This is a genomic window from Klebsiella sp. C239, from assembly GCF_048822715.1.
In the GTDB taxonomy this organism is placed as follows: Bacteria; Pseudomonadota; Gammaproteobacteria; order Enterobacterales; family Enterobacteriaceae; genus Klebsiella; species Klebsiella quasipneumoniae.
In genome coordinates this window covers 55,605-169,461 of record NZ_JBMEZK010000006.1, presented here as the reverse complement: position 1 = coordinate 169,461, position 113,857 = coordinate 55,605, and the positions used below count along the sequence as shown (strand labels likewise).

The following is a 113,857-nucleotide window of genomic DNA, read 5'->3' as shown; positions in this document are numbered from 1 at the left end:
GCGTAATCCGGTGGTCGCCGCGCTGCTCGACGATGGCCTGGCCCGCGGCTATGCCGATGCGGAAATCGGCGGCTGGCTGCAGGAGCGGCTGCAGCTGATCCACGCCTCCAGCCTGACGGCGCTGACCGATATTACCCCGCGTCCGCAGGTGGTCTACCTCGACCCGATGTTCCCGCATAAGCAGAAAAGCGCGCTGGTGAAGAAAGAGATGCGCGTCTTTCAGTCGCTGGTGGGGCCCGATTTAGACGCCGATGGCCTGCTGGCCCCGGCGCGCCAGCTGGCGACCAAACGGGTGGTGGTGAAGCGCCCGGATTACGCGCCGCCGCTGGCGGAAGTCGCCACGCCGAACGCGGTGGTGACCAAAGGGCATCGGTTTGATATTTACGCCGGCACGCCGGCGTAAATTTGCAATCTATCAGGCATCGCGCCGTCATGTTGCCGGGTGGCGGCTGCGCCTTACCCGGCCTACATAATGATTTATATATCAGATGGATATCATTCCCGCAGGCCGGGCTGAGAAAGGCGTAAACCGACGATCATCTCTACCGCTCAGCTTCCCCCGGGGTATTAATCATCCGGTTCAGCCACGGCACCATCAGCGCCATCACCACCGTGACCCCCAGGGTCACCAGGCCAATTTTACTGAACACGCTGGTGTAAACGGGCAGCGTCTGCAGCGGGTCGGTGATATTTTCCGGCACCGCGGTGAAGGTCGCCACATAGCCGCCGAGCAGGAACGCGGCGGCCTGGGTCAGGAACCACATCCCCAGAATAAAGCCCATCAGATGCTGCGGCACCAGCGCGGCGACCATCGCCAGCCCCAGGGCGCTGATCAGCAACTCGCCCAGGCTCTGGAACAGATAAACCAGCACAATAAACCACGGCGAGGTTAATCCCTGGGCGTCGGCGAACCACATCCCGGCGGCCGCGGCGGTAAGGAAGCCCAGCGCGCAGAGGAACATCCCGAGGGTAAATTTCACCGGCATGGTCAGGTCTTTACCCTTGTGGCCGAGATGGGTGTAGATCGCCGCCAGCACCGGGCTGGCCACCACCACCCAGAAGGGGTTCAGGGCCTGGAAACTGACCGGGTTGATGGTAAAACCCAGGATCTGATGATGGACGTTATTGATGGCGAAGAAGTTCAGCGAGGTCGGCATCTGGGCGTAGAGAATGTAAAACAGCACCGCCTCGATCATCAGGATAAAGGCGACGAACATTTTGTTGCGCCCGGTTTTATCAAGGCGAAACGCCTCGCGGAAAAAGAACGCAATGACCACGACCGACAGGACAATCAGCACCAGGTTGGCGATCATCACGTTATGCATCAGCCAGGCGCAGAGAAAAATCATTACCACCGTACCGGCCAGCACCAGCGCCAGATTGCGCAGGCTGAGGGGGCGATGATCGGGCTCGGAACCAATCTCTTTCACCATCCCGCGGCAGGCGAGGTAGACCAGCAGCGCGATAATCAGCCCCGCGCCGCACAGGTTATAGGTCACCGCGTAGCCAAACTTTTCCGCGATCACCGGCGCCAGCGACAGCGACAGCAGCGAACCGATGTTTATCGACATATAAAACAGGGTAAACGCCCCGTCGAGACGGGCATCCTTCGGCGGATAGCATTTTGACAGCAGGCTCGCCGGGTTGGCTTTAAACAAACCGTTGCCGACGGCGATGGTGCCGAGGGCGATAAAGATCAGCTGCGGTTTCAGCAGCGACATCCCGGTCATAAAGTAGCCGATGGCCAGCACAATCGCGCCGAGCACCAGCGTGCGTTTGGTCCCCAGCAGATGGTCGCCCACGTAGCCGCCGATGGAGATCAGCCCGTAAACCAGCGCCGCGAAGGCGCCGAAGGTGATAAAGGCCTGTTCCTGAGAGAAGCCCAACTGTTTCACAAAGAAGACCGCCAGGATCCCCTGAACGCCGTAATAGCCAAAACGTTCCCAGAGCTCCACAAAGAAGATCATAAAGAACGGACGAGGTTGCTGCAGCAAGCCCGTAGGTGCAGTTGTATTCATATTCCTTCGCCTTGTATTACTTTCCCAAAAAGTATGAACGCGTATGCCAGAACGCGCCGAAAATGTCTGATAACTCGCCATGCTGCGGTTATTGGCTTATTGAATAGATTATTATATAGATGTTTTAGTGAATAACTGGTTGATCACACTAATTGAATGGCTTTTTTATGGAGTTAAGCTCTATTGTCTGGCGAGGCGGAAGCGAAAATAAAAACGCCCGCAGCGGCGGGCGTCTGGCATGACACAACGGGACGGTTATTCGTCTTCTTCGTCGCGTAGCGGGACAATCAGCATGTCGACATGGACGGTGTTGATCAGCTGACGGGCAGAGGACATCAGCTTGCTCCAGAAGTCCTGATGGTGGCCGCAGACCACCAGGTCCATATCATATTTTTTAATCGCATCGACCAGCACCTGGCCCAGGTCGCCGCTGCCGCTCAGGGTCTCGGTGATCGGATAGCCGGCGTTGGTCGAGAGCTCGGTCAGCGCGTGATGGGTCTCTTCGGAGATGCGTTTTTGCATGTCGCCGAGGTTCACGTCAATCAGCCCGGTGTAGAGGTCGGAGTAATTCACATCCACGTGGATCAGGGAGACTTTCGCGTTATACGGGCGGGCCATAGAAACGGCTTTTTCAACCAGTACTTTACTCTCCGGGGACAGGTCTACTGCAATCAGAATATGTTTGTAAGCCATAGTGTTACTCCTTCCATAAGTTTGTCGATGACCATTGGACCTGACAGCTGGCGCTGCCGTTTCGCCCGCGTCCTGCGTGCTACATTCGCGGGAGGGTAGCCTTTAAGGACTTCATTGTAGAAGATATTTCTTACCTTATAGCGCCCCCCGCACTCCGTCAATGCACTGGGTTCACCTAAAAGTTAAACAAATTTATCCGTCTTACGTATTGATAACGAATAACCTTGTGGTAAAAAAATTAATGGATCTCCTACACTATTTAATGAGCCGGTCGGAAAAATAAATGTGATCGGAATCGCACTCTTTACGGTATTGTCGTCGGTTATTTGGGGAGCGGTAGCCGCGGAGGGTTTCTCCGTGGGCGGGTCGCCGGGGAGGAGGTATGATCAGCACTATTGCGCTGTTTTGGGCCCTGTGTGTCGTTTGTGTGGTGAATATGGCACGCTACTTCTCATCGTTGCGTGCATTATTGGTTGTGCTACGTGGTTGCGATCCCTTGCTCTATCAGTACGTCGATGGCGGCGGCTTTTTTACCTCGCACGGGCAGCCCAGCAAACAGATGCGCCTGGTGTGGTATATCTATGCCCAGCGCTACCGTGACCATCATGACGATGAATTTATTCGTCGCTGCGAACGTGTTCGTCGCCAGTTTATTCTGACCAGCGCCCTGTGCGGCCTGGTGGTGGTGAGCCTGATTGCGTTGATGATCTGGCACTGACGGCATCTTCGGGATAAAAAAACGGGCCAGCAAGCTGGCCCGTTTTGAACGAATAGCGCTTAAATCAGCTTCAGGGAGAGCCAGTAAAGGACGCCTGAAAGGATAATCGCTGCCGGCAGGGTCAGTACCCAGGCCATCAGAATGCTCGTCACCGTCTTTTTCTGCAGACCACCGCCATCCACCAGCATCGTCCCCGCTACCGAGGAGGAGAGTACGTGGGTGGTGGAGACCGGCATCCCGGTGTAGCTCGCCAGACCGATAGAGACCGCCGCGGTCATCTGCGCCGACATCCCCTGGGCGTAGGTCATGCCCTTCTTACCAATCTTCTCACCGATAGTGGTCGCCACGCGGCGCCAGCCGATCATGGTGCCAATACCCAGCGCCAGCGCGACCGCCATGATAATCCAGATTGGCGCGTACTCGATGGTGCTCAGCATATCGGTTTTCAGTTTCTTCAGCAGACGCTGGTCGTCAGCGCTCACGTCCGGCAGTTTCGCCACTTTGTCGGTAGTGTCGGAGATGCAGAGCATGATGCGACGCAGCTGGCCGCGCTGTTCCGGTTTTAGCGACTCGTAGTTCTCAACGCCGGTCAGCATGGTCTTCACGCGGTCAAGGGCGTTGATGGTGTTCGCCGGATGACAATGAAACTCGCCGTTGGCCGCGGTATTGGTGTCCGGAGAGGGAACCAGCTGGTCAACGCCGGTGGCTTTCTTCAGCAGGTCAGGGCGCTGCTGGAAGAAGGTTTCCACGTTGTTGACCGCATCGCGGGTACGGGTGATTTCGTAACCGGAGGCGTTCATATTCACCACGAAGCCCGCCGGGGCGACGCCGATCAGGACCAGCATCACCAGACCAATGCCTTTCTGTCCATCGTTAGCGCCGTGAGAGAACGACACGCCGATAGCGGACAGGATCAGGGCGATACGGGTCCAGAACGGCGGCTTTTTCTTGCCGTCTTTCTTTTCACGCTCCGCTGGGGTCAGGTGGATACGCGCCCGTTTCTTGGTGCCGCTCCAGTAGCGACGCAGCAGGAAAATCAGGCCGCCCGCGATCACCAGGCCGACGATAGGCGAGATAATCAGCGATCCAAAAATGCCGATGACTTTCGGGATATTCAGCGCGTCAACGACCGACGTACCGGTCATTAAGGCATTGGTGAGACCGATCCCGATGATAGCGCCGATCAGCGTATGGGAACTGGATGCCGGCAGGCCGAAGTACCAGGTACCGAGGTTCCAGATGATCGCCGCCAGCAGCATAGAGAACACCATGGCGAGGCCATGTGCGGAACCCATGTTAAGCAGCAGATCGGTCGGCAGCATATGCACGATGGCATAGGCTACGCTGAGACCCCCCAGCAGAACGCCGAAGAAGTTGAAGAGCGCCGCCATCGCCACAGCGAGCTGTGAGCGCATAGCGCGAGTGTAGATAACCGTAGCCACCGCGTTTGCGGTATCATGGAAACCGTTAATCGCTTCGTAAAACAGTACAAAAGCTAAAGCAAGCAATAATAATAGTCCGGTATGTAAATCCAGACCGGCAAATAAATGTAGCATAGGACGTTACGCCATTTTGAGGACATGAACGCGGCGCATTATCAGTGACTTTAGCGGCGCGGGCAAAGTGAAATATAGACTTTTTTTGATTTTCTTCCTGTTTAGGTTTTACCCTGTTGGGAGTAATCCTATATCTTTCAATGATGTATCTAATGCGGGATTTTTCCCGCTGGTGTGACCAGAGTGAAATATTTACAAAACCCGACAATTGGGGAACGAGGAATGCGCTGTGGAAAGGTTTGATGCCATTGTCGTTGGCGCCGGAGCGGCGGGAATGTTTTGCGCAGCGCAGGCGGGGCAGCTCGGCTGTCGCGTTCTGCTGCTCGACAACGGCAAAAAGCCGGGGCGAAAAATTCTGATGTCCGGCGGCGGTCGCTGCAACTTTACCAATATGTATGTTGAGCCGGCGGCCTATTTGAGCCAAAACCCGCATTTTTGCAAATCTGCCCTGGCGCGCTACACCCAGTGGGACTTTATCGAGCTGGTCGGCAAATATGGCATCGCCTGGCATGAGAAAACCCTCGGTCAGCTGTTTTGCGATGATTCGGCGGAACAGATCGTCAATCTGTTGCTGGCGGAATGCGAAAAGGGCGGTGTGCAGATCCGCCTGCGCAGCGAAATCCTCAGCGTCGAGCGCGACGAGCAAGGCTACCGGCTCCAGGTGAACGGCGAAACGCTGGCGACCAAAAAGCTGGTGATCGCCTCCGGCGGCTTGTCGATGCCGGGCCTTGGCGCCTCGCCGTTCGGCTATAAAATCGCCGAACAGTTCGGCCTGAAGGTGCTGCCGACCCGTGCGGGTCTGGTGCCGTTTACCCTGCACAAGCCGCTGCTTGAGCAGCTGCAGGTTCTCTCCGGCGTCTCGGTGCCGTCGACCATCACCGCCGAGAACGGCACCCTGTTCCGCGAAAATCTGCTGTTCACCCATCGCGGCCTTTCCGGACCGGCGGTGCTACAAATTTCCAGCTACTGGCAGCCCGGCGAGTTCGTCACCGTGAATCTGCTGCCGGACTGCAATCTTGAAGACTTCCTTAATGAGCAGCGCGGCGCGCATCCCAACCAGAGCCTGAAAAACACCCTCGCGATGCAGTTGCCGAAGCGGCTGGTGGAGTGCCTGCAGCAGCTGGGGCAAATTCCTGATGTCACGCTGAAGCAGCTGAACGTTCGCGACCAGCAGGCGCTGGTGGAGACGCTGACCGCCTGGCGCGTACAGCCGAACGGCACCGAAGGCTACCGGACGGCGGAGGTGACCCTCGGCGGCGTGGACACCAATGAGCTCTCGTCGCGTACTATGGAGGCGCGCAAGGCGCCGGGCCTCTACTTTATCGGCGAAGTGATGGACGTCACCGGCTGGCTCGGCGGGTATAACTTCCAGTGGGCGTGGTCAAGCGCCTGGGCCTGCGCGCAGGCGCTGGTGGAAGGGTAACGGCGGTATCGTTCCGGCGGATCGGTTTCGGCTTATCCGCTGATGTTATGCTGCTTCAGTTTTCGCCACAGCGTGGTAGGGCTGATGCCGAGGATGGCGGAGGCTCTGGTTCTGTCGCCATCCGTTTTTTCAATCACGCTCGCAATCAGCTGTTTCTCCTGTTTTTTTAACAGATCGCTCTCATCCGCGACCAGCATGTGGTCAGAAACAAGAGACACGCTCTGGTGGCAGGCCGGCGAGAGGTGACTGATCTGCTGTAAAACCTCTTTGTTCACCGTGTTTCCGTCCAGCAAGACGATAAGACGATAGATGACCGCCTGCAGTTCACGAATATTGCCCGGCCAGTCATAGTTCTGTAGGCAGTTCACGGCATCCGCAGTAAAGGTGAGGTGCTTGTTTTGTTGCTGCAGAAGATGGTGAATCAGCACCATAATATCTTCGGGTCTTTCGCGTAATGACGGGAGCTGCAGTTCAAGGATATTGATTCGGTAATAAAGATCCTGGCGGAACTCCCCGCTGGCGACGAGCTGACCCAGATCTTTATTGCTGGCGGTGATCAGGCGAAAATCGGCTGAGAGCAGGGTGTCGCCACCAAGACGGGAAAATTGCTTCTCCTGCAATACGCGCAGCAGCTTCACCTGGACCGACAGCGGGGCTTCGCTGATCTCATCGATAAATACCGTTCCGTTAGTGGCCATTTCAAAGACCCCGGGCTTGCCTCCCTTCCGCGCGTTGGTAAACGCGCCTTCGGCATAACCGAACAGTTCGCTTTCCAGCAGGCTCTCCGGTATAGCCGCGCAGTTAAGCGCGACAAAAGGACCATGGCTTCGGGCGCTAACGTGATGAATACTCTGGGCAAACAGCTCTTTCCCCGTGCCGGTGTCGCCCAGGATATGGACCGGAAGCTCATGTTGAGCGCACAGCCTGGCTTTTTGTATCACCTGATGCATGATCGGCGATTGCGCAATAATATTGTCAAAAGAGTAGCTGGTGGCATAGCCGCGTAAGTGACTTTTCTTACTGGTAGTCTGCTGCCAGAGCGTACTTTCCTGGCTTAAGCCGGTGATGACGGCATAGCTGTTGTGGCGATTAGAAAAATGCCGGACGGAGAGACTAACAAGTGTGCCATTAATTTCGATAGCTTGCTCTTTGACGTTGGACTCATTAATCATACTGGCATAGATATCTTTAAAAACCTCTTTTTTAAATAATTTGTCACCCACCTGACATTGAAATAAGGTCATGCCGATAGCATTAATATGAATAATCTCACCCAGCTGATCAACGCACATAATTCCTTCGCGGGATTGGTTGAGCGCCGCATGGCTCATCACTAACTTTAAATTTTCCCGATTGATATATTTTAGTAAGCCATGAGCTTCATTAATTGCTTGTTCAATAGAATTATTGTCAGCATCGCCTTCAATAACGTTGAGATTGTATTTCTTGGCCATTTCGGCGACCGTTAAACCGCCAATGACCATATGGTAATCATTTTCAGACAGGTTTTTTATAACATTTTCAATATCATGATGGTTATAGACCTGGCAAATCTTAAACTCGTCGTTGGTCATGCTTTGGTAATGCCGCAGCGCCCGGCAAAACTGGGGGAAACCGATGGCGGCGATTTTCTGCGATGTATTCTTGGCTTCCTGCAGGATGCGGTATACGCCATGAAAATCATGGGCGATTTCGATCACCGGAATGGGAATGTTATTGCGAAGCAGGGCGGCGGTACCGCCTCGGCTAATAATGATTCGGGTACCGGATTGGATCATTTCGTTGGCTTTATTGAGGACATCAGAATAACGAAACTCATAGACGGGGATTTCCAGTTTGCGCTCAATAAGGACATTGATAATTCGTTGGGTAATAGTGCTGGAAACTGAGAAGATGACAATTTCATTATTCTTCATACATTATTCACTTATCGGCTCAAGATTGGCTAAAATCATTATAATTTTAAGGTGCAGATAAATAATGACGAAGGTCATGGAAGGTGGGTTTTATCGTACCAGCCTTACGCCTGGAAAGACGCAAGGCTGGTGGCTGGCGAATTAGAATCGCAGACGGCGATAAACGATCTGTCCGTTACAGATAGTGGCGCAGTTATCGAGGTAGCGATCACCCTCCAGGGTTTTTCCCCCGGTATCTTCAAACATAATTTTATCTTTGCGTAATTTCACAATGGAAATATCGGCAAGAGCATTTGGCGCCAGAGTACCAATCTGCCCTTGCATTTTCATCAGGCGAGCCGGAGTGGCGGTGACGGCGCGGATGACGTCAAAGAAGGACATGCCCATATTGAGATATTTCGACATCACATGCAGCAGGCTATAGACCTTGTCGGTACGCAAGCTATTACGCAGGGTTAAATCGGTACTGATGATATCAGGGTAGAATCCCTGCTCCATCGCCGATTGCGCCACCTCAAAATCAAAGTGGGCGACACCGTTTGAACAATCGAAGATCACCCCCCGGGACTGCGCTTCTTTGATGGCGGCATAGACCTGCCCCTGTTCATTGAGAATGGAATGACCGGTACCGTGGAAACAGTGCGCGTAGATGTCACCCTCCTCGAAATAGCGGATCAGCTCATCGGCGCATAACAGGGAGTCGGTGACATGCACGCAAATGGAGGTATCCAGTTTTCGCGCCAGGGAGACCGTAGCTAACAGCGGATCGCTGGCATACTGTTTGCCCCGGGCGATATCCTGGCTATAGCGTAATTTCAAGCCCAGAATGTTGTCTTTATTGTCATTCAGCGTCTGGGCAATTTTTTCCTCGTTGTAATTTGCTGGATTGGTATTTTCAAGATAGCCGGTTGGCCCACCGCCAAGGGTCGAAAGGCCAACGTTGACCACGTTTAAATAGCTCTTGATTTTCACCATCGCCGGATGAATCACGCTATTACGAAATAGCGAATAGTTTACCCATCCGCTGCTCCCGGCATCGACCATGCTGGTGACGCCGTTTGGTAAACAGACGATGTCGGGGTTGACGCTAATCGCCGTTCCGCCATGAAAAACGTGCCCATGAAAGTCGATGAGCCCGGGAAGAACAATACAGCCTGAGGCATCAATAACGGTTTCTGCCTGTCGTTCATCCTGATGCGTGATATCAACGATGCGGTTACCCTTAATACCAATATCGGCGTTGATATAAGTTCGGTTTTCCATATCGGCGATCTGGCCGTTTTTAATGACTATATCCAGTTTCATTTTATGCTCCTGTCAGATACCGATAAGCTTCCAGTAAGGAATACCGATTAAGAAAAATATCAATACGTTAACCACAACCATAATGGTGCCGAGCATCCAGAACGTTTTTTGCGGCACGTATCCGCTGGAGAAGGTAAACACGCCAGCCCCATTACCATAGTGGGTCAATAACGCGCCATAGCCTGCGGAGAAGGCCAGAGAGAGCGCCACGTACATAGGATGTGCCTGCGTGGTCATTCCGAGGGTAAAGAGTACCGGATAGAAAGAGACGACAAAGGCGCTGTTTGAGACGAAGAAATAGCGGACCGCGAGGCTGATAAACACCAGCACAGCAATCGCGCTGAATTCACTCAAATGCGAGAGATCGAGATAATTTTTAATCACGTCGACCAGGTAAACATAGAATCCGCCTTTTGACAGCGCGACCGCGCAGCCGTAGAAGGCGCCGTACCAGACAAAAGTTTGCCAGGCTGATTTTTCGCTGACTACGTCATTCCAGCTCAGTACGCCGAAAAGCAACAGACAAGCGAGGAAGGCGAGTCCCACGGGAATAAAGGCAATGCCGGTGATAGACCCCGTCATCCAGCCTAACACGCCAAGAATAAAGAACGCGATTAACAGCTTCTCTTCGCGTTTTACCGGCCCTAATTCATTGAGTCCCTTTTCCGCAATTTCATTGACGTTCGTAATGACTTTCAGTTCCGGAGCATAGATTTTATACAGGATCCAGGGCGCCAGAATGAGCACCAGTCCCGCCGGGACAATGGCGGCTTTAAACCAGGTCATCCACTCAAGATTAACCTTCATAATCTCATTGGCTAATGAAACGGTGATCGAGTTGGTGGCCATCCCGGTCAGGAACAGGCTGGAGGTTCCCATCGAGACGACGTACATCAAAATAGTCAGGTAGGCGCCGATTTTGCGGCTGCCGTCGTCGGGTTTCGAGCCAAGCGCTTCGGCGATATTCCTGAAAATGGGGTAGGTAATCCCTCCCGAACGCGACATGTTTGAACCGGTCGCTGGGGCCAGCACGGTATCGGTGACCATCATCAAATACCCGAGCGTCAGGGTATTTTTGCCGTAGCGTTTGAGTAACAGATAAGCAATGCGTTTACCTAACCCGGTAATGACAAACGCTTTGCAAATAATAAAAGCGCTGATAATAAACCATACCATTGGGCTGCCAAATCCTGCGAATAGCGGACCGGGGTCGAGTACCAGAGAGGCGAATCCCAAAATAATCAGCATAATCACCGAATCGGTAAACGGGCGTAAAACCAGGCCACAGAGCATGGCCAGATAAATACCAACCATATGCCATGTCGGGGCGGCAACGCCTTCCGGATGCGGTATTATCCAAAATAAAACAGGGAAAAAGATAATCGGCAAGAGTTTTAAATAAAGCATTTTTGTTACCTTTGCTTTAAGGCCACGGCAGTTAAATGACCGTGGCTTATATTATTCAATCGAATTAACGATATGTGTCGTCGATAAATTCGACGCCGGTTGCATCCAGCGATTTTCTAACCCATTGGCGGTTGGCGGTGCCGTTTTTGGCGGCATCCACTTTACTGGAGTCGAATTTGGCGTACTCTTTCGCTTTATCCAGCACAGTCTCTGCATCGCTCAGTGGGATGACAATGACGCCATCCGCATCACCGACAATCAGATCGCCGGGACAGACCGCGACGCCGCCCACGGCAATAGGGGTATTCACTTCCCCTGGACCCATTTTGAACGGGCCCGCCGGGTTCGAACCGGTGGCATAGAGCGGAAAATCAAGAACCGATAGCGCGTCGATATCGCGAATTGGCCCGTCGAGCACGATGCCGGCAATGTTCTTCATGTGGTGGGCATACGCCACCATGATTTCGCCCATCAACGCCCGCGAGCGATCTCCTTCGTTAGAGACCACAATGACGTCATTTTCCCCCGCCATATCCAGGGCGGCATGGAGCATCAAATTGTCGCCGGCGCGTGCTTTTACCGTAATAGCGAAGCCGGCCATTATCGGTTTTTTGGGTGAGGAAATGCGCTTGATGCCGTTGCCTAATACCGCAATACGGTTCATGGTGTCAGCAATATTTGCCGCCGGCAGGTGCTCATATTCTTTCAGCAGTGCAATATTTCCCGCCGGACGTTTTAAAAATACACGGTTACCAATAGTCATCTCTTGCTCCTTAAAAACCTGGGACCGGCCAGGACGGTTTTTTACCCGATAACACTTCGTCAATACCGATGGCGGAATGCAGGGAAGCCCTGTCAGTCGCTTCGATGGTGGCAGCACCGATATGAGGACCGATGACGATATTGCTCAATGCGAAAATAGGATCGTTGGCATCGAAGGGTTCTTTCTTTAAAACATCAACGCCGGCGCCGGCGATAATTTGCTGGCTTAAGGCGTGATAAAGCGCGCGCTCATCGACGAGCTTGCCGCGGGCGGTATTAATGAAATAGGCGCTGGGTTTCATCATCGAGAACTGTTTTTCGCCGACAAAGTCGGTGGTTTCCGCCGTTGTTGGGCAGTGCAGCGAAACGAAATCACTCTCTTTGAAAATACGGTCGAAATCGTCAGTGAGTTCGACACCTTCGGGGATCTGCTGCTGTGTTTTATAGGGATCATAGGCAATGACTTTCATATTAAAGCCATGCAGTGCTTTGATCGCGACGCGCGAGCCAATATTTCCTACGCCAATTAAACCCAGGGTTTTACCGTCAAGTTCAACTTTCGGCGTGCGCAATTTTGCCCAATAATAATCTTCAAGCATTTTCTCTTCGACCAGCTTGAAATTACGTGAGCAGTGCAGCATATAAAATATTGTCAGTTCAGCGACCGACATGCTATTGGCTAGCGGGGCATTTAATACCACAACGCCATGACGTTTGGCTGACTCCAGATCCACGGTATCGTAACCCGCGCCATGGCGGGCCACCACTTTCAGCTTTTTAGCGGCTTCAAATACGCGGTCGGACATTTTTGAAAGGCGTACGATAATACCGTCACAGTCGCCGATATCACGAATGATATCTTCTTCTTCCATCCCCGAACCTTTAATTAGCTGATAACCTCGGCTTTCCAGGTACGCTCTCCCTTCGGCCATGATCTCTTGCGGGAGTAGAATTTTATACGTCATGTCAATTTCTCCAGTGTTGTTTACGAGGAGGTAAATGCATGCCGGATGCCATAAATGATTTCAGCGTTGACTTTATTTTTAATCTGTTGAAATTAAAATAATTTTTATTTTGTTAATTATTGGTAAATTGTTTTTGTGGTGATGGGTGTCACATATTCATATTAGGCGTTATCACCTGGTTTTTTCATTGTGAAATGGCTGAATTGCAAAATTAAATAACAGTGTTATGCATTTCACATTGTTGCTTGACAGAGCCTGGGTCGAGAGGCATTGACATTTTGTTGTCGGTTAACTAAAACGAAGCGGGATGAATAAATACACAGGATGTATTGATCGTGAATAATACCCAGATTGAAATCTTCAGCGTCATGGTTCAAACGGAAAATATTCATCATGCTGCGCAACGGCTTGGCATTGATGCTGCTGCTGTCACCACCAGTATTTGTGCGCTGGAGAACGAGATTGGTTTTAATCTCATCTTGCGAGGAAAAAATATCAGGAAGGTGATATTAACGGAAAAGGGAAGGGCTTTTTATAAGCTGACGCCGCAGATCCTCGGCATACTGCATGCTATCGCGACTATTCGCCGCGCAAAGCACCTGGCTGAATAAGCCCGGCGCCAGTCGGCCGGGCTGTGGCATGGCGTCAGTTCAACCCGAGAAAATACTGGGCGATTTTGAAATAGATGATCAGTCCGGTGCCATCGATCAGCGTGGCGATAAACGGTGCGGAAACCACCGCCGGGTCGATGCCGATCCGTTTAAGCACCATCGGGATGACCGACGAGACAATCGCGCTCCACAGGGTAATGCATACCAGCGTCAGGCTGACGATCAGCGTGATTTCCATGCCGATGCCCATCATCCAGGCGCGCAGGCAGCCCGCCAGCCCCAGCGTTAAGGCAATCAGAAACGAGGTCGATACCTCTTTGCGGATCACCCGCCCCATATCGCGCAGCCGTACTTCTCCCAGCGCCATCGAGCGCACCAGCGTCGAGGTGATCTGCGTTCCGCTGTTGCCGCCGGTACCGATGAGCAGCGGAATAAAGAAGGCCAGCGCGATGGCCGATTCCAGCGCCTCTTCAAAATGCTGCAGCACGCTGCTGGTGTAGGCTTCGGCCACGAACAGCAGCAGCAGCCACACCGAGCGTTTCTTCCACAGCGTCCAGGGGCTGATGTCCAGATACGGTTTTTCCAGCGGCAGCGTCGCCCCCTGCAGTTGGGCGTCCTCGGTGACGTCATCCTCCAGCAGATGGGCGATCTCCTTTTCCATCAGGCAGCCGACCAGCTCGCCTTTATCGACGACGGGAACCAGGTCGAGGCCGCGCTCGTTGAGCTCGGCTATCACCTGCGGGCGTTCATCGTCAGGTTTGACGCGGAACAGGCAGCTGTCCATCAGGTAGCGGATAGACTGCCCGACATCCCCTTCCTGCAGTAGCTTTTTGACCGACAGGCTGCCGCGCAGCTTCTTGCCGGCGACCACAAACACCTGGCCGGGAATATCATCGCTGGTGAGCTGTGAGATAAAGTGCTCCCGCGCCTCATAGACGCTGAGATGTTCCTGCAGCGTAATAAAGTCGGTACGCATGTACTGGGCGATGGCATCGCCGTCGAAGCCAGAGGTCGCCTGATGGGCGGCGCAGAGTTGAATGGAAGACATGATTAAAATCCCTATAAAAAATCACTCATAGGGGCGAACAAGACAGGGTTAGCGCAGGCAGATCCCTACGTCCTGGTTTTAGCACTGCATAACGTATCTGAACGGTCATGACCGCCAGAAGTTACCTTGGCAACACCTTGATTCGATGGAAGCCTGTATTTCCCTGAGTGGTCTCTCTCGATACCAACAGGGCGGTAACTTGTATTTATGCAGGAGCCTCGCCATAACGAGATCGTTAAATGAGGCGCCATTATTGGCGAAGAGGGATAATTCACAAAGCGTATAGTTTATGTGGTTTATCAACTGTTGATAAACCACCCACTCATTTTCAAATAGTTAATCATCCGCTAAACACTGCAAATGCCCATGGCGCACACCGCGCTGGGCAATCACGTCGTCGGCAAAATGCTGCACCTCGGCCATGTCTCCCTTCAGCACCGCAATCTCCAGGCAGTCGTCATGGCTGATATGCACATGCAGCGTGGCGACGGAGAGATCGTGATGATGATGCTGGGTGGCCACCAGCCGGCTCGCCAGTTCGCGTTTTTCATGCTCGTAGACATATGACAGGACGGCATAACCGCGCCGCGGCTCCGACGGCGCGGGATCCTGGTTGAGGGCGTCGCGCAGAATATCGCGTACCGCCTCCGAACGGTTATGGTAGCCGCGGCGGGCGCTGAGCGCATCGAGAGCGGCCAGCAGGTCATCATCAAGGGTCAGGGTTACGCGCTGCATGGCATGGCCTCGTTGAGCAGAGTGGCAGGAAAAGGTGGCAGCACCGCCTGCTGGAGCGCCTGTCCGGCAGGAGAGCGCAGGCGCAGCGGTAGACTGACCGTTGCGGTTTCGACGATGCGTCCGTGCTCCATCACCAGCACCCGCTGGCAAAAGCGCTCCACCAGCCGCAGGTCGTGGGTAATGAACAGGCAGGCGGTGCCAAACCGGGCCTGCAGGCGCTTCAGCAGGGCGATAATCTCCGCCTGCAGCAGCAGATCGAGATTCGAGACCGCTTCATCCAGGATCAACAGCTGCGGCCGCACCGCCAGGGCGCGAGCCAGGCAGACGCGCTGCAGCTGTCCGCCGCTGAGCTGTGCCGGGCGTTTATCGAGCAGCGTCGTGGAAAGGTCGACCGCGTGCAGCATCTCTTCCACCCGCCGTGCGCGCTCCTCGCGCGACAAGCGGAACAGATGGCGCAGCGGCTCGCTGACGATCTCGCGCACCGTTTTGCGCGGATTCACCGCGCTGAAGGCGTCCTGAAACACCAGCTGAATATCACGGCGGAAGGCGCCGATGGCCTCACCCTTCAGGGCGGTCAGCGGTGTGCCGCGCCAGACAATATCGCCGTGCTGCGGCGTTTCCAGGCCCACCAGCATCCGCGCCAGGGTGCTCTTGCCGCAGCCGCTGCGCCCGAGCAGGGCCACCGTTTCGCCGGGGGCGATGGCGAGTTGGATCTCGTGCAGGACCCTGCCGTGGCGGGGGTAATCGTGGCTCACCCCGTTGACGCTGAGTAAATTCATGCTGTTTTCTCCAGTCCGTACAGCGCCAGATGCGCCGCCAGCAGGCGCTGGCTCAGCGGGTGCTGTGGGGCGCTGAACAGCGTGTTTACATCGCACTGTTCAACGAGGCGACCGTTCTCCATGACCGTCACGTCATCCGCCAGCCGCGCCACAACGCCCATGTCATGCGTCACCAGCAGCAGCCCCAGACCGCGGCTGGCGACGATATCCGCCAGCAGATCGAGGATCCGCGCCTGGGCGATGGCATCGAGGTCGGTGGTCGGTTCGTCGGCGATGATAAAGGGCGCGCGGCTGAGCAGGGCGAGGGCGATCATCATCCGCTGCAGCATGCCGCCGCTCATCTCGAAGGGATAGCGGCTGAGCAGCGAGCGCGGATTATCCAGACCCACCTCTTCCATCACCGCCAGCAGGGCGGCGTCATTCGCTTCGCGGCCCGCCGCCCGGCAAGTTTCCCGGGCGTGGGCGGCCATGGTATGCAGCGGATTAAAGGCGCTGCGTGGGTTCTGCATGATGGTAGCGATAGTCGCGCCGCGCAGCTGTTCGCCGTGCACCGGCATGCCGTCAAGCAACACCCGGCCGGCGGTCTGGCTGACGCCGGGCGGCAGCAGGCCCAGCGCGGCGGCGCAGGTAAGCGATTTCCCGCTGCCGCTGCTGCCGAGCAGCGCCAGCACCTTGCCGCGGCGCAGGGTAAGAGAGACGTCGCTGACCAGCGGGCGGTCGGCGGCAAGGGCGATCTGTTGCAGTTGGATCTTTTGCGGCATCAGTGGCTATGCTCCGCGATCAGGTGAGGATCGAGGCGATCGCGCAGCGCGTCGCCCAGCAGGTTAAAGGCCATCACGCTGATGAACAGCGCCAGCCCCGGCCAGACCATCTGCAGCGGCTGGGTCCAGATATACTGCCGGGCGTCGTTGATCATCACCCCCCATTCCGCCGTCGGCGCGCTGACGCCGAGGCCAAGGAACGACATACCGGCCACGTGAAGCATCATATGGCCGATATCCAGTGAGGCGAGCACCAGCAGCGAGGGGATCACCGCCCCTGCCAGATGGTCGCTGAACAGCCGCCACTGGCTGGCGCCGCTCAGGCGGGCGGCGAGGATAAATTCGCGCTGGCGCAGGGAGACCACCAGATTACGCACCATTCTGGCGTACCAGGCCCAGTGCGATAGCGCAATGGCGAGGATCACGTTGGTCAGCCCGGTGCCGAGCACCCCCACCATAAAGAACGACAGGATCGAGGTTGGAAAGGTCATAAACAGTTCGGCGAGGCGCATCAGGCCGCGGTCAGCGCGGCCGCCCAGCAGCCCGGCGCTGCCGCCAACCGCCAGACCGATCAGTAGCACCAGCAGCAGGCAGGCCATTACCGCCCCCAGCGAGACGCGGGTGGCGGCCAGCAGGCGCGAGAAAATATCCCGTCCTAGATGATCGGTCCCCAGCCAGTGCGCTGCCCCTGGCGGCAGCAGTCGCTGCTGCAGGTTAATCGCCGCCGGATCCGAGGGGAGCCACCAGCCGCTGCCGATGGCGATGACCGCCAGCAACGCAATAACCAGCAGGGCCAGTTTCACCGGCCAGCGGAAGTTTCGCAGCCATCTCATACGCTCACCTCCTCATGGCGGCGCAGGCGCGGGTCGAGCGCCGCGTTGAGCACATCCACCGCCAGGTTAGCCAGCACGAACACCGTGACCATCATCAGCGTAAAGCACTGAATCACCGGGTAATCGCGATTGAAGATCGCGGAAACCGCGTAGCGGCCGACCCCCGGCCAGGCAAAGATATTTTCGATAATCATGGTGCCGCCGATCAGCTCGCCAATGTGCATGCCCATGGCGGTCACCACCGGCAGGGTGGCGTTGCGCAGGATATGCCGCCGCTCCACCTGGCGCGCGCTCAAGCCGCGCAGCCGCGCCCACACCACGTGACGCTGGCTGGAGACCTCCAGCATGCTGGCGCGCAGCAGGCGGGCGTTGATCGCCAGCGACATAAAGGCGATGGAGACGGCGGGCAATATCAGGTGCTGCCAGTCGCCGTACCCCATCGCCGGAAGCCACTGCAGATGCACGGAAAAAAGCATCACCAGCAGAAAGGCCAGCCAGAAGTTCGGCATCGACACGCCGAGGAAGGCAATCAGCCGCACAGCAAAGTCAGGCAGGCGATCGCGATGGCGCGCCGCCCAGATCCCCAGCGGCAGCGAGGTGACGAGGATCAGCGCCAGCGCCGCGCCGGTGAGCAGCAGGGTGGCCGGCAGGAAGTGCAGCAGGTCATCCAGCACCGGTCGCCGGGTGGCATAGGAGAGGCCAAAGTCCAGGTGCAGCGCCCGCCACAGCCAGTGCAGATACTGCATCGCCAGCGGCTGGTTGAGCCCCAGCAGTTCGCGGGTCGAGGCGACCATCTCTTCAGTGGGCGGCAGGTTCGACAGGCGTAAATAATTCAGCGCCGGGTCGCCGGTGCCGAGCCGCAGCAGCAGAAAGATGATGGCGGAGGCGGCGAGCAGCAGCGGGATCAGCAGCAGCAGGCGGCGTAAAATATAGCGTAACATTATGGCGTTACCGGTTTAATCTGGTCGAAAGGGATCTCGGTGCTCACCGGCGCGAACGGGATCTCCCCGACCTCCTGACGCGCAACCGACATCAGCGAGACATAGCTGATGGGCAGGTACACCGCGTCCTGGTGCAGGCGGCTCAGCACATCGTGGTACAGCCGTTTCCGCTGCGCCTCGTCGCTGGTGGTCAGCACCTCGCTAATCTCTTTATCAATCAGCCCTTTGTCGGGCAGGTCGCGCTGGGCCTGATAATCGGCATGGGAGGGTACGCGCATCGAGCTTAAAAAGGCATGCGGATCGTAGGGGGCGCCCCAGGTGCGATTGAAGATCATGCCGAACCGGCCTTCGCGCTGGCGCGCATAGATGCTGCTCTCCTCCTCGCCGACCAGGGTGACGCGGACGCCGACCTCCCGCAGATTGGCCTGAATAATTTCGGCCATCGATTTAGCCAGCGCGTCGGTGCCGATAAACGCCAGCTCAATCGCCAGCGGTTGCCCGGCCTTTTGTCGCCAGGGCTGGCCTTCCGGTTGCTGCCAGCCGGCCTGCGCCAGCAGGGCGCGGGCTTTTGCCGGGTCGTAACGGCGCGGCGTCAGATCCTGCGGGGCGTAGGGGACCGAGGGCGCAAACAGGGTGTCGGCAACCTGCTGGGTGCCGTAGAGCACGCTATCGACGAGGGTCTGCTTGTCGACGGCGTAGTTGAGCGCCTCGCGCACCGCCTGCTCGCGGGTCGGGCCCTGGCTGGCGTTCAGCGCCAGCATCACCGTCTCCGCCGGGGCGGAGAGACGAGCTGCGTAGCCGGGGTGATGACGAAAGCGTTCGAAGGTATCCAGCGGCAGCAGCCCCTCGTCGCCGTAGAGCATGTCGATTTCTCCGGTTTCGAACGCCACCGCGCGGCTGGTGGCGTCGGGGATCACTTTGATGGTGATTTGCTGTAGCGCGGGTTTATTACCCCAGTAGCGTTCGTTGCGTACCAGCACGTCGCGCTGATTGAGCTGCGAACTCGCCAGTCGCCACGGCCCGGTGCCGATCGGGGCTTTGATGCCGTTGGCGGTGCCGCCATCGATAAACTGCGAGGGGGCGATAAAGCGGAACGGGCGCGGCAGGGCCAGCTCTTGGAGTAAGGGGGCGTAGGCGCTTTTCAGAGTGAGCTGCAGCTCGCTGGCGCTGAGCGCCCGCACGTCGGTTATCTGATTGGCGAGCTCAAGCCAGGCGTGGCGTTGGCGGTTGGCGAGCACCGCCTGGAAATTAGCCGCCGCGGCCTGGGCGTTAAAGGGTTCGCCGTTGGAGAAGGTCACATCCTCGCGCAGGGTAAACCACCAGGTTTTACCATCGGCGGAGTGGCGCCAGCGGGTCGCCAGCCAGGGCTGCACGCTGCCGTCAGCCTGATACTTCACCAGCGGTTCATAGACCATGCTTTGAGCAAACATCTGGTTGGGCGTATAGAGATGCGGATTCAGCGGGCCGACGTTCACCGGCCAGGCGGTAGTAAGCGAGTGCTGCGCGGCCTGAGCCAGCAGAGGGGCGCAGGCGACCAGCGCCAGCAGAGTGAGGCGGAAAATAGACAAGACGGCGTTCTCAGCGACAGGAAAGTATGACGATTTTAGTGATTCATCATACTTTCGGAGTAACCTGGATCAATATTGCGCCGGAAAGTATAAGTAATCCGTATGATTATGCGCAGGGGCAGGCGCCGCCTTACCCCTCAGGGCGCCCGGAACAACCCCAGCAGCGTGGCCACCTGTTCGTCGATCGGCGCCAGATCCCGCTTGACGATCAGATGCAGCGGCGTCGCGCGGCGCGCGCCGTGGCTGAGGGGCAGCCGCTTCAGCACGCCCTGATCGAGATGGGAACGAATGCGCTCTTCCGGCAGCCAGCCGAAGCCGACCTGATACATCACCGCATCAATGGCCGCGTCAATGGTGGAGAAGGTCCAGGCGTCACGCGTCGCCTGGCCATCGCCGGTCTGGTCGGCAATGCGCACCAGCGGCCATGGCGCCAGCGCGCTATCCTCCAGCGGACCGTCGAGGGCGGCGAGAGGATGGTCGCGGTGGGCGACGGCGATAAAATCAATATTCATCAGCCACTCTCCGCGGCCGGTAATATCCTGGCGGCGGGTCAGAACCATGACATCGGCTTCCGTTCGCGCCGCGCCCTCGTCATCAATATTTTCCAGCACTTCGGTGAGTCTGACCTGAGTCTGCGGATAACGCTGCTGAAACTGGCGCAAAATGGCGAACAGCCGCTGGCGCGGGAAAATGCTGTCGACCACCAGGTCCAGACGGGTGCGCGCTCCGTTGCGCAGAGTGGCAGCATGCGTCTCAACGTAGGCGAAGGCCTGCAGCAACGGTTTGACCTGATTCAGCAGCAGTTCGCCGGCCGGGGTCAGCACCGCCCGCCGACCGGACGGCGCCAGCAGCGCCACCCCTAAGCGCTCCTGCAGCAGCGCGAGGTTATAGCTCACCGAAGACTGACTGCGGTTGGTCTCCTCCGCCGCTCTGGCAAAGCTCCCGAGTTCCACTACCTTTTCAAGTAATGCCCACTGCTCCAGGGTTGTCTTGTGCATAATCAATCTAAAATTTGGATGTATTTAATCCAAACATAGCGTTATTCATTCAATTTTTAAAGACGTATGCTGTCCTCAACAACACAGAGGAGAATAAATGATGAGCACTTTCGACAAACATGACCTCAGCGGCTTTATCGGTAAACATCTGGTCTACACCTACGACAACGGCTGGAACTACGAAATTTACGTCAAAAACGGCCATACCCTCGACTACCGTATTCACAGCGGCATCGTCGGCAATCGCTGGGTGAAAGATCAGGAAGCGTACATCGTGCGGGTGGGGGAAAGTATCTACAAAATCTCCTGGACCGAACCGACCGGTACCGACGTGAGCCTGATCGTCAACCTGGGCGATAAACTGTTCCACGGCACCATCTTCTTCCCGCGCTGGATCATGAATAACCCGGAAAAAACCGTCTGCTTCCAGAACGATCACATTCCGCTGATGAATTCTTACCGCGATGCCGGCCCGGCCTACCCGACAGAAGTGATTGACGAGTTCGCCACCATCACCTTCATTCGCGACTGTGGCGCAGATAATGATGAGGTAATTAATTGCCCTGCGAGTGAATTGCCTGCGGATTTTCCTGCAAATTTGTAATTAAGCAGAAATAACTTTGTGATCTGCGCTAACTTTTTGTCATCAAGCGTGACAAAGACAGCGTCATTAATTGTTATCTGGTTTAACCCCCGTTTACTTTCCGCGATAGCGTTCCTGTTTGCTTTTCCAGACAGGAACGTTTTTTTGTCAAAATTCTGCCATAAATAAAACCTATCATTCTGTTTATTAATGATTTATTTGGCTATGCTGAGAAAAGATTAATTTCTTAATATTATCCTAAGCAAGGTCAACTACATTAATAGTGGTCGAAATACCCTGAAATGGAATGCCGCGCTGAACTCACTTCATTTTAATTTCGTTTAAGTCCACAGGCGCAGGATATTTTATTCTAACGACCCTGATTTGTGCGTGGGTCATCTACAGAACAGGATGATAATGAGCGATTTTTTGCCTTTTTCGCGCCCGTCGATGGGCGACGCAGAGCTGGCAGCGCTGCGTGAAGTTTTAGCGTCGGGCTGGATCACCACCGGGCCGAAGAATCAGGCACTTGAAGCGGCATTCTGCCAGTTGACCGGCAACCGCCACGCGATTGCCGTCAGTTCAGCGACCGGCGGGATGCACGTGACCCTGATGGCGCTGGGTATTGGCCCCGGCGATGAAGTCATTACGCCGTCCCAGACCTGGGTCTCCACCCTCAATATGATCTGCCTGCTGGGCGCCACGCCGGTGATGATCGATGTCGATAACGACAATCTGATGATCACCCCTGAGGCGGTGGCAGCGGCGATCACCTCGCGGACCAAAGCGATTATTCCTGTGCACTACGCGGGGGCGCCAGCCGATATCGACGCCATTCGCGCGGTGGGCGAGCGCCATGGCATCCCGGTGATCGAAGACGCCGCCCATGCGGCGGGGACCCACTATAAAGGCCGCCACGTAGGTTGGCAGGGGACCGCGATTTTCTCGTTCCACGCGATCAAAAATATGACCTGCGCTGAAGGCGGGCTGGTTGTCACCGACGACGACGAGCTGGCCTCCCGCATCCGTAGCCTGAAATTCCATGGCCTCGGCGTGGACGCCTATGACCGCCAGACCCACGGCCGCGCGCCGCAGGCGGAGGTGATCGCTCCGGGCTTTAAATACAACCTTGCCGACATCAACGCCGCGCTGGCGCTGGTCCAGCTGGAAAAACTGCCTCACGCCAACCAGCGCCGGTCGGAAATTGCCCAGCGCTATCTGCGCGAACTGGCGGACACGCCGTTTACGCCCCTGACCGTCCCGGCCTGGGATCACCAGCACGCCTGGCATCTGTTTATCATCCGCGTCGATGAGGCTGCGTGCGGCATCAGCCGCGACGCGTTGATGGAAAAGCTGAAGGCGATGGGTATCGGCACCGGTCTGCACTTCCGTGCGGCCCATACGCAAAAATATTACCGCGAGCGCTTCCCTGAGGTTTCCCTGCCGAATACCGAATGGAACAGCGCCCGCATCTGTTCTCTCCCGTTGTTCCCGGACATGACCGATGACGATGTCACTCGCGTCATTTCCGCACTGCGCCAGCTGTCAGGACGTTGATATGCTTACTTACCCTCCCGTGAAGAAGGTCTCGGTGGTTATCCCGGTTTATAACGAACAGGATAGCCTGCCGGAGCTGCTTCGTCGTACGGAAACCGCCTGCGCCGCGCTGGGGCGGCAATATGAAATTCTGCTGATCGACGATGGCAGCAGCGACGATTCCGCGCGCATGCTCACCGAAGCCGCCGAGGCGGAAGGCAGTCACGTTGTCGCCGTGCTGTTAAACCGTAACTACGGCCAGCACTCGGCGATCATGGCCGGCTTCAGCCATGTGACGGGCGATTTGATTATTACCCTTGATGCCGACCTGCAAAACCCGCCGGAAGAGATCCCGCGGCTGGTGGCGAAGGCGGATGAAGGTTACGACGTGGTGGGCACCGTCCGTCAGAACCGTCAGGACAGCATCTTCCGCAAAACCGCCTCGAAGATGATCAACCGCCTGATCCAGCGCACCACCGGCAAAGCGATGGGCGACTACGGCTGCATGCTGCGCGCCTACCGTCGCCACATTATCGACGCGATGCTCAACTGCCACGAGCGCAGCACCTTTATCCCGATTCTGGCGAATACCTTCGCCCGTCGCGCGGTGGAGATCCCGGTGATGCACGCCGAGCGTGAATTCGGCGACTCCAAATACAGCTTTATGCGCCTGATCAACCTGATGTACGACCTGGTGACCTGTCTGACCACCACGCCGCTGCGTCTGCTCAGCATTTTCGGCAGCGTGATAGCCCTGCTGGGCTTCGCCTTCGGCCTGCTGCTGGTGGTGCTGCGTCTGGCCTTCGGCCCGCAGTGGGCGGCGGAAGGGGTGTTTATGCTCTTCGCCGTGCTGTTTATGTTCATCGGCGCCCAGTTTATCGGTATGGGCCTGCTCGGGGAGTATATCGGACGCATCTATAACGACGTGCGCGCGCGTCCCCGCTACTTTATTCAACGTGTTGTTCGCCAGCCGGAAACGGCATCTAAAGAGGAAGATCGTTCATGAAAGCCGTAGTCTTCGCTTATCACGATATGGGCTGCACCGGTATCCAGGCTCTGCTGGACGCCGGGTATGATATCGCTGCTATTTTCACCCACCCGGATAACCCTGGCGAAAACCATTTCTTTGGCTCCGTGGCGCGCCTTGCTGCCGAGCAGGGCATTCCGGTGTGGGCGCCGGAAGACGTGAACCATCCGCTGTGGATTGAGCGTATCCGCGAGATGAAGCCGGACGTGCTGTTCTCCTTCTACTACCGCAATCTGCTGGGCGATGAGATCCTCCGTCTCGCGCCGAAAGGGGCGTTTAACCTGCACGGTTCGCTGCTGCCGAAATATCGCGGCCGCGCGCCGCTGAACTGGGTGCTGGTCAATGGCGAAAGCGAAACCGGCGTCACCCTGCACCGGATGGTGAACCGCGCCGACGCGGGGGATATCGTCGCCCAGCAGGCCGTGGCGATTGGCCCGGATGACGCCGCCCTGACGCTGCACCGCAAGCTGTGCGCCGCCGCCACCGGGCTGCTGGGCCAGGCGCTGCCGGCGATCCTCGCCGGAACCACCGATGAACGTCCGCAGGATCACAGCCAGGCGACCTATGTGGGGCGTCGTACCCCGGAAGATGGCCGCCTCGACTGGGAGCAGCCGGCGCAGACCCTGCACAATCTGGTGCGCGCCGTCTCCGATCCGTGGCCGGGCGCCTTCGGCTACGCCGGCGCGAACAAGTTTATCGTCTGGAAATCCCGCGTCCGCCATGATCTGCGAGCAGCCAGGCCGGGTACCGTTATCTCCGTTGCGCCGCTGATCGTGGCGTGCCAGGAGGGGGCGCTGGAGATTGTCACCGGCCAGACCGAACGCGGGGTGTACATGCAGGGCGCCCAGCTGGCGCAGGGGCTGGGCCTGGTGTCCGGGGCGGTGATCAGCAGCAAACCGGTGGTGGCGGTTAAGCGTCGCACCCGGGTGCTGATCCTCGGCGTCAATGGCTTTATCGGTAACCATCTGACCGAACGCCTGCTGCAGGACGACAACTATGAGATTTACGGCCTGGATATCGGCTCCGACGCCATCAGCCGTTTCCTCGACTGCCCGCGTTTCCACTTTGTGGAAGGCGATATCAGCATTCACTCCGAGTGGATCGAATATCACATTAAGAAATGCGACGTGGTGCTGCCGCTGGTGGCCATCGCCACCCCTATCGAGTACACCCGCAACCCGCTGCGCGTCTTCGAGCTGGATTTCGAAGAGAACCTGAAGATCATCCGCGACTGCGTGAAATATAATAAGCGCATCATCTTCCCGTCGACCTCGGAGGTGTACGGCATGTGCACTGATAAAAACTTCGACGAAGACACTTCCAATCTGGTGGTCGGGCCGATCAACAAACAGCGCTGGATCTACTCGGTCTCCAAGCAGCTGCTGGACCGCGTGATCTGGGCCTACGGCGATAAGAATGGCCTGAAGTTCACCCTGTTCCGTCCGTTCAACTGGATGGGGCCGCGTCTGGATAACCTCAACGCCGCGCGTATCGGCAGCTCCCGCGCCATCACCCAGCTGATCCTCAACCTGGTGGAAGGCTCGCCGATCAAGCTCATCGAAGGCGGTAAGCAGAAGCGCTGCTTCACCGACATCAGCGATGGTATCGAAGCGCTGTTCCGCATCATCGAGAACAAAGACGGCCGCTGCGACGGGCAGATCATCAACATCGGTAACCCGGATAACGAAGCGAGCATCAAAGAGCTGGCGGAGATGCTGCTGGCCTGCTTCGAACGCCATCCGCTGCGCGATCGCTTCCCGCCGTTTGCCGGCTTCCGCGAAGTGGAAAGCAGCGACTACTACGGCAAGGGCTATCAGGACGTTGAGCATCGCAAACCGAGCATCCGCAACGCCAAACGCTGCCTGAACTGGGAGCCGAAGGTGGAGATGGAAGAGACCGTTGAGCATACGCTGGACTTCTTCCTGCGCACGGTTGAACTGGTGGACGCTAAACATCCATGAAACAGGTCGGCTTACGCATAGATGTCGATACCTTTCGCGGCACGCGGGACGGCGTTCCGCGGCTGCTGGACCTGCTGGGTCAGCACGGGATCCAGGCAAGCTTCTTCTTCAGCGTCGGGCCGGACAATATGGGGCGCCACCTGTGGCGCCTGGTAAAACCGAAGTTTCTGTGGAAGATGCTGCGCTCCAGAGCGGCCTCGCTGTACGGCTGGGATATTCTGCTGGCCGGCACCGCGTGGCCGGGACGCCGCATCGGCGCGGGGAACGAGGCGGTGATCCGCGCCGCCGCCGAGTCTCATGAAGTGGGCCTGCACGCCTGGGACCACTACAGCTGGCAGGCGTGGAGCGGCGTCTGGCCGCAGGAACGGCTGACGCTGGAGGTTGAGCGCGGCCTGCTGGAGCTCGAACGCATCATCGGCCGGCCGGTCACCTGCTCGGCTGTCGCCGGCTGGCGCGCCGATCAGCGAGTGGTGAAAGCCAAAGAATCCTTCGATTTCCTCTACAACAGCGACTGTCGCGGCACGCGGCCGTTTCTGCCCCAGCTCGGCAGCGGCGTCTCCGGTACGGTGCAGATCCCGGTCACGCTGCCGACCTGGGACGAGGCGGTGGGCACGGCGGTGGATATCGCCGGCTTTAACCGCTATCTCCTCGACTGCATCCATCGCGACCCGGGCGTGCCGGTCTATACCATTCACGCCGAAGTGGAAGGCATTGCCTACGCGGATCAGTTCAATGAACTGCTGACCATGGCGGCGGAAGAAGAAATTCAGTTTTGCCCACTGAGCCAGCTGTTGCCCGCTGACTTTAGCGAGCTGCCGTCTGGCAAAGTGGTTCGGGGTGAACTGGCTGGCCGGGAAGGCTGGCTCGGACGTGAACAATTACTGACTTCGGGTGTTTGATGAAAAGCATTCGCTATGGCGTCTCTCTGATTGCGCTGTTTGCGCTGTATTACCTGCTGCCGCTTAATTTCCGTTTGCTCTGGCAACCCGATGAAACCCGCTACGCGGAGATCAGCCGTGAAATGCTGGCCACCGGCGACTGGGTGGTGCCGCATTTTCTCGGATTGCGCTATTTCGAAAAGCCGATTGCCGGTTACTGGATCAACAGTATCGGTCAATGGCTGTTTGGCCATAATAACTTCGGCGTACGCTTTGGGTCGGTCTTCGCCATCACTATGACCGCCGTGCTGGTGGCCTGGCTGGCGTGGCGCGTCTTTCGCGACAAAAAGGTAGCTGTCCTGTCGCCGGTGATTTTTCTCACCGCGATGCTGGTGTATGCGATTGGCACCTATGCGGTGCTGGACCCGATGATCACCCTGTGGCTGGCGCTGGCGATGTGCAGTGTCTGGGGCGCGACGCAGGCGCAGAGCCGCAGCGGCAAAATACTGGGTTACGCGCTGCTGGGCGTCGCCTGCGGTATGGGGGTGATGACCAAAGGCTTCCTTGCGCTGGCGGTGCCGGTAGTGGGCGTTCTGCCGTGGGTGATAGCCCGTCGACGCTGGCGTGAAGTGCTGACCTACGGTTGGCTGGCGGTGGTCGTCTGTACGCTAGTGGTGCTGCCCTGGGGGCTGGCTATTGCCCAGCGCGAGCCGGACTTCTGGCGCTACTTCTTCTGGGTCGAGCATATTCAGCGTTTCGCCGAAAAAGACGCCCAGCACAAAGCGCCGTTCTGGTACTACATCCCGTTCCTGATCGCCGGCAGCCTGCCGTGGCTGGCCCTGCTGCCGGGGGCGCTGAAGCGCGGTTGGCTTGAGCGCGATGAGGCCCGCGGCGCGCTGTATCTGTTAGGCTGGGTGGCGATGCCGCTCCTGTTCTTCAGTATCGCCAAAGGCAAACTGCCGACCTATATCCTGCCGTGCTTTGCGCCGCTGTCGATCCTGATGGCGCGCTACGCGCTGGAGGCGGCGAAGACCGGCGCGAAAGCGTTACGGGTCAACGGGATGATCAACCTGGGCGTCGGCCTGCTGGGGCTGATCGCCGTGCTGGTGGTCTCGCCCTGGGGTGTGATGCATAAGCCGGTGTGGACCAAGATTGAGCTGTATAAATGTCTGCTGGCGGCGATCGCCTTCGCCGTCTGGGCGCTGATGGGCTGGCTGGCGATGAAAGACGCTGGCCGCCGCTGGAGCCTGGCGGCGCTTTGCCCGCTCGGCCTGGCGCTGCTGGTGGGCTTCGCCATCCCGGACCGGGTTATCGACAGCAAACAGCCGCAGTTCCTCGTGGATATCGTCAGCGAATCCCTGCAGCCCAGCCGCTACGTCCTGACCAACAACGTCGGGATCGCCGGCGGCCTGGCCTGGGAGCTGAAGCGAAGCGATATTATTATGTTCGACAAACAGGGTGAGCTGAAGTACGGTCTCGACTGGCCGGACGCTCAGGGAAGCTTTGTCAGCCAGGCCGGGTTTGCCGACTGGCTGGCCGCGCATCGTCAGCAGGGGCCGGTCTCGCTGGTGCTGTTGATGGATAAAGGAGAGAGTATGCTCGACTTACCGTTACCGAAACCCGATAACGCTTACGAGCTGGGGCGGGTCGTTTTCCTTCAGTATCTGCCGCAATGAGCGTCTGGATCTGTCTGGTGTTCGCCAGCCTGCTGAGCTGCGCCGGACAGCTGTGCCAGAAACAGGCGACCCGCCCGTCCCGTCGCGGACGGCGGAGTCGTCATATACTCTTCTGGCTGGGGATGGCGCTGTTATGCCTCGGCTGCGGCATGCTGCTGTGGCTGAGCGTCCTGCAGTCAATTCCGGTGAGCATCGCCTATCCGATGCTGAGTCTGAACTTCGTCTGGGTCACCCTCGCGGGCTGGGGCATCTGGCATGAGCCGGTCGCTCCCCGCCATTGGTTTGGCGTCGGGTTGATCGTCGTGGGCATTGTCATTCTGGGGACCAGCGTCTGATGGGCTTTCTCTGGGCATTATTCAGCGTCGGCCTCGTCAGCGGCGCGCAGCTGCTACTGCGCAGCGCCATGGTGGTGTTGCCGCCGCTGACCGATATTCTGGTGTTTCTCCAGCATCTGTTGCATCTCCAGCCCGGCACCTTCGGCCTGTTTTTCGGCCTGCTGGGCTACCTGCTGTCGATGGTCTGCTGGTACTTTGCCCTCCACCGTCTGCCGCTGTCGAAAGCGTATGCGCTGCTGAGCCTGAGCTATATCCTCGTTTGGGCCGCCGCCATCTGGCTGCCCGGCTGGCATGAGCCGTTCCACTGGCAATCGCTGCTGGGCGTGGCGGTTATCGTCGCCGGCGTATTGACCATCTTCTGGCCGGTGAAACGCCGCTAGCCGGGGAGCCGGCTTTTGGGGCGCCCCGGGCCGAGCAGGATCGCCAGCTTGCTGCCCCCGACGGTGGTCTCCATCCAGATTTTACAGACGCTGGTTAACGGCACCGAGAGCAGCATTCCCACCGGCCCCAGCAGCCAGCCCCAGACCAGCAGCGACAGGAACACCACCAGGGTCGACATCCCCAGCCGGTGGCCCATCATGCGCGGCTCCACCATGTTGCCCAACACCATATGCACCACCAGAAACAGCGCCCCGACCAGCAGGCACTCATAGATGCCGCTGAACAGCAGCGCCTGCAGCATAGGCGGGATGGCGGAGATAGCGGATCCGATATTCGGCACATAGTTCAACAGGAACGCCAGCACCCCCCACATCAGCGCGAACTGCACCCCCATCGCCAGCAGCCCCAGCCAGACAATCAGGCCGGTCCACAGGCTGATCAGCGTTTTCAGCGCCAGATAGTGGGTGACGCCTTTCAGCGCCCGGTGCAGCCCGGCGATATGCAGGCGAGGGTTATTGAGGGCAAAACGCAGTTTGTAGGGCAGGTGGCGAACCTCAAACAGCATAAAGATCACCGTCATCACCAGCAGCACAATGCTGGCCATCGCCCCGGAAAGCTGGGTCATCAGCGTCGTGGCCCAGGTCATCAGCCGTTCTGAATCCATACGTCGCAGCATGCGCTCCGGATTGATATGCAGGTTGAGAAAGGGGAGATACTCCTGGAGCTGGACGATCTTACGCGTCAGGGCGCGGTTGAAATCGGGCAGCATGGCGACAAAGTCATTGAGCGACGCCGCCAGCACGCCAAGCAGCGCGGTCAGCATGACCAGCATTGCCGTCACCACCAGCGTAATGGCGAACGGGCGCCGCACCCCGCGGCGAATGAACCAGGTGACCAGCGGGTTGAGGACGATAGCGAAAAACAGCGCCAGCAGGAGCTGCACCAGAATATCGGCGGCGGCGTGGATCCCGGCGAGGATAATCACCAGCGCCGCCAGCTTAAGTAAAATATGGAGCCCGGCTTTATCAGCCTGCGGAGGGGACATAGGTATTCCTTTTGTGAGTCGCGCCTGATAAGTGTAGCGGTTCGCTGGCTGCCAATATTCCGAAAGGCGAGCGGCTTTTCCGCCATCATCTTTTGATCGCTTAAACCACGCCGCTGAAATGTTGAATGCGCGCGTCCGTCAGCGTGAACGGCGTCGGCGTACAGACCGCAATACTTAACCCATCGTGCAGAATCTGGCTGAGCGACAGCGGGCCGTGACAGGCGCTGTCAACGGAGGCCATCTGCCAGGCGCTGCCGCCGCGCTGTTTCACCAGCGCCTCTTTGCGCGTCCAGATACGCCAGAAGACCGTGAGCTGCTGCGCCGGCGAAGCCTGCGCCAGTTCCTGGTGCTCGCTTTCGCTGAACAGGGCGTTAGCCAGGCGGCGCCAGCCTTCGCGCGGGCGAATCACTTCGATGTCGCAACCCACCTCGCCTTTATCGCTGAGCAGCAGGGCAATATCGTCGCCGCTGTGGCTAAGGTTAAACCACAGCCCGCGCGCGACGGGGAAGGCAGGCTTGCCCTGTTCGCCAAGCTGAATATCCGTCAGCGGGGCAGCCGCCTGCGCCAGCAGCGCGCGGCCGGCAAGCCAGCTGGTTCGTTGCGGTCCGTCCGGCGCCTGTGCCATCAACGCAGGCGGTAACGGCAGGGCGCTAAGGGCGGAGATCTTACCCAGAAAAAGCTGATACATTTCAAGGCCAGCGTCGAATAATGATTGAGGTGTTAATGCCGCCGAAGGCGAAGTTGTTGCTCTGCAGGAATTCACACTCCAGTTTGCGCTTTTCCCCCATGATGTAATCCAGTTCGCCACAGTTGGCGTCCGGTTTATGGAGATTCAGCGTTGGCGCAAACCAGCCTTCGCGCATCATCTGCAGGCTCATCCACGCTTCTAACGCCCCGCAAGCGCCAAGCGTATGGCCGAAATAGCTTTTCAGCGAAGAGATCGGCACGCTGTCGCCGTAAACGGCCGCCGTTGCCTGGCTTTCCGCGATATCGCCGCGATCGGTGGCGGTGCCGTGGGCCGAAATATAGCCGATATCCCGGGGGCTTAAGCCCGCCATGTTTAGCGATTGTTCCATGCAGATCTGCATGGTTTCGCGCTGCGGCTGGGTAATATGGGCCGCATCGCAGTTAGTGGCGAACCCGACGATTTCACCGTAGATGGTTGCGCCGCGCGCTTTGGCATGCTCGAGATCTTCAAGGATCAGCGTGCCGGCGCCTTCGCCAATCACCAGACCATCTCGCTGTTCATCGAACGGAGAGGGGGTGAGGGCCGGTTCGTCATTGCGTTGGCTGGTGGCGAAGAGGGTATCGAATACCGCGGCTTCCGAAGGGCAGAGCTCCTCGGCCCCGCCGGCCACCATCACCGTTTGGTAACCATGGCGAATGGCTTCCCAGGCGTAGCCAATCGCCTGGCTGCCGGAGGTGCAGGCGCTGGAGGTGGGGATCACGCGCCCCCGCAGACCGAAGAATAATCCGGTATTCACCGCGGTGGTATGCGGCATCATCTGCACATAGGTAGTGCCGGTGATATTGTTGGTATGTTTCTCCGTCAACATGGTGGCGAACTCGCTCACCGGACCGGTACTACCGGTTGACGAGCCGTAAGCGATGCCGGTTTGGCCGTTGGTCAGCACGGTGTCGCCGATAAGCCCGGCCTGCTCCAGCGCGAGCTCAGTGGCGCGGGTGGAGAGCCGCGATACCCGCCCCATCGCGCGGATACGCTTGCGGGTATAATGCTCCGGCAGGGTGAAATCGTCGATTGGCGCCCCCAGCAGCGTATGCAGTCCGTCATACGCCAGCCATTCAGGCATCTTACGCACCGCATTTTTATATTCCCGCAGCCTGGTGGCGACATCCTGCCAGTTTTCGCCAAACGCGGTCACCCCGCCCATCCCTGTAATGACCACCCGGCGTATCATAGCATCCCCCCGTTGATGGAAATGACCTGGCGGGTGACGTAGCCCGCGATATCCGACATTAAATAGCTGGCAAGCCCGGCCACCTCGTCGGCCTGACCCATGCGTTTCATCGGGATCATGGTCATCGCCTCTTGCAGCGCGCGCTCTTCCATGTCAATCATCCCGGTGTCGATAAGACCCGGCGCAATACAGTTAACGGTGATTTTGCGTTTTGCCAGTTCTATCGCCAGCGCTTTGGTGGCGCCGATAATGCCCGCCTTGGCGGCGCTATAGTTGACCTGGCCGCGGTTGCCCATGACGCCGGAAACCGAGGAGAGGGTGATGATACGTCCGCCCTGGCGCGCGCTAATCATCGGCATGATGCAGGGATGAATGACGTTATAAAAACTGTCGAGGTTGGTGTGGATCACGGCGTCCCAGTCGTCATCGCCAAGCGCCGGGAAGGCGCCGTCGCGGGCGATGCCGGCGTTGCTGACAATGCCATACCACGCGCCATGGTCGGCCATATCCTGCTCCAGTACCTCGCGGCATTGCTGACGATCGGCGACGTCAAAACTCAGCAGCCGGCCGTCGCCGCCGGCGGCGGTTATCGCCTCCAGCGTCTGTTGCGCCCCCGCGCGGTCGCGATGAAAGTGGACGCCCACCACAAAACCGTCCGCTGCCAGCTGGCAGGCGATAGCGCGACCGATGCCTTTGCTGGCGCCGGTAACCAAAACTGAACGACTCATTCTGACGCTCCTTGTTGAAATAAAGTGCTAAGTTCTTCTGTTGTGGGCTGGAAGGTGTTGACCCGCCCGCTGGCCAGGACGTCATCGTCCACCATAATGGTGCCTTCGAAGCTGCCGAAACGTTCATCCTGCATCAAGAGCTTCACGCTGATGGACAGCGTCTTTCCGCCCGGCAGGCTCCCGGCCGCGCAAACCAGTTCGCGCGCGCCCAGCACCATGCCTAAAGCGAGCGATGTTTGTCCTTGCTGCTGGCGGTGCCAGCCGGACCAGACGCCGACGGTCTGCGCCATTAATTCAAGGGCGAACCAGCCGGGAAGATCGCCGTTGGTATCGAGAAATGGCGCCAGAACGCTGCCGGGTGAGACCGCGACGCGGCAGGTGGCGGTGTCGGCAGTCACCGCCTCGACCTCTTCCAGCAGCAGCATCGGCGCGTCGTGCGGCAGGTAACTGCCGGGTGATAAAAAGTGGCTCATGACATTCTCCCGAGCAGGATGCTGGTGTTATTGCCGCCAAAGGCAAAAGAGTTCGACAGGATAACTGGCCGCGACAGCGGCTGCGGATGTTCAATGAGCCCGCACGGCGGTAGCGTGTCATCCTGCGGAGACTGACTGAAATCCTGTGCCGGTAACAACAGATTGCGCTGCAGGATCAGCATGCCGATGGCGGCCTCGGTGATCCCCGCCGCACCCAGCGTATGTCCGGTCAGATGTTTGGTGGAACTACAGGGCACCCTTTCGCCAAACAGCGCGTTGATCACCCGGGCTTCTATCTGGTCGTTAAGCCGCGTAGCGGTACCGTGCAGGTTAATGTAACCCACCTGCTCCGGCATGATGCCCGCGTCGTCCAGCGCCTGCTGAATGGCGCGCATCGCCCCTTCTCCTTGGGGATGCGGGGCGGAAATATGCCAGGCGTCGCTGGATTCGCCGATACCCAGCAGCGCGATGGGCTGCGGCTCGCGGGTCAGCAGCATCAGCGCCGCCCCTTCGCCGATGGTGATCCCGCTGCGGTCGCGGCTAAACGGCTGGCACTGCGTCGTGGAGAGCGACTCCAAGCTGTGAAAGCCGTTGATGGGCATCCGGCTAAGGGTATCCGCGCCGCCGACGATCGCCACATCCGCCAGCCCCGCCTCAATGAGCCGCCGTCCGCTGATTATCGCCCGCGCGCTGGAGGAGCAGGCGGTTGACAGGGTATATGCCGGACCATCCAGCGCCAGCCAGCGGCTGAGAAAACGCGACGGGTCGCCCAGCTCCTGCTGTGGATAGCGCCAGGCCTCGCTCGCCTTGCCGTTAAGCGTCAAATTAACGTGTACGTCGCCTTCATCCAGCCCTGACGTACTGGTGCCCAACACCACGGCGACCCGATCCCGGCCATAGCGGGCGATAGCGCGATCCACCTGCGGCCGGATCTGCGCCAGCGCCGCCAGCAGCAGCTGATTATTGCGCGAACGATGGTCGCGAAAGGTATCGGGAATGGCGGGTAGTTCGCCGTCCACCCCCGCGAAAATCGCCTGCGGATGCCCCTGTAACCACCCTTCACGCGGGCGCATGCCGGGCGCTATACCGCGGGCCAGATTGGCGGCGATTTCATCATTATCGCGTCCCAGGGCGTTAATCATGCCGACAGCAGAAATGAAGATCATCTCAGTCACCCAGGTATTGAATGGTGATGTGGTATTTAAAGACGTGCTGCTCGATGCTAATCGGCACGCGCTTGCCTTTGCGGTTGATATAGGTGATGTCGGTGACCAGTTTTCCGCGCGCGTTACGCAGTTCGCGTTTGTCGCCGCGGTCGGTTAGCGTCCAGCCTTTCGGCAGCTGCGGCAGCCATGCGCTAAGCGGCCAGTGGCTGAGCATCACATCGGCCAGCACCTGGCTGGCGGGCGGCAGTTGCGGGATCACCATCGACTGTTCCGCGCGCAGCCCTTGTTGATCATAGGTCACCAGGAACAGGCGGATACCGACGGACGACAGGCCCGCCAGCGTGAGCTTTTTATCATCGGCATTGAGCAGCACCAGCAGCGACTGGGTTTGGCCGTTGAAGCGGCCGGTCAATAACTGCTGGGAACTGATGGCCGGCGAGATGCCCGGCGGCGGCAACGTGACGCGCGTACCCGGCTCCAGCCACGCCTGCGGACGGCCTTGCGGCTCCGGCGGCGAATGACTGCAGCCGGCCAGCAATAAGGCGGCGAAGAGCGCGAAGGCGCGCCAGAATGATGGTCTTCTCATCGTCTTTTTTTCTCTTTTTTGCTCGGCATCGCCAGCGGCGACAGCAGGAAAGCGGTGAAAATACCGCTGACCAGGACAGTGCCAAAGCTGCTGATGGCCTGGGTGGCGCTAAACACCAGCATGCCAAGCGTTAATAAGGTGGTCATCATCGCCAGGGTAATCGCCAGCAGCGATGTCAGCGGCGTGCCACGCGGGTTGCTGAAAAACAGGGTGTAGTTGATGCCAATCCCAAGTACCAGCACCAGCGCCAGTAAGGAGAACAGGTTAACGGCGTGGCCGGTGAGCGCCAACGCCCCCAGGCCGCATCCCAGCGACAATACCGACGGCAGCAGGCTTATTAAGCCCTTGCGCCAGCCAAGGCGGATAGCGGCGCCGCAGGCAATCACCGCCAGCGCAACGCCGAGCAGCCCGGTTAAAATATGACGGTAGAGCGCGAAAAGCTGGTCGAAATCGCTTTTACGATCGACCCACGCCACGCCAGTCTGGGTTGTGCTGAGCGCCTTCAGCGCCGCGCTATCTTTCACCCCGCTCACTGGCACCAGTACGCCGCTTTCGCCATCCGGCAGCGTCAGCCATAGCAGCCGCCAGCCTTCGCTGGCCGGACTGGCAAGCCAGTCGCCGACTGTCACCGGCATCGGCCGCAGGTCGGGGTGAACAGCGGTGAGTCCGGCGTTATTCAGCGCCTGGCCGACGGCCGGCGCCGCCTGCTTCAGCAGGGCCAGATCCTGCTGCTGGCGGGCCAGTGAATTGAGCGGAATGGCGCGATACCCGCCAAGCATACCGTCGGTTTGCGCTTTAGCCAGTGCGGGCATAAAGGCTTCAAGCCGCTGCAGCGTTTGTTGCGCCGTGTCGCCGTAAACCACGAACCACTTTTGATCGACGCTTTGGCCAGTGAGCGCGGTGATGGCATGCTCCTGGGAGAGGATATTCTGCGGTAGCGCCTGCAGCTGTGAGATATCGTCATCCACCCGCAGGAGAGCGAGCCCCGTCAGGGAGAAAATGGCCAGAACCACCGGCAGACCGATGGCGAGTTTTTTGTTACGCCGCCATGCCGCGAGCCAGCGCGACATCAGCACCATCGCTGGAACGGGACGCACCGGGAGCCCATGGCACAGCCATGGCTGCCAGAAAATCACCGTCAGGCATGAGGCGCTTAGCCCCACGGCCGCAAATAGCGCCATCTGGCGAATGGCCGGGAAGGGGGCCAGCATCATGATTAAATAAGCCGCCACGGTGGTAAGCAGCGCCAGCAGCAGCGCTTTCCGTACTTTAACAAGGCTTTGCCACGGTGAAGCCGCTGCGCCATGGACCATCCGTTCGGTCAGGTAATAGAGCGTGTAATCTGCGGAAATGCCAATAATGCTCATGCTCATCACCAGGGTCATCAGATGCAGCTCGCCAAACAGCAGCAGCGTGGCAACGGTGCCGGCCAGTGCGCCGATAGCGATAGAGATCGCGCATAACAGCAGCGGACGCAGCGAGCGGAACACGGCCACGATCAACAGGATGACGCCGAACAGGGTGGCCGCGCCGAGAGTGGAGATATCGCGCTTCGCCTGCTGGCTGGCGTAATCACTGTAAAATACGGTGCCGCGCGACAGCAGCTGCGCCTGCGGGTGGCGCGCTTTTAATTCCTTTTCAAGCTGCGCGAGGGTGGTCACCAGGCGGTGCGTCTGTCGCATATCGAACGACGAACCCGCCAGCTCGCCGTGCAGCAGATACCAGACATTGCCTTGCGCGTCTTTGCTGGTCAGCCACCCGTCCTGCAGCTGCATCCGCTGGCCGCTATTCGCCATCGCCAGCTGTGAGCCGCGCATCAGCATCAGCGGGTCGTTTTGTAACTCTTTACCGCTGACCCCGGAAAACGCCGAATAGAGCTGCGAAAGGATCCACTGGGCCTGCGCTTCGCCGCCCTCCTGCAGACGTGCGCGGGTGGCGGGGTCGATTAACGCATTGCGATGTTGCCAGAAAAACGTTCCCCAGGCCTGCTGACTGGCGGCATCCATTGGGCCTTTGACCTCGGCCAGCGCGTCTGAGGTTTGCAGCAACCGCAGCCAGTCGCGAGCCACCTGCGGGTCGGCCTGTTTACCGGGGCTGACCAGCCAGACCAGCTGGCGATCCAGACGCTGCATAAAGCCGTCGTTCAGCGCCGGGGGGATCGCGCCGAGCGTCTGTTTGGGCAGCATCGCCAGCACGCTGCTGTTGAGCCGGGCCTGCGGCAACAGCGCCAGCAGCGCGCCCGCCAGTATCAGGCAGACGACGCCCCAGATCAGCGCAGGACGTTTACTGGGCGGCAAAGCGTTGGCGTTCGTCATCGGTCAGTTGCGCTGGCGTCAGTTGATGTTGGGAAAGGGCGATATCGGTGCGATCGCCTTGTTTATCGTTGAGTTGAATATGCTCCAGGTAGGTTTTTCCGGCGAGATCGATGCTGGCGAAAATCTTATCCAGCGGCGTGGTGACAGGCGTCAGGCGCAGCGTCCATCGCCCGTCGCCTTTATCGGCGAATTCCACGCGGAAGTTCTCCTCCAGCACGTTACGATCGGCCTGGAACAGCGCGCGCAGCAGATGGTTGAACTGGAACATCTGCGGGTTGTTTTCGGCGGTGACGGTCTGCGGCGGCTGGCCGTTAATCGCCTGCACCATCCGTTTGTCATCCAGCAGCAGTTGCATCGGGAACGGTGAGGTTTGATCCCACAGCAAGCCCTGGTCGCGGGCGATCAACATCCGCCCCTGGGATCGCAGCGGCTGCGGAAGATCCTTTATGGTGCGGGTTTGATCGAAGTGGGCGCGCACCACCGGCTGTTCGCTAAATTGTTTTTGCAGGTCATCGAGCGTCAGCGCGCTGACCAACGGACTGATGAACAGTCCCACCAACAGCAGCAATTTCATGGCGTGACCCCCATGCGTTCAAACAGAACTTGCGGGCTGACAAAACACATCTCGCCGCTTTTTTCGTCCACCGCGACCTGGATGGTGTAGCCGGTGGTGGTGCGTTTGCCGCTCTCGGCGGCAAAAATTTCATAGCCAATGCGCAGGCGGTTTTCGAACTCTGCCAGACGCGCGCGGACGCGAATACGCTGCTCGAAGGTGATAACGTCCCGGTACTTCACGCGGGTATCCACCACCGGCCACAGATAGCCGGAGGCTTTCATCTGCCGGTAGCCGTAGTTGAACTGGTTAAGCAGCGCCTCGCGGGCAATTTCGAAGTAGCGGAAATAGTTGCCATGCCAGACGACGCCCATCATATCGACGTCGTGAAAGGGAATGGTTAGCTCTACTTCAGCAGTAAAACGGGGATCGTTAAGCACCCTTTACTCCTTATCTTTGGGCTCCGGCAAACGCCAGAAATCGAAAAAGTTAAACCAGTCGAGCGGCGACTGCAGCGCGTAATATTCCAGCCGTTCGGCGTAGCGATCGATGATATATTGCAGTGCCTGCTGGCGATTGGCGCGCGGCAGCGGCAGCGGGTCAGCGAACGGCTCACAGTAAATGCGCAGCTTGCCCTGCTGACGCAGAGCGAACATCAAATTGACCGGGCAGCGCAAAATAGCCGCGAGGATAAAGGGCCCCTGCGGGAAGGGGGCCGGTTGCCCCATAAAACGGCTCCAGCAGACGCGCCACTCGCCGCCGCGCTGCGGATTGACCGCAATACGATCGCCGACAATGGCGATCCATTCTCCGCGATCCAGTTTTTCCTGCAGCAGCATGGCGGTCTCCGGGCCGATATCGGTGACCGGCAGCAGGTTGAGTCCGGCCTGCGGGGCCATCTCCGCCATAATCTGCTTAAAGCGTTGGGCATTGTCGCTGAACACCAGCGCGTTGATGGTCTTGCTGCCCTGCAGTTGCGCCAGCGCACGGCAGGCTTCAACATCGCCGAGATGTGAGGCCAGCAGTAGTTTGCCGCGCGGATCGTCGATATTGAGCGTCTCTTCGGCACCTGCGGCAAACACCACATCGCGACCAAACTGCAGTTCGCCGCGCCAGCTGGCGATTTTATCCAGCATCGCGTTGCCAAAGCGCAGGAAGTGACGATAGCTACTGAGTTCGCCCGGCTCCGGCAGCTGACGAGCGGCTAACTGGTCGCGCACGCGGGTAAGCCAGTTTTGTGAAGCGCGGCGCGCGGTGCTGGCCGTTAGCCAGTAGACGCCGACCACCGGGTAGAGCAGCAGCGAAAACGCGTGTCGTCCCAACAGCCGCCACACCAACAGCATCAGGCGCATGCCCCATAAGCCTTTGACCTCCTTCTGACGCGCCCAGTGCGGCGAAGCGCGGCGAAACAGCAGCGAGGGGATCCGCGGCAACATGCCGAGGAACAGTCGGGTATGCATCAGCGAGATGCGGCAGTTATCTCTGAGGGCATCGAAATGCGACAAACCGTCCGGCGGATAGGTCACGCGGGTCGGGACAAAGTAGCTGGTGTTCCCCTGCCAGTAGAGGCGCACCATCACTTCGGTATCAAAATCCATCCGCTTGCCGAGGGGCACGCGCTTAGCCAGCTGCAGCGTCGGCGCCAGCGGATAGACGCGAAAGCCGCACATGCTGTCTTTTAGCTGCAGCGATAGCGTTTCAATCCATACCCAGACGTGGGTGATCCAGCGTCCGTACAGGCGCGAGCGCGGGATTGAGTCGTCGTAAACCGGCTGGCCGGAGATCAGCGCCTCGGGATGCTTCTGCGCCAGCGCCAGCAGCTGCGGAATATCTTCGATGGCGTGCTGCCCATCGGCATCGACCTGCACCGCGTGGCTGAACCCGGCTTGCGCTGCGGCCTGTAATCCGCAGATGACCGCGGCGCCTTTTCCGGCGTTCTGCGGTAAGCGGATCAACGTCAGATCCGGGGTTTCCAGCGCCAGTCGCTCCAGCTCCAGCTGTGTGCGACTGTCGCTCCCGTCGTCCACCACGATACAGGGAAGATCAAACGGCTGCAGGCGCGCCAGCACCCGCGACATCATCGCGCCGTGGTTATAGCACGGGATCACCACGCAGGGGGAGAAGGTTAGCGACATAAGCGAATCTTCCCGCTGCTGGCGGTATGTCGTGTTTCGCCATCGTGGCGCTGATAGCTGAAGGTGATGAGCTGACGCGCCTCCTGCCAGCTAAGAGTGAGCGTCACGATCGCCCCCGGCAGGAGCGGCGACTGGAATTTCACATTGTGAATATCGTGAAAGCGCCAGCCGGGCGCCAGCAAGGTGGTAGCGTAATGCATCGCCCAGTCAATCTGCGCGACGCCTGGCAACAAGGGCTGAACGGCAAAGTGGCCGCGAAACCAGAATAACGCCGGATCCACCGATAAAATGATTTCAACCCGATCGGCTTGTGGCTGACGGCGCTCAATTTCATGGGGCTGCATGAAATAACTCCTGTAACTGCGCGTAGACACGCTTGTTCATACTATTGACGGGGATCTCGTCGATAACCCGCCAGTAGCGGGGAATGGCGACTGGTTCCAGCAGAGGGCGCAGTGCTTTTCGCCAATGAGTCTCCTGGCTTTTTCCCCAGCGCTGGCGGGCATGGTTATCCAGCACCAGCAATACGCCAATACTCTGACGGCTGCCGCGGGTGATGGGTAACACGGCGGCATCAATGATGCCTTCAAGTTCCAGCAGGCGCTGCTCCACTTCGCTCAGCGATATGCGCTTCTCTTCAATTTTGACCACGCGATCCCGACGGCCTGCCAAATGGAAGTGGCCACTCTCGCGAAAATGCAAAATATCCTCGAGCAGCTGGCCGCGGTTATCGGTAATAAGCGGAGAAAAGAGGCGGAACGCATCGCCTTCTGGCTGAAAGCGGATGCCAGGAAACGGTTGCCATGGCGCCTCATCCTGCACGCGCTGGCGGCAGGCGATGACGCCGCTTTCCGTACTGCCGTATATTTCATCCGGCCAGGTATTGCACCAGCGGGCGGTTTGCACGGCATCCTGCCAAAGCAGCTTGCCGCCTGCGGACACGATCATTTCGATCGGCGGAGGGGTAAGCCGGTGGTCGAGACGTTTAAGGAAGGCCGGACTACTAATAAACAGATAGCGATGCTTCCGGCTTAACGCCGTTAACTGCTCGGTGTACTCCAGCATGTCCGCGTGAAGCGGTAAACCCAACGCCATTGGCAAGAACAGTCGAAACGTCAGGCCATACATATGCTGCGGCGCTACGGATGCCACCACCCGACAGCCTGCCAGACGCCCGGCATAGCAGGCGGATAACAGCGCCGCCTCGCGGTCGAGCGAGCCGATCGGTTTGCAAATTCGCTTCGGTTGACCGGTGGAACCGGAGGTGAATAATTCAATGCAAGCCTCTTTGCCTGGCGCGGGAAAATGCATCTGGCCGCTCGTTACCACCATCGTGGACTCGACAATCACCAGCGCGCCATCCCATGCCAGCGCTTTATCGCTGAGAATGCCGTCAAACAGCGCCTTCTGCTCATTTAACAGCGAAATACGGCCGTGGCCGGGAAGGACCGGCGTTTTGCCGGCATGCAGGGTTGCCAGCAGAGCGACGATAAACAAGTAGCTATTTTCAATGCACAACGCCCAGCGCATGGCTGGCTGCTGACGCAAGTGCGTGAGCAGGTGGGCGACATCATGGCGCAGATGTGCAAGCGTCCAGAGGTGCGTGTCATGCCAGGCGATCGGCGTTTCCGGCGAACGCGCGGCGCTGAGCCACTGGTCCAACGGGAGAGGCTGCTTCATGGTTTATCTCGTTTTATTACCCGCTGGCGCACCAGCCACTCGCCGGCCATGAGCGTGCCCATCAGCAGATAGGAAATCATGCCGTTCCACGCCGTCCACAGGGACAGATTGCCATACAGCGCGGTAAAAAGCGCAATGCCACCGTTAATGATGAAAAAGGCGCACCAGATTTGGGTGACGCGCCGGGTATAGCGTACAGCCCGCTCCGGAAGATCCGGTTCACGCAGTCGCGCCAGACGCTCGATTATCGGCATCCTGGACCATAGCGAACCGCCAAACACCGCCAGCATCACGCTGTTCACCACCACCGGGTAAAATAGCAGTAACTGATGGGTTTTCAGCAGGTAGCTGGCAATACACAGCGTCATGCCGGCCACCGCCACAATCTGAGTGACCACGCTCAGCGCTCCCGCCCGTCGCCGGGTCTGACGAAAGCGTAAAAACAACATCAGCGCCATGAGCGGTAACAACCCTTGCAGGCTGTTATGCGCGAGGCCGAACCAGATTATAAACGGCCAGGCCAGCAGCAATATGCCCGTCAGCAATGGCACAACTGGCAGTGAGCGAATGCCCGACACGGTGAATTATTCTTCTTTGAACAGGCGTTCTACCGCATCGACCACATCCTGCACGGTGCGGACAGTTTTGAACTCTTCTGGCTTGATTTTCTTACCAATTTTCTTTTGCAGATGGACGATCATGTCGATGGCGTCAATACTGTCCAGTTCGAGATCTTCGTACAGACGGGCCTCAGGCGTAATATCCTGCGGATCGATTTCAAACACGTTCACCAGCAGCGCGGAGATTTCTTCGTAAATGGCTTGTTGTTCATTCATAACCACTCTCCTCAGGCGCGCTGTGCTTGAATAAATGCCGCGAGCGTGGCGACAGAGTAGAAATGCTGACGCATCTCTTCACTTTCAGCCGACAGCACCACGCCGTACTGATTTTTCACCGCCAGACCCAGCTCCAGCGCATCAATTGAGTCCAGGCCCAGACCATCGCCAAAAAGTGCGGCGTCGGTGTCGATATCATCAGCGGACAGCTCGTCCAGGTTCAATGTACTGATGATCAGATTTTTAATTTCAAGATAGAGCGCTTGCATCATTCATTCCTGTTTCAGGGAGAGTGCCTGTTTCTAATTTAAGCAAAATATGACGGTTCAACTGTCTTGCGGCCAGCGCCGGTTCTTGTTTATTGGCATCATAAAACTGATGTATTGGCAGCCGCTCTCCAACCTCGACGGTAAACCGCGGCTTAGTTGGCGGCGCGTCGTACCATTTGCTTTGTTTACCCAGCATATGCTCGGTACAGCGGATGACGACAATGCGTAAATCGCTGCCGCAGCGTACCGCGATATTAGCCGCCCCCCGCTGTAGCTGCATTTTTTTCCCCGGCACGGTGCGCGTGCCTTCAGGGAAAATCAAAATCGTATCGCCTTGCTGTAAACGCTGCCGGCTTGCCGGCAGCAGGGCATCGGCCTGATCGTTAATCAGATAATCGGCGGCGCGGATCACGCCGCTGACGAATGGATTTTTCAGCAGCGCGCTTTTTACCATGCAGTCGGTCTCCGGCATCACCGAGGCCAGCATTACGTAGTCAATAAGGCTGGGGTGATTGGCGACCACCAGGCAACCGCGCTCCGCGCGCAAAATATCGCGGCCATCGATACGGTAATCGAGAACGCCGACGCTTTTCACCACGCTGAGGAATACGCGAAAGCTAACGGAAATGCTGCGCCGCGCGATACGGCGTCGGCGGGTTTTATTACGTACCAAAACCAGCAGCAGATTAAACCAGATGAGCGAGAGCAGCAGGCCGCCAATGCCAAACAGTGCGAAGCAGAAACCGGTCATCGCTGCGCGCCAGAGCCGATTAAGCCGGTGGAAAAACGGCTTCATGCGCGGCTCCATTGCCATTGCACGCGATCGCCGGGAAGCGTGAACGTGCGGGCATTCTGCAAATAGTACTGCAAGAACAGTAAACTTTGCGGTAATGGACTTTCAGCAACGGCTGCATGAGGCTGGGCGTGGCATTGCCACTGGCGACCGGGCTCAATCACCCAGGCTGCCGCATAGGGCCAGGTGGTGATACCTGGCGGCAACTGAGCGTGGTAAAACTCAGGGAGAAAACCGTCGAAATCAACCATCAACACGCGCTGATAACCCGCCTGTAGCAGGCCCATCACTTCGTATAATCCCTGCTGAAACGTATCGCGTCCGGCAGAAAGGGATGACGACATAATCGCTTTTTTTGCAGCAATCGTCAGATTACCCACGGCGGAATTATGCACCGATAAGGCGAAATCGGTCGGCGAGATCGCTTGCTCCATAGCCAGCGCATGGAGGATCCGATAGTTGCGCTCCAGTTCGCCGTGACGGCTGGTGTAAAGAACGGCATCGATTTCATGGCGACGGAGCATAGCCAGACCGCATTCCACAGCCAGCTTACTTCCCGAGCTGAGCCGGCGTGCGGTCATCATCGGCAATTCGCTGAGTTTGGGTGGCGCCGCGGCGGGATCGATGGCGTGCAAATGCTGTGACCACCGTTGCCATTGCTCGGGGCCACTGACGCCAGGCGCGAAGGCCTGCCAATCAACAATGTTAAATGAAAATGTCATCCACTCGCATCCGCGATCAATCAATTATTCTTGTGGCATATCAACAAAGTATGCCCAACGCCTAAATTATCGTGACGCTGTTCTACTTCGAACCCCGCCATTTCAAGATAGCGGTAAAACTTCTCTACGCTGTAGAAACGGCTGTTGCCGTTGGCCATACAGGTAAAATAGAGTGAAGACGCATTCAGACTAAATGATGCTGCTTCAAATTTCTGCGCATCCCAGAACAATTCCAGAATGTACAGGCGGGCGCCAGGTTTCATGACCTGTGCCACATTACTGAGTATGGTGATGATTTGTTCTGGCGAGAAACAGTCCAGGAACTGACTCATCCACCAGATATCCGCTTCTCCGGGTAGGGGGGCGTCACTCAGCATATCCACAGCATGAAAATCGATGCGATGGGCAAGGCCAGCATTTTCTATATTTTCCCGTGCCAGTGCAATTTGTTGCGGTAAATCTAATAACGTGACCGCGATATTTTCATCGTACTGGCAACAGCGTAGCGCCCATTTCCCGGTATTACCGCCTACATCGTACAGCCTTGCGGGCTGGCTGGCGAATACATAGGGCAGCGCTGCAGTGAAGGCGCCATCGGAATAGTAATGGTCGAAGGCAAACCAGCTTTTGCGCGCTGCGGGTGGTAGCTGTGACAAGGCAGGGTAAATCGTTGGCCACTCACCAAAAACTTTTAATCCTGAAGGCTTTCCCTCCTGGAGCGCATTTTCCAGAAAGAATAATCCTTGATAACAAACGTCTTGAGTAAAATCCATATTTACTCGCGTCATCGGATCATGAAGTAAGAAATGTCCTATTTTAGAGAGGTGGTAGCGTTCCTCTTTATAGGTCAGGATACGACCGCTTAATCCCATATCGAGCAAAACGCTAACGGCATATTCTTTTCCGTCGAAAATTTCACTGATGGCTGCAAACGTTGCACCGCGTTTACCTTGTTGGTCCAGATAACCCAGAATACCTGAGTTGCGTAGACATAATGCGGTTTGAAAGAGCATGGGGGCAAAAGCAATACGCTGCGCTTCAGTAATGGCATCAAGTGCGCTGAGAGAATCCTTTTGGTACACGTTCGGTACAACCTTATTACAAATAATCGGCGAAACGGGTCAGTAGTGACCCGTATGTATATTTATTGTTGCAGAGCGGTGTTTGCTGCCAGCGTAACCTGAATATCTTTATCGAGGTTGTGTACCCAGCGGTTATAGTTTCTATGAATTTTTCCGTTGGCGGCCATGAGATTAATGCTACTCACATAGACAATAGAATAACTTGTTGCGGAGTAGTTAATTTTAATATCCGCGACATGGTCGCGATTTTGCAATTTACCTTTTATGACGCCAGGGCCCGCGTCAGACATAATCCATTGGCGCTGAGCACCTGCTTTGATAATGGAATCCTTGACCTGCGCTTCCGTATGGCCGGCGCTCACTATCGCATTGACCTGTTCAATAGGGGCTGTCCGTGCGCAACCGGCGAGCGCACCGACAACCGTAGCGGCAATCATCCAGTGAATAATTTTTTTCATGAATACTCCATGTCAATATATTGGCTACTGGCATTAACTTATGCCATGTAAGAAACTTTCATATAGGCTGATATGCTGTGGTTGTTCTGTCAGGCAATATGTTCATCTGTATTAAAACAGGCCGGAGAGGGAAATATGATGTTATAGAAATATTAACATCATGATAAACAATGAGGCGCTATCAGAGCCGTGAGGAAGTATAAGTAATTTAACCCTGCTCAGGCAATAGCGATAATTATTAATATGTATTTATCCTTCCATTAAGGAAAGTCGAATAATCGTCGCGGCAATTTATGCTGATGAGCGCGGCGATGGCGCCGCTGAGGTTATTGCCATCGGAAGGCTGCTTTTCAACAGAAGTCGTGGTAATAGTGGCTCTGTATAGTACAAATCTGGTGGAACCTGATGCCCGAATCCGTCGCCGAACCGGCGCTCAATGGACTGCGCCTCAATCTGCGGATTGTCTCCGTGGTTATTTTTAACTTTGCCAGCTACCTCACCATCGGCTTGCCGCTGGCGGTACTTCCTGGCTATGTGCATGATGTAATGGGCTTTAGCGCTTTCTGGGCTGGCCTGGTGATTAGTCTGCAATATTTCGCCACGCTGCTCAGCCGCCCGCACGCCGGGCGCTACGCTGACCTGCTGGGGCCCAAAAAGATAGTCGTCTTCGGCCTCTGCGGCTGCTTTTTAAGCGGTCTGAGCTATCTGCTGGCCGCCTGGAGCAGCTGCTGGCCGCTGGTTAGCCTGCTGCTGCTATGCCTCGGACGAGTCATTCTCGGCATCGGCCAGAGCTTTGCCGGCACCGGCTCGACGCTGTGGGGCGTCGGCGTTGTTGGGTCGCTGCATATCGGGCGGGTGATCTCATGGAACGGCATTGTGACCTACGGGGCGATGGCGATGGGCGCCCCGCTCGGCGTGCTGTGCTATTCGCAAATTGGCCTCAGCGGCCTGGCCGGGGTCATTATGGCGGTTGCGCTGGTGGCTATCCTCTGCGCGCTGCCCCGCGCAGCGGTGAAGGCGGCGAAAGGCAAAGCAATGTCGTTTCGCGCGGTGCTCGGGCGGGTGTGGCCCTACGGCATGGCGCTGGCCCTGGCCTCCGCCGGTTTCGGTGTTATCGCCACCTTTATCACGCTGTTTTATGACGCCAAAGGCTGGGACGGGGCGGCCTTCGCCCTGACGCTGTTCAGCTGCGCGTTCGTTGGCGCGCGGCTGCTGTTTCCCAACGCCATTAACCGCCTCGGCGGGCTGAACGTGGCGATGCTCTGCTTTAGCGTGGAGATCATCGGCCTGCTGCTGGTCGGCTTTGCCGATACGCCGCTGCTGGCGAAAATCGGCACCTTTCTTACCGGGGCCGGGTTCTCACTGGTCTTTCCGGCGCTGGGCGTGGTGGCGGTGAAAGCGGTGCCGCAGCATAACCAGGGGTCGGCGCTGGCCACCTATACCGTGTTTATGGATTTGTCGTTAGGCGTCACCGGGCCGCTGGCCGGCTTGCTGATGGCGTGGACCGGGATCCCGGTGATATATCTGGCGGCGGCAGGTCTGGTGATGGCGGCGCTGCTGCTGGGCTGGCGGTTAAAAAAACCGCCCCCGGTCAGCGAACCGGAGGCCGTCGCACCAGGCCAGTAATTACTGGATGGTGAGGGTGCTGATGATGCTTTCCGCTTCGGTCTGCGCCTGCTGCTGGTTGTCCGCCGGCAGGGTGACCTGCAGGGTCAGCAGTTTGTCATCCACTTTGCCGAGGAGCACGGAAGACCAGGCGGTCTGCCCCTTGGCGGAGATGATGCTGTCCAGCTGCTGCAGGGTGTGACCTTTGATCTCCAGCGATTTATTGCTTACCACCTGCAGCTGCGGGTCGCGGCTACGCTGCTGATCTTCCAGGCGTTTCGCCAGCACCGCCAGGTCTTCATTGGTGCTGTCGCCGACGATGACGATGACTGCTTTCTGGCCGGTGGCGTCAGAATAGACGTGCATGTTGTTCGCCTGAGTACCCAGTTTGCCGCTCTGGTCGGCCATGCCCGCAGGCAGGGTGAAGCTCAGTTTGCCATCCAGCAGGCTGATCGCCTGGCCGCTGGTGTTGCTCTCCGCTGCTGCCCCAACGGTTGGCGCTTTTGAATCGCTGTTATCGCAGGCGGCAAGCCCCATCACCAGCAGGCCAATACCGACATATTTAACCAAATTGCGCATTGACATCTTCCTTTCGATAAACGGCCACTAATGGCTCATCCGGCTATCTTAACACATCAGCCCGCGAGTACCTTTAACTCGGCTGCAATGCCGACAAATCAGATTTATCCGCCAGCCTTTTCAACAGCATATTTAACAGTACGCCGTACATCGGCAGGAAGAAAATGATGCTGATAAGCACTTTAAAGCTGTAGTCGACGAGGGCGATTTCCCCCCAGTGGGCGGCCATAAATGGATCCGGGCTGCGCCAGAAGGCGATGAAGAAGAACGCTACGGTATCGCTGATGTTGCCGAACAGCGTCGAGGCGGTGGGGGCCAGCCACCAGCGGCGGCTCTGCCGCAGGCGGTTGAAGACGTGGACGTCGAGGATCTGCCCCAGCGCATAGGCCATAAAGCTGGCGATGGCGATACGCGCGACGAAGAGATTAAAGGTGCCCAGCGCCGCGAAACCCTGCCACTCGCCCATGTAAAACAGGGCGGAGATGGCGTAGGAGATGACCAGCGCCGGGACCATCACCGCAAAAATAATGCGTCGCGCCAGCGGTGCGCCAAAAATTCGCACCGTCAGATCGGTGGCGAGGAAGATAAACGGAAAACTGAACGCCCCCCAGGTGGTATGGAAACCAAAGATGGAGATCGGTAGCTGAACCAGATAGTTGCTGGAGGTGATCACCAGCAGATGAAATAGCGAAAGCCAGACGAGCGCTTTTTTGCGCTGTACGGTAGTAAACGGATTCATATTGTGACCTTTTTATGCCCGTCATGCTTCAGGTAAATGAGCAATCGGCAGCGGAACGTTGGGGTGAGGGAACCCAATGAAAAACGGCTGCATGATACTGCGTTGCCGGCGTAATGCAATGGTTGTTTTTCGCGCAAACGTTAACCTGGCTTGCGTACTGGCGAACTGGGGGTAAACTAGGGCCGTTTTGTTGATGTGAGACTAAAATGAGCGAACTTTTCTCCACTCCAGACCACACTCTGGATGCCCTGGGACTGCGCTGCCCGGAGCCGGTCATGATGGTGCGTAAAACCGTGCGGACAATGCCCGTCGGCGAGACGCTGCTGATTATTGCTGACGATCCGGCCACCACCCGCGATATCCCGGGATTCTGCCGCTTTATGGAGCATGAGCTGGTGGCCCAGCAAACCGAAGCTCTGCCGTACCGCTACCTGATCCGCAAAAGCCACTGAGTCTCTCCCGGATGGCGGCGCGTAGCGCCTTATCCGGGCTACCCGACGGTCCGGAATCGTAGCCCTGCTAAGCGCAGCGCGAGCAGGGAATACCCCGGATAGCGGCGCGTAGCGCCTTATCCGGGCTACCCGACGGTCTGGAACCGTAGCCCTGCTAAGCGTAGCGCGAGCAGGGAATATCCCGGATGGCGGCGCGTAGCGCCTTATCCGGGCTACCCGACTGATCCGCAAAAGCCACTGAGTCTCTCCCGGATGGCGGCGCGTAGCGCCTTATCCGGGCTACCCGACGGTCTGGAACCGTAGCCCTGCTAAGCGCAGCGCGAGCAGGGAATACCCCGGATAGCGGCGCGTAGCGCCTTATCCGGGCTACCCGACGGTCTGGAACCGTAGCCCTGCTAAGCGTAGCGCGAGCAGGGAATATCCCGGATAGCGGCGCGTAGCGCCTTATCCGGGCTACCCGACGGTCTGGAACCGTAGCCCTGCTAAGCGCAGCGCGAGCAGGGAATACCCCGGATGGCGGCGCGTAGCGCCTTATCCGGGCTACCCGACGGTCTGGAACCGTAGCCCTGCTAAGCGTAGCGCGAGCAGGGAAGCCGGTATCTATGCTACAACTTCTTACGCAATAACCGCAGCGCGTTAGCCGTTACCAGTACGGTGGCGCCGGTATCCGCCAGCACCGCCAGCCACAGGCCGGTCAGGCCGAGCAGGGTGGTGACAAGGAAAATCCCCTTCAGCCCTAAGGCAATCGCGATGTTCTGGCGAATATTCGCGTGGGTCGCCCGCGCCAGGGAGATCATCTGCGTCAGGCCGGTCAGACGGTTGTGGGTCAGCGCGGCGTCGGCGGTCTCCAGCGCCACGTCGGTGCCGCTGCCCATGGCGATGCCGATGGTCGCCGCCTTCATCGCCGGGGCGTCGTTGATGCCGTCCCCGACCATCGCCAGCGGCGCATCGGCATTCAGCGCCATCACCGCTTCGACTTTGTCCGCCGGCAGCAGGCCGGCGCGGAATTCCAGCCCCAGTTCGCTGGCGATGGCCGCCGCGGCGCGCGGGTTATCCCCGGTAAGGATCACCCCCCGCACCCCCAGCTGGTGTAAGGCATCCACTGCCTGACGCGCGTCGTCGCGCAGGGTGTCGCGCAGCGCCAGGATGCCGAGAAGCGTCTCGCCGCGCATGACCAGCACCACCGTTTGACCGGCGCTCTCCAGCTGCTGGATCTGCGCCTCATGCTCTGACGGGGCGGCTTTGCTGGCCGCGCAGATCACGATACGGCTGCCGTTGACCTCGGCTTCGATACCGGAGCCGGCCAGCGCCCGCTGGCCGCTGGCCGGCGGAATACTCAACTGACGCCGCTGCGCTTCGCGGACGATAGCCTGCGCCAGCGGATGGCTGGAGCCTTGCTCAACCGCCGCCGCCAGCGCCAGCAGCGTGTTATCGTCATTCTCAGCCGTGGCGATGACCGAGGTCACCTGCGGCTGGCCGACGGTCAGGGTGCCGGTTTTGTCGAACGCCACCTGGCGCACCTGGCCCAGCTGTTCCAGCGCCGCGCCGCCTTTAATTAACGCTCCGCGTCGGGCGGCGACCGCCAGGCCGGAAGTGATGGCTGCCGGGGTGGAGATGACCAGCGCGCACGGGCAGCCGATCAGCAGCAGCGTCAGCCCTTTATAAATCCACGGCAGCCAGGCGCTGGCGAAGAGCAGGGGCGGGACAATGGAGACCAACAGGGCCACCACCATAATGGCCGGAGTGTAGATCCGGCTGAAGCGATCGATAAAACGCTCGATCGGCGCCCGACGCTCCTCCGCCTCTTCAATCAGCTTCAGGATGCGGTCGATGGCGCTGTCGCCCGGTTCGGAGATTACGGTCAGCTGCACCAGGCGGTCGACGCTGGTGGCGCCCGCCGCTACGCGTTCTCCGGCCTGGCGCTCCACCGGCACCGACTCGCCGGTCAGAGCGCTTTCATCAAAGCTGGCAAATGGCGACAGCAGCTGACCATCCGCCGGCAGACGCCCGCCGGCGGCCACTTCGATCACATCCCCGGGGCGCAGATCGCGCTGGGCGACGGTTTCCCGCACGCCGTTGCGCAGGCGAATGGCGGTGTCGGGCTTCAGCGCCATCAGCGCGCTCACCCCCTGCCGCGCGCGGCTGGCGGCCCAGCCTTCGAGACGCTCGCCGATCAGGAACAGCAGCAGGACCATCGCCGCCTCTGCGGTGGCGCCGATAAACAGCGCCCCGATGGCGGCGACGCTCATCAGCGTTTCAATGGCGAACCAGCTCCCGCTCTTGATCAGGCGCAGCGCCTGGCGGGCAACCGGCCAGAGGCCGACCAGGGTGGTGGCAATAAAGGCTAACTGACCGGCAGGGTGGTTGGCCTGCTCCAGCCCCCAGCTCAGGGCCATCATCATGACCAGCGTCAGCAACGGTAAATTGTCGCGCAGCCGCGAGCCCTGAGTTTTCTCTGACGCGGGGGCATCGGCATCGCGCAGCGTATAGCCTGCCTGACGTACCGCCTGCTCAACCTGAGCCCGAACGTCGCCCTCGGCGTTAACCAATAATTTTTCAGTGGCGAACAGCACCTGAACCTGACTGACGCCGGGCACCTGACGAACCGCCGTTTCCACCTTGCGGGCGCAGGCGGCGCAGTCCATGCCTGCAACCTGCCAGCTGTAGCGGGCGTCGCTGAGCGCTTCGGCGGCAGGCGCGCTCTCTGCGGCGCAGGCGTGGTCTGTGCAGCAGCTTTCCGCCGGGGCGGGCGCTGGCCGCATGGTGAATGACGAGAATTGTGGGACTTTTTTATCCTGCGCGTCTGGAGTCGACATGGCACCCTCCGGTAAATGATAATTTTCTCATTAGCCGTAGGATACACTCTGGAGTCGACTCCAGAGTCAAGGACTAAATTACAGGTACAGCGCGCGCACGATGAGGAAGTGGCCGGCAAAGTAAAACGCGGCGGCAATGGCGTTATCGGCGCGGAAACGGCGGCGATAGTGGCTCACCAGCCACACGGCATTGCTCAGCAGCAGCAGAGCGGCGCCGGCGAATCCGGACAGCGCGGTGTTGGTAGGGCGGGCAAACCACAGCTCACCGGCCAGCCAGACCATCACCAGCGTCATGCCGATAAAGGTCAGCACCGGCATTTTCATCTCTTCCAGCCGGCTCCAGATCACCGCCATCAGCAGGGCGCCGAATACCAGCAGCACCAGCGGCAGCGGCCAGAAGAATGACAGCGTCAGCTGGCTGGCGAACCAGATGGTATACAGCAGATGCGACAGGAAGAAGGCGCCCACTGCGTACATCACCCGCTGGCGCGGCAGCAGGGTCAGGGCGTCGCCGAGCAGGGAGGCGCACAGGCCGGCCAGCACCAGGTAGCTGATGGCATTGAACATCGGCGCCTGCCAGGCCAGCAACAGCAACAGAATCAGGGTGACAGGTTTAAATACCCAGCGTCGCCAGGCCGGCCCGCGATAGGATGCATCGACATAAAGCCATGCGGAGAAACAGACAGCAATAAATGACCAAAGCATAGTAAGTCCCTGTATCTGTTATCATAAGGAAAGTTACGGATGCGTGAAGCTACCACTCAGTGTAGTGGTTTGGCGCAGCAGATGACAATGTTATTCCAGTCGCAGTATGCTGATTCCTGATATTTTTTATGGGTAACCTTAATGAGTAAAATGCCGCTCTTTTTTGTTCTGGTCGTCGCGGTGATTGTGGTGGCGGCTTCGTTTCGCTATGTGCAGCAGCGCCGCGAAAAACTGGCGAACGACGCCGCGCCGGTGTTGCAAAAGCGGGTGATCGTCAGCAATAAGCGGGAAAAAGTGATTAACGATCGGCGTTCGCGGCAGCAGACGGTGACGCCTGCGGGCAGCGAGATGCGCTATGAAGCGAGCTTTCGCCCTGAGAACGGCGGGCTGGAGGTGGTGTTTCGCCTTGACGCGCCGCAGTATCATGCGCTGAGCGTCGGCGATCGCGGGATGTTGAGTTATAAGGGCACAGCGTTCGTGGCGTTCACGCCCGATCCCTGAGCCCTTGTCAGGACTATTTCTTCAGCGTCGCCTTCAGTTTTTTCTGCCAGGCGACGAGCTCAAACACGCCGAAGATAAAAATGCGGATTTGCTCAAAGCGGCCCAGCGGCGGGGCATCCTTCGGCTGCGTCGCCTTGAGCAGCGTCAGCTGCAGACCGTGCATCAGGATCATAAAAATCAGCGCGACGTTGACGAAGATATTCAGCGGCTTCGGGAAGGGCTGAAACAGATTCAATAACAGAAAGGCCCAGACGCACAGCATCAGCAGGCGGCCTAAATTAATCAGCATGGTTCTCTCCTTGGGCCTCACGTTGGTAAAGACGGTACGCGACCTGTCCGGCCACTTTTTCACGATACAGATGCCAGTTCGCCGGTACCGGCGGTAAACCGTTTTCGACTTCGCTTTCGACGTACACCAGGGCCTCGTCGGCCAGCCAGCCCTGCGTTTCCAGCAGGCGCAGCGTCTCCTCCAGCAGCCCCTGACGGAACGGTGGGTCGACAAACACAATCTGATGCGGCGTGCCCGGTTGGCTCAGGAAGCTGAGGGTGTTAGTCGCGATCACCTTGCCGCGATCCGCTTTCAGGGTGGCCAGGTTTTTTTGTAACTGCTGAGCGACGCCGCGCTCCATCTCCAGTAGCGTGGTGCTGGCCGCATAGCGGGACAGCGCCTCAAGCCCCAGCGCGCCGCTGCCGGCAAAGCAGTCGAGGCAGTGCGCGTCAACGATGGACGGCGCCAGCCAGTTAAAAAGGGTTTCGCGAACCCGGTCGGTGGTCGGCCGCAGGCCCGGGCTCTCCGGCACCGGTAATTTACGGCCGCGCCATTGCCCGCCGATGATGCGGATCTGGCCGCTGCCCGCGTGGTTTGGTTTTTTCATCTCTCTGCTCAAGTCTCAACTTCCGGCCTGCTATTCTAGCGATCGACGGCGGTTGACGAAACCTTAATCCGGGGGCGGTGCTGCGAGTTAAGTTAAGTGATAGACTATCCAACTAATTTCATCATTTTTTCAGCTTCTGATGAAGCTGCGCCATGAATAAACAGCGAGGAGTGTGGTCGCAAATGGCAAAAGAGAAAAAACGTGGCTTCTTTTCCTGGCTGGGCTTTGGACAGAAAGAGCAGGCACAGGAAACCGAGACTGAACAAAAAGTAGAAGAACAACAAGCGGTTGCCCAGGAGACGCCGGCGGCGGAAACCCCTGCTGAGCCGAGCGCGCCGAAAGCGGACCCGGAGGCGTTTGCCGAAGAGGTCGTCGAAGTCACCGAGACGGTGGTCGAAAGCGAAAAGGCCCACCTCGCGGAGCCTGCCAGCGCGCAGGAAGAAGAGGCGGCGCCAGCGCCTGCTTTGGTTGAAGAGGCGCCGGTCGTCGCGCCGGAGCCTGCGGTCAGCGAACCGCTGAAGGCGGAGGAACTGCCGGCAGTGGTTGAGTCGCTGGTGGAGGACGTTATCGCCGAACCGGTGGCGGCGGAGGCCGTGGCTGAGCAGCCTGTAGAGGATGTCGTCGCCCAACCCCAGGAGACGGAAGCGCCGGAAGAGGACGCGCCGTTAAGCGATGAAGAGCTGGAAGCGCAGGCGCTGGCGGCCGAGGCGGCGGAAGAGGCGGCGGTGGTGGTGCCGGCGCCAGAGGAAGAGGCGCCGGTGGAAGCGCTGGTCCAGGAGCAGGAAAAACCGACGAAAGAAGGCTTTTTCGCCCGCCTTAAGCGTAGCCTGCTGAAAACCAAACAAAATCTCGGTTCCGGATTTATCAGCCTGTTCCGCGGTAAGAAGATCGACGACGATCTGTTTGAAGAGCTGGAAGAGCAACTGCTGATCGCCGACGTCGGGGTGGAAACCACCCGCAAGATCATTACTCATCTCACCGAGGGCGCCAGCCGTAAGCAGCTGCGCGATGCGGAAGCGCTGTACGGCCTGCTGAAAGAAGAGATGGGCGATATCCTCGCCAAAGTGGATGAGCCGCTGAATGTTGAAGGCAAAACGCCATTTGTTATTCTGATGGTCGGCGTGAACGGGGTGGGGAAAACCACCACCATCGGTAAGCTGGCGCGTCAGTTTGAGCAGCAGGGCAAATCGGTGATGCTGGCGGCGGGGGATACCTTCCGTGCGGCGGCGGTGGAACAGCTGCAGGTCTGGGGCCAGCGTAACAATATCCCGGTGATCGCCCAGCACACCGGCGCCGATTCCGCCTCGGTGATTTTCGACGCCATTCAGGCGGCGAAGGCGCGCCATGTTGATGTGCTGATTGCCGATACCGCCGGGCGTCTGCAGAATAAATCGCACCTGATGGAAGAGCTGAAGAAGATCGTCCGGGTGATGAAAAAGCTGGACGTCGACGCGCCGCATGAGGTGATGTTAACCATCGACGCCAGTACCGGGCAGAATGCCATTAGCCAGGCCAAACTGTTCCATGAAGCGGTAGGTTTGACCGGGATCACCCTGACCAAGCTGGATGGCACCGCCAAAGGCGGCGTGATCTTCTCGGTGGCCGACCAGTTCGGCATTCCGATTCGCTATATTGGCGTCGGCGAGCGTATTGAGGATCTGCGTCCGTTTAATGCGGGCGACTTTATTGAGGCACTTTTTGCCCGAGAGGATTAAGAATGATTCGCTTTGAACAAGTCAGCAAAGCCTATCTCGGTGGGAGACAAGCGCTGCAGGGGGTGAACTTCCACCTGCAGCCGGGCGAGATGGCGTTTCTGACCGGCCACTCCGGCGCAGGGAAAAGTACCCTGCTGAAGCTTATCTGTGGTATCGAACGGCCCAGCGCCGGGAAAATCTTCTTCAGCGGTCATGAAATCAGCCGCCTGAAGAGCCGTGAGGTGCCGTTCCTGCGCCGCCAGATCGGCATGATTTTCCAGGACCACCATTTGCTGATGGATCGTACCGTGTATGACAACGTGGCGATCCCGCTGATTATCGCCGGCGCCAGCGGCGATGACATTCGTCGCCGGGTCTCGGCGGCGCTGGATAAGGTCGGGCTGCTGGACAAAGCGAAGAACTTTCCGATTCAGCTCTCCGGCGGCGAGCAGCAGCGCGTGGGGATCGCTCGCGCGGTGGTCAACAAGCCGGCGGTGCTGCTGGCGGATGAACCGACCGGTAACCTCGACGAGGCGCTCTCGGAGGGGATTTTACGTCTGTTTGAAGAGTTTAACCGCGTCGGGGTGACGGTACTGATGGCCACGCACGATCTGGGGCTTATCTCCAGCCGTCCGTACCGCGTGCTGACGCTCAGCGACGGCCATCTGCATGGAGGCATTCGGGGTGAATAAGCGCGACGCAATGAACCAAATCCGCCAGTTCGGCAGCAAGTTCGATCGCCTGCGCAACGCGGCGGGCGGCGGCGGCGGCGGGCGCAATGCGCCAAAACGGCCGAAAGCGGCGCCTAACCCGGCCTCGCGTAAGAGCAACGTGTTCAACGAGCAGGTGCGCTACGCCTGGCACGGTGCGCTCCAGGATTTAAAAAGCACGCCGCTGGCGACCTTCCTGACGGTGATGGTTATCGCCATCTCGTTGACCCTGCCAAGCGTCTGCTACATGGTCTACAAAAACGTCAGCAGCGCGGCGTCACAGTACTATCCCTCGCCGCAGATCACCGTGTATCTGGAAAAAACGCTGGATGACGATGCCGCGGCGCGGGTGGTCGGCCAGCTGCAGGCGGAGCAGGGCGTCGACAAGGTGAACTATTTGTCACGTGACGAGGCATTGGGTGAATTCCGTAACTGGTCCGGCTTTGGCGGCGCCCTGGATATGCTGGAAGAGAACCCGCTGCCGGCGGTCGCCATCGTGGTGCCGAAGCTGGATTTCCAGAGCACGGAAGCGCTGAACACCCTGCGCGATCGGGTATCGCGGATCCAGGGGGTCGATGAAGTACGGATGGACGACAGCTGGTTTGCCCGCCTCTCCTCGCTCACCGGGCTGGTGGGCCGCGTGTCGGCGATGATCGGCGTGCTGATGGTGGCGGCGGTGTTCCTGGTGATCGGCAACAGCGTGCGCCTGAGCATCTTCGCCCGCCGCGATACCATTAACGTGCAGAAACTGATCGGCGCCACCGACGGCTTTATCCTGCGTCCGTTCCTCTACGGCGGGGCGATGCTGGGCTTCTCCGGCGCGTTTTTATCGCTGATCCTGTCGGAGATTCTGGTGATGCGCCTCTCGTCGGCAGTGACCGAGGTGGCGAAGGTGTTCGGCACCCAGTTTGAGCTGAGCGGCTTAGGCTTTGACGAGTGTCTGCTGATGCTGATCGTCTGCTCGATGATCGGGTGGGTGGCCGCCTGGCTGGCGACAGTGCAACATTTACGTCACTTTACTCCCGATTAAAAAAAGCGTGATATAATCTTTCCCTGCTGCAATGAGTTCCTGTTCGCAGGGAAAGATACCGCAAGCTTGTTCTCCTTTTCCTGCCCTCACTTTTTCATCGTGGTGTCACATTTTGTGCGTAATTTATTCACACCGTTGCAGGGAACTTGTGGATAAAATCACTGTCTGATACTAATGTGAGTGATATTCTCGTTGCTCATGAATGCTGGCATGCTTGTTGCCTGATGGGGACAAGACCACGTCAGAAGATATCAATTGAGAGGATTTGAATGACCAAAGAAATGCAAACTTTAGCTTTAGCCCCCGTTGGTAACCTGGAATCGTACATCCGGGCCGCTAACACTTGGCCGATGCTGTCGGCTGATGAAGAGCGGGAGCTTGCTGAAAAGCTGCATTACCAGGGCGATCTGGAAGCAGCGAAAAAGCTGATTCTGTCTCACCTGCGCTTTGTTGTTCACATTGCTCGTAACTACTCGGGCTATGGCCTGCCGCAGGCGGATCTGATCCAGGAAGGCAATATCGGCCTGATGAAAGCCGTGCGTCGCTTCAACCCGGAAGTGGGTGTGCGCCTGGTCTCCTTCGCCGTGCACTGGATTAAAGCCGAAATTCACGAATACGTGCTGCGCAACTGGCGTATCGTGAAGGTCGCTACCACCAAAGCACAGCGTAAGCTGTTCTTTAACCTGCGTAAAACCAAACAGCGTCTGGGTTGGTTCAACCAGGATGAAGTGGAAATGGTGGCCCGTGAGCTGGGCGTGTCGAGCAAAGACGTCCGCGAGATGGAATCCCGTATGGCGGCCCAGGACATGACGTTCGACATGTCGTCGGACGATGAATCCGACAGCCAGCCGATGGCGCCGGTTCTTTATCTGCAGGACAAAACGTCAAACTTCGCCGACGGCATCGAAGACGACAACTGGGAAGAGCAGGCGGCGAATAAGCTGACTGACGCGATGCAGGGCCTGGACGAGCGTAGCCAGGATATCATCCGCGCCCGCTGGCTGGACGAAGACAACAAGTCCACGCTGCAGGAGCTGGCTGACCGCTACGGCGTCTCCGCAGAGCGCGTGCGTCAGCTGGAAAAGAACGCCATGAAAAAACTGCGTGCCGCGATCGAAGCCTGATACGCCACCCCTGCCTGACGCCAGGCACCCCGATAACGCCCCGCCTCAGGTTGGGGCGTTTTGTTTTTCTGCGCCATCCATGGGCAGCAGCGCCTCTGGACAGTGCGTCCGCAGGCAGCCTATCAGCACGCTGAACGCCGGCGCCATCTGCTCCTCGGGCTGGCTGGCAAATCCCATCAATAATCCTTTCTTACGCGCCGCCGTCAGGTAGTAGCGCGAGAGCGGCCGCACCAGAATGTGGCGCGCATTGGCCTCGCGGGCGATCGCCACATCGTCCGCCTCCTCCGGTAAATTGAGGATCAAATGCAGTCCGGCATTATCGCTGAAGTCCGACAGGGCGTCGGGCATACAGTGCCGCTGAATCAGCTCGGTTAAAAAGGCGCGACGACGGCTGTAGAGCAGCCGCATGCGGCGGATATGCGCCGAGTAGTGACCAGCGGTAATAAACTCCGCCAGCGCCATCTGGATCAGCGAATGGCCGCCGCGATAAAGCTCGGCGTGGGCGTGCTTCAGATCGCTGACCAGCGGGCGGGGGATCACCACATAGCCCAGGCGCAGGCCGGGATAGAGCGTCTTGCTGAAGGTGCCGACATAGACCACCGGCGCATCGGCCACCAGCCCCTGCAGGGCGGGGATGGGCTGCCCGGAAAAGCGAAACTCGCTGTCATAATCATCTTCGACGATCCAGCTGCCCTGCTGGCGGGCGAGCGCCAGCAGCCGCTGACGGCGTTCAAGGCTCATCACCGCGCCCAGCGGATACTGGTGAGAAGGGGTGACAAAGATGAGTCGCGGCGCATCGTCAACCGTTTCCGGCGGGCACAGCCCATTGGCATCGACGGTGATGGGGGCCGCCCGGACGTCGTTCATCGCCAGCACATGGCGAATGCCCCAGTAGGAAGGCTCCTCCACCCACGCCAGTTCGCCGTTGTCGCACAGCATGCGAGTGACCAGGTCAATCGCCTGGTGGATCCCCTCGGTGATAAGAATTTGATCTGCCTGACAGTGGACGCCGCGCGATACCCGCAGATAATCCACCAGCGCCTGCTGCAGTTCCGGGGTACCGCCGTTGCAGCTGTAGCTGAGCCGCTCCGGCTTTGGCCGACGGCTGATGCGGGCCTGGATCTTGCTGAACAGCGGATGGGGAAAGGCGTTAACGTCCGGTACGCCGGGAATAAACGCTCCCCACTGGCGTGGGCTGGCGCTGACCTGGCCGAGCAGGTGCTGGCCACGGCGTGAAAGGTGCGCCGTCGATGTCGCGATACTGCTGTTTTCCCGCTTCCCATTAGCGGTCAATGAACTTTCAGGCGCGGTTTGGGCAACGAATGTTCCGCTTCCCCGACGGGAAACCACATATCCTTCCGCCAGTAATTGTTCATAAGTTGTTAATATGGTGTTTCTTGATACGCCGAGTTCTCCCGCCAGGTCCCGCGACGGCGGCAGGCGGCTTTGCGGCGCCAGCGAACCGTCAAGGATCGCGCAGCGAAGCGCGTTGTATAAGCGTTTGTGCAGAAGAGGGTCGCGCTCTTCCTGCAGACGGACCAGCACCAGGTCACCCACCAGCGAACGCAATTGGATCCCTCAGATATTCAAAATTGGTACTCGATTATAGGGCCAACTCCTGTGTAAATAAACGACATCGTTTCTAATTTGTTGCGATAACGTGACATACACGACAGGAGATTCGCAGGTGAAAAGCTCAGAACTGAATCAACGTCGCCAGCAGGCGACGCCGCGCGGCGTAGGCGTAATGTGTAACTACTTTGTCGAGAAGGCGGAGAACGCCACGCTGTGGGATATCGAAGGCAATGAGGTGATCGATTTCGCCGCCGGTATCGCCGTGTTAAATACCGGTCACCGTCATCCGAAGGTGGTTGCCGCGGTCGCTGACCAGCTGCAGGCGTTCACCCACACCGCCTATCAGATTGTGCCGTACGAAAGCTATGTCACGCTGGCGGAACGTATCAACGATCTGGCGCCGATTGACGGGCCGGCAAAAACGGCCTTCTTCACCACCGGCGCGGAAGCGGTCGAGAACGCGGTGAAAATTGCCCGCGCTTACACCGGCCGTCCGGGGCTGATTACTTTCGGCGGCGGCTTCCACGGCCGTACCTTTATGACCATGGCGCTCACCGGTAAGGTCGCGCCCTACAAAATCGGCTTCGGCCCCTTCCCGGGCTCGGTGTATCACGGTGTCTACCCGAATGCGGCGCACGGCGTCTCCACCGCGGATGCGCTGAAAAGCCTGGAGCGCATTTTCAAAGCGGATATTGCGCCGGATCAGGTCGCGGCCATCATCCTCGAGCCGATCCAGGGAGAAGGCGGCTTTAACGTCGCGCCAGCCGATTTCATGCAGGCGTTGCGCGATCTGTGCGATACCCACGGCATTCTGCTGATCGCCGATGAAGTGCAGACCGGTTTCGCCCGTACCGGCAAGCTGTTCGCCATGCAGCACTATGATGTGAAACCGGATCTGATGACGATGGCGAAAAGCCTCGCCGGCGGTTTCCCGCTGTCGGGCGTCGTTGGACGCGCCGAGGTGATGGATGCCCCTGCGCCAGGCGGCCTGGGCGGAACCTATGCCGGTAACCCGCTGGCGGTAGCCGCGGCGCACGCGGTGCTGGATGTGATTGCTGAAGAGCAGCTGTGCCAGCGCGCTGAACAGCTGGGTAGCCATCTGCAGGAAGTGCTCAACCAGGCGCGCGCTAGCTGTCCGGCGATTGTCGATGTCCGCGGTCGGGGGTCGATGGTGGCGGTGGAGTTTAACGATCCGCAAACTGGCGAACCGTCGCCGGAGTTCACCCGTCAGGTGCAACAGAAAGCGCAGGAGAACGGCTTGCTGCTGCTGAGCTGCGGCGTCTACGGCAACGTGATCCGCTTCCTCTATCCGTTGACGATTCCGGACGCCCAGTTCTCGAAAGCGCTGGATATTCTGGCGCGCGTACTGAAGAGCTAACGTCTCCCCGGTGGGCTGCGGCGGCAGGGAAGCCGAACAGAAACAGGAAGCCGCAGCCGGCTGTTCATGCTCAGCGTGAGTGGTTTATCACCCTGATATCACCTTTTTTCCGGCGGAGAAAACCGCCGGAGTAAAACGGAAAGTATTATGTCTGAAAACTCCACCTTTTCTCCCGCCCTCACCGGCCGGGAACGTACGGCTGTCCCTGCAAAATCTCTGAGCTTCGTCGAAGGGGTATCGATGATTGTCGGTACCAATATCGGCGCGGGTGTCCTCTCCATCGCCTATGCGTCAAGCAAAGCGGGCTTCTTACCGCTGCTGTTCTGGCTGGTGCTGGTGGGCAGCCTGACGACGGTGACCATGCTCTATGTCGCGGAATCTACGCTCCGCACGCGTAAACATCTGCAGCTCAGCGGATTATCAAAGCGCTACGTCGGCGGCTTTGGCGCGCTGATGATGTTCCTCTCCGTCTGCGTCAACAGCGTCGGCGCATTGACGGCTTATATGACCGGCAGCGGCAAGCTGCTCTACTCCCTGTTTGGCATTTCGCCGGCGCTGGGCAGCGTGCTGTTTTTCGTCCCGGCGGCAGGGGTGCTTTATCTGGGGCTGAAGGCGATCGGCCGCGGCGAGAAATTTATCAGCATCGGTATGGTGGTGATGATCTCGGTGCTGGTGATTGCCACGCTGTTGAAAGAGACTACCCGCGTGGGCTATCTGCTCGACGGCAACTGGCTGTATATGGTTCCGGTCTTCAATGTCGTGGCGTTCTGCTTCTCGGCACAGTATATCGTCCCGGAAATGGCGCGAGGCTTCGCCGACAAACCGGAAAAATTGCCTAAAGCCATTATAGTCGGTATGGCGCTGACCTTTACCCTGCTGGCGCTGGTGCCGCTGTCGGTGATCTCGCTTAATGGCCTGGACAATATTTCGGATGTGGCCACCATCTCCTGGGGCAGGGCGCTTGGCGAATGGGCCTTCTTCTCCGCCAACCTGTTTGCGCTGTGCGCGATGTTGACCTCCTACTGGGGACTGGGCGGCAGCTTCCTGACCAATATCTTCGATCAGTTCCGCCTGGGGAATGATGAACAGCCCGCCCGCCGCATGATGGTGCTGCTGGTGGTGGCGATCCCGCCGTTCGCGCTGGCCTACAGCGGTATGGTCTCTTTCGTCAACGCGCTCTATTTTGCCGGGGTGTTCAGCGGCGTTATTTTATCGATTATGCCGATCCTGATGCTCAAGGGCGCCCGCCAGCGTGGCGACCTGACGCCGGGCTGGACCTGTCCGGCCTGTATGACCCATCCGCTTATCCAATGCTTCATTGTGTTGTTGTATCTTTGCAGCGCCGTCTACGCGGTAGCGTCCGCGGTAGGCTACCTGCCCGCTGGCTGGTAATCAGGGCCTGTTTTGCACCGCGTCCGGTTCATGCTGGCGCGGTTTTTTTATTTGTCACTTATCTGTTACATAGCCCGCAATTTAGTCGTTTCAAATTCCTCAGAATGACGGTATGTTTAGCATAGTGTGCTGCAAAAGCGCGAGCAGCCCCCGGTTGGTTAGCTATCATATGCTTTTCCTATCGATATAAACAAAATAATGCGCTAACAAACAACATCACAACAAATGCAAAAACCATAATAATGGGGAGCCTCAGGATGAATATGAAGGGTAAAGCGTTACTGGCAGGATGTATTGCCTTAGTTATGAGCAGCGCGGCGCTGGCGGAAGATATCAAAATCGCGGTAGTCGGGGCGATGTCCGGCCCGGTGGCCCAGTACGGCGATCAGGAGTTTACCGGCGCCGAGCAGGCGGTAGCGGATATCAACGCGAAGGGCGGCATTAAGGGCAATAAGCTGCAGATCGTAAAATATGATGACGCTTGCGACCCGAAACAGGCGGTAGCGGTCGCCAACAAAGTGGTCAACGACGGGATCAAATACGTTATCGGCCACCTGTGCTCCTCTTCCACTCAGCCGGCGTCTGACATCTATGAAGACGAAGGCATTCTGATGATCACCCCCGCTGCGACCGCGCCGGAGCTGACCGCGCGCGGCTATAAGCTGATCCTGCGCACCACCGGTCTGGACTCCGACCAGGGACCAACCGCGGCGAAATACATTCTCGACAAAGTGAAGCCGCAGCGTATCGCAGTCGTGCATGACAAACAGCAGTACGGCGAAGGTTTGGCCCGTGCGGTGCAGGATGGCCTGAAAAAAGGCGGGGCGAACGTGGTCTTCTTCGACGGGATCACCGCCGGTGAGAAAGATTTCTCCACTCTGGTGGCGCGCCTGAAGAAAGAGAATATCGACTTCGTCTACTACGGCGGTTACCACCCGGAAATGGGCCAGATCCTGCGTCAGGCCCGCGCTGCCGGTCTGAAAACCCAGTTTATGGGCCCGGAAGGCGTAGCGAACGTCTCCCTGTCTAACATCGCCGGCGAGTCGGCGGAAGGCCTGCTGGTGACCAAGCCGAAGAACTACGACCAGGTGCCGGCGAACAAACCGATCGTGGATGCGATCAAGGCGAAGAAACAGGATCCGAGCGGCGCCTTCGTCTGGACCACCTACGCGGCGCTGCAGTCGCTGCAGGCGGGCCTGAATCAGTCTGACGATCCGGCGGAAATCGCTAAATACCTGAAAGGCGCGACGGTAGACACCGTGATGGGCCCGCTGTCGTGGGATCAGAAAGGCGACCTGAAAGGCTTCGAGTTCGGTGTCTTTACCTGGCATGCTAACGGTACGGCGACCGACGCCAAATAATTTAACCGGCGCCTTTCACGCTGCAAATGCGTTGTCTGCGCCCCTCAACCCCGGTCACTTACTGATGTAAGCTCCCGGGGATGTCGGGTCTTGACGCCTTTTTGCAACGCGAAATGCTGGGTTAAATGGGTAGGGCGCCTTTCACGCTGCAAATGTGTTGTCTGCATCCCTCAACCCCGGTCACTTACTGATGTAAGCTCCCGGGGATGTCGGGTCTTGACGCCTTTTTGCAACGCGAAATGCTGGGTTAAATGGGTGGGCGCCTTTCACGCTGCAAATGCGTTGTCTGCGCCCCTCAACCCCGGTCACTTACTGATGTAAGCTCCCGGGGATTTCGGGTCTTGACGCCTTTTTGCAACGCGAAATGCTGGGTTAAATGGGTGGGCGCCTTTCACGCTGCAAATGCGTTGTCTGCGCCCCTCAACCCCGGTCACTTACTGATGTAAGCTCCCGGGGATTTCGGGTCTTGACGCCTTTTTGCAACGCGAAATGCTGGGTTAAATGGGTGGGCGCCTTTCACGCTGCAAATGCGTTGTCTGCCCCCCTCAACCCCGGTCACTTACTACGGCTTAATGCTTTTCCCAACCGGTCTGCTGGGCGCTAAAGCCGAGCGCCTGCATAAAGGCCGCCATCACGCCGCGGTCTTCCACCCCGCGGTCGGCGACGCGCCAGCTATTGATCGCCGGGTTATCACGCAATGTCTCTTCCACTAAATATTGCCCGACGCCGCGGCGGCGGGTCACTTCACGCACGCACAGATCGCTGAGCTCACCTTCGACGCCACGCAGGGTAACGCGCACAGCGCCCAACAGGCGCTCGTTAAAGCGGGCGGCATAGAGACGATGGTTTTCATCCAAGGTCAGCGTCGACAGATCCTGCGACGGCCAGATTTTCCCCAGATCAATGCGATCCTGATCGCTGAAGTGCTGTAAACGGATAATAGTCAGTTTCATGGGCGGCAAGTCCAGTGCAAAACAGAGGCGCCAGTGTACCCAAAATTGCTGTCTGGCGGAGCGCTGTTTTTTGCGCATACATCAGGGGATTCGTTTTCCTGGCGTTGTTGGGGTAGCGCAATCCGTCATGGATCGAAAAATAAGCAGGATTTTAACCTAATGTGCAGCGTTTTATTCCGCCTTATGTATCGTTATTTTATGCTGCCGCATGGACTTTTTTTTGTTTATCTTCAGCAAAATACAGAATATTATCTTTGCTTAATCGACTGAAAAATAGAGATTTTAATCTGTTTTTTAGTGAAAAGCTGCGCTAAACCATTAAACTCAATGGTAAAAATGGCGTTGTTTAATAAAAGCACAGAATGCTTTTTAACCATAAAAATACAAAACATTTACACCACATCACGAACGGGGTTCTGCAGCATGAAAAGGAACGCGAAAACCATCGTCGCGGGCATTGTCGCATTAGCGATGTCGCACGCGGCGATGGCCAAGGATATTAAGGTCGCCGTGGTCGGCGCGATGTCGGGTCCGGTGGCCCAGTGGGGCGACATGGAGTTCAACGGCGCGCGTCAGGCGATTAAAGACATCAACGCCAGCGGCGGTATTAAGGGCGACAAGCTGGTGGCCGTCGAATATGACGACGCCTGCGATCCGAAGCAAGCGGTCGCGGTGGCCAACAAAATCGTCAACGACGGTATTCAGTACGTTATCGGCCACCTGTGCTCCTCTTCCACCCAGCCGGCTTCCGATATCTATGAGGATGAAGGCATCCTGATGATCTCCCCGGGAGCGACCAACCCGGAGCTGACCCAGCGCGGCTATCAGTACATCATGCGTACCGCCGGCCTCGACTCCTCGCAGGGGCCGACCGCGGCGAAATATATCGTCGAGAACGTCAAACCGCAGCGTATCGCCATCATTCATGACAAGCAGCAGTACGGCGAAGGGCTGGCGCGTTCGGTGCAGGACAACCTGAAAAAAGCCGGGGCCAACATCGTCTTCTTTGACGGCATCACCGCGGGCGAGAAAGATTTCTCCGCGCTGCTGGCGCGCCTGAAGAAAGAGAACATCGACTTCGTCTACTACGGCGGTTACTACCCGGAAATGGGCCAAATGCTGCGCCAGGCGCGCTCCGTGGGGCTGAAAACCGTGTTTATGGGGCCGGAAGGGGTCGGCAACGCCTCGCTGTCCAATATCGCGGGCGCCGCGGCGGAAGGGATGCTGGTGACGATGCCAAAACGCTACGATCAGGACCCTGCCAACAGCGCCATCGTCAACGCGCTGAAAGCGGAGAAGAAAGATCCGAGCGGGCCGTATGTCTGGATCACTTACGCCGCGGTTCAGTCGCTGGCGCAGGCGATGGACAGAACCGGCAGCCAGCAGCCGCTGGATTTAATCAAAGATTTGAAAGCGCACGGGGCGAAAACCGTGATTGGGCCGCTGAACTGGGATGAAAAAGGCGATCTGAAGGGATTTGAGTTTGGTGTCTTCCAGTGGCACGCCGACGGCTCTTCGAGCGCGGCGAAATAAGCGCTGAAGATGAGTTATCCCTCCGCCCGCGAGCCGCGGGCGGTTTGAAAAAGGTTACCTTATGTCCGAGCAGTTTCTCTATTTTCTGCAGCAGATGTTTAACGGCGTCACGCTGGGCAGTACCTACGCGCTGATCGCCATCGGCTATACGATGGTGTACGGCATTATCGGCATGATCAACTTCGCCCATGGCGAGGTCTACATGATTGGCAGCTATGTCTCCTTCATGATCATCGCCGCGCTGATGATGATGGGTATCGACACCAGCTGGCTGCTGGTCGCCGCCGGCTTCGTGGGCGCCATTGTGATTGCCAGCGCCTACGGCTGGAGCATTGAGCGCGTGGCCTATCGGCCGGTGCGTAATTCCAAGCGTCTGATTGCGCTGATCTCCGCTATCGGGATGTCTATCTTCCTGCAGAACTACGTCAGCCTGACCCAGGGCTCCCGCGACGTGGCGCTGCCGAGCCTGTTTAATGGCCAGTGGGTCGTCGGCCACAGTGACAGCTTCTCCGCGACGATCACCACCATGCAGCTGGTGATCTGGGTGGTGACCTTTATCGCCATGCTGGCCCTGACGCTGTTCATTCGCTACTCGCGGATGGGGCGCGCCTGCCGCGCCTGTGCCGAAGACCTGAAAATGGCGAGCCTGCTCGGCATTAACACCGATCGCGTCATTGCCCTGACCTTTGTGATCGGCGCAGCGATGGCGGCGGTGGCGGGCGTGCTGCTGGGTCAGTTCTACGGCGTGATTAACCCCTACATCGGCTTTATGGCCGGGATGAAGGCCTTCACCGCCGCCGTGCTCGGCGGTATCGGCAGTATCCCCGGCGCGATGATCGGCGGCCTGATCCTGGGTATTGCCGAGGCGCTCTCTTCTGCCTATCTCAGCACCGAATATAAGGACGTGGTTTCCTTTGCGCTGCTGATTCTGGTGCTGTTAGTGATGCCGACCGGCATTCTGGGCCGCCCGGAGGTGGAAAAAGTATGAAACCGATGCAAATTGCAATGGCGCTGCTCTCTGCTGCGATGTTCTTCATTCTGGCGGGCGTCTTTATGGGCGTGCAGCTGGAGCTGAACGGCACCAAACTGGTGGTGGATACCGCCGCCGATATTCGCTGGCAGTGGATCTTCATCGGCACCGCGGTGGTCTTTTTCTTCCAGCTGCTGCGGCCGCTGTTTCAGAAAGCGGTTAAGAACGTCTCCGGGCCGAAGTTTATTATGCCGGCGATTGACGGCTCGACGGTGAAGCAGAAGTTGTTCCTGATAGCCCTGCTGGTGATTGCCGTGGCCTGGCCGTTTATGGTGTCGCGCGGTACGGTGGATATCGCCACCCTGACGATGATCTATATCATTCTCGGCCTTGGGCTGAACGTGGTGGTCGGCCTTTCCGGCCTGCTGGTCCTGGGCTACGGCGGGTTCTACGCCATCGGCGCGTATACCTTCGCGCTGCTGAACCACTATTACGGTCTCGGCTTCTGGACCTGTCTGCCGCTGGCCGGCCTGGTCTCCGCGGCGGCTGGCTTCCTGCTTGGCTTCCCGGTGCTGCGTCTGCGCGGCGACTACCTGGCGATCGTGACCTTAGGCTTCGGCGAGATCGTGCGTATTCTGCTGCTCAACAATACCGAAATCACCGGCGGGCCAAACGGCATCAGCCAGATCCCGAAACCGACCTTCTTTGGCCTCGAATTCAGCCGCAGCGCCCGCGAAGGCGGCTGGGATACCTTCAGCAACTTCTTCGGCGTAAAATACGATCCCTCCGACCGGGTCATTTTCCTCTATCTGGTGGCGCTGCTGCTGGTGGTGCTGAGCCTGTTCGTTATCAACCGCCTGCTGCGGATGCCGCTGGGGCGGGCGTGGGAAGCGCTGCGTGAAGATGAGATCGCCTGTCGTTCGCTGGGCCTGAGCCCGACGCGCATCAAGCTGACCGCCTTTACCATCAGCGCCGCGTTTGCCGGCTTCGCCGGGACGCTGTTCGCCGCGCGCCAGGGCTTCGTCAGCCCGGAATCCTTTACCTTCGCCGAGTCCGCCTTTGTACTGGCGATCGTCGTGCTGGGCGGGATGGGCTCGCAGTTTGCGGTGATCCTGGCGGCTATTCTGCTGGTGGTGTCGCGTGAGCTGATGCGTGACTTTAACGAATACAGCATGTTAATGCTCGGCGGTCTGATGGTGCTGATGATGATCTGGCGTCCGCAGGGGCTTCTGCCAATGACGCGCGTGCAGTTGAAGCTGAAAAACGGTCAGGCGAAAGGAGAGCAGGCATGAGTCAGCCATTATTATCCGTCAGCGGCCTGATGATGCGTTTCGGCGGTCTGCTGGCCGTCAACAATGTGTCGCTGGAGCTCAAAGAGCGCGAGATCGTCTCGCTGATCGGCCCCAACGGCGCCGGGAAGACCACCGTCTTTAACTGCCTGACCGGTTTTTACAAGCCCACCGGCGGCACCATTCTGCTGCGCGACCAGCATCTGGAAGGGCTGCCGGGCCAGCAGATTGCCCGGATGGGCGTGGTGCGGACCTTCCAGCACGTGCGCCTGTTCCGCGAAATGACGGTGATTGAAAACCTGCTGGTGGCGCAACATCAGCAGCTGAAAACCGGGCTCTTCTCCGGCCTGCTGAAAACGCCGGCCTTCCGTCGGGCGCAGAGCGAAGCGCTGGACCGCGCGGCCACCTGGCTTGAGCGTATCGGCCTGCTGGAGCACGCTAACCGGCAGGCCAGCAACCTGGCCTATGGCGACCAGCGCCGGCTGGAGATTGCCCGCTGCATGGTGACCCAGCCGGAAATTCTGATGCTCGATGAACCGGCGGCGGGGCTGAACCCGAAAGAGACCAAAGAGCTGGACGAGCTTATCGCCGAGCTGCGTAACCATCACAACACCACCATCCTGCTTATCGAACACGATATGAAGCTGGTGATGGGCATTTCCGATCGCATCTACGTCGTGAACCAGGGGACACCGCTGGCCAACGGGACGCCGGAAGAGATTCGTAATAACCCGGACGTGATCCGCGCATACCTTGGTGAGGCATAAGATGGAAAACGCGATGTTAACTTTTGACAACGTCAGCGCCCACTACGGCAAGATTCAGGCGCTGCACAACGTCAGCCTGCATATCAAACAGGGCGAGATCGTCACGCTTATCGGCGCCAACGGCGCGGGGAAAACCACCCTGCTCGGCACGCTGTGCGGCGATCCGCGCGCCTCCAGCGGGCGTATTGTCTTTGACGGTAAGGATATTACCGACTGGCAGACGGCGAAGATCATGCGCGAGGCGGTGGCGATCGTCCCGGAAGGGCGGCGCGTCTTTTCGCGAATGACGGTGGAAGAGAACCTGGCGATGGGCGGTTTTTTTGCCGACCGCGATCAGTTCCAGACCCGCATCAAATGGGTGTATGAGCTGTTTCCGCGTCTGCACGAGCGCCGTATCCAGCGCGCCGGCACCATGTCCGGCGGCGAACAGCAGATGCTGGCCATCGGCCGCGCCCTGATGAGCCAGCCGCGTCTGCTGCTGCTGGATGAACCGTCGCTGGGGCTGGCGCCGATCATCATTCAGCAGATCTTCGATACCATCGAGCAGCTGCGCGAGCAGGGGATGACTATCTTCCTGGTTGAGCAGAACGCCAACCAGGCGCTGAAGCTGGCCGATCGCGGCTACGTGCTGGAGAACGGCCACGTGGTGCTGGAGGATACCGGCGACGCGCTGCTGGCCAACGAGGCGGTGCGCAGCGCCTATCTCGGCGGTTAATTCATCGTAACCCGGCGTCATTCACTTCGCCGGTTTGTAGCCCGGGCGAGGCGCTTGCGCCGACCCCGGGAGCCGATCGCACAACTATTATCCGTGTCTCAGCTCCCACTTTACTTCCCCCGTCCTTTCATCGGCTTGTCATCTCTCTGACCCGTTACTATCTTTTTTTTGTAATAAAAAAGTTATTTTTCTGTAATTCGAACATGTCATGTTACCCCGCGAGCATAAAACGCGTGAAATCGCGCATCCGGCACAACAAGAGAGATAACCGATGATATCGTTACGACATACAGCTTTAGGACTGGCGCTGAGCCTGGCTTTTGCCGGTCAGGCCCTGGCGGTTACCACCATCCCGTTCTGGCACTCAATGGAAGGCGAACTGGGTAAAGAAGTGGATTCTCTGGCGCAACGCTTTAACGCGGCCAATCCTGATTACAAAATCGTTCCGGTATACAAGGGCAACTATGAACAGAGCCTGAGCGCCGGTATCGCCGCCTTCCGTACCGGCAACGCGCCGGCGATCCTGCAGGTGTATGAAGTGGGTACCGCCACCATGATGGCGTCAAAAGCCATTAAGCCGGTCTACCAGGTGTTCAGCGAGGCGGGCATCACGTTTGATGAATCGCAGTTTGTGCCGACGGTCGCCGGGTATTACACCGATTCGAAAACCGGCCATCTGCTCTCCCAGCCGTTTAACAGCTCCACGCCGGTGCTGTACTACAACAAAGACGCCTTCAAAAAAGCCGGTTTAGATCCAGAGCAGCCGCCGAAGACCTGGCAGGATCTGGCGGCCTACACCGCGAAGCTGAAAGCCGCCGGAATGAAGTGCGGCTACGCCAGCGGCTGGCAGGGCTGGATCCAGATTGAGAACTTCAGCGCCTGGCACGGTCTGCCGGTGGCGACGAAAAACAATGGCTTTGACGGCACCGACGCGGTTCTTGAGTTCAACAAGCCGGAGCAGGTGAAGCATATCGCGCTGCTCGAAGAGATGAACAAGAAGGGCGATTTCAGCTACTTCGGGCGTAAAGACGAGTCCACCGAAAAGTTCTATAACGGCGACTGCGCCATTACCACTGCCTCGTCCGGCTCGCTGGCCGATATCCGCCAGTACGCCAAATTTAACTACGGCGTCGGCATGATGCCCTACGATGCCGACGTGAAAGGCGCGCCGCAGAACGCCATCATCGGCGGGGCCAGCCTGTGGGTGATGCAGGGTAAAGACAAAGAGACCTACACCGGCGTGGCGAAGTTCCTCGACTTCCTGACCAAACCGGAAAATGCCGCCGAATGGCACCAGAAAACCGGCTATCTGCCGATCACCACCGCGGCCTACGATCTGACCCGCCAGCAGGGCTTCTATGATAAGAACCCGGGCGCCGATATCGCCACGCGCCAGATGCTGAACAAGCCGCCGTTGCCGTTCACCAAAGGCCTGCGTCTGGGCAACATGCCGCAAATCCGCACCATCGTCGATGAAGAGCTGGAGAGCGTGTGGACCGGCAAGAAAACCCCGCAACAGGCGCTGGATTCCGCCGTTCAGCGTGGGAATCAGCTGCTGCGCCGCTTCGAACAAGCGACCAAATCGTAATCTGTAACTTGCCCGGTGGCGCTGCGCTTACCGGGCCTACGATGTGCCTTATGTAGGCCGGGTAGGGCGTAGCCGCCACCCGGCATTGTTCAGGAACCCAATCTCAATGTCATCATCCCGTCCGGTATTCCGCTCGCGCTGGCTGCCCTATGTCCTGGTCGCGCCGCAGCTGATTATCACGCTGATTTTCTTTATCTGGCCCGCGGGCGAAGCGCTGTGGTATTCGCTGCAGAGCGTTGATCCGTTTGGCCTGTCCAGCCAGTTTGTCGGCCTGGATAACTTCGTGGCGCTGTTCCATGACCCGTACTATCTGGACTCGTTCTGGACCACTATCAAATTCAGCGCCCTGGTGACCGTCAGCGGCCTGCTTATTTCGCTCTTTTTCGCTGCGCTGGTCGACTACGTGGTGCGCGGCAGCCGCTTCTATCAGACCCTGATGCTGCTGCCGTATGCCGTGGCCCCCGCGGTGGCGGCGGTGCTGTGGATCTTCCTCTTTAACCCCGGGCGCGGGCTGATCACCCATTTCCTCGGCGAGCTGGGCTACGACTGGAACCACGCGCAGAACAGCGGCCAGGCGATGTTCCTGGTGGTCTTCGCCTCGGTATGGAAGCAGATAAGCTACAACTTCCTGTTTTTCTTCGCCGCGCTGCAGTCGATCCCGCGTTCGCTGGTTGAGGCTGCCGCTATCGACGGCGCCGGGCCAATCCGCCGCTTCTTCAGGCTGGCGCTGCCGCTGATTGCGCCGGTGAGTTTCTTCCTGCTGGTGGTCAACCTGGTTTACGCCTTCTTCGACACCTTCCCGGTGATCGATGCCGCCACCGCCGGCGGCCCGGTGCAGGCGACCACCACCCTGATTTACAAAATCTATCGCGAAGGTTTCGCCGGGCTCGATCTTTCCGCTTCCGCCGCGCAGTCGGTGGTGCTGATGTTCCTCGTCATTATCCTGACGGTGGTGCAGTTCCGTTACGTTGAAAGTAAGGTGCGTTACCAATGATTGAGAACCGTCGCGGGCTGACGATTTTCAGCCACACCATGCTGATTCTGGGCATCGCCGTCATTTTATTCCCGCTGTACGTCGCCTTCGTGGCGGCGACGCTGGATAACCAATCGGTGTTTGAAACGCCGATGACGCTGATCCCCGGCGGACATCTGCTGGAGAACATGAAGACCATCTGGGTGAACGGCGTTGGCGTCAACAGCGCGCCGTTCTGGCTGATGATGCTCAACAGCTTCATCATGGCGTTCGCCATTACGGTGGGCAAAATCGTCGTGTCGATGCTTTCGGCGTTCGCCATCGTCTGGTTCCGCTTTCCGCTGCGTAACCTGTTCTTCTGGATGATCTTTATCACGCTAATGCTGCCGGTCGAGGTGCGTATTTTCCCGACGGTGGAAGTGATCGCCAATCTCAACATGCTCGACAGCTACGCCGGGCTTACGCTGCCGCTAATGGCCTCAGCCACCGCCACCTTCCTGTTCCGCCAGTTCTTTATGACCCTGCCGGACGAGCTGATTGAAGCAGCGCGTATCGATGGCGCTTCGCCGATGCGCTTCTTTCGCGACATCGTGCTGCCGCTGTCGAAAACCAACCTCGCGGCGCTGTTCGTCATCACTTTTATCTACGGCTGGAACCAGTATCTGTGGCCGTTGCTGATTATTCAGGATGTGAATCTTGGCACCGCCGTCGCCGGCATCAAAGGCATGATCGCCACCGGCGAAGGTACTACCCAGTGGAATCAGGTGATGGCGGCGATGCTGCTGACCCTGATCCCGCCGGTTGTCATCGTTTTAGCCATGCAGCGCGCATTTGTGCGTGGCCTGGTCGATAGTGAGAAATAAAATGGCTGGTTTAAAACTACAGGCAGTAAGCAAAAGCTGGGATGGCAAAACCCAGGTGATTCAACCGCTGACGCTGGACGTGGCGGACGGGGAATTTATCGTCATGGTCGGCCCGTCGGGCTGCGGGAAATCAACGCTGCTGCGGATGGTCGCCGGACTGGAGCGGGTGACCAGCGGCGATATCTGGATCGACCGCAAGCGGGTCACCGAGATGGAGCCGAAGGATCGCGGCATCGCCATGGTGTTCCAGAACTATGCCCTTTATCCGCATATGAGCGTGGAAGAGAACATGGCGTGGGGGCTGAAGATCCGCGGCATGGGTAAGGGATTGATCGCCGAGCGGTTGCAGGAGGCGGCGCGTATTCTTGAGCTCGACGGCCTGCTCAAGCGCCGCCCGCGCGAGCTCTCCGGCGGCCAGCGCCAGCGCGTGGCGATGGGCCGCGCCATCGTGCGTGACCCTGCGGTATTCCTCTTCGACGAACCGTTGTCAAACCTCGACGCCAAGCTGCGCGTGCAGATGCGTCTTGAGCTGCAACAGCTGCATCGCCGCCTGAAAACCACCTCGCTGTACGTTACCCATGATCAGGTGGAGGCGATGACCCTCGCCCAGCGGGTGATGGTGATGAATAAAGGCGTTGCCGAGCAGATCGGCACCCCGGTGGAAGTGTATGAGAAGCCGGCCAGCCGCTTTGTGGCGAGCTTTATCGGCAGCCCGGCCATGAACCTGCTGGAAGGGCGCATCAGCGATGACGGCGGTCGCTTTGAGCTGGCGGGCGGCATCCAGCTGCCGACGAATCATGAGCACCGGCGCCACGCCGGGCGTAAAATGACCCTCGGTATCCGCCCGGAGCATTTTATCTTAAGCTCGCAGGCGCAAGGCGGCATTCCGCTGCTGATGGACTCCCTGGAAATTTTAGGCGCCGATAACCTTGCCCACGGGCGCTGGGGCGAACAGAAGCTGGTGGTCAGACTGCCGCACCAGCAGCGCCCGGCGGCAGGCAGCACGCTATGGCTGCATCTGCCTTTGGAACATCTGCACCTCTTTGATGGTGAAACAGGACAACGCGCATGAGTAACTGGCCTTATCCCCGTATCGTCGCCCATCGCGGCGGCGGTAAACTGGCGCCGGAGAACACCCTGGCGGCTATCGACGTCGGCGCTCGCTACGGGCACACGATGATTGAATTTGACGCCAAGCTGTCAAAGGACGGGCAGATCTTTCTGCTGCATGACGATAATCTCGAACGCACCAGCAACGGCTGGGGCGTGGCGGGGGAGCTGCCATGGGACGATCTGCTGAAGGTGGATGCCGGTAGCTGGTTCAGCCGTGAATTTAAGGGCGAGCCGCTGCCGCTGCTCTCCCAGGTGGCGGAGCGCTGCCGCCGTCACGGCATGATGGCGAATATCGAAATTAAACCGACCACCGGCCTTGGGCCGCAGACCGGCAACGTGGTGGCCCTGGCGGCGCGGGAGCTGTGGGCGGGAATGACCGCGCCGCTGCTGTCGTCGTTTGAAATCGATGCCCTGGAAGCGGCGCAGGAAGCCGCCCCCGAGCTGCCGCGCGGGCTGTTGCTGGATGAGTGGCGTGAGGACTGGCGGGAGTTGACCACCCGGCTGGGCTGCGTCTCCATTCACCTTAACCACAAGCTGCTGGACGCCGGGCGGGTGGCAAGCCTGAAACAGGCCGGCCTGCATATCCTGGTGTATACCGTTAACAAACCCCAGCGCGCCGCCGAGCTGCTGCGCTGGGGCGTAGACTGCATCTGCACCGATGCCATTGACGTCATCGGGCCCCATTTCCAGCCTTAATAACCGCTGCGCGGCGGCTGGCCTTTACGGGTTGGTCTGCCGCAGCATCCCTCCGTTGTTGTTCGGCAGCACCTGCTGCGGCGGATTGAGATTCCCGCCCTGCGCCGCGCGCTGCTGATTGGTCTGCAGCTGGTTTTGCAGATGCTGCTGCTGGGAGCGAGTCTGATTGTTCAGATTCTGCTTCAGCATGCTCTGTTGCTGCTGTTGCTGCACCTTCATCTCATTTTGCATGCGCTGCTGGCTGGGGACCACGTAACCCGGCTGGTTGGGGTTGTTATCAATATTGATTGGCTGGGCTAAAACGCCGAGCGGCATCAGCGCCGCCAGAAATAACATCGCTTTCATGGTTTTCTCCTCCCGTGCGTGGGATCACTTAAGTGTACCTCGAATCCGCCATAACAATGATTTTTTAGGAGTTATCAACCAGGCTTAAGCGGGGAATGAAACCTACCTATCAGGAGTAAGACAATGATAAAAACAACAATCTGGCGTCAGGTGGTCATCGCTGCGTTGCTGGCGGGCGGTAGTTTTACCGTCGCCGCCAGTCCACCGCCGCCGCCGCCGGTCTCTTATGGCGTAGAGGAGGATGTATTCCACCCGGTGCGCGCCCGGCAGGGCATGGTGGCCTCGGTAGATGCGCTGGCCACCCGCGTCGGGGTGGATATTCTGCGCCAGGGCGGCAACGCTGTCGATGCGGCGGTGGCGGTTGGCTACGCGCTGGCGGTCACTCATCCGCAGGCGGGGAATATCGGCGGCGGCGGTTTTATGATGCTGCGGACGAAAGACGGCAAGACTACGGCGATCGATTTCCGCGAAATGGCGCCAGAGCAGGCCACCCGCGACATGTTCCTCGACGACCAGGGTAACCCGGACAGTAAAAAATCGCTCACCTCGCATCTGGCCTCCGGTACGCCAGGCAGCGTGGCGGGCTTCTCTCTTGCCCTGGAAAAATACGGCACCATGCCGCTGAACAAAGTGATCCGCCCGGCAATCAAGCTGGCGGAAGAGGGCTTTATTGTTAACGATGCGCTGGCGGACGATCTGAAGACCTACGGCAGCGAAGTGATCCCGCAGCACGAAAACAGTAAAGCGATCTTCTGGAAGAACGGCGAGCCGCTGAAGAAGGGCGACCGGCTGGTACAGAAGAACCTGGGGAAAAGCCTCGAGCTGATTGCCGAGCACGGTCCGGATGCCTTCTATAAAGGCGCTATTGCCGACCAGATCGCGGACGAGATGAAAAAGCACGGCGGGCTTATCACCAAAGCCGACCTCGCTAACTATAAGGCCGTGGAGCGCACGCCGATTAGCGGCGAATATCGCGGGTATGAGATCTACTCTATGCCGCCGCCCTCCTCCGGCGGGATCCACATCGTGCAGATCCTCAATATCCTCGAAAACTTCGATTTGCAGAAATATGGCTTCGGCAGCGCCGACGCTATGCAGGTGATGGCGGAGGCGGAGAAACACGCCTATGCCGACCGCTCTGAATATCTCGGCGACCCTGACTTCGTCAAAGTGCCGTGGCAGGCGCTGACCAGCAAAGCCTACGCCAAAGCGATTGCCGCCGAGATCGACGTCAATAAGGCGAAGCCTTCCAGCCAGATCCGCCCGGGCAAGCTGGCGCCCTATGAAAGCAACCAGACCACCCACTTCTCGGTGGTCGATAAAGACGGCAATGCGGTGGCGGTGACCTATACGCTGAATACCACCTTCGGCACCGGCATTGTGGCGGGGGACTCCGGCATTCTGCTGAATAACCAGATGGATGATTTCTCGGCGAAGCCCGGCGTACCTAACGTCTATGGCCTGGTGGGCGGCGACGCCAATGCGGTGGAGCCGAAAAAACGCCCGCTGTCGTCGATGTCGCCGACCATTGTGGTGAAAGACGGCAAAACCTGGCTGGTGACCGGCAGCCCGGGCGGCAGCCGGATCATCACCACGGTGCTGCAGATGGTGGTCAATACCATCGATTTCGGGATGAACGTCGCAGAAGCCACCAACGCCCCGCGCTTCCATCATCAATGGCTGCCGGATGAGCTGCGGGTGGAGAAAGGCTTTAGCCCGGATACCCTGAAGCTGCTGGAGGCGAAAGGGCAGAAAGTGGCGCTGAAAGAGGCGATGGGCAGCACTCAGAGCATTATGGTGGGGCCGGACGGGATGCTGTATGGCGCCTCCGACCCGCGTTCGCCGGATGATTTAACGGCGGGGTATTGATATGTTGCCCGGTGGCGCTGCTGCGCTTACCGGGTCAACCACTGCACGAACGCAGGTCGGGTAAGGCGAAGCCGCCACCCGGCAATATGCTACTTCATTCTCGCCATATAATATGCATCCACATATTCACCGTTGCGCAGCGCGTAACGCTTGCCGGTGCCTTCGATCTCAAATCCGTGTTTTTTGTACACCGCAATCGCCGGCTTGTTATCAGCGAACACCGTCAGCTCAATGCGGTCAACGCGCAGCCAGTTATCGCACAGGTCGATCATCTCGCGCATCAGCGCGCTGCCGATACCGCGCCCCTGATGGCCGGCGGCAACCGCCATGCCAAAGGTCGCCACGTGGCTGCGACGAGGGCGCGGTTCGACATGGAGCGACAGATGCCCGGTAACCCGATCGTCCAGCGTCGCCACCAGATGGAAGGTATGGGGTTTGGGCTGTAGCTTCTCCTGCCAGGCTTCCATGGCGGGGTAAGGGATCTGTAGCGTGTCATGATAGACCTCCGGGTGCGCCATCAGCATACGTAAAGGTTCAGCATCGCGCGGTTCGGCATGGCGTATCACTATGTCACTCATTCCCTTGTCCTCTTTTTGGTGGTTGATTCTCCTTCACCATCTCTGACGGCAGCCGGGGAGTCAATGCCGTTTTTTGCAAAAAAAAGATAGACAAGTGCGAATGAGAATGATTATTATTGTCCTGCATTCAGGAAGACCCTTGCGGAAAGCCTGAAAGCACGACATTGCTCACATTGCTTCCAGTATTACTTTAGCCAGCCGGGTGCTGGCTTTTTTTTTGCTGCTACCTCAGGCGCTTTGCGGCCTGGCGGACATCACGCCGTCTTCCGCAACCAGGCCGATGAGATGACTTTTGCTTTCCGCCGCGGCCAGCACCTCGGCGCTGCCGGTGAACTGGCCGCCCTTTTTAATCGCCAGCGAGCGATAGGCGAGGGTGCCATCCAGATTGCCGTGCTCCTCAATGGTGATGCTGTCGCCGCGGCACTGGCCCTGAACCTTGCCATCAATAATCAGCTCACGGCAGCTGATGTTGCCCTCGACCTGACCTTCACGCATCACCTTAATCAGATGTTCTTTCGCCTCAATGTTGCCGGTAAGCTGGCCGTGAATATAGACATGGCCGCTGGCGACAATATTGCCGACGAAATGCACCCCGCTGGCGATGACCGTAGTCTCTTGTTTTTTGCTGGCGACCGCCTGGGATTCTGGGTTGTTTGCCGGAGGCGTGGCCACTTCTGACGTCTGAGGTTCCGTTTTATTTTTCTTAATAAACATCGCGTTAATTTTGTTCCGTTGGCTATGGAGGAGAAAGGCGACCAGTGCGCAGGCGGCCGCCAGGCGCGCCGGCACGATCGCATCGACAGACCAGGCGATCAGCGCGAGAAGCCAGAAAAAAAGGGCGCCGTTTAAGGCGAGATACTGTTTGTCCATCCGTAGCGGCTGGCTACTCCGTTAGTCATCAGCAACGTCCTGGTTTGCCCTCCACTTATCCGCAGTTTCGCCATTGAGATCAAGATATTTAACCGAAAAATGTCGATTTAATCTCTTGTTAATCAATGAGTTGTTAATAATTGCGTATGGATGGTACGCGACCTATTTTTTTGACGAATCTTCACGGAAAACGGACTGAGAGGATGAAGTCATGTCCCGGCTTGCGCTATGGTTGAAGGTAGCTCATTAACTAAGGACAGCGTTATGACTCTGCACTGCGCATTTATTGGCTTCGGCAAAAGCACCACCCGCTACCATCTTCCTTACGTGTTACACCGCCAGGACCGCTGGCAGGTGGCGCACATCTATCGCCGTCGGGCGAAGCCCGAGGAGCAGGCGCCGCAGTATTCCCAAATCCATTTCACCAGCGATCTCGATGAAGTATTAAACGACCCGCAGGTCAGGCTGGTGGTGGTCTGCACCCATGCCGACAGCCATTTTGACTATGCGAAAAAGGCGCTGGAGGCGGGGAAAAACGTGCTGGTGGAAAAGCCGTTCACCCCGACGCTGGAGGAAGCCAAGACCCTGTTTGCGCTGGCGAACAGCAAAGGCCTGACGGTGACGCCCTACCAGAACCGCCGTTTCGACTCCTGCTTCCTGACCACTAAAAAGGTGATTGAGAGCGGCAAACTTGGCGAACTGGTGGAGATTGAAAGCCATTTTGACAACTACCGCCCGCTGGCGGAGACCAACCCCGGCGGCCCGCAAAACGGCGAGTTCTATGGCCTTGGCGTGCATACCCTGGACCAGATTATTTCCCTGTTCGGCCGCCCGGACCATGTCGCTTACGATCTGCGCTCGCTGCGCAACAAAGCTAACCCGGATGATACCTTTGAGGCCCAGCTGTTCTACGGCGATCTGAAGGCCATCGTTAAGACCAGCCACCTGGTGCAGATCGACTACCCGAAATTCATCGTCCACGGCCATAAAGGCTCGTTTGTGAAATATGGTATCGACCAGCAGGAGACCAGCCTGAAAGCCAATATCATGCCGGGCGAGCCGGGCTTTGGCGCGGACGACAGCGTCGGCGAGCTGGTGTATGTCAACGAGGCAGGGGAGACGGTGCGCGAAGCGGTCCCGCTGGAGAGCGGCGACTATGGCCGGGTCTACGACGCGCTGTACGACACCCTCGTCAACGGCCAGCCAAATTACGTCAAGGAATCTGACGTTCTTACCAATATGGAGATCCTGCAGCGCGGCTTTGAGCAGCCCTCACCGGCCACCATTACTCTGGTGAAATAAGCCCAGTCGGCTCCTCGGCGCTTGTTCATATTTTTTGAACAGAGGAGTCAATTTTCACCCTCTATGATCGTCGGCGAAATGGGTCCACACTGACTCCATCGAAAACATATGGGGGTGCAACATGATCTACTTACGCAAAGCGAACGAACGTGGCCACGCTAACCATGGCTGGCTGGATTCCTGGCATACTTTCTCTTTCGCCAACTACTACGACCCGAACTTTATGGGCTTCTCCGCCCTGCGGGTGATTAACGACGACGTCATCGACGCCGGTCAGGGCTTCGGTACCCACCCACACAAAGATATGGAGATCCTGACCTATGTACTGGAAGGGGCGGTGGAGCACCAGGACAGCATGGGCAACAAAGAGCAGGTGCCGGCGGGCGAGTTCCAGATCATGAGCGCGGGTACCGGGGTGCGTCACTCTGAGTACAACCCGAGCAAAACCGATCGTCTGCGTCTGTACCAGATCTGGATTATTCCGGAAGAAACCGGCATTACCCCGCGCTACGAGCAGCGCCGCTTCGACGCCGCCCAGGGCAAACAGCTGGTGCTGTCGCCGGATGCACGGGATGGCTCGCTGAAGGTCTATCAGGATATGGAGCTGTATCGCTGGGCGCTGCTGAAAGATGAGCAGTCGGTTCACCAGATTGCCGCGGAACGTCGCGTCTGGATCCAGGTCGTCAAAGGCGAAGTGACCATCAACGGTACCAAAGCCACTACCAGCGATGGTTTGGCTATCTGGGACGAGCAGGCGATTTCGGTTCATGCCGACAGCGATAGCGAAATCCTGCTGTTCGATCTGCCGCCGGTTTGATCGTTATCTGAGGTCGTCTATACCCAAAATAATTTGAGTTGCAGAAAGGCGGCGACGCAGAGAATCCCTAGGAGCTTACTTAAGTAAGTGACTGGGGGTGAGCGAGGAAAGCCAACGCGCATGCAACTCGAAGTATGATGGGTATAAATAAATTGCGTAGCCTTCCCTCATGTTAGGGAAGGTTGCGCTTTGTCCGTGATAAACTGAGAAAATGTTCCCCGTTGATCACAGTCAGGACGATGAAAAAGAAAAGACCCGTACTTCAGGATGTAGCCGATCTTGTCGGCGTGACCAAAATGACGGTCAGTCGCTATTTACGCAACCCGGAGCAGGTCTCCGAAGCGCTGCGTGGCAAGATTGCCGTTGCCCTCGATGAACTGGGTTATATTCCCAATCGCGCCCCTGACATTCTCTCCAACGCCACCAGCCGCGCCATTGGCGTGCTGCTGCCATCGTTAACCAACCAGGTGTTCTCGGAAGTGCTACGCGGGATTGAAAGCGTCACTGACGCCTTCGGCTATCAAACCATGCTGGCGCACTACGGCTACAAGCCGGAAATGGAAGAGAAACGCCTCGAATCGATGCTCTCCTGGAACATTGACGGCCTGATCCTCACCGAACGCACCCATACGCCCCGCACCCTGAAGATGATTGAAGTCGCCGGCATTCCGGTGGTGGAGCTAATGGACAGCCAGTCACCGTGCCTCGATATTGCGGTCGGTTTCGATAACTTCGAAGCGGCGCGGCAGATGACGGCGGCGATTATCGCCCGCGGCCACCGCCACGTTGCTTATCTCGGCGCGCGTCTTGATGAACGTACTATCATCAAACAGAAGGGGTACGAGCAGGCGATGCTCGATGCGGGCATGACGCCCTACAGCGTGATGGTGGAGCAGTCCTCGTCCTATTCATCCGGGATTGAGCTGATGCGCCAGGCGCGCCGCGAATACCCGCAGCTTGACGGCATCTTTTGCACCAACGATGACCTCGCGGTCGGCGCGGCCTTTGAGTGCCAGCGCCTGGGGCTGAAGATCCCAGACGACATGGCGATAGCCGGTTTCCATGGCCACGATATCGGCCAGGTGATGGAGCCGCGGCTGGCCAGCGTCCTGACCCCGCGCGAGCGGATGGGGCGCATTGGCGCCGAACGTCTGCTGGCGCGCATTCGTGGCGAAGCGATTACCCCTAAGATGTTAGATTTAGGTTTCACATTGTCACCGGGCGGATCAATTTAAACTGACAAGTTTGAAGTAGATCACACATATTCACATCTGGCACGAATGGATATTGCTTCTCCACAGGTCCGGCATGACAATGTTACCGATAACAGTTACCCGTAACAATTAACCGATACGCCGCCTTCGCGCTCAATGAGTCAGCCCCGGCGCGGCGTACCTGTCCGGTGGGAGGATGCTTTGAGCACGACTAATCATGATCACCACGTCTACGTTCTGATGGGCGTTTCCGGCAGCGGGAAATCCGCTGTCGCCAGCGAAGTGGCGCATCAGCTGCATGCCGCGTTTCTCGACGGCGACTTTCTGCATCCGCGCAGCAATATCACCAAGATGGCCTCCGGTGAGCCGCTCAACGATGACGACCGTACCCCGTGGCTGCAGGCGCTAAATGACGCCGCGTTTGCCATGCAGCGTACCAATAAGGTGTCGCTGATCGTCTGTTCGGCGCTGAAGAAGAGCTATCGCGACATTCTGCGCAAGGGCAACCCGAACCTCTCCTTCATCTACCTGAAAGGCGGCTTCGAGGTGATCGAAAACCGTCTGAAGGCGCGTAAAGGGCACTTCTTCAAAACCCAAATGTTGGTGACGCAGTTTGAAACGCTGCAGGAACCAGGCGCCGACGAGAGCGATGTGCTTATCGTCGATATCGACCAGCCGCTGGAAGGCGTGGTGGCCAGCACCATTGAGGTGATCAACAAAGGCAGTCACTAGTGAGTACTTTAACGCTTGTTTTAACAGCAGTCGGCTCGGTATTGCTGCTGCTGTTTTTAGTCATGAAGGCGCGGATGCACGCCTTCGTGGCTTTGATGGTGGTTTCTATTGGCGCAGGTCTCTTCTCCGGCATGCCGCTGGATAAAATCGCGGCGACGATGGAGAAGGGGATGGGCGGTACGCTGGGCTTCCTGGCGATCGTCGTCGCGCTGGGCGCGATGTTCGGGAAGATCCTGCATGAAACGGGGGCGGTCGATCAGATTGCCGTCAAGATGCTCAAATCCTTCGGCCACAATCGCGCGCACTATGCGATTGGTCTCGCCGGCCTCATCTGCGCGCTGCCGCTGTTTTTCGAAGTGGCGATCGTGCTACTGATCAGCGTCGCCTTCTCGATGGCGCGCCATACCGGCACTAACCTCGTGAAGCTGGTGATCCCGCTGTTTGCCGGGGTGGCCGCCGCCGCGGCGTTCCTGCTGCCGGGACCTGCGCCGATGCTGCTGGCGTCGCAAATGCACGCCGACTTTGGCTGGATGATCCTGATTGGCCTGTGTGCGGCAATTCCGGGAATGATTATCGCCGGACCGCTGTGGGGCAACTTCATCAGCCGCTACGTTGAGCTGCATATTCCTGACGACGTGACGGAGCCGCATCTCGGCGAAGGCAAAATGCCCTCCTTCGGCTTCAGCCTGTCGCTGATCCTGCTGCCGCTGGTGCTGGTAGGCCTGAAAACCATCGCCGCGCGCTTTGTGCCGGTGGGGTCGACCGCTTACGAATGGTTTGAATTTATCGGTCACCCATTCACCGCGATCCTGGTGGCCTGCCTGGTGGCGATCTACGGCCTGGCGGTACGTCAGGGGATGGCGAAAGACCGGGTGATGGAGATCTGCGGTCATGCGCTGCAGCCGGCGGGCATTATCCTGCTGGTGATCGGGGCAGGCGGCGTCTTCAAGCAGGTGCTGGTTGACTCCGGCGTCGGCCCGGCGCTGGGTGAAGCGCTGACCGGTATGGGGCTGCCGATCGCCATTACCTGCTTCGTGCTGGCGGCGGCGGTGCGTATCATCCAGGGTTCCGCCACCGTGGCGTGCCTGACTGCGGTCGGCCTGGTGATGCCGGTGATTGAGCAGCTGAACTACAGCGGCGCGCAGATGGCGGCCTTGTCTATCTGTATCGCCGGCGGCTCGATTGTCGTGAGCCATGTGAACGACGCCGGCTTCTGGCTGTTCGGTAAATTTACCGGCGCCACCGAAGCCCAGACGCTGAAAACCTGGACGATGATGGAAACCATCCTCGGCACCACCGGGGCGATTGTCGGCATGATTGCCTTCCAGCTGCTGAGCTAAGTCTGTTCGCCACCCGCTCGCGGGTGGCCAAAAGCCAGGGTAACGCCGTTTACCCTGGCTTCCCGGCGATAAGCCGCGCTTTTTCCCTCTTTTCTCTTCCCGCTCCTCGCCCTTATTAGCGCTACGACGATGCTCGTATCCTTCGGCAAGCCTTGCTGCACCTGGGTTTGTTGCCTCTTTTTGGCAAGGGGAAAATCAGCGGATTTCGCGCTTAATCCATAATCAGGATCAATAAAATCGCGACGGAAAATGTTCCATTCCCTGGGTGATTTCCCCGATAATCATTGCGCTTTGACGACGACCAGCGACGGTGGACAATGTGCAGGATAAGTTGCTTTTCTGATTGTTCAGCAATCATTGATTAATTTCACTTGCGACTTTAGCTGCATTTTGTAAGGTGAGGGATAATCCAGTTGGAAACTGGTCAGGCACAAACAGCACACACCTCGCAGGAATACGTTATGAAAAATGTTGGTTTTATCGGCTGGCGCGGAATGGTCGGCTCTGTTCTCATGCAACGCATGGTTGAAGAGCGCGATTTCGACGCCATTCGCCCGGTGTTCTTCTCTACCTCCCAGCTGGGACAGCCAGCGCCGTCTTTCGGCGGTAGCACCGGTGGCACGCTCCAGGATGCGTTCGATCTGGACGCGCTGAAGGCACTGGACATTATTGTCACGTGCCAGGGCGGCGATTACACCAACGAGATTTACCCGAAGCTGCGCGAAAGCGGCTGGCAGGGTTACTGGATTGACGCTGCCTCTTCGCTGCGCATGAAGGACGATGCGATCATTATCCTCGACCCGGTTAACCAGGACGTGATCACCGCCGGCCTGAACAACGGCGTAAAAACCTTTGTCGGCGGCAACTGTACTGTCAGCCTGATGCTGATGTCCCTCGGCGGCCTGTTTGCCCAGGATCTGGTGGAGTGGGTCAGCGTGGCGACATACCAGGCGGCTTCCGGCGGCGGCGCGCGTCATATGCGCGAACTGCTGAGCCAGATGGGCCAGCTGCACAACCACGTCGCGGCAGAGCTGGCGGACCCGGCTTCCGCCATTCTGGATATCGAGCGCAAAGTGACGTCGCTGACCCGCAGCGGCGAGCTGCCGGTGGATAACTTCGGCGTACCGCTGGCGGGCAGCCTGATCCCGTGGATCGACAAACAGCTGGATAACGGCCAGAGCCGCGAAGAGTGGAAAGGCCAGGCGGAGACCAACAAGATCCTCGCCACCTCGTCCGTTATCCCGGTAGACGGCCTGTGCGTCCGCGTTGGCGCGCTGCGCTGCCACAGCCAGGCGTTCACCATCAAGCTGAAAAAAGATGTCTCTATCCCGACCGTTGAGGAGCTGCTGGCCGCGCACAACCCGTGGGCCAAAGTGGTACCGAACGATCGCGACATTACCATGCGCGAGCTGACCCCAGCCGCGGTGACTGGCACCCTGACCACCCCGGTAGGTCGCCTGCGTAAACTGAATATGGGGCCGGAGTATCTGTCGGCCTTTACCGTTGGCGACCAGCTGCTGTGGGGCGCCGCGGAGCCGCTGCGCCGGATGCTTCGCCAGCTGGCGTAAGCGCAGGATAAACAGAAAGGGGGTCTTCGAGCCCCCTTTTTTTTTGCGTAATACAAGGAGTAAACGCGGATGTTAGATTTTTCCCCACGGAGGTAACTCAGCCTTGGCTATGCTTTAAGTAAGGAATTCCTTACCTGAAGGTGGGACGGAGCAGAAGGATGCAGAAGGCGCTGCGCCGTTCAGGTCAAAAAAAGTCGCCAGTTACAGGAATGAGCGACACTTACAACAGGATGAAAGCATGTCTAATCATATCGATAGAGACGTGATTAATGCGCTAATCGCCGGTCATTTCGCGGACCCTTTTTCCGTGCTCGGCATGCACCGTACCGACGCCGGGCTGGAAGTGCGCGCATTATTACCCGATGCCACCGATGTGTGGGTTATTGAACCGAAAACCGGACGCAAAGTCGGCAAGCTCGAATGCCTCGACTCGCGTGGTTTCTTCAGCGGCGTTCTGCCGCGGCGTAAAAACGCCTTTCGCTATCAGCTGGCCGTCACCTGGCACGGGCAGCAGAATCTGATTGATGACCCTTATCGCTTTGGTCCGCTGCTGCAGGATCTTGACGTCTGGCTGCTGTCGGAAGGGACCCACCTGCGCCCTTACGAAACGCTGGGCGCGCACGCCGCCACCATGGACGGCGTCACCGGCACCCGTTTCTCGGTATGGGCGCCGAACGCCCGTCGCGTCTCAGTGGTGGGGCAGTTTAACTACTGGGACGGCCGGCGCCACCCGATGCGATTCCGCAAAGAGTCCGGCATATGGGAACTGTTCGTCCCGGGCGCGCACAATGGCCAGCTGTATAAATTCGAGCTGATTGACGCCCACGGCCATCTGCGGGTCAAAGCCGACCCTTACGCCTTTGAATCGCAAATGCGTCCGGAAAGCGCCTCGCTTATCTGCGATCTGCCGCCTAAAGTCGAACAGCCGGCGGACCGCAAAGCGGCGAACCAGTTCGATGCCCCTGTCTCTATCTATGAAGTGCATCTTGGCTCATGGCGTCGTCATACCGACAATAATTTCTGGCTGAGCTACCGCGAGCTGGCCGACCAGCTGGTGCCCTACGCGAAATGGATGGGCTTCACCCATCTCGAGCTGCTGCCGGTTAACGAGCACCCGTTCGACGGCAGCTGGGGCTATCAACCCACCGGCCTCTATGCGCCGACCCGCCGGTTCGGCACCCGCGATGATTTCCGTTACTTTATCAACGCCGCGCACGCCGCCGGGCTAAACGTCATTCTGGACTGGGTGCCTGGCCACTTCCCGGCGGATGATTTTGCCCTTGCCTCTTTCGATGGCACCGCGCTGTATGAGCACAGCGATCCGCGCGAGGGGTATCACCAGGACTGGAATACCCTGATCTACAACTACGGACGCCGCGAAGTCAGCAACTTCCTGGTGGGAAATGCGCTGTACTGGATCGAACGCTTCGGCATCGATGCTCTGCGCGTCGACGCAGTGGCCTCGATGATCTATCGCGACTATAGCCGCAAGGCGGGGGAGTGGATCCCCAATGAATACGGCGGCCGGGAAAATCTGGAAGCCATTGAGTTTCTGCGCAACACCAACCGCATCCTTGGCGAACAGACGCCGGGCGCGGTCACCATGGCGGAAGAGTCCACCGATTTCGCCGGGGTAACCCGTCCGCCAGCCGGCGGCGGCCTCGGTTTCTGGTTCAAATGGAACCTCGGCTGGATGCACGACACCCTGGATTACATGAAACTCGATCCGGTGCACCGCCGCTACCATCACGACAAAATGACCTTCGGCATGCTCTACAACTACACCGAGAACTTTGTGCTGCCGCTCTCCCACGATGAAGTGGTGCACGGCAAAAAATCGATTCTCGACCGCATGCCGGGGGACGCCTGGCAGAAGTTCGCCAACCTGCGCGCCTACTACGGCTGGCTGTTCGCCTTCCCGGGGAAAAAGCTGCTGTTTATGGGCAATGAGTTCGCCCAGGGCCGCGAGTGGAACCACGACGGCAGCCTCGACTGGCATCTGCTGGAGGGCGGCGACAACTGGCACCACGGCGTCCAGCGGCTGGTGCGCGACCTGAACCATACCTATCGCCACCATAAGGCGCTGCACGAGCTGGACTTTGACCCGTACGGCTTCGAATGGCTGGTGGTGGACGACCACGAGCGCTCAGTGTTTGTCTTTGTGCGCCGCGACCGGGCGGGGAACGAGATTATCGTCGCCAGCAACTTCACGCCGGTGCCGCGCCACGACTACCGCTTCGGCATCAACCAGCCGGGCCGCTGGCGCGAGGCGTTGAATACCGACTCAATGCACTATCACGGCAGCAACCAGGGCAACGGCGGGGTGGTGGAAAGCGATGCCATCCCCAGCCACGGTCGCGAACATTCGCTGTCCCTGACCTTGCCGCCGCTGGCGACGATCTGGCTGGTCCGGGAGGCGCAATGACCAACCTCGCGGCAGGCAAGCCTGCGCCGTTGGGCGCCAGCTATGACGGCAAGGGGGTGAACTTCGCCCTCTTCTCCGCCCACGCGGAGCGGGTGGAGCTGTGCGTGTTCGACGAGCAGGGCAACGAGCAACGCTTCGATCTCCCGGCGCGCAGCGGCGACATCTGGCACGGCTGGCTGGCTGCCGTCGGGCCGGGCCTGCGCTACGGCTACCGGGTGCATGGCCCCTGGGATCCGGCGCAGGGACACCGCTTTAACCCGGCCAAGCTGCTGCTCGATCCCTGCGCTCACCGGGTTGAGGGCGATCTGCCGGACGACGAGCGCCTGCACGGCGGAATGTGGCAGCCGGATCATCGCGATAGCGCCGCGATAGCGCCAAAATCGCAGGTAGTGGATCTGCGTTACGACTGGCTGGGCGATAAACCGCCGCGTACCCCATGGGGGGAAACGGTGCTTTATGAAGCGCACGTGAAAGGGCTCACCCTGCTTAATCCGCAGCTGCCGGAAGCCATTCGCGGAACGTATAAGGCGCTGGGCCACCCGGTGATGATCGCTTACTTCAAATCGCTGGGCATCAGCGCCCTTGAACTGTTGCCAGTGGCGCAGTTCGCCAGCGAGCCGCGACTGCAGCGGATGGGGTTGAGCAACTACTGGGGCTACAACCCGCTGGCCTGGTTCGCGCTGGATCCGCGCTATGCCAGCGACCCGACGCGCGCCCTGGATGAGTTTCGCGATGCGGTTAAGGCGCTACATGCCGCCGGTATCGAGGTGATTCTGGATATCGTGCTCAACCATAGCGCGGAAATCGATCTTGAAGGTCCCACCGTCTCCCTGCGCGGAATCGACAACCGTAGCTATTATTGGGTAAGGGAAGATGGCGATTATCACAACTGGACCGGGTGCGGGAATACGCTCAATCTCAGCCACCCGGGGGTAGTGGAACTGGCGCGCCAGTGTTTGCGCTTCTGGGTGGATGAGTGCCATGTCGACGGTTTTCGCTTCGATCTCGCCTCAGTGATGGGACGGACGCCGGAATTCCGCCAGGATGCGCCGCTGTTCGAGGCTATCCGCCACGACAGCGTGCTGTCGCAGGTGAAACTGATCGCCGAACCCTGGGATATCGGCCCGGGGGGCTACCAGGTGGGCAATTTTCCCCCGCTGTTCGCCGAGTGGAACGACCATTTTCGCGATAGCGCCCGCCGCTTCTGGCTGCAGCAAAACGTCTCCCTGGGGGATTTCGCGCAACGCTTCGCGGCCTCCAGCGATCTCTTTGCCCGTGATGGCAAGCCGCCATCGGCGACGGTCAATCTGGTGACGGCCCACGATGGCTTCACGCTGCGCGACTGCGTTTGTTTCAATCAGAAACACAATGAGGCGAACGGGGAGGAGAATCGCGATGGGACTAACAATAACTACAGCAACAATCATGGTATAGAAGGATTAGAAGCTAATTTTGCGGTGATTGAACGGCGACGCGCCAGCGTGCATGCGCTGCTGACGACGCTGCTGCTGGCTCAGGGGACGCCGATGCTGCTGGCGGGCGATGAGCAGGGCCACAGCCAGCACGGCAACAATAATGCCTACTGTCAGGACAACGCCCTGACCTGGCTCGACTGGCGCCAGGCGAACCCGGGATTAACCGCCTTTACCGCGGCGCTGATCCACCTGCGCCGGCGCATTCCGGCGCTCACCCGCAACCGCTGGTGGCAGGAGGGGGATGGCAGCGTCCGCTGGCTTAATCGCCATGCCCAGCCGCTGACTGCCGGGGAGTGGCAGCAGGGGGCAGCGTGTATGCAGATCCAGTTGTCGGATCGCTGGCTGCTCACGCTGAACGCCACCGCAGAGGTGGTCGATATGGTTTTACCCGAGGGGGAATGGCGCGCCGTTCCTCCATTCGCCGGAGAGGATAATCCGGTCATCATGGCTGTCTGGCATGGGCCCGCGCACGGAGTGTGCGTATTTCAAAGGTCGTAAGCCCTGAAGCTTCCGGTTGAACCCGTGGCGGCGGCGCGGCGGGATGAGCAGGAAAGCGGGGGTGTAAAAAGGAGTTAATCATGGTTAGGCTTGAAAAAAACGATCCGCTGATGCTGGCGCGTCAATTACCTATCAAATCCGTGGCGTTGATCCTCGCGGGCGGCCGTGGCACCCGGCTTAAGGATCTCACCATTAAGCGTGCGAAACCTGCCGTTCACTTCGGCGGCAAGTTCCGTATTATCGATTTCGCATTATCTAACTGCATTAACTCAGGGATCCGCCGCATCGGCGTTATTACCCAGTATCAGTCGCATACGCTGGTGCAGCATATACAGCGCGGCTGGTCGTTCTTCAGCGAAGAGATGAACGAGTTTGTCGATCTGCTGCCGGCCCAACAGCGCGTACACGGCGAAAACTGGTATCGCGGCACGGCGGACGCGGTGACGCAGAACCTGGACATCATCAGCCGCTACAAGGCCGAGTACGTGGTGATCCTCGCGGGCGACCATATTTATAAGCAGGACTACTCGCGCATGCTGATCGACCATGTCGAAAAAGGGGCGCGTTGCACCGTGGCCTGCATGCCGGTGCCCATTGAAGAGGCATCCGCCTTCGGCGTCATGGCGGTCGACGAAAACGAAAAAATCATTGAGTTTGTCGAGAAACCCGCCAACCCGCCGGCGATGCCGACCGACCCGACCAAATCGCTGGCCAGCATGGGCATTTATGTCTTCGACGCCGCTTATCTTTATGAGCTGCTGGAGGAAGACGATCGCAACGAGAACTCCAGCCATGATTTCGGCAAAGACATCATTCCGAAGATCACCGAAGCTGGCATGGCTTATGCACATCCTTTCCCGCTCTCCTGCGTGCAGTCCGACCCGAACGCCGAGCCGTACTGGCGCGACGTGGGGACGCTGGAGGCCTACTGGAAGGCCAACCTCGATCTGGCGTCAGTCACGCCGGAGCTGGATATGTACGACCAGAACTGGCCGATCCGTACCCATATGGAATCGCTGCCGCCGGCGAAGTTCGTGCAGGACCGTTCCGGAAGCCACGGCATGACCCTGAACTCGCTGGTCTCCGGGGGCTGCATTATCTCCGGGTCGGTGGTGGTGCAGTCGGTGCTGTTCCCGCGCGTGCGGGTGAACTCATTCTGTAACATTGATTCGGCAGTCTTGTTGCCAGATGTCTGGGTGGGTCGCTCATGCCGCCTGCGTCGCTGCGTGATTGACCGCGCCTGCGTCATCCCGGAAGGTATGGTGATTGGTGAGAACGCGGAAGAGGATGCACGCCGCTTCTATCGCTCAGAGGAAGGTATCGTGCTGGTGACCCGCGACATGCTGCGGAAATTGGGGCACAAACAGGAGCGCTAATGCAGGTCTTACATGTATGTTCTGAGATGTTCCCGCTGTTAAAGACGGGCGGTCTGGCGGACGTCATCGGCGCGCTGCCGGCGGCGCAAATCGCGGAGGGTATCGATACGCGCGTGCTGTTGCCGGCGTTTCCCGATATCCGCCGCGGCGTGGTGGATGCCCAGGTGGTGACCCGCCGGGATACGTTCGCCGGGCGGATCACGCTGCTGTACGGCCACTTTAACGGCGTGGGGATCTATCTGATAGACGCCCCGCATCTCTATGACCGGCCGGGGAGCCCTTACCACGATACCAACCAGCACGCTTATACCGACAACGTTCTGCGCTTTGCGCTGCTGGGCTGGGTGGGAAGCGAAATGGCCAGCGGACTGGATCCGTTCTGGCGCCCGGATGTGGTCCATGCCCACGACTGGCACGCCGGCCTGACGCCGGCCTACCTGGCGGCGCGCGGGCGTCCGGCTAAATCGGTCTTTACCGTGCACAACCTGGCGTACCAGGGGATGTTTTACTCCTGGCATATGAATGATATCGAGCTGCCGTGGTCGTTTTACAACATGCATGGCCTCGAGTTTAACGGCCAGATCTCGTTTCTGAAGGCCGGTCTTTACTACGCCGACCATATTACGGCGGTGAGCCCGACCTACGCGCGCGAGATCACCGAGCCGCAGTACGCCTACGGCATGGAGGGGCTGCTGCGTCAGCGCCATCATGAAGGGCGGCTGTCGGGAATTCTCAACGGCGTTGACGACGGTATCTGGAGCCCGCAAAACGACCTCCTGCTGCCGATGCGCTACGATCGCGACACGCTGGAGGAGAAGGCGGAGAACAAGCGTCAGCTGCAGATCGCCATGGGCCTGAAGGTCGATGATAAAGCGCCGCTGTTTGCCGTCGTCAGCCGTCTCACCAGCCAGAAAGGGCTCGATCTGGTGCTTGAAGCGCTGCCGGGCCTGCTCGAGCAGGGCGGCCAGCTGGCGCTGCTGGGCGCCGGCGATCCGGTGCTGCAGGAAGGGTTCCTCGCCGCCGCTGCCGAACACCCGGGCAAGGTGGGGGTGCAGATTGGCTATCATGAGGCCTTCTCCCACCGCATTATGGGGGGCGCCGACGTCATTCTGGTCCCGAGCCGCTTTGAACCCTGCGGCCTGACCCAGCTGTACGGTCTGAAGTACGGTACGCTGCCGCTGGTGCGCCGCACCGGCGGGCTGGCGGACACGGTCTCTGACAGTTCGCTTGAGAACCTTGCCGATGGTCTGGCGACAGGTTTTGTCTTTGAGGACAGCAATGCGCTGTCATTGCTGCGCGCTATACGTCGCGCCTTTGTCCTCTGGTCGCGCCCATCGCTCTGGCGCTATGTGCAGCGTCAGGCGATGAATATGGATTTTAGCTGGCAGGTTGCCGCGAACTCCTATCGCGAACTTTATCAACGCTTGATGTAATCACTGGAGTCATTGTTATGAATGTACCCTTTAGCTATGCATCACCGACGCTGAGCGTTGAGGCGTTAAAACATTCTATTGCCTATAAGCTGATGTTTATCATCGGTAAAGATCCGGCCATCGCCAACAAGCATGAATGGCTTAACGCCACGCTGTTTGCCGTTCGCGATCGCATGGTGGAGCGCTGGCTGCGCTCCAACCGCGCGCAGCTCTCGCAGGAAGTGCGCCAGGTATACTATCTGTCGATGGAGTTCCTGATCGGCCGTACCCTCTCGAATGCCCTGTTGTCGCTCGGCATCTATGACGATGTGAGCAGCGCGCTGGCGGAGATGGGGCTCGATCTCGAAGAGCTGATCGATGAAGAGAACGACCCGGGGCTTGGCAACGGCGGTCTGGGCCGCCTGGCGGCCTGCTTCCTTGACTCCCTGGCGGCGCTGGGGCTGCCGGGACGTGGCTACGGGATCCGCTACGACTACGGGATGTTTAAACAGAATATCGTCGATGGCCGGCAAAAAGAGTCCCCTGACTACTGGCTGGAGTACGGTAACCCGTGGGAGTTTGAGCGTCACAACACCCGCTATAAAGTGCGCTTCGGCGGCCGCATTCAGCAGGAGGGGAAGAAAACCCGCTGGATAGAGACGGAAGAGATCATTGCCGAAGCCTACGATCAGATTATCCCCGGCTTTGACACCGACGCCACCAACACGCTGCGTCTGTGGAGCGCGCAGGCCAGTAGCGAAATTAACCTCGGTAAGTTTAACCAGGGCGACTACTTCGCCGCGGTAGAGGATAAGAACCACTCCGAAAACGTCTCCCGCGTCCTCTATCCGGACGACTCGACCTACTCCGGCCGCGAGCTGCGCCTGCGCCAGGAGTATTTCCTCGTCTCGGCCACGGTGCAGGATATTCTGAACCGCCACTATCTGTTGCATAAGACCTATGACAACCTGGCGGACAAGATAGCCATCCACCTGAATGACACCCACCCGGTGCTGTCGATACCGGAGTTGATGCGCCTGCTTATCGACGAGCATAAATTCAGCTGGGACGAGGCGTTCGAGGTGACCTGTCAGGTCTTCTCCTATACCAACCATACCTTGATGAGCGAAGCGCTCGAGACCTGGCCGGTGGATATGCTGGGCAAAATTCTCCCGCGCCATCTGCAGATTATCTTTGAGATTAACGACTACTTCCTCAAGACCCTGCAGGAGCAGTATCCCAACGATACCGCGCTGCTCAGCCGGACCTCGATTATCGACGAGTCAAACGGCCGTCGCGTGCGGATGGCCTGGCTGGCGGTGGTGGTCAGCCACAAGGTCAATGGGGTGTCGGAGCTACATTCCCGATTGATGGTGGAGTCGCTGTTTGCCGAATTCGCCAAAATTTTCCCGATGCGCTTTATCAACGTGACCAACGGCGTCACGCCGCGCCGCTGGCTGGCGCTGGCCAACCCGCCGCTCTCCAAAGTGCTGGATGAGCATATCGGCCGCACCTGGCGGACCGATCTGAGCCAGCTTGACGAGCTGAAGCAGCATATCGACTATCCGACGGTCAATCAGGCAGTGCGTCAGGCTAAACTGGAAAACAAACAGCGGCTGGCCAGCTATATTGCGCAGCAGCTTAATGTGGTGGTGAATCCGAAGGCGCTGTTTGATGTGCAGATCAAACGCATTCACGAGTACAAACGCCAGCTGATGAATGTGCTGCACGTCATTACCCGCTATAACCGGATCAAAGCCGATCCGCAGGCGGAGTGGGTGCCGCGGGTGAACATTTTCGCCGGTAAGGCGGCTTCAGCCTACTACATGGCCAAGCATATTATTCACCTGATCAACGATGTGGCGGCGGTGATCAATAACGATCCGCAGATTGGCGACAAGCTGAAGGTCGTTTTTATCCCCAACTACAGCGTCAGCCTGGCGCAGCTGATCATTCCGGCGGCAGATCTGTCGGAACAGATCTCGCTCGCAGGCACGGAAGCCTCCGGCACCAGTAATATGAAGTTTGCCCTTAACGGCGCGCTGACGATCGGCACCCTCGACGGGGCGAACGTGGAGATGCAGGAGCACGTGGGCGAAGAGAATATCTTTATCTTCGGCAACACCGCGGAAGAGGTGGAGGAGCTGCGTCGCAGCGGCTATAAACCGCGCGAATATTACGAGCAGGATGAAGAGCTTCACCAGGCGCTGACGCAGATCGGTACCGGCGTTTTCAGCCCGGCGGAACCGGGGCGCTACCGTGACCTGCTGGATTCGCTGATTAACTTTGGCGACCACTACCAGGTGCTGGCGGACTATCGTAGCTATGTGGACTGCCAGGATCGCGTCGACGAGCTGTATCAACATCCGGAAGAGTGGGCCTACAAGGCGATGCTGAATATTGCCAATATGGGCTACTTCTCTTCCGACCGGACGATCCAGGAGTACGCGAAATACATCTGGCATATCGACCCGGTAAGGCTGTAAGCCAGTCAACGCAACACAACGGGGCCATTTGGCCCCGTTGTTTCATTATTGCGGTTGGATCCGGCCTCAGGCGTTTCCCCAGGCCCGCGCAGCCGGGCGCGTTAAGACGCTAACGACAGCTCAGACTTTCCCGCATGCTGCGCCAGCCATTCGCTGATGCGCGCCTGCTGCTCGCCATTCAGCCACATGCCCTGTTTGGTTCGACGCCAGATGGCGTCATCCAGGCTGCGCACCCATTCATGCTCAACCAGATACTTCAGCTCGGCTTCATAAAACTCATGGCCGAAATCTTCCCCCAGATCGCTCAGGGCGCTGGCTTCCTTGAGGATCCACTTGCTGTTGCTCCCGTAGGTGCGGGCATAATGGCGGGCCAGTGATTCACTGATGAACGGGAAGCGACGGCGCAGTTTTGCTGCGTAGTCGTCGCGGTCGCCGCCGATATCGCCGCCGGGGAGCACCGCGGTTTTGGTCCATGCCGGGCCGATCCCTTTGTAATAGGGGGTCAGTTTTTCCAGCGCATGCTCGGCCAGTTTGCGATAGGTGGTCAGCTTCCCGCCGAAGACGGAGAGCAGCGGCGCCTGGCCGTTCTCATCGTGAATATCCAGCGTGTAGTCGCGGGTGATCGCCTGCGGTGAATCCGACTCGTCATCGCACAGCGGACGGACGCCGGAGTAGGTCCAGACGATATCGTCCCGGCTGAGGGTCTTTTTAAAGTGCGCGTTATAGACGTTCAGCAGGTAATTAATCTCTTTATCATCAATGGCCACCGCTTTCGGATCGCCTTTATACTCGACGTCCGTCGTGCCGATGATGGAGAACTCATCCATCCACGGGATAACAAACACAATACGTTTATCTTCGTTTTGCAGAATGTAGGCCTGCTTCTGGGTATGCACCCGCGGCACCACGATGTGGCTGCCCTTGATCAGGCGGATACCGTAAGGCGAGCGGAGATGCATCCCTTCGTCGAAGAACTGTTTGACCCATGGACCGGTGGCATTGACCAGACCGCGCGCCTTCCAGGTAAACTTCTCGCCGCTATCGATATCTTCCGCTTCCACCACCCACAGGCCGTTCTCCCGTTTTGCCGAGATGGCGCGAGTGCGGGTCCGCACCTCGCCGCCTTTGCGGACGACCATCTGCGCGTTGGCCAGCACCAGGCGGGCATCGTCGACCCAGCAGTCGGAATATTCGAAACCGCGCACAATTTCCGGCTTAAGTACCGATTCTGCGCCAAAACGCAAGCCGGTGGATCCCGGCAGACTGGTGCGTTTGCCCAGATGATCGTACATAAACAAGCCGATGCGGATCATCCATGCCGGACGCAGATGCGGGCGATGCGGGAGACGAAAGCGCATCGGGAAGGCGATATGCGGGGCCATTTTTAACAGCACTTCGCGTTCGGCCAGCGCTTCGCTGACCAGGCGGAACTCGTAGTGTTCGAGGTAGCGTAGCCCGCCGTGGATCAGTTTGGAACTGGCGCTGGAGGTGGCGCAGGCGAGATCGCGCGCTTCCAGCATCAGTACGGATAAACCACGCCCGGCGGCATCTGCCGCGATACCGGCACCGTTGATGCCTCCGCCTATCACAATCAGATCTTTGGTTTCCACGTTCTTACCCTCTCACACTTTCGTTTAAGCTCACAAATGCTCGATATCGCTCACTATAGCAAACAAACGCGCTTTTGGTAACATCAAAAAAACATTTTGGAGTGATGGGTGTAACATATTGGCGTTTCTTTACCGCCTGACGGTACACTACAGGGTAAAATTGGGCCGGCCACTGCCCGTCATGACGAGAAAGAGAAGAGAACCATGGAACAGTTTGAATGTATCAACGTTGAAGAAGCGCACCAGAAACTGCATCAGCAGACGGCGGTTTTGGTCGATATCCGCGATCCGCAAAGCTATGCGATGGGCCATACGCCGGGCGCGTTTCATCTGACCAACGATACCCTGGGCGCGTTTATGCGTGACAACGACTTTGACACGGCGGTGATGGTGATGTGCTATCACGGCAACAGCAGCAAGGGCGCCGCGCAGTATCTGCTGCAGCAGGGGTTTGATAAGGTCTACAGCGTTGACGGCGGGTTCGACGCCTGGCATCGCCATTTCCCGGCGGAAGTGGCGCACGGGACGTTTTAACGACTGGCAGGTATACTATCTCCCTTTGTGTGGAATAAGCGATTCGCTGCATGTTAATGATTACCTCTTTTGCCAACCCGCGCGTGGCCCAGGCGTTTGTCGATTATATGGCGACGCAGGGGATTATCCTGACTATCCAGCAGCACACCCAGAGCGACGTCTGGCTGGCTGATGAGAGTCAGGCCGGACGCGTCAGGGCTGAGCTGGCGCGTTTTCTCGAAAACCCGGCGGACCCGCGCTATCTGGCGGCGAGCTGGCAGTCCGGTCAGACCAACAGCGGGTTGCGCTATCAGCGCTTTCCTTTCTTTGCCACGCTGCGGCATAACGCCGGCCCGTTCACCTGGGCGATTCTGCTGATCTGCATCGCGGTGTTCATCCTGCAAAATCTGCTGGGCGATCAGCCGGTGATGATTTGGCTGGCCTGGCCCTACGATCCTTCGCTGCAGTTCGAAGCCTGGCGCTATTTCAGCCATGCTTTCATGCATTTCTCGCTGATGCATATTCTCTTCAACCTGCTATGGTGGTGGTATCTCGGCGGCGCGGTGGAAAAGCGCATCGGCAGCGGCAAGCTGGTGGTGATCACCGTCATCAGCGCCCTGCTGAGCGGCTTTGTGCAGCACCAGTTTAGCGGCCCGTGGTTTGGCGGGCTGTCGGGTGTGGTTTACGCGCTGATGGGCTATGTCTGGCTGCGGGGCGAGCGCGATCCGCAGAGCGGTATTTATCTGCAGCGCGGGTTGATACTCTTCTCTTTAGTGTGGTTAATTGCTGGCTGGTTTGACGTTTTCGGCATGGCGATCGCCAACGGCGCGCACGTGGCTGGTCTGGCGACCGGCCTGGCGATGGCGTTTGTCGATACCTTGCATGGGCGAAAACGCGCATAAAGACTTACCGACAGGGGTCGGGTAGGCGACATTTTTCCAGGGATATTTCATGAAACAAACACAACGTCATGACGCCATTATCGAGCTGGTAAAAAAACAGGGTTACGTCAGCACGGAAGAGCTGGTTGAGCAGTTCGCGGTCAGCCCGCAGACCATCCGCCGCGACCTGAACGATTTAGCCGAACAGAAAATGATCCTCCGTCATCACGGCGGCGCGGCGCTGCCCTCCAGCTCGGTGAACACCTCCTGGCACGATCGCAAAGCGACCCAGACGGCGGAGAAAGAGCGTATCGCCCGGCGGGTGGCCAGCGAGATCCCGGACGGGGCGACGCTGTTTATCGATATCGGCACCACGCCGGAAGCGGTGGCGCACGCCCTGCTCGATCACAACGATTTGCGGATTGTGACCAATAACCTGAACGTCGCCAACACGCTGATGGTGAAAGAGGACTTCCGCATTATTCTCGCCGGCGGCGAACTGCGCAGCCGCGACGGCGGGATCATCGGGGAAGCCACCCTCGACTTTATCTCGCAGTTCCGTCTCGACTTCGGCATTCTCGGCATCAGCGGCGTCGACAGCGATGGCTCGCTGCTGGAGTTTGATTATCATGAAGTGCGCACCAAGCGCGCGATTATTGAGAATTCACGCCACGTGATGCTGGTGGTGGATCATACCAAGTTTGGCCGTAACGCGATGGTCAACATGGGCAGCATCAGCATGGTCGATGCGGTCTATACCGATGTGCTGCCCCCGGCGGGCGTGCTCAAGGTCATCACCGATAACAACCTCCAGCTCGAGCTGTGCTAAGCGACAACGGCGTCGTCAGACGCCGTATCCCATCATCTTAAGCAACTGCTGGGCATGCTGCACCGCGTCCTGACGGTGGGCGACGCCCAGTTTCTGATACAGGTTGCGAATATGGGTCTTGATGGTGGTGGCCGCCACGTCAAGCTCGCCGGCAATCTGCTCGTTGCTGTAGCCGGAATAGATTAAGCCAAGCACCTGCCATTCGCGCTGGGTCAGCGGGCTGGTGCGGATAAGCTCCGGCACCTCCGGGTGATTCAGCAGCCGCTCGACGAACCCTTCGTCAAAGTGGGCGAATTTGTGGCGATGATGCTGGTTGATGTCGCGCAGAATGCGCTGGGCGCGATGCTGCTCCAGCTCCGGCAGGGTGTTCAGCTGGATCAGCTGGCGCAGCTGCTGGGCCATCGCCTCGCCTTCAATCACAAAGTGGTTGATAAAGCCGGTGCGGTTGGCGAGCGTCAGGGCTTCCAGCAGGGCTTTCTGCGCTTCGCTCTTGCGTCCTGCCTGCCAGTACAGCTGGTTGAGCAGCAGCAGGTTGCGGTTGAGATCGCTCATCAAACGCAGTGAACGCGCATTTTCGTTCAGCTCTTCCAGCACCATTTCCGCCGGTTCGAAATCGCCCAGCAGGATCTGCGCGCGGGCAATATTGCGCCACTGGCTCTGCAGGAAGTGGTTATTGGCGAATTCCGGCTTCGGCGTCTGGCGCAGCCAGTTGGCCGCCGCGGTTTTATCGCCGGTCATCTGCCAGTAGATCACCCGCACCTTGTCGGCGTTGGAGACCCAGTCGCTGTGGTAGTGACCGTTACCGAGCAGGTTTTCCAGCCGGTTCAGGTGGCTACGGGCATTATCCAGATCGCCGCGCGCCAGCGAGCATTGCACCATCAGCGCCAGGCACTGCAGCTGCTGCTGCGGTTGATAAGTTGAGAGAACCGCCATCCCCTGGCGGGCGCAGGCTTCAGCCTCGTCGAGGCGCGCCCATGCCCACAGCAGCTGAGAGCGGATGCGCAGCAGGAACTCATGCATCGGCAGCTGCTCAAGATGCTGTTCGCGTACCAGATGGAAGGCTTTCTCCTGGCTCTCCCAGGCGGCCTGCAGGAAGCCCTGGGCGAACAGAATTTCGCTTTGCTGAATGATGCTCCACAGGGCGTAATGCCAGACGTCGTGACGGCGGGCCATCTGTTCGGTCTGCTGCATCACGGCGAGAGATTTGGTCAGTTTCCCCTTACAGTGGAGGACTTCGCCATGTACTGAGGTGGCGACGATGCGGCTGTAATAGTTGGCCAGCGGCAGCTCTTCCAGCGCCACCATCGACAGACGTTCCGCTTCGTCCTGGTCGCCGTCGTTAATCGCCACCTGCGCGCGCAGGGCGTTGAAGTCGCCATGCATCGCGGTATCCATTTCGACGCTCATCTCCTGCTCGGCGCGCGCCAGCAGGGTATTGACTTCGCTGTAGCGATGCTGGCTCTGCATCAGCCAGGCCTGCAGCAGGATCAGGCGCGGATTTTCCAGCAGATTTGACCAGGGCAGCGCCGACAGCGACTGCTCCAGCAGACCCAGTTCGCTATGGTTGAACATGCCCCAGGCGTGATTGAGCAAGATATCGCGCAGCATTTTGGCATCGCCGGCCGCCAGCGCATGGTGGATGGCCTCGCTGGGGAAGCCTTGCGCCATCCAGCTCTCCGCCGCGGCGCGGTGGATCTCCGGCAGTTCAACCGCCAGCTCCCACTGACAGCGCTGGCGCAGGAAACTGCCAAACAGCGGGTGATAGCGGAACCATTCGCCGGAATCATCCATCCGCTGCAGGAACAGCCCCTGACGTTCGATCTCCTCCAGCTGCATCTGGCCATTCTCTTCGCCGGTGACGCGCACGATTAACGCGTCGTTCATTGAGCGCAGCAGAGAGCTCTTCAGCAAAAAGTTGCGCGTGCGGGCGTCGACGTTATCCAGCACTTCATCCACCAGATAATCCGACAGATGGCTGGCGTTAATCCCGGCGAGGCGACGGGCGGAGTGTTGGGCGGAGGAGTTATTCTGGCGGGCGGAGAGGGCGATGAGCTGCAGCGCGGTGGCCCACCCGGCGACGTCGTCGCACAGCCGACTGCTGTCGTCGGCTTCGATAGGCGACGTCAGACGACAGTCGAAAAATTGTTTCGCTTCCTGGTGGGTAAAGGCCAGCTGCTGGCTGCCAATCTCCAGCAGCTGATCGCGGACGCGCAGGTTGGCAATGCCCAGCTGCGGCAGGTTCCGCGACAGGACCACGAGGGTCATATTCTCCGGCTGATGGCGCAGGAAAAAGCGCATCGCGTCATGGATCACCGGATTATTGATCAGGTGATAATCATCAATGACGAGGTACAGCGGGCGCTGCCAGTCGGCGAGTTCAATAAACAGCTGCGCAAAAAGAGAGGAGAGGCTGGCGTACTGGCGCTTTTGCACCATCGCTTCACTGGCCGCGCAGTGGTTGCCGGTGGCCTGCTGGATCGCCGCGATCAGATAGCTGGCAAAACGCTCCTGCTGGTTGTCGCCTTCGTCCAGCGAAAACCACCCAAGATCGTTTTTACCTGCGGCCCACTGAGAAATGAGCGTTGTTTTACCGTACCCGGCAGGACTGGTGATCAGCACGAGACGATAATTGTTCGCGCCGGAAAGTTTCGCCAGTAAACGCTCACGAACCACGGTGTGTTCAAGGCGGACCGGACGACTTAATTTGGACGGAATCAACATAGTTCTACATTTCGCTGTGCAAGAGAGAGGTTGCGATTTTTTTTGCGCTTCGTAATTAATATCTAATAAGGTCGGTGATTATGAAATTTATTGCAAGTTATGTCCGAAGTTTATGCTCTTGAATTTGCTCTATGTCACAAATTTCGACATTGGTTGCGAATGGGTAAAAATCGCAGGCAGGACTCGTCATCAGCGGTTTTTAGCCGGCAGCTGGCGGAGCGGGGAGAGATTTATTTTATATCGGGAGTAGTTGTTTGTTTTTATTAAATTATTGTCAGTGATTTCTTAGAAGTAATCTTTTTTGCGGAGTAATGTGATGAAATGTGCTTATTTTCCCGCAGGTCGCAATTTATTTTTTTAATAACCAGGCGAAAGGCGGGAAGCTTTTTGCCGCGTAGTGGCCTGTAACAAATTTTTACCCTGCACAGGTGACATCTCGACTGTCATACAGCGGTGATTTTTACAGCATATTTTGGCCTTCTCACCCACACTATAGTGGCCAGGATCACACTTTTCGCTCATCCCCGGTACTCCTCCCTGTCTAATCCCCGTCGGGATGAGGACGATGAATCGGGAGGTCGGCACACTAGCGCCATCGTTTTAGTAAAGGACCCGGATCTCATTATGTCACAGACTTCATTTAACAAAGCTCAGTTTCAGGCTGCACTGACGCGTCAGTGGCAGCGTTTTGGTTTACAGTCCGCTTCCGAGATGACGCAGCGTCAATGGTGGCGCGCCGTCAGCGGAGCGCTGGCGGAACTTCTGTCGGCGCAGCCGGTGGCAAAACCAGCGCAAGGACAACGTCACGTTAACTACATCTCGATGGAGTTTCTGATTGGTCGCCTGACCGGCAACAACCTGCTCAACCTGGGCTGGTACGAGGGCGTGAGCGACGCGCTGAAAGGCTATGACGTCAACCTCACCGATCTGCTGGAAGAAGAGACCGACCCGGCGCTGGGTAACGGCGGCCTGGGCCGTCTGGCAGCCTGCTTCCTCGACTCCATGGCGACCGTGGGGCAGTCGGCGACCGGCTACGGCCTCAATTACCAGTATGGTCTGTTCCGCCAATCCTTTGACGATGGCCAGCAGAAGGAAGCCCCGGACGACTGGGGTCGCAGCAGCTACCCGTGGTTCCGCCATAACGAGGCGCTGGATGTCCAGGTCGGCATCGGCGGCAAAGTCAGCAAAAACGGCGAATGGCAGCCGGCGTTCGTCATTACCGGCGAAGCCTGGGATCTGCCGGTGCTCGGCTATCGCAACAACGTCGCCCAGCCGCTGCGTCTGTGGCAGGCCAAACACGCCCATCCGTTTAACCTGACCAAATTCAACGACGGCGATTTCCTGCGCGCCGAGCAGCAGGGCATCGACGCGGAAAAACTGACTAAGGTGCTGTACCCGAACGACAACCATCAGGCCGGTAAAAAACTGCGCCTGATGCAGCAGTACTTCCAGTGCGCCTGCTCAGTGGCCGATATCCTGCGTCGTCATCATCTGGCAGGCCGCAAGCTGGCCGAGCTGGCGGATTACGAAGTGATCCAGCTGAACGATACGCACCCGACCATCGCCATCCCGGAACTGCTGCGCGTGCTGATCGACGAGCACCAGCTGAGCTGGGACGACGCCTGGGCGATCACCAGCAAAACCTTTGCTTACACCAACCATACCCTGATGCCGGAAGCGCTGGAGTGCTGGGATGAGAAGCTGGTGAAAGCGCTGCTGCCGCGCCATATGCAGATCATCAACGCGATTAACGACAAATTTAAACTGCTGGTGGACAAAACCTGGCCGGGCGATAAGCAGGTCTGGGCGAAACTGGCGGTGGTGCATGACAAGCAGGTGCGGATGGCCAACATGTGCGTGGTGGGCGGTTTTGCCGTCAACGGCGTGGCGGCGCTGCACTCGGACCTGGTGGTGAAAGATCTGTTCCCGGAATATAACCAGCTGTGGCCGAACAAATTCCATAACGTGACCAACGGCATCACGCCGCGCCGCTGGATCAAGCAGTGCAACCCGGCGCTGGCCACGCTGCTGGATGAGACGCTGAAAAAAGAGTGGGCCAATGACCTCGACCAGCTGATCAATCTGGAAAAATATGCTGACGATGCGGCATTCCGTCAGACTTATCGCGATATCAAGCAGGCCAACAAAGTTCATCTGGCTGAGTTTGTGAAGCAACGTACCGGGATTGAGATCAACCCGCAGGCGATTTTCGACATTCAGATCAAACGTCTGCACGAGTACAAGCGTCAGCACCTCAACCTGCTGCATATCCTTGCGCTGTACAAAGAGATCCGCGAAAACCCGCAGGCCGACCGCGTTCCGCGCGTCTTCCTGTTCGGCGCGAAAGCGGCGCCGGGCTACTATCTGGCGAAAAACATTATTTTTGCCATCAACAAGGTAGCGGAAGCGATCAACAACGACCCGAAAGTCGGCGATAAGCTGAAAGTGGTCTTCCTGCCGGACTATTGTGTATCGGCTGCGGAAAAACTGATCCCGGCGGCGGATATTTCCGAGCAGATCTCCACCGCGGGCAAAGAAGCCTCTGGCACCGGCAACATGAAGCTGGCGCTGAACGGCGCGCTGACCGTCGGGACGCTGGATGGCGCCAACGTGGAAATCGCCGAGCAGGTCGGTGAAGAGAACATCTTTATCTTCGGCCACACGGTAGAAGAAGTGAAAGCCCTGAAAGCGAAAGGCTACGATCCGCTGAAATGGCGTAAAAAAGACAAACTGCTCGATGCAGTGCTTAAGGAGCTGGAGAACGGCACCTATAGCAACGGCGATAAGCATGCCTTCGACCAGATGCTGCATAGTCTGCTGCAGGGCGGCGACCCGTATCTGGTGCTGGCCGATTTCGAAGCCTACGTGGCGGCGCAAAAACGGGTAGATGAGCTGTATCGCGACCAGGAGGCCTGGACCCGCGCGACAATCCTCAACACTGCGCGCTGCGGCATGTTCAGCTCCGACCGCTCGATCCGCGATTATCAGCAACGTATCTGGCAGGCGAAACGCTAAAGGAAGGCCTATGGAGAGTAAACGCCTCGATAATGCCGCGCTGGCGGCGGGCATCAGCCCCAGCTATATCAACGCGCACGGCAAGCCGCAGTCTATCGCGGCTGTCACCAAACAGCGTCTGCTGGATGCGATGCATCGCTCAACCGCCGCCACGAAAGTGGCGGTTAACCCGCTGCCGAACGTGAAGATCTTCACCCACGGCAAAAAAATGTCGCTGCCGGTGGCAGGACGCGGTGAGTATCAGTGGATCCTGACCACTGAGGACGGTAAGCAGTATCAGGGTAAAACCCGCGGCGGCGAGACGCTGCCGCTGCCGGCCAGACTGCCGGAGGGGTATCACTCCCTGACGCTCACCCAGGAGGGGGAGCGCTGGCACTGCCGGACCATCGTCGCCCCGGCCCGCTGCTATGAGCCGCAGCCGCTGAAAGAGGGGAAAAAGCTGTGGGGCACCTGCGTGCAGCTGTATACCCTGCGTTCGGAGAAAAACTGGGGGATCGGCGATTTTGGCGATCTGCGCGCCATGCTCCCGGAAATCGCCCGCCGCGGCGGGTCGTTTATTGGCCTCAACCCGATCCATGCCCTCTATCCGGCGAACCCGGAGAGCGCCAGTCCGTATAGCCCGTCTTCACGGCGCTGGCTGAACGTCATCTACATCGACGTCAACGCGGTTGAAGATTTCCAGCGTAGCGAAGAGGCGCAGGCGTGGTGGCAGTCCGCTGCGACCCAGCAGGCCTTGCAGGCGGCGCGGCAAACGGATGATGTGGATTACACCGCCGTCACCACGCTGAAAATGACCGCGCTGCGTATGGCGTGGAAACGATTCTCCCGTCGTGAAGATGAACAGATGACGGCGTTCCGCGAGTTTGTTCTGCGCGAAGGGGAAAGCCTCTACTGGCAGGCCGCTTTCGATGCGCTGCACGCCTGGCAGGTTCAACAGGACCCGCTGCGCTGGGGCTGGCCGGCCTGGCCGAAGGCCTTTCAGGATATCGACAGCCCGGAGGTGAAAGCCTTCTGCGTCGAGCATGAGGACGACGTCAGTTTCTATCTCTGGCTGCAGTGGCTGGCCTGGAGCCAGTTTGCCGCCTGCTGGGAAACCAGCCAGCGCGACGGGATGCCGATCGGCCTCTACCGCGATCTGGCGGTGGGCGTCGCCGAAGGCGGGTCGGAGACCTGGTGCGACCGTGAGCTGTACTGTCTGAAAGCGTCCGTGGGCGCGCCGCCGGATATTCTGGGCCCGCTGGGCCAGAACTGGGGCCTGCCGCCGATGGATCCGCATATTATTGCCGCTCGCGCCTATGAGCCGTTTATCGACCTGCTGCGCGCCAATATGCAGAACTGCGGCGCGCTGCGTATCGATCACGTGATGTCGGTGCTGCGTCTGTGGTGGATCCCCTATGGTGAAACCGCCGACCATGGCGCTTACGTTCAGTATCCCGTCGACGATCTGCTGTCGCTTCTGGCGCTGGAAAGCCAGCGTCATCGCTGCATGGTGATCGGCGAAGATCTGGGCACGGTACCGGTGGAGATCGTCAGCAAGTTACGCAACAGCGGCGTCTATTCGTATAAGGTGCTCTATTTTGAGAGTGATGCAGAGAAAACGTTCCGCGCGCCGGCGCTGTACCCGGAGCAATCAATGGCTGTGGCGACGACGCACGACCTGCCCACCCTCCGCGGCTACTGGGAAAGCGGCGATCTGACGTTAGGCAAAGCGCTGGGTCTCTATCCTGATGAGGTGGTGCTGCGCGGGCTGTACCAGGACCGTGAGCTGGCGAAGCAAGGGCTGCTGGATGCGCTGCATAAGTACGGCTGTCTGCCCAAGCGTGCCGGCCATAAGGCCTCCCTGATGAGCATGACGGGGATCCTCAACCGGGGGATGCAACGTTATATTGCCGACAGCAACAGCGCCCTGCTGGGCCTGCAGCCGGAAGACTGGCTGGAGATGGCGTCGCCGGTCAATATTCCGGGCACCAGCACTGAGTACCCAAACTGGCGCCGGAAGCTGTCCGTCACCCTTGAGCAGATGTTTGCCGATGAACAGGTCAATAAGCTGATTAAGGATCTGGATAAACGGCGCAAGGCGGCGAGCAAAAAAGCCGCCTCCTGATGACTCCCCGCCGCGCGCACCTCAGCGCGGCGAAGAGTATGTCCGATAAAAAAGGCCGGTCCGCATCATGCGGACCGGCCTTTTTCTATGGCGGGAGTAACCTTACACCACCATCCCCAGCAGCAGACAGCCTACCAGGCCGCAGACCGAGATAATGGTTTCCAGCACCGACCAGGACCTGATGGTCTCGCCGATGGTCAGGTTAAAGTACTCTTTGAACAGCCAGAAGCCCGGATCGTTCACGTGGGAGAAGATAACGCTGCCGGAGCCGACCGCGATAACCATCAGCTCCGGGCTGACGCCGGTGGTGGCGATCAGCGGCGCGGCGATCCCGCCCGCGGTGATGGCGGCAACGGTCGCCGAACCCAGCGCGATACGCAGCACCGCGGCGATGGACCAGGCCATAAACAGCGGAGACATATTCGATTCGTGCATGATAGAAGCGATATATTTATCCATGCCGCTATCCACCAGCACCTGTTTGAAGGCGCCGCCGCCGCCGATGATCAACAGCATCATGGCGATGATTTTAATCGAAGAGGTCAGGGTATCGTTGATCTGCTCCATGGAGCGGCCGCGGTTCAAACCGAAGGTGAACAGCGCGATCAGTACCGCAATCAGGGTGGCCATGACCGGGTCGCCGAAGAACTCGGCAATCGGCAAGAAGGCGTGGCCCTTCGGCAGGATCATCTCGGCAACGGCGCGCATCGCCATCAGGATCACCGGAACCAGCGAGGTCCAGACGCTGACGCCAAAGCCAGGCATCTCTTCTTCAGTGAACACTTTCGGGTTATGCAGGCCTTCCGGGATCGGCTTATCAATGCCTTTCAGGAAACGGGCGAAAACCGGGCCGGCGAGAATAACCGTCGGGATAGCCAGAATGGTGCCGTAGAGCAGCGTTTTACCCATATCGGCGTGGAAGATGGTGGCGATCGCGGTCGGACCCGGGTGCGGCGGCAGGAAGCCATGGGTGACGGAGAGCGCGGCGGCCATCGGTACGCCGACGTACAGCAGCGGAATACGGGCCGAGGCGGCGATGGTAAACACCAGCGGCAGCATCAGCACGAAGCCCACCTCATAGAACAGGGCGAAACCGACGGTGAAGCCGGTCAGGACCACGGCCCATTGAATATGCTTCTTACCGAATTTATTGATAAGCGTGGTGGCGATACGCTGCGCGCCGCCGCAGTCTGCCAGCAGCTTACCGAGCATAGCGCCGAAGCCCATGATCAGCGCGAGGCTGCCAAGGGTACCGCCGACGCCGTTCTTGATGGAGACGATCACTTTATCCAGCGGCATACCCTGCATTAATCCGACGGCGAGCGCCACCAGAACCAGCGCAATGAAGCCGTTCATTTTGAAACGGATCATTAACAGCAATAACAGGGCAACCCCGATAGCAACGATGATTAATGGCATGATTTACCTGGCCTTAATTTGTTATGGGTAACGTCAAAGTTTCAACCTTTACAACATTCGCTCCGTCAGGGAGCAAAATAGTCTGGCACCGTAAACGCTTGCATTATCCTTACCCAGAGAAAGGATAGCTGGCTATTTTTTTGCCGGTGGCGCCTGAAGGGGATGATACGGGTAACATGTGAGGGTTGAGAATCACCTGGCGGGGGAAAATGTTAAATATGAGACTTAAGTCATACTCTTTCCCCGGTTTTTGCCGGTCGTGTAGCGGGAGATGTTGCGCGGTAACACAGAAAGGAGAAAGGAGAGCCGGCGACAGGCTGCCGCCGGAGGGAAGGCTTAGTAGTAGGAGTGCTCGCCGCGCTGGTGCTCGGTCAGATCGCGAACCCCTTTCAGCTCCGGAAACTCGTTCAGCAGCTGTTTTTCAATACCTTCTTTCAGGGTCACGTCGACCATCGAGCAGCCGTTGCATCCGCCGCCGAACTGCAGGATAGCCAGACCGTCGTCGGTGATCTCCATCAGCGACACGCGGCCGCCGTGCCCGGCCAGCTGCGGGTTAATCTGTGACTGCAGCAGGTACTCGACGCGCTCCATCAGCGGGGCATCGTCAGCGACTTTGCGCATTTTGGCGTTCGGCGCTTTCAGGGTCAGCTGCGAGCCAAGCTGGTCGGTGACGAAATCAATTTCAGCGTCTTCCAGATAGGGCGCGCTGAGCTCATCGACATAGGCGGTCAGCTGTTCAAATTTCAGCGCCGTGTCGGTGTCTTCCACCGCATCCGGTGGGCAGTAGGATACGCCGCACTCAGCGTTTGGGGTGCCGGGATTAATCACAAATACGCGAATTTGCGTCCCTTCTTCCTGATTTGCCAGCAGTTTGGCAAAGTGCGCTTGTGCAGCATCGGAAATACGGATCATAGCGTTGGCCTAATAGTTGACTATTTTACTGGGTTATAATACGCCCATCAGCGGGGGTCTACAAGGTACGGCATACACACCATACCTGAACCGTCGCGGCGCCGTTTCGCAAAAGCAGGCGGGATATCTCGGCGACGGTGCTGCCGGTCGTGACGACATCATCCACCAGAGCGATATGGAGTCCCTGCACGGCAAATTCAAGCTGAAAGGCATTTTTCAGGTTCTGCCTGCGCAGGCGGGCATTAAGCGAATGCTGCACGGCGCCCGCTCGCTGGCGCGTCAGGCCGTCGCGACGCCAGACGCACCCACGCCAGCGGGCTAACGGTCGGCACAGCTCATCGCACTGATTATAACCCCGGCGCCAGCGGCGGCGATGCCCCAGCGGCACGCCGACCAGCGCGTCTACCGGCGGCAAATCGTCACGCTGTTTAAGGCGCAGCAGCAGCAGGCGCGCCAGGGCGGGGCCCAGTTCCGGACGATGGTGAAACTTCAGCTGCCGCACCAGATCGCTCAGCGGCGGACGATAGTCATTGACCGCCACCATCCGATGCCAGGGAGGCGGCTTTTGCAGGCAGCGGCCGCAGGGATGCCGGGACATTGCCGACGGCAGGCCGCATTGCGGGCAGAGCGGGGGGCAGGCGAGCAGGGCGCGGCTGCAGCGAGAGCAGATCCCCCAGCGGGCGACCGCCAGCGGCATTTGGCATAGCCAGCATAAGCTGTGTGCTGTTAGCATATTTGGCCTTCTGTCCAGTAAAAAAGAGAACGGTAACGGATGAACGACATCTGGTGGCAAACAATCGGCGAAGGTGATTGTCATCTTGTGCTGCTGCACGGTTGGGGGCTGAACGCTCAGGTCTGGGATTGCATCACGCCGCAGCTGGCTTCGCATTTTACCCTTCACCTGGTGGACCTGCCGGGCTATGGCCGTAGCGGCGGGTTTGGGGCGATGTCGCTGGAGGCGATGGCGCAGCGGGTGCTTGAGCAGGCTCCGCCTCAGGCGGTGTGGCTGGGCTGGAGCCTGGGCGGGCTGGTGGCCAGCCAGATAGCGATAAGGTGCCCGCAACGGGTACAGGCGCTGGTAACGGTCGCTTCTTCCCCCTGTTTCGCGGCCCATGAGGACTGGCCGGGCATCAAGCCGGAGGTGCTGGCCGGGTTTCAGCAGCAGCTGAGCGAGGATTTCCAGCGTACCGTCGAGCGGTTCCTCGCCCTGCAAACCATGGGAACGGAGAGCGCCCGTCAGGATGCGCGGGCGTTAAAGCAGGCGGTGCTCTCGCTGCCGATGCCTTCCGCTGAGGCGCTGAACGGCGGTCTGGAGATCCTCAGAACCGTCGATCTGCGTCAGGCGCTGGTCGGACTGCCGATGCCGTTTCTGCGGCTGTACGGTCGGCTGGACGGGCTGGTGCCGCGTAAGATTGTCCCGCTGCTGGATAAGCTATGGCCGGATAGTGAGTCCATTCTCTTTGACAAGGCAGCGCATGCGCCGTTTGTTTCCCATCCCGCGGCCTTCTGCGAGCCGCTGCTGGCGTTGAAAAAACGGCTGGGGTAATTTTTTTTGCCGCGCCATGGTAAAAGGGCCATTCACAGCAATACTTAGGTTGTTACGGTGGTTGATTATTTCATTCCGCCACCGTGACCTAAAATAACAACCTAATGGAGAGTAGAGGCTATGAAACTTGTTACAGGAATGGTTGCATCTCTGGTGATTGGCTGTCTGTCTTTTGGCGCATTCGCAGCGAAAGAGATCCAAAAAGAGGACGTGGCGAAGATGAATCTGACCAAGGTCGGCAGCATCACGACCTCAAGGACGACCTCGCCGATGGACGCCCGACGCGATCTGTCGAAAAAAGCCGATGAGCTGGGTGGAAAATACTTTGTGGTGATTGCCGGGCAGAAAAACGAAAAAACCGTTCACGCTAACGCTGACGTGTATAAATAATCCAGTCATAAAAAACGGGCCTGCTGGCCCGTTTTTCCCTGCTGTCGCACTCGTTTTATCCCGTGGCGCTGGCAGGCCTTACTCCCTTCATCGCAGCGCCCACCACTCCTGCTGGCACGCCGCTTTCCCTTCAGGACAGCTTTTACAGCTGCCGGAGAGACAGCCCTCGCTGGTTTCGCTGATCCGTACCACCTTACCCATGGCTTCCATGCGTTCGAGCATGGCGTCAATCAGCGGCTGAGGCGTCCGCAGGCGGGCGCTGAGCTGTTTCGCCTCCATGCGGCCCTGCAGGGCCAGCATATCGCGGACTTCCATTAACGACGCCACAGATCCTCCTTAGTGGCAATCGCCAGCCGGGCTGGAACAGCAGGAGGCCGGCGTTTTCCGGGTGGCCAGCAGCGAGACGTCAACCCGGCTGCGCGCCCGACGCAGCAGACCGAAGAGCACCACGTTGAACAATATCACCGCCAGGATACACACCAGGCTGTAGCGCGGATGGTCGCTAAAGCTGACGGTCTGGTAGTAGAGCGTCGAGAGCGAATAGGCGATATTCAGTCCCCACAGAATGGAGAAGGTCATCCAGCCGCGGCTCGATTCGCGGGCGATGGCCCCCATCACCGAGATGCAGGGGATATAGAGAAGAACGAAGATCAGGTAGCTGTAAGCCGCCGCGGCGCTGCCAAATTTACTGCCCATCACGCCCATCGCGCCGGTGGCCATTTCGCCATCGCCTTTGCTGGCTTCGATGGGGTTGGCCAGGACGCTGAGGCTGAAGGTGTCTTTCAGTCCCTGCCATGTTTCGTCGACGGCGGCCAGCAGTTCCTCGCCGAGGCTGAAGGTCTGCGGATTGAACTCCTCGTTTTGGATATCTTCGGCGGTATAGAGGGTGTTCAGCGTACCGACCACCACCTCCTTCGCCATTGCGCCGGTAAACAGACCCACGGTGGCCTGCCAGTTATCTTCATGCACGCCGATCGGCTTAAACAGCGGAGTGATGACCCGGCTCACCGAGGCCAGCGCGGAGTCGTTGATGTTGTCGACGACCTTACCGCTCAGCGAGAAGCTGTTCAGCGCGCTGAGGAAGATGCTGACAATGACGATCACCTTCCCGGCGCGCAGCACAAAGCCTTTCAGGCGCTGCCAGGTCTGGATAATCAGGCTCTTAATATGCGGGACGTGGTACACCGGCAGCTCCATCACGAACGGCGAGGCTTCGCCGCGCATAATGGTGTGCTTCAGCATCAGGCCGGTGAGAATGGCCATCACAATGCCCAGCACGTAGAGCGAGAAGACCGCCAGCGCGCCGTTCTGACCAAAGAAGGCGGCCGCGAAGACGGCGAAGATCGCCAGCCGCGCGCCGCAGGACATAAACGGCGCCATCATAATGGTCATCAGACGTTCGCGCGGGGCGTCGAGGGTGCGGGCGCCCATCACCGACGG

105 protein-coding genes, 1 pseudogene and 1 riboswitch (2 of these 107 only partly in view) are annotated in these 113,857 nt (G+C 58.6%); of the genes and pseudogenes, 51 read left to right on the top strand and 55 right to left on the bottom strand.

Going from position 1 to position 113,857, the window contains the following annotated elements; genetic code table 11:
• Positions 1–403, top strand: partial view of a 16S rRNA (guanine(1516)-N(2))-methyltransferase RsmJ gene (gene rsmJ, locus ACOI6Z_RS17460; protein WP_032429010.1) — the 3' portion only. The gene continues 350 nt to the left of window position 1, outside the view; 403 of the gene's 753 nt are visible here — the last part of the coding sequence; its start codon lies beyond the left edge, outside the window; it ends in the stop codon at positions 401–403.
• Between the two features lie 139 nt (positions 404–542).
• On the opposite strand, the gene dtpB is transcribed toward rsmJ, so the two are convergent.
• Positions 543–2,018, bottom strand: coding sequence for a dipeptide/tripeptide permease DtpB (dtpB, locus tag ACOI6Z_RS17455; RefSeq protein WP_032454295.1), 1,476 nt, complete (start codon positions 2,016–2,018; stop codon positions 543–545).
• A gap of 255 nt (positions 2,019–2,273) precedes the next feature.
• Complete coding sequence (uspA, locus tag ACOI6Z_RS17450; RefSeq protein WP_004145166.1) at positions 2,274–2,711, bottom strand: universal stress protein UspA; 438 nt, start codon at positions 2,709–2,711, stop codon at positions 2,274–2,276.
• A gap of 382 nt (positions 2,712–3,093) precedes the next feature.
• Here uspA and uspB point away from each other — a divergent pair, with 382 nt between their 5' ends.
• Positions 3,094–3,429 (top strand): universal stress protein UspB, encoded by a 336-nt coding sequence (gene uspB, locus ACOI6Z_RS17445; protein ID WP_002921203.1) that lies wholly within the window; start codon positions 3,094–3,096, stop codon positions 3,427–3,429.
• Positions 3,430–3,488: 59 nt separating this feature from the next.
• Here the strand turns inward: uspB and pitA are convergent, their stop codons facing one another.
• Entirely contained in the window at positions 3,489–4,985 is a 1,497-nt protein-coding gene (gene pitA, locus ACOI6Z_RS17440; protein WP_004204940.1) for an inorganic phosphate transporter PitA, read from the bottom strand.
• A gap of 229 nt (positions 4,986–5,214) precedes the next feature.
• On the opposite strand from pitA, the gene ACOI6Z_RS17435 reads away from it, so the two are divergent.
• Entirely contained in the window at positions 5,215–6,408 is a 1,194-nt protein-coding gene (locus tag ACOI6Z_RS17435; protein WP_065812597.1) for an NAD(P)/FAD-dependent oxidoreductase, read from the top strand.
• Positions 6,409–6,440: 32 nt separating this feature from the next.
• On the opposite strand, the gene ACOI6Z_RS17430 is transcribed toward ACOI6Z_RS17435, so the two are convergent.
• The 5 genes from ACOI6Z_RS17430 to ACOI6Z_RS17410 form a co-directional block, all read right to left on the bottom strand.
• A complete protein-coding gene (locus ACOI6Z_RS17430; RefSeq protein ID WP_064158029.1) occupies positions 6,441–8,324 on the bottom strand; it encodes a sigma 54-interacting transcriptional regulator in 1,884 nt (627 codons plus the stop codon).
• A 141-nt stretch (positions 8,325–8,465) separates the two neighbouring features.
• Positions 8,466–9,629: a metallo-dependent hydrolase gene (locus ACOI6Z_RS17425; protein WP_064158028.1), complete on the bottom strand. Its 1,164-nt coding sequence runs from the start codon at positions 9,627–9,629 to the stop codon at positions 8,466–8,468.
• A 12-nt stretch (positions 9,630–9,641) separates the two neighbouring features.
• Positions 9,642–11,036 (bottom strand): DASS family sodium-coupled anion symporter, encoded by a 1,395-nt coding sequence (locus ACOI6Z_RS17420; RefSeq protein ID WP_060589793.1) that lies wholly within the window; start codon positions 11,034–11,036, stop codon positions 9,642–9,644.
• 64 nt (positions 11,037–11,100) lie between these two features.
• Positions 11,101–11,799: a methyltransferase gene (locus ACOI6Z_RS17415; protein WP_060589791.1), complete on the bottom strand. Its 699-nt coding sequence runs from the start codon at positions 11,797–11,799 to the stop codon at positions 11,101–11,103.
• A gap of 10 nt (positions 11,800–11,809) precedes the next feature.
• Complete coding sequence (locus ACOI6Z_RS17410) at positions 11,810–12,763, bottom strand: hydroxyacid dehydrogenase (RefSeq protein ID WP_060589789.1); 954 nt, start codon at positions 12,761–12,763, stop codon at positions 11,810–11,812.
• Between the two features lie 335 nt (positions 12,764–13,098).
• Here ACOI6Z_RS17410 and ACOI6Z_RS17405 point away from each other — a divergent pair, with 335 nt between their 5' ends.
• Positions 13,099–13,374, top strand: a complete 276-nt coding sequence (locus tag ACOI6Z_RS17405; RefSeq protein WP_117145700.1) for a LysR family transcriptional regulator — start codon at positions 13,099–13,101, stop codon at positions 13,372–13,374.
• A 34-nt stretch (positions 13,375–13,408) separates the two neighbouring features.
• On the opposite strand, the gene ACOI6Z_RS17400 is transcribed toward ACOI6Z_RS17405, so the two are convergent.
• The 8 genes from ACOI6Z_RS17400 to ACOI6Z_RS17365 form a co-directional block, all read right to left on the bottom strand.
• On the bottom strand, positions 13,409–14,422 hold the full coding sequence (locus ACOI6Z_RS17400; protein WP_065812654.1) for a magnesium transporter: 1,014 nt from the start codon (positions 14,420–14,422) through the stop codon (positions 13,409–13,411).
• 56 nt (positions 14,423–14,478) lie between these two features.
• A riboswitch (M-box (ykoK) riboswitch) is annotated at positions 14,479–14,660 on the bottom strand.
• 98 nt (positions 14,661–14,758) lie between these two features.
• Positions 14,759–15,157 carry a nickel-responsive transcriptional regulator NikR gene (gene nikR, locus ACOI6Z_RS17395; protein ID WP_023291271.1) on the bottom strand — a complete coding sequence of 133 codons (399 nt, stop codon included), beginning with the start codon at positions 15,155–15,157 and terminating at the stop codon, positions 14,759–14,761.
• A complete protein-coding gene (gene nikE, locus ACOI6Z_RS17390) occupies positions 15,145–15,936 on the bottom strand; it encodes a nickel import ATP-binding protein NikE (RefSeq protein ID WP_064158312.1) in 792 nt (263 codons plus the stop codon). Before nikE ends, nikR begins: the two co-directional genes overlap by 13 nt.
• Positions 15,933–16,697 (bottom strand): nickel import ATP-binding protein NikD, encoded by a 765-nt coding sequence (gene nikD, locus ACOI6Z_RS17385; RefSeq protein ID WP_023291269.1) that lies wholly within the window; start codon positions 16,695–16,697, stop codon positions 15,933–15,935. The genes nikE and nikD overlap by 4 nt, the downstream gene beginning before the upstream one ends.
• Positions 16,697–17,530 (bottom strand): nickel ABC transporter permease subunit NikC, encoded by an 834-nt coding sequence (nikC, locus tag ACOI6Z_RS17380; RefSeq protein WP_048298537.1) that lies wholly within the window; start codon positions 17,528–17,530, stop codon positions 16,697–16,699. The genes nikD and nikC overlap by 1 nt, the downstream gene beginning before the upstream one ends.
• Positions 17,527–18,471, bottom strand: coding sequence for a nickel ABC transporter permease subunit NikB (gene nikB, locus ACOI6Z_RS17375; protein ID WP_117129264.1), 945 nt, complete (start codon positions 18,469–18,471; stop codon positions 17,527–17,529). Before nikB ends, nikC begins: the two co-directional genes overlap by 4 nt.
• The gene (gene nikA / locus ACOI6Z_RS17370; RefSeq protein WP_104466497.1) at positions 18,471–20,039 is read right to left on the bottom strand and encodes a nickel ABC transporter substrate-binding protein; all 1,569 of its coding nucleotides are present in this window, start codon (positions 20,037–20,039) and stop codon (positions 18,471–18,473) included. The genes nikB and nikA overlap by 1 nt, the downstream gene beginning before the upstream one ends.
• 137 nt (positions 20,040–20,176) lie before the next feature.
• On the bottom strand, positions 20,177–21,037 hold the full coding sequence (locus ACOI6Z_RS17365; RefSeq protein WP_050534014.1) for a LysR family transcriptional regulator: 861 nt from the start codon (positions 21,035–21,037) through the stop codon (positions 20,177–20,179).
• Between the two features lie 97 nt (positions 21,038–21,134).
• On the opposite strand from ACOI6Z_RS17365, the gene ACOI6Z_RS17360 reads away from it, so the two are divergent.
• From ACOI6Z_RS17360 to arnF, 8 genes are all read left to right on the top strand, one after another.
• The gene (locus ACOI6Z_RS17360) at positions 21,135–21,641 is read left to right on the top strand and encodes a phenolic acid decarboxylase (RefSeq protein ID WP_012540376.1); all 507 of its coding nucleotides are present in this window, start codon (positions 21,135–21,137) and stop codon (positions 21,639–21,641) included.
• A gap of 396 nt (positions 21,642–22,037) precedes the next feature.
• Positions 22,038–23,177: a UDP-4-amino-4-deoxy-L-arabinose aminotransferase gene (gene arnB / locus ACOI6Z_RS17355; RefSeq protein ID WP_072422204.1), complete on the top strand. Its 1,140-nt coding sequence runs from the start codon at positions 22,038–22,040 to the stop codon at positions 23,175–23,177.
• 1 nt (position 23,178) lies between these two features.
• Complete coding sequence (gene arnC, locus ACOI6Z_RS17350) at positions 23,179–24,162, top strand: undecaprenyl-phosphate 4-deoxy-4-formamido-L-arabinose transferase (RefSeq protein ID WP_044524988.1); 984 nt, start codon at positions 23,179–23,181, stop codon at positions 24,160–24,162.
• Positions 24,159–26,144: a bifunctional UDP-4-amino-4-deoxy-L-arabinose formyltransferase/UDP-glucuronic acid oxidase ArnA gene (gene arnA, locus ACOI6Z_RS17345; RefSeq protein WP_420687469.1), complete on the top strand. Its 1,986-nt coding sequence runs from the start codon at positions 24,159–24,161 to the stop codon at positions 26,142–26,144. Before arnC ends, arnA begins: the two co-directional genes overlap by 4 nt.
• Positions 26,141–27,043 carry a 4-deoxy-4-formamido-L-arabinose-phosphoundecaprenol deformylase gene (gene arnD, locus ACOI6Z_RS17340; protein WP_048298527.1) on the top strand — a complete coding sequence of 301 codons (903 nt, stop codon included), beginning with the start codon at positions 26,141–26,143 and terminating at the stop codon, positions 27,041–27,043. The genes arnA and arnD overlap by 4 nt, the downstream gene beginning before the upstream one ends.
• Positions 27,043–28,698: a lipid IV(A) 4-amino-4-deoxy-L-arabinosyltransferase gene (gene arnT, locus ACOI6Z_RS17335; RefSeq protein ID WP_420687468.1), complete on the top strand. Its 1,656-nt coding sequence runs from the start codon at positions 27,043–27,045 to the stop codon at positions 28,696–28,698. Before arnD ends, arnT begins: the two co-directional genes overlap by 1 nt.
• Positions 28,695–29,033, top strand: a complete 339-nt coding sequence (gene arnE / locus ACOI6Z_RS17330; RefSeq protein ID WP_023291259.1) for a 4-amino-4-deoxy-L-arabinose-phosphoundecaprenol flippase subunit ArnE — start codon at positions 28,695–28,697, stop codon at positions 29,031–29,033. The genes arnT and arnE overlap by 4 nt, the downstream gene beginning before the upstream one ends.
• Complete coding sequence (gene arnF / locus ACOI6Z_RS17325) at positions 29,033–29,413, top strand: 4-amino-4-deoxy-L-arabinose-phosphoundecaprenol flippase subunit ArnF (RefSeq protein WP_241514643.1); 381 nt, start codon at positions 29,033–29,035, stop codon at positions 29,411–29,413. Before arnE ends, arnF begins: the two co-directional genes overlap by 1 nt.
• Here arnF and ACOI6Z_RS17320 read toward each other — a convergent pair.
• The 20 genes from ACOI6Z_RS17320 to ACOI6Z_RS17225 form a co-directional block, all read right to left on the bottom strand.
• A complete protein-coding gene (locus ACOI6Z_RS17320; protein WP_004202085.1) occupies positions 29,410–30,459 on the bottom strand; it encodes an AI-2E family transporter in 1,050 nt (349 codons plus the stop codon). The two genes, arnF and ACOI6Z_RS17320, sit on opposite strands and share 4 nt — an antisense overlap.
• 100 nt (positions 30,460–30,559) lie before the next feature.
• Positions 30,560–31,147, bottom strand: a complete 588-nt coding sequence (gene acpT, locus ACOI6Z_RS17315; protein ID WP_420687467.1) for a 4'-phosphopantetheinyl transferase AcpT — start codon at positions 31,145–31,147, stop codon at positions 30,560–30,562.
• Between the two features lies 1 nt (position 31,148).
• Positions 31,149–32,378 (bottom strand): beta-ketoacyl-ACP synthase, encoded by a 1,230-nt coding sequence (locus ACOI6Z_RS17310; RefSeq protein ID WP_023291256.1) that lies wholly within the window; start codon positions 32,376–32,378, stop codon positions 31,149–31,151.
• Complete coding sequence (locus tag ACOI6Z_RS17305; protein WP_087824970.1) at positions 32,375–33,106, bottom strand: 3-ketoacyl-ACP reductase FabG2; 732 nt, start codon at positions 33,104–33,106, stop codon at positions 32,375–32,377. The genes ACOI6Z_RS17310 and ACOI6Z_RS17305 overlap by 4 nt, the downstream gene beginning before the upstream one ends.
• Positions 33,103–33,579, bottom strand: a complete 477-nt coding sequence (locus tag ACOI6Z_RS17300; protein ID WP_032454951.1) for a 3-hydroxy-fatty acyl-ACP dehydratase — start codon at positions 33,577–33,579, stop codon at positions 33,103–33,105. Before ACOI6Z_RS17300 ends, ACOI6Z_RS17305 begins: the two co-directional genes overlap by 4 nt.
• On the bottom strand, positions 33,576–34,745 hold the full coding sequence (locus ACOI6Z_RS17295; protein WP_195805673.1) for a beta-ketoacyl-[acyl-carrier-protein] synthase family protein: 1,170 nt from the start codon (positions 34,743–34,745) through the stop codon (positions 33,576–33,578). The genes ACOI6Z_RS17300 and ACOI6Z_RS17295 overlap by 4 nt, the downstream gene beginning before the upstream one ends.
• Before the next feature lies 1 nt (position 34,746).
• Positions 34,747–35,331, bottom strand: coding sequence for a DUF3261 domain-containing protein (locus ACOI6Z_RS17290; RefSeq protein ID WP_023291252.1), 585 nt, complete (start codon positions 35,329–35,331; stop codon positions 34,747–34,749).
• Positions 35,328–37,646, bottom strand: a complete 2,319-nt coding sequence (locus ACOI6Z_RS17285; RefSeq protein WP_420687466.1) for an MMPL family transporter — start codon at positions 37,644–37,646, stop codon at positions 35,328–35,330. The genes ACOI6Z_RS17290 and ACOI6Z_RS17285 overlap by 4 nt, the downstream gene beginning before the upstream one ends.
• Complete coding sequence (locus ACOI6Z_RS17280; protein ID WP_049014526.1) at positions 37,615–38,220, bottom strand: LolA family protein; 606 nt, start codon at positions 38,218–38,220, stop codon at positions 37,615–37,617. Before ACOI6Z_RS17280 ends, ACOI6Z_RS17285 begins: the two co-directional genes overlap by 32 nt.
• Positions 38,217–38,639 carry an acyl-CoA thioesterase gene (locus tag ACOI6Z_RS17275; RefSeq protein WP_286129455.1) on the bottom strand — a complete coding sequence of 141 codons (423 nt, stop codon included), beginning with the start codon at positions 38,637–38,639 and terminating at the stop codon, positions 38,217–38,219. Before ACOI6Z_RS17275 ends, ACOI6Z_RS17280 begins: the two co-directional genes overlap by 4 nt.
• Before the next feature lie 3 nt (positions 38,640–38,642).
• On the bottom strand, positions 38,643–40,334 hold the full coding sequence (locus tag ACOI6Z_RS17270) for a glycosyltransferase family 2 protein (protein WP_420687465.1): 1,692 nt from the start codon (positions 40,332–40,334) through the stop codon (positions 38,643–38,645).
• Positions 40,325–40,678 carry a beta-hydroxyacyl-ACP dehydratase gene (locus ACOI6Z_RS17265; protein ID WP_023291247.1) on the bottom strand — a complete coding sequence of 118 codons (354 nt, stop codon included), beginning with the start codon at positions 40,676–40,678 and terminating at the stop codon, positions 40,325–40,327. Before ACOI6Z_RS17265 ends, ACOI6Z_RS17270 begins: the two co-directional genes overlap by 10 nt.
• Positions 40,665–42,014, bottom strand: coding sequence for an AMP-binding protein (locus tag ACOI6Z_RS17260; RefSeq protein WP_420687464.1), 1,350 nt, complete (start codon positions 42,012–42,014; stop codon positions 40,665–40,667). The genes ACOI6Z_RS17265 and ACOI6Z_RS17260 overlap by 14 nt, the downstream gene beginning before the upstream one ends.
• Entirely contained in the window at positions 42,011–42,592 is a 582-nt protein-coding gene (locus ACOI6Z_RS17255; protein WP_420687463.1) for a hypothetical protein, read from the bottom strand. The genes ACOI6Z_RS17260 and ACOI6Z_RS17255 overlap by 4 nt, the downstream gene beginning before the upstream one ends.
• A gap of 6 nt (positions 42,593–42,598) precedes the next feature.
• A complete protein-coding gene (locus ACOI6Z_RS17250; RefSeq protein ID WP_023291244.1) occupies positions 42,599–42,850 on the bottom strand; it encodes an acyl carrier protein in 252 nt (83 codons plus the stop codon).
• Positions 42,851–42,861: 11 nt separating this feature from the next.
• Entirely contained in the window at positions 42,862–43,119 is a 258-nt protein-coding gene (locus ACOI6Z_RS17245; RefSeq protein ID WP_023291243.1) for a phosphopantetheine-binding protein, read from the bottom strand.
• Positions 43,100–43,933: a lysophospholipid acyltransferase family protein gene (locus tag ACOI6Z_RS17240; protein WP_171879206.1), complete on the bottom strand. Its 834-nt coding sequence runs from the start codon at positions 43,931–43,933 to the stop codon at positions 43,100–43,102. The genes ACOI6Z_RS17245 and ACOI6Z_RS17240 overlap by 20 nt, the downstream gene beginning before the upstream one ends.
• Positions 43,912–44,634, bottom strand: coding sequence for a beta-ketoacyl synthase chain length factor (locus tag ACOI6Z_RS17235; RefSeq protein WP_023291241.1), 723 nt, complete (start codon positions 44,632–44,634; stop codon positions 43,912–43,914). Before ACOI6Z_RS17235 ends, ACOI6Z_RS17240 begins: the two co-directional genes overlap by 22 nt.
• Positions 44,635–44,654: 20 nt before the next feature.
• Positions 44,655–45,716 carry a methyltransferase gene (locus tag ACOI6Z_RS17230; protein ID WP_032454260.1) on the bottom strand — a complete coding sequence of 354 codons (1,062 nt, stop codon included), beginning with the start codon at positions 45,714–45,716 and terminating at the stop codon, positions 44,655–44,657.
• A gap of 62 nt (positions 45,717–45,778) precedes the next feature.
• Positions 45,779–46,174, bottom strand: a complete 396-nt coding sequence (locus tag ACOI6Z_RS17225) for a lipoprotein (RefSeq protein ID WP_420687462.1) — start codon at positions 46,172–46,174, stop codon at positions 45,779–45,781.
• Positions 46,175–46,579: 405 nt separating this feature from the next.
• Between ACOI6Z_RS17225 and ACOI6Z_RS17220 the strand changes: the two genes are divergently transcribed.
• A complete protein-coding gene (locus ACOI6Z_RS17220) occupies positions 46,580–47,800 on the top strand; it encodes an MFS transporter (RefSeq protein ID WP_420687461.1) in 1,221 nt (406 codons plus the stop codon).
• On the opposite strand, the gene ACOI6Z_RS17215 is transcribed toward ACOI6Z_RS17220, so the two are convergent.
• Both ACOI6Z_RS17215 and ACOI6Z_RS17210 read right to left on the bottom strand, forming a co-directional pair.
• Complete coding sequence (locus tag ACOI6Z_RS17215; RefSeq protein ID WP_023291237.1) at positions 47,801–48,358, bottom strand: DcrB family lipoprotein; 558 nt, start codon at positions 48,356–48,358, stop codon at positions 47,801–47,803.
• A 73-nt stretch (positions 48,359–48,431) separates the two neighbouring features.
• Positions 48,432–49,097, bottom strand: a complete 666-nt coding sequence (locus ACOI6Z_RS17210) for a 7-cyano-7-deazaguanine/7-aminomethyl-7-deazaguanine transporter (RefSeq protein ID WP_023291236.1) — start codon at positions 49,095–49,097, stop codon at positions 48,432–48,434.
• 206 nt (positions 49,098–49,303) lie between these two features.
• Here ACOI6Z_RS17210 and tusA point away from each other — a divergent pair, with 206 nt between their 5' ends.
• The gene (gene tusA / locus ACOI6Z_RS17205; protein WP_044524980.1) at positions 49,304–49,549 is read left to right on the top strand and encodes a sulfurtransferase TusA; all 246 of its coding nucleotides are present in this window, start codon (positions 49,304–49,306) and stop codon (positions 49,547–49,549) included.
• A gap of 605 nt (positions 49,550–50,154) precedes the next feature.
• Here the strand turns inward: tusA and zntA are convergent.
• A complete protein-coding gene (gene zntA, locus ACOI6Z_RS17200) occupies positions 50,155–52,365 on the bottom strand; it encodes a Zn(II)/Cd(II)/Pb(II) translocating P-type ATPase ZntA (protein ID WP_420687460.1) in 2,211 nt (736 codons plus the stop codon).
• A 78-nt stretch (positions 52,366–52,443) separates the two neighbouring features.
• Positions 52,444–53,070, bottom strand: a complete 627-nt coding sequence (locus tag ACOI6Z_RS17195; protein ID WP_004173987.1) for a lysoplasmalogenase — start codon at positions 53,068–53,070, stop codon at positions 52,444–52,446.
• 150 nt (positions 53,071–53,220) lie between these two features.
• Between ACOI6Z_RS17195 and ACOI6Z_RS17190 the strand changes: the two genes are divergently transcribed.
• On the top strand, positions 53,221–53,571 hold the full coding sequence (locus tag ACOI6Z_RS17190) for a DUF2500 domain-containing protein (protein WP_023291234.1): 351 nt from the start codon (positions 53,221–53,223) through the stop codon (positions 53,569–53,571).
• Positions 53,572–53,584: 13 nt separating this feature from the next.
• Here the strand turns inward: ACOI6Z_RS17190 and ACOI6Z_RS17185 are convergent, their stop codons facing one another.
• Positions 53,585–53,860 (bottom strand): DUF1145 family protein, encoded by a 276-nt coding sequence (locus ACOI6Z_RS17185; protein WP_004202092.1) that lies wholly within the window; start codon positions 53,858–53,860, stop codon positions 53,585–53,587.
• The gene (gene rsmD, locus ACOI6Z_RS17180; protein ID WP_023291233.1) at positions 53,850–54,446 is read right to left on the bottom strand and encodes a 16S rRNA (guanine(966)-N(2))-methyltransferase; all 597 of its coding nucleotides are present in this window, start codon (positions 54,444–54,446) and stop codon (positions 53,850–53,852) included. Before rsmD ends, ACOI6Z_RS17185 begins: the two co-directional genes overlap by 11 nt.
• Before the next feature lie 182 nt (positions 54,447–54,628).
• Between rsmD and ftsY the strand changes: the two genes are divergently transcribed.
• The 4 genes from ftsY (at position 54,629) to rpoH (ending at position 59,004) form a co-directional block, all read left to right on the top strand.
• Positions 54,629–56,161 (top strand): signal recognition particle-docking protein FtsY, encoded by a 1,533-nt coding sequence (gene ftsY / locus ACOI6Z_RS17175; RefSeq protein ID WP_420687459.1) that lies wholly within the window; start codon positions 54,629–54,631, stop codon positions 56,159–56,161.
• 2 nt (positions 56,162–56,163) lie between these two features.
• Entirely contained in the window at positions 56,164–56,832 is a 669-nt protein-coding gene (ftsE, locus tag ACOI6Z_RS17170; protein ID WP_004202097.1) for a cell division ATP-binding protein FtsE, read from the top strand.
• The gene (gene ftsX, locus ACOI6Z_RS17165) at positions 56,825–57,880 is read left to right on the top strand and encodes a permease-like cell division protein FtsX (RefSeq protein WP_002920816.1); all 1,056 of its coding nucleotides are present in this window, start codon (positions 56,825–56,827) and stop codon (positions 57,878–57,880) included. The genes ftsE and ftsX overlap by 8 nt, the downstream gene beginning before the upstream one ends.
• A gap of 269 nt (positions 57,881–58,149) precedes the next feature.
• The gene (rpoH, locus tag ACOI6Z_RS17160) at positions 58,150–59,004 is read left to right on the top strand and encodes an RNA polymerase sigma factor RpoH (protein WP_002920815.1); all 855 of its coding nucleotides are present in this window, start codon (positions 58,150–58,152) and stop codon (positions 59,002–59,004) included.
• A gap of 45 nt (positions 59,005–59,049) precedes the next feature.
• Here the strand turns inward: rpoH and ACOI6Z_RS17155 are convergent, their stop codons facing one another.
• Positions 59,050–60,573, bottom strand: coding sequence for a PLP-dependent aminotransferase family protein (locus tag ACOI6Z_RS17155; RefSeq protein WP_420687458.1), 1,524 nt, complete (start codon positions 60,571–60,573; stop codon positions 59,050–59,052).
• Between the two features lie 118 nt (positions 60,574–60,691).
• Here ACOI6Z_RS17155 and ACOI6Z_RS17150 point away from each other — a divergent pair, with 118 nt between their 5' ends.
• The 3 genes from ACOI6Z_RS17150 to livJ all read left to right on the top strand — a co-directional run bounded on the left by ACOI6Z_RS17150 (position 60,692) and on the right by livJ (position 64,710).
• Positions 60,692–61,957 carry a 4-aminobutyrate--2-oxoglutarate transaminase gene (locus tag ACOI6Z_RS17150; RefSeq protein WP_117129271.1) on the top strand — a complete coding sequence of 422 codons (1,266 nt, stop codon included), beginning with the start codon at positions 60,692–60,694 and terminating at the stop codon, positions 61,955–61,957.
• Between the two features lie 147 nt (positions 61,958–62,104).
• Positions 62,105–63,349, top strand: coding sequence for an aromatic amino acid transport family protein (locus ACOI6Z_RS17145; protein ID WP_420687457.1), 1,245 nt, complete (start codon positions 62,105–62,107; stop codon positions 63,347–63,349).
• 257 nt (positions 63,350–63,606) lie between these two features.
• Positions 63,607–64,710 carry a branched chain amino acid ABC transporter substrate-binding protein LivJ gene (gene livJ, locus ACOI6Z_RS17140; RefSeq protein WP_002920812.1) on the top strand — a complete coding sequence of 368 codons (1,104 nt, stop codon included), beginning with the start codon at positions 63,607–63,609 and terminating at the stop codon, positions 64,708–64,710.
• Between the two features lie 569 nt (positions 64,711–65,279).
• On the opposite strand, the gene panM is transcribed toward livJ, so the two are convergent.
• On the bottom strand, positions 65,280–65,663 hold the full coding sequence (gene panM, locus ACOI6Z_RS17135; RefSeq protein WP_023291228.1) for an aspartate 1-decarboxylase autocleavage activator PanM: 384 nt from the start codon (positions 65,661–65,663) through the stop codon (positions 65,280–65,282).
• Positions 65,664–66,086: 423 nt separating this feature from the next.
• Here panM and livK point away from each other — a divergent pair, with 423 nt between their 5' ends.
• The 10 genes from livK (at position 66,087) to ugpQ (ending at position 76,170) form a co-directional block, all read left to right on the top strand.
• The gene (gene livK / locus ACOI6Z_RS17130; RefSeq protein ID WP_065812638.1) at positions 66,087–67,196 is read left to right on the top strand and encodes a high-affinity branched-chain amino acid ABC transporter substrate-binding protein LivK; all 1,110 of its coding nucleotides are present in this window, start codon (positions 66,087–66,089) and stop codon (positions 67,194–67,196) included.
• A 61-nt stretch (positions 67,197–67,257) separates the two neighbouring features.
• Positions 67,258–68,184, top strand: coding sequence for a high-affinity branched-chain amino acid ABC transporter permease LivH (gene livH / locus ACOI6Z_RS17125; protein ID WP_002920807.1), 927 nt, complete (start codon positions 67,258–67,260; stop codon positions 68,182–68,184).
• On the top strand, positions 68,181–69,458 hold the full coding sequence (livM, locus tag ACOI6Z_RS17120; RefSeq protein ID WP_004202111.1) for a branched chain amino acid ABC transporter permease LivM: 1,278 nt from the start codon (positions 68,181–68,183) through the stop codon (positions 69,456–69,458). Before livH ends, livM begins: the two co-directional genes overlap by 4 nt.
• The gene (gene livG / locus ACOI6Z_RS17115) at positions 69,455–70,222 is read left to right on the top strand and encodes a high-affinity branched-chain amino acid ABC transporter ATP-binding protein LivG (protein ID WP_023291227.1); all 768 of its coding nucleotides are present in this window, start codon (positions 69,455–69,457) and stop codon (positions 70,220–70,222) included. The genes livM and livG overlap by 4 nt, the downstream gene beginning before the upstream one ends.
• A 1-nt stretch (position 70,223) precedes the next feature.
• Positions 70,224–70,937, top strand: a complete 714-nt coding sequence (gene livF, locus ACOI6Z_RS17110; RefSeq protein WP_004145133.1) for a high-affinity branched-chain amino acid ABC transporter ATP-binding protein LivF — start codon at positions 70,224–70,226, stop codon at positions 70,935–70,937.
• Between the two features lie 271 nt (positions 70,938–71,208).
• A complete protein-coding gene (ugpB, locus tag ACOI6Z_RS17105; protein ID WP_032454248.1) occupies positions 71,209–72,525 on the top strand; it encodes a sn-glycerol-3-phosphate ABC transporter substrate-binding protein UgpB in 1,317 nt (438 codons plus the stop codon).
• Between the two features lie 106 nt (positions 72,526–72,631).
• Complete coding sequence (ugpA, locus tag ACOI6Z_RS17100; RefSeq protein ID WP_032454247.1) at positions 72,632–73,519, top strand: sn-glycerol-3-phosphate ABC transporter permease UgpA; 888 nt, start codon at positions 72,632–72,634, stop codon at positions 73,517–73,519.
• Positions 73,516–74,361 carry a sn-glycerol-3-phosphate ABC transporter permease UgpE gene (gene ugpE / locus ACOI6Z_RS17095; RefSeq protein WP_008806976.1) on the top strand — a complete coding sequence of 282 codons (846 nt, stop codon included), beginning with the start codon at positions 73,516–73,518 and terminating at the stop codon, positions 74,359–74,361. The genes ugpA and ugpE overlap by 4 nt, the downstream gene beginning before the upstream one ends.
• Position 74,362: 1 nt before the next feature.
• The gene (locus ACOI6Z_RS17090; protein ID WP_065812637.1) at positions 74,363–75,433 is read left to right on the top strand and encodes a sn-glycerol-3-phosphate import ATP-binding protein UgpC; all 1,071 of its coding nucleotides are present in this window, start codon (positions 74,363–74,365) and stop codon (positions 75,431–75,433) included.
• The gene (ugpQ, locus tag ACOI6Z_RS17085) at positions 75,430–76,170 is read left to right on the top strand and encodes a glycerophosphodiester phosphodiesterase (protein WP_023291223.1); all 741 of its coding nucleotides are present in this window, start codon (positions 75,430–75,432) and stop codon (positions 76,168–76,170) included. Before ACOI6Z_RS17090 ends, ugpQ begins: the two co-directional genes overlap by 4 nt.
• A 24-nt stretch (positions 76,171–76,194) precedes the next feature.
• Here the strand turns inward: ugpQ and ACOI6Z_RS17080 are convergent, their stop codons facing one another.
• Complete coding sequence (locus ACOI6Z_RS17080) at positions 76,195–76,515, bottom strand: DUF2756 family protein (RefSeq protein ID WP_023291222.1); 321 nt, start codon at positions 76,513–76,515, stop codon at positions 76,195–76,197.
• 123 nt (positions 76,516–76,638) lie between these two features.
• Here ACOI6Z_RS17080 and ggt point away from each other — a divergent pair, with 123 nt between their 5' ends.
• Positions 76,639–78,384, top strand: coding sequence for a gamma-glutamyltransferase (gene ggt / locus ACOI6Z_RS17075; RefSeq protein WP_023291221.1), 1,746 nt, complete (start codon positions 76,639–76,641; stop codon positions 78,382–78,384).
• Between the two features lie 89 nt (positions 78,385–78,473).
• Here ggt and yhhY read toward each other — a convergent pair whose 3' ends face one another.
• Both yhhY and ACOI6Z_RS17065 read right to left on the bottom strand, forming a co-directional pair.
• The gene (yhhY, locus tag ACOI6Z_RS17070; protein WP_072096665.1) at positions 78,474–78,950 is read right to left on the bottom strand and encodes an N-acetyltransferase; all 477 of its coding nucleotides are present in this window, start codon (positions 78,948–78,950) and stop codon (positions 78,474–78,476) included.
• 240 nt (positions 78,951–79,190) lie between these two features.
• Entirely contained in the window at positions 79,191–79,832 is a 642-nt protein-coding gene (locus ACOI6Z_RS17065) for a bactofilin family protein (RefSeq protein WP_023291219.1), read from the bottom strand.
• Positions 79,833–80,096: 264 nt separating this feature from the next.
• Between ACOI6Z_RS17065 and ACOI6Z_RS17060 the strand changes: the two genes are divergently transcribed.
• From ACOI6Z_RS17060 to gntU, 5 genes are all read left to right on the top strand, one after another.
• Entirely contained in the window at positions 80,097–81,134 is a 1,038-nt protein-coding gene (locus ACOI6Z_RS17060; RefSeq protein ID WP_065812635.1) for an oxidoreductase, read from the top strand.
• 121 nt (positions 81,135–81,255) lie between these two features.
• Positions 81,256–81,951 (top strand): pirin family protein, encoded by a 696-nt coding sequence (locus ACOI6Z_RS17055; RefSeq protein ID WP_002920779.1) that lies wholly within the window; start codon positions 81,256–81,258, stop codon positions 81,949–81,951.
• A 239-nt stretch (positions 81,952–82,190) separates the two neighbouring features.
• Positions 82,191–83,186: a gluconate operon transcriptional repressor GntR gene (gene gntR / locus ACOI6Z_RS17050; protein ID WP_023291217.1), complete on the top strand. Its 996-nt coding sequence runs from the start codon at positions 82,191–82,193 to the stop codon at positions 83,184–83,186.
• Between the two features lie 180 nt (positions 83,187–83,366).
• Entirely contained in the window at positions 83,367–83,897 is a 531-nt protein-coding gene (gene gntK, locus ACOI6Z_RS17045) for a gluconokinase (RefSeq protein ID WP_065812634.1), read from the top strand.
• Positions 83,897–85,237 carry a gluconate transporter gene (gntU, locus tag ACOI6Z_RS17040; RefSeq protein WP_004202127.1) on the top strand — a complete coding sequence of 447 codons (1,341 nt, stop codon included), beginning with the start codon at positions 83,897–83,899 and terminating at the stop codon, positions 85,235–85,237. The genes gntK and gntU overlap by 1 nt, the downstream gene beginning before the upstream one ends.
• Here the strand turns inward: gntU and ACOI6Z_RS17035 are convergent.
• Positions 85,234–85,595, bottom strand: a pseudogene (locus ACOI6Z_RS17035) (hypothetical protein). The gene gntU and the pseudogene ACOI6Z_RS17035 sit on opposite strands and share 4 nt — an antisense overlap.
• A gap of 103 nt (positions 85,596–85,698) precedes the next feature.
• Here ACOI6Z_RS17035 and asd point away from each other — a divergent pair.
• The 6 genes from asd to glgP all read left to right on the top strand — a co-directional run bounded on the left by asd (position 85,699) and on the right by glgP (position 96,477).
• Entirely contained in the window at positions 85,699–86,805 is a 1,107-nt protein-coding gene (gene asd / locus ACOI6Z_RS17030) for an aspartate-semialdehyde dehydrogenase (RefSeq protein ID WP_023291215.1), read from the top strand.
• 238 nt (positions 86,806–87,043) lie between these two features.
• A complete protein-coding gene (gene glgB, locus ACOI6Z_RS17025; RefSeq protein ID WP_048335469.1) occupies positions 87,044–89,230 on the top strand; it encodes a 1,4-alpha-glucan branching enzyme in 2,187 nt (728 codons plus the stop codon).
• Entirely contained in the window at positions 89,227–91,203 is a 1,977-nt protein-coding gene (glgX, locus tag ACOI6Z_RS17020) for a glycogen debranching protein GlgX (protein WP_023291213.1), read from the top strand. Before glgB ends, glgX begins: the two co-directional genes overlap by 4 nt.
• Before the next feature lie 80 nt (positions 91,204–91,283).
• Positions 91,284–92,579: a glucose-1-phosphate adenylyltransferase gene (gene glgC / locus ACOI6Z_RS17015; protein WP_002920566.1), complete on the top strand. Its 1,296-nt coding sequence runs from the start codon at positions 91,284–91,286 to the stop codon at positions 92,577–92,579.
• Entirely contained in the window at positions 92,579–94,012 is a 1,434-nt protein-coding gene (gene glgA, locus ACOI6Z_RS17010) for a glycogen synthase GlgA (RefSeq protein WP_004202133.1), read from the top strand. Before glgC ends, glgA begins: the two co-directional genes overlap by 1 nt.
• A 17-nt stretch (positions 94,013–94,029) precedes the next feature.
• Positions 94,030–96,477: a glycogen phosphorylase gene (gene glgP / locus ACOI6Z_RS17005; RefSeq protein ID WP_023291212.1), complete on the top strand. Its 2,448-nt coding sequence runs from the start codon at positions 94,030–94,032 to the stop codon at positions 96,475–96,477.
• A gap of 101 nt (positions 96,478–96,578) precedes the next feature.
• Here the strand turns inward: glgP and glpD are convergent, their stop codons facing one another.
• Positions 96,579–98,087: a glycerol-3-phosphate dehydrogenase gene (gene glpD, locus ACOI6Z_RS17000; protein ID WP_065812632.1), complete on the bottom strand. Its 1,509-nt coding sequence runs from the start codon at positions 98,085–98,087 to the stop codon at positions 96,579–96,581.
• A 204-nt stretch (positions 98,088–98,291) separates the two neighbouring features.
• Here glpD and glpE point away from each other — a divergent pair, with 204 nt between their 5' ends.
• The 3 genes from glpE to ACOI6Z_RS16985 are packed head-to-tail and all read left to right on the top strand — an operon-like array spanning position 98,292 to position 100,310.
• Positions 98,292–98,621, top strand: coding sequence for a thiosulfate sulfurtransferase GlpE (gene glpE, locus ACOI6Z_RS16995; protein ID WP_023291211.1), 330 nt, complete (start codon positions 98,292–98,294; stop codon positions 98,619–98,621).
• 50 nt (positions 98,622–98,671) lie between these two features.
• Positions 98,672–99,502 carry a rhomboid family intramembrane serine protease GlpG gene (gene glpG, locus ACOI6Z_RS16990; RefSeq protein WP_004151408.1) on the top strand — a complete coding sequence of 277 codons (831 nt, stop codon included), beginning with the start codon at positions 98,672–98,674 and terminating at the stop codon, positions 99,500–99,502.
• A gap of 49 nt (positions 99,503–99,551) precedes the next feature.
• Positions 99,552–100,310 (top strand): DeoR/GlpR family transcriptional regulator, encoded by a 759-nt coding sequence (locus ACOI6Z_RS16985; RefSeq protein WP_002920548.1) that lies wholly within the window; start codon positions 99,552–99,554, stop codon positions 100,308–100,310.
• 15 nt (positions 100,311–100,325) lie between these two features.
• On the opposite strand, the gene malT is transcribed toward ACOI6Z_RS16985, so the two are convergent.
• Positions 100,326–103,031: an HTH-type transcriptional regulator MalT gene (malT, locus tag ACOI6Z_RS16980; RefSeq protein WP_023291210.1), complete on the bottom strand. Its 2,706-nt coding sequence runs from the start codon at positions 103,029–103,031 to the stop codon at positions 100,326–100,328.
• Positions 103,032–103,655: 624 nt separating this feature from the next.
• Here malT and malP point away from each other — a divergent pair.
• Positions 103,656–106,046, top strand: coding sequence for a maltodextrin phosphorylase (malP, locus tag ACOI6Z_RS16975; RefSeq protein ID WP_023291209.1), 2,391 nt, complete (start codon positions 103,656–103,658; stop codon positions 106,044–106,046).
• Positions 106,047–106,056: 10 nt separating this feature from the next.
• A complete protein-coding gene (gene malQ, locus ACOI6Z_RS16970) occupies positions 106,057–108,150 on the top strand; it encodes a 4-alpha-glucanotransferase (RefSeq protein ID WP_023291208.1) in 2,094 nt (697 codons plus the stop codon).
• 102 nt (positions 108,151–108,252) lie between these two features.
• On the opposite strand, the gene gntT is transcribed toward malQ, so the two are convergent.
• The 3 genes from gntT to gntX all read right to left on the bottom strand — a co-directional run bounded on the left by gntT (position 108,253) and on the right by gntX (position 111,214).
• A complete protein-coding gene (gene gntT / locus ACOI6Z_RS16965) occupies positions 108,253–109,569 on the bottom strand; it encodes a gluconate transporter (protein WP_008806999.1) in 1,317 nt (438 codons plus the stop codon).
• A gap of 336 nt (positions 109,570–109,905) precedes the next feature.
• Positions 109,906–110,481, bottom strand: a complete 576-nt coding sequence (nfuA, locus tag ACOI6Z_RS16960) for a Fe-S biogenesis protein NfuA (protein WP_004202143.1) — start codon at positions 110,479–110,481, stop codon at positions 109,906–109,908.
• A 58-nt stretch (positions 110,482–110,539) separates the two neighbouring features.
• Positions 110,540–111,214: a DNA utilization protein GntX gene (gene gntX, locus ACOI6Z_RS16955; protein ID WP_023291207.1), complete on the bottom strand. Its 675-nt coding sequence runs from the start codon at positions 111,212–111,214 to the stop codon at positions 110,540–110,542.
• A 39-nt stretch (positions 111,215–111,253) separates the two neighbouring features.
• On the opposite strand from gntX, the gene bioH reads away from it, so the two are divergent.
• Both bioH and ACOI6Z_RS16945 read left to right on the top strand, forming a co-directional pair.
• Positions 111,254–112,027, top strand: coding sequence for a pimeloyl-ACP methyl ester esterase BioH (gene bioH / locus ACOI6Z_RS16950; protein WP_023291206.1), 774 nt, complete (start codon positions 111,254–111,256; stop codon positions 112,025–112,027).
• A 120-nt stretch (positions 112,028–112,147) separates the two neighbouring features.
• On the top strand, positions 112,148–112,417 hold the full coding sequence (locus ACOI6Z_RS16945) for a YdgH/BhsA/McbA-like domain containing protein (protein WP_004202149.1): 270 nt from the start codon (positions 112,148–112,150) through the stop codon (positions 112,415–112,417).
• Positions 112,418–112,504: 87 nt separating this feature from the next.
• Here ACOI6Z_RS16945 and feoC read toward each other — a convergent pair whose 3' ends face one another.
• Entirely contained in the window at positions 112,505–112,744 is a 240-nt protein-coding gene (feoC, locus tag ACOI6Z_RS16940; RefSeq protein WP_004202151.1) for a [Fe-S]-dependent transcriptional repressor FeoC, read from the bottom strand.
• A 9-nt stretch (positions 112,745–112,753) separates the two neighbouring features.
• A protein-coding gene (gene feoB, locus ACOI6Z_RS16935) for a Fe(2+) transporter permease subunit FeoB (RefSeq protein WP_032454235.1) crosses the window boundary here: on the bottom strand, positions 112,754–113,857 show its 3' end. Its footprint extends 1,215 nt past the window's final position; 1,104 of the gene's 2,319 nt are visible here — the last part of the coding sequence; its start codon lies beyond the right edge, outside the window; the stop codon is at positions 112,754–112,756.

What these genes read in the sequence shown, in the direction of transcription:
- nikC (WP_048298537.1), bottom strand. Translation starts at nt 17,530, where the DNA reads ATGAGATGGCTGCGAAACTTCCGCTGGCCGGTGAAACTGGCCCTGCTG.
- livK (WP_065812638.1), top strand. Translation starts at nt 66,087, where the DNA reads ATGAAAAGGAACGCGAAAACCATCGTCGCGGGCATTGTCGCATTAGCG.
- ACOI6Z_RS17245 (WP_023291243.1), bottom strand. Translation starts at nt 43,119, where the DNA reads ATGCAAGCGCTCTATCTTGAAATTAAAAATCTGATCATCAGTACATTG.
- ACOI6Z_RS17190 (WP_023291234.1), top strand. Translation starts at nt 53,221, where the DNA reads ATGCCGCTCTTTTTTGTTCTGGTCGTCGCGGTGATTGTGGTGGCGGCT.
- ACOI6Z_RS17295 (WP_195805673.1), bottom strand. Translation starts at nt 34,745, where the DNA reads ATGATCTTCATTTCTGCTGTCGGCATGATTAACGCCCTGGGACGCGAT.
- ggt (WP_023291221.1), top strand. Translation starts at nt 76,639, where the DNA reads ATGATAAAAACAACAATCTGGCGTCAGGTGGTCATCGCTGCGTTGCTG.
- ACOI6Z_RS17235 (WP_023291241.1), bottom strand. Translation starts at nt 44,634, where the DNA reads ATGACATTTTCATTTAACATTGTTGATTGGCAGGCCTTCGCGCCTGGC.
- arnB (WP_072422204.1), top strand. Translation starts at nt 22,038, where the DNA reads ATGAGCGATTTTTTGCCTTTTTCGCGCCCGTCGATGGGCGACGCAGAG.
- rsmD (WP_023291233.1), bottom strand. Translation starts at nt 54,446, where the DNA reads ATGAAAAAACCAAACCACGCGGGCAGCGGCCAGATCCGCATCATCGGC.
- ACOI6Z_RS17185 (WP_004202092.1), bottom strand. Translation starts at nt 53,860, where the DNA reads ATGCTGATTAATTTAGGCCGCCTGCTGATGCTGTGCGTCTGGGCCTTT.
- glpE (WP_023291211.1), top strand. Translation starts at nt 98,292, where the DNA reads ATGGAACAGTTTGAATGTATCAACGTTGAAGAAGCGCACCAGAAACTG.
- bioH (WP_023291206.1), top strand. Translation starts at nt 111,254, where the DNA reads ATGAACGACATCTGGTGGCAAACAATCGGCGAAGGTGATTGTCATCTT.
- glgP (WP_023291212.1), top strand. Translation starts at nt 94,030, where the DNA reads ATGAATGTACCCTTTAGCTATGCATCACCGACGCTGAGCGTTGAGGCG.
- nfuA (WP_004202143.1), bottom strand. Translation starts at nt 110,481, where the DNA reads ATGATCCGTATTTCCGATGCTGCACAAGCGCACTTTGCCAAACTGCTG.
- ACOI6Z_RS17400 (WP_065812654.1), bottom strand. Translation starts at nt 14,422, where the DNA reads ATGTCTTCCATTCAACTCTGCGCCGCCCATCAGGCGACCTCTGGCTTC.
- malQ (WP_023291208.1), top strand. Translation starts at nt 106,057, where the DNA reads ATGGAGAGTAAACGCCTCGATAATGCCGCGCTGGCGGCGGGCATCAGC.
- arnD (WP_048298527.1), top strand. Translation starts at nt 26,141, where the DNA reads ATGAAACAGGTCGGCTTACGCATAGATGTCGATACCTTTCGCGGCACG.
- ACOI6Z_RS17290 (WP_023291252.1), bottom strand. Translation starts at nt 35,331, where the DNA reads ATGAGAAGACCATCATTCTGGCGCGCCTTCGCGCTCTTCGCCGCCTTA.
- panM (WP_023291228.1), bottom strand. Translation starts at nt 65,663, where the DNA reads ATGAAACTGACTATTATCCGTTTACAGCACTTCAGCGATCAGGATCGC.
- malT (WP_023291210.1), bottom strand. Translation starts at nt 103,031, where the DNA reads ATGTTGATTCCGTCCAAATTAAGTCGTCCGGTCCGCCTTGAACACACC.
- gntR (WP_023291217.1), top strand. Translation starts at nt 82,191, where the DNA reads ATGAAAAAGAAAAGACCCGTACTTCAGGATGTAGCCGATCTTGTCGGC.
- uspA (WP_004145166.1), bottom strand. Translation starts at nt 2,711, where the DNA reads ATGGCTTACAAACATATTCTGATTGCAGTAGACCTGTCCCCGGAGAGT.
- gntX (WP_023291207.1), bottom strand. Translation starts at nt 111,214, where the DNA reads ATGCTAACAGCACACAGCTTATGCTGGCTATGCCAAATGCCGCTGGCG.
- ACOI6Z_RS17060 (WP_065812635.1), top strand. Translation starts at nt 80,097, where the DNA reads ATGACTCTGCACTGCGCATTTATTGGCTTCGGCAAAAGCACCACCCGC.
- livH (WP_002920807.1), top strand. Translation starts at nt 67,258, where the DNA reads ATGTCCGAGCAGTTTCTCTATTTTCTGCAGCAGATGTTTAACGGCGTC.
- ACOI6Z_RS17300 (WP_032454951.1), bottom strand. Translation starts at nt 33,579, where the DNA reads ATGAGCCACTTTTTATCACCCGGCAGTTACCTGCCGCACGACGCGCCG.
- ACOI6Z_RS17310 (WP_023291256.1), bottom strand. Translation starts at nt 32,378, where the DNA reads ATGATACGCCGGGTGGTCATTACAGGGATGGGCGGGGTGACCGCGTTT.
- ACOI6Z_RS17420 (WP_060589793.1), bottom strand. Translation starts at nt 11,036, where the DNA reads ATGCTTTATTTAAAACTCTTGCCGATTATCTTTTTCCCTGTTTTATTT.
- arnF (WP_241514643.1), top strand. Translation starts at nt 29,033, where the DNA reads ATGGGCTTTCTCTGGGCATTATTCAGCGTCGGCCTCGTCAGCGGCGCG.
- ACOI6Z_RS17305 (WP_087824970.1), bottom strand. Translation starts at nt 33,106, where the DNA reads ATGAGTCGTTCAGTTTTGGTTACCGGCGCCAGCAAAGGCATCGGTCGC.
- ACOI6Z_RS17265 (WP_023291247.1), bottom strand. Translation starts at nt 40,678, where the DNA reads ATGCAGCCCCATGAAATTGAGCGCCGTCAGCCACAAGCCGATCGGGTT.
- ugpE (WP_008806976.1), top strand. Translation starts at nt 73,516, where the DNA reads ATGATTGAGAACCGTCGCGGGCTGACGATTTTCAGCCACACCATGCTG.
- pitA (WP_004204940.1), bottom strand. Translation starts at nt 4,985, where the DNA reads ATGCTACATTTATTTGCCGGTCTGGATTTACATACCGGACTATTATTA.
- ACOI6Z_RS17080 (WP_023291222.1), bottom strand. Translation starts at nt 76,515, where the DNA reads ATGAAAGCGATGTTATTTCTGGCGGCGCTGATGCCGCTCGGCGTTTTA.
- ftsE (WP_004202097.1), top strand. Translation starts at nt 56,164, where the DNA reads ATGATTCGCTTTGAACAAGTCAGCAAAGCCTATCTCGGTGGGAGACAA.
- glpG (WP_004151408.1), top strand. Translation starts at nt 98,672, where the DNA reads ATGTTAATGATTACCTCTTTTGCCAACCCGCGCGTGGCCCAGGCGTTT.
- nikE (WP_064158312.1), bottom strand. Translation starts at nt 15,936, where the DNA reads ATGAATTTACTCAGCGTCAACGGGGTGAGCCACGATTACCCCCGCCAC.
- ACOI6Z_RS17145 (WP_420687457.1), top strand. Translation starts at nt 62,105, where the DNA reads ATGTCTGAAAACTCCACCTTTTCTCCCGCCCTCACCGGCCGGGAACGT.
- ugpA (WP_032454247.1), top strand. Translation starts at nt 72,632, where the DNA reads ATGTCATCATCCCGTCCGGTATTCCGCTCGCGCTGGCTGCCCTATGTC.
- livF (WP_004145133.1), top strand. Translation starts at nt 70,224, where the DNA reads ATGGAAAACGCGATGTTAACTTTTGACAACGTCAGCGCCCACTACGGC.
- ACOI6Z_RS16945 (WP_004202149.1), top strand. Translation starts at nt 112,148, where the DNA reads ATGAAACTTGTTACAGGAATGGTTGCATCTCTGGTGATTGGCTGTCTG.
- ACOI6Z_RS17285 (WP_420687466.1), bottom strand. Translation starts at nt 37,646, where the DNA reads ATGACGAACGCCAACGCTTTGCCGCCCAGTAAACGTCCTGCGCTGATC.
- ACOI6Z_RS17280 (WP_049014526.1), bottom strand. Translation starts at nt 38,220, where the DNA reads ATGAAATTGCTGCTGTTGGTGGGACTGTTCATCAGTCCGTTGGTCAGC.
- nikR (WP_023291271.1), bottom strand. Translation starts at nt 15,157, where the DNA reads ATGCAGCGCGTAACCCTGACCCTTGATGATGACCTGCTGGCCGCTCTC.
- ACOI6Z_RS17055 (WP_002920779.1), top strand. Translation starts at nt 81,256, where the DNA reads ATGATCTACTTACGCAAAGCGAACGAACGTGGCCACGCTAACCATGGC.
- arnC (WP_044524988.1), top strand. Translation starts at nt 23,179, where the DNA reads ATGCTTACTTACCCTCCCGTGAAGAAGGTCTCGGTGGTTATCCCGGTT.
- asd (WP_023291215.1), top strand. Translation starts at nt 85,699, where the DNA reads ATGAAAAATGTTGGTTTTATCGGCTGGCGCGGAATGGTCGGCTCTGTT.
- dtpB (WP_032454295.1), bottom strand. Translation starts at nt 2,018, where the DNA reads ATGAATACAACTGCACCTACGGGCTTGCTGCAGCAACCTCGTCCGTTC.
- ACOI6Z_RS17425 (WP_064158028.1), bottom strand. Translation starts at nt 9,629, where the DNA reads ATGAAACTGGATATAGTCATTAAAAACGGCCAGATCGCCGATATGGAA.
- glgB (WP_048335469.1), top strand. Translation starts at nt 87,044, where the DNA reads ATGTCTAATCATATCGATAGAGACGTGATTAATGCGCTAATCGCCGGT.
- ugpQ (WP_023291223.1), top strand. Translation starts at nt 75,430, where the DNA reads ATGAGTAACTGGCCTTATCCCCGTATCGTCGCCCATCGCGGCGGCGGT.
- ACOI6Z_RS17250 (WP_023291244.1), bottom strand. Translation starts at nt 42,850, where the DNA reads ATGAATGAACAACAAGCCATTTACGAAGAAATCTCCGCGCTGCTGGTG.
- ugpB (WP_032454248.1), top strand. Translation starts at nt 71,209, where the DNA reads ATGATATCGTTACGACATACAGCTTTAGGACTGGCGCTGAGCCTGGCT.
- uspB (WP_002921203.1), top strand. Translation starts at nt 3,094, where the DNA reads ATGATCAGCACTATTGCGCTGTTTTGGGCCCTGTGTGTCGTTTGTGTG.
- ACOI6Z_RS17220 (WP_420687461.1), top strand. Translation starts at nt 46,580, where the DNA reads ATGCCCGAATCCGTCGCCGAACCGGCGCTCAATGGACTGCGCCTCAAT.
- glgX (WP_023291213.1), top strand. Translation starts at nt 89,227, where the DNA reads ATGACCAACCTCGCGGCAGGCAAGCCTGCGCCGTTGGGCGCCAGCTAT.
- livJ (WP_002920812.1), top strand. Translation starts at nt 63,607, where the DNA reads ATGAATATGAAGGGTAAAGCGTTACTGGCAGGATGTATTGCCTTAGTT.
- ACOI6Z_RS17225 (WP_420687462.1), bottom strand. Translation starts at nt 46,174, where the DNA reads ATGAAAAAAATTATTCACTGGATGATTGCCGCTACGGTTGTCGGTGCG.
- ACOI6Z_RS16985 (WP_002920548.1), top strand. Translation starts at nt 99,552, where the DNA reads ATGAAACAAACACAACGTCATGACGCCATTATCGAGCTGGTAAAAAAA.
- nikD (WP_023291269.1), bottom strand. Translation starts at nt 16,697, where the DNA reads ATGCCGCAAAAGATCCAACTGCAACAGATCGCCCTTGCCGCCGACCGC.
- glgA (WP_004202133.1), top strand. Translation starts at nt 92,579, where the DNA reads ATGCAGGTCTTACATGTATGTTCTGAGATGTTCCCGCTGTTAAAGACG.
- tusA (WP_044524980.1), top strand. Translation starts at nt 49,304, where the DNA reads ATGAGCGAACTTTTCTCCACTCCAGACCACACTCTGGATGCCCTGGGA.
- ACOI6Z_RS17065 (WP_023291219.1), bottom strand. Translation starts at nt 79,832, where the DNA reads ATGGACAAACAGTATCTCGCCTTAAACGGCGCCCTTTTTTTCTGGCTT.
- ACOI6Z_RS17215 (WP_023291237.1), bottom strand. Translation starts at nt 48,358, where the DNA reads ATGCGCAATTTGGTTAAATATGTCGGTATTGGCCTGCTGGTGATGGGG.
- arnA (WP_420687469.1), top strand. Translation starts at nt 24,159, where the DNA reads ATGAAAGCCGTAGTCTTCGCTTATCACGATATGGGCTGCACCGGTATC.
- ACOI6Z_RS17320 (WP_004202085.1), bottom strand. Translation starts at nt 30,459, where the DNA reads ATGTCCCCTCCGCAGGCTGATAAAGCCGGGCTCCATATTTTACTTAAG.
- ACOI6Z_RS17410 (WP_060589789.1), bottom strand. Translation starts at nt 12,763, where the DNA reads ATGACGTATAAAATTCTACTCCCGCAAGAGATCATGGCCGAAGGGAGA.
- arnT (WP_420687468.1), top strand. Translation starts at nt 27,043, where the DNA reads ATGAAAAGCATTCGCTATGGCGTCTCTCTGATTGCGCTGTTTGCGCTG.
- acpT (WP_420687467.1), bottom strand. Translation starts at nt 31,147, where the DNA reads ATGTATCAGCTTTTTCTGGGTAAGATCTCCGCCCTTAGCGCCCTGCCG.
- ACOI6Z_RS17090 (WP_065812637.1), top strand. Translation starts at nt 74,363, where the DNA reads ATGGCTGGTTTAAAACTACAGGCAGTAAGCAAAAGCTGGGATGGCAAA.
- livM (WP_004202111.1), top strand. Translation starts at nt 68,181, where the DNA reads ATGAAACCGATGCAAATTGCAATGGCGCTGCTCTCTGCTGCGATGTTC.
- arnE (WP_023291259.1), top strand. Translation starts at nt 28,695, where the DNA reads ATGAGCGTCTGGATCTGTCTGGTGTTCGCCAGCCTGCTGAGCTGCGCC.
- ACOI6Z_RS17240 (WP_171879206.1), bottom strand. Translation starts at nt 43,933, where the DNA reads ATGGCAATGGAGCCGCGCATGAAGCCGTTTTTCCACCGGCTTAATCGG.
- ACOI6Z_RS17415 (WP_060589791.1), bottom strand. Translation starts at nt 11,799, where the DNA reads ATGACTATTGGTAACCGTGTATTTTTAAAACGTCCGGCGGGAAATATT.
- ACOI6Z_RS17270 (WP_420687465.1), bottom strand. Translation starts at nt 40,334, where the DNA reads ATGTCGCTAACCTTCTCCCCCTGCGTGGTGATCCCGTGCTATAACCAC.
- zntA (WP_420687460.1), bottom strand. Translation starts at nt 52,365, where the DNA reads ATGTCGACTCCAGACGCGCAGGATAAAAAAGTCCCACAATTCTCGTCA.
- malP (WP_023291209.1), top strand. Translation starts at nt 103,656, where the DNA reads ATGTCACAGACTTCATTTAACAAAGCTCAGTTTCAGGCTGCACTGACG.
- glgC (WP_002920566.1), top strand. Translation starts at nt 91,284, where the DNA reads ATGGTTAGGCTTGAAAAAAACGATCCGCTGATGCTGGCGCGTCAATTA.
- ACOI6Z_RS17195 (WP_004173987.1), bottom strand. Translation starts at nt 53,070, where the DNA reads ATGCTTTGGTCATTTATTGCTGTCTGTTTCTCCGCATGGCTTTATGTC.
- nikB (WP_117129264.1), bottom strand. Translation starts at nt 18,471, where the DNA reads ATGTTACGCTATATTTTACGCCGCCTGCTGCTGCTGATCCCGCTGCTG.
- rpoH (WP_002920815.1), top strand. Translation starts at nt 58,150, where the DNA reads ATGACCAAAGAAATGCAAACTTTAGCTTTAGCCCCCGTTGGTAACCTG.
- gntT (WP_008806999.1), bottom strand. Translation starts at nt 109,569, where the DNA reads ATGCCATTAATCATCGTTGCTATCGGGGTTGCCCTGTTATTGCTGTTA.
- ACOI6Z_RS17260 (WP_420687464.1), bottom strand. Translation starts at nt 42,014, where the DNA reads ATGAAGCAGCCTCTCCCGTTGGACCAGTGGCTCAGCGCCGCGCGTTCG.
- ACOI6Z_RS17360 (WP_012540376.1), top strand. Translation starts at nt 21,135, where the DNA reads ATGATGAGCACTTTCGACAAACATGACCTCAGCGGCTTTATCGGTAAA.
- livG (WP_023291227.1), top strand. Translation starts at nt 69,455, where the DNA reads ATGAGTCAGCCATTATTATCCGTCAGCGGCCTGATGATGCGTTTCGGC.
- ACOI6Z_RS17365 (WP_050534014.1), bottom strand. Translation starts at nt 21,037, where the DNA reads ATGCACAAGACAACCCTGGAGCAGTGGGCATTACTTGAAAAGGTAGTG.
- ACOI6Z_RS17430 (WP_064158029.1), bottom strand. Translation starts at nt 8,324, where the DNA reads ATGAAGAATAATGAAATTGTCATCTTCTCAGTTTCCAGCACTATTACC.
- ftsY (WP_420687459.1), top strand. Translation starts at nt 54,629, where the DNA reads ATGGCAAAAGAGAAAAAACGTGGCTTCTTTTCCTGGCTGGGCTTTGGA.
- ACOI6Z_RS17210 (WP_023291236.1), bottom strand. Translation starts at nt 49,097, where the DNA reads ATGAATCCGTTTACTACCGTACAGCGCAAAAAAGCGCTCGTCTGGCTT.